Raw genomic sequence first — 114,092 nt, forward strand, 5'->3', positions numbered from 1 at the left:
CGGCGACCGCCGCCGTGGCGGCCGCGGTCGCCGAGTCCGGCGCGAAGATCGCCCACGAACTCGAGCAGGTGGTCGCCACCGCGGCCGCGCGCCGCGACGAACTGGTGCGCAGGCGCGGGGAGTGCGCCGCCGCGCTCGAACAGGTGAAGGAACGCGCGCGGGTGCTCACCACCCAGCTCGCCCAGCTCACCGACGCGGTGCACCGCGACGAGGTCGCCAAGGCCCAGGCCGCCCTGCGGATCGAACAGCTCGAGACCACCATCGCCGAACAGTTCGGCATCGCCCTGGCCGACCTGGTCGCCGAGTACGGCCCCGACGTTCCGCTGCCGCCTTCGGCGCTCGAGCTGCAGGAGTACGAGGACGCGAAGGAACGCGGCGAACAGGTCAGCGCACCGCAGCCGATGCCCTACGACCGGGCCACCCAGGAGCGCCGGGCCAAGCGCGCCGAGAAGGACCTCACCACCCTCGGCAAGGTGAACCCGCTGGCCCTCGAGGAGTTCGCTGCGCTCGAGGAGCGCTACAACTTCCTGGCCACCCAGCTCGAGGACGTCAAGAACGCGCGCAAGGACCTGCTCGACGTGGTCGCCGAGGTCGACGCGCGCATCCTGCAGGTGTTCACCGAGGCCTACGCCGATGTGGAACGCGAATTCGTCGGCGTCTTCGCCAAGCTGTTCCCCGGCGGCGAGGGCAGGCTGGTGCTGACGGACCCCTCCGACATGCTCACCACCGGCATCGAGGTCGAGGCGCGGCCGCCGGGCAAGAAGGTCAAGCGGCTCTCGCTGCTTTCCGGCGGGGAGAAATCGCTGACCGCGGTGGCGCTGCTGGTCGCGATCTTCCGGGCCCGTCCGTCCCCGTTCTATGTGATGGACGAGGTCGAGGCGGCCCTGGACGACACCAACCTGCGCCGCCTGATCGGCCTGTTCGAGCAGCTGCGCGAGAAGAGCCAGCTGATCGTGATCACCCACCAGAAGCCGACCATGGAGATCGCCGACGCGCTCTACGGCGTGAGCATGCGCGGCGACGGCATCACCCAGGTCATCTCGCAGCGGCTCAACCGGGTCGACACGGCCCCGGCGGCGCAGGCGGAATCGGTGGGGGCACCGGCGAGCTAGCCGGCGCCCCCGGGACCGCCGGGTCATCCGTCGGCCGAGTTGCCCGGTTCAGTGCACGGGCACGGCGTCGATCCGGTGCCGGATCGCCTCGGCGCCGCCGCGGGCCAGCCAGTCGGACAGGCTGGTCAGGCCCGGATACAGCGCGCGCACGGCGGGGATGTCGGCGTGCCAGCCGCCGGTCTGCCGGGCCAGCCGCCAGACATTGCCGAGCTGTGGGCCGATCGCGTCGGCCTCGGCCTCGGTGGCCTCCCGGTAGTGGACCGGACGGCCGGTGGCCGCGCCGATGAGGGCCGCCGCCGCCACCGGGGTGATCGCCTCACCCGCCAGGTCCAGCGCGCGGCCGTGCCAGCCGTCCGGGTCGGCGAAGGCCAGTGCGGCGAAGGCGGCGATGTCGTCGACGGCGATCATCTGGAGCGGGCGGTCGGCGGGGAACAGGTGGTAGTGCTCGCCGCCGGGCCGCACGCCGTCGACCGGGCTGCCCCGCAGCAGGTAGTTCTCCATGAAGCGGACCGGGCGCAGCAGGGTGTAGCGCAAGCCGGAGGCGGCGACCGCCTCTTCGATGCGGACCTTGCCCTGCATGCCCCACGCCGCCGGGTCGCCCGCCGAGGCGACGCCGGTGAACACGATCTGCCCGGCCCCGGCCGACACGGCGGCCTCGACGACGGCGATGCCGTGCCGGGCCTCGTCGGTGATGTCCCAGCCGTGCGCCGCGTAGGTCGCGACCGGGACCAGGAAGACGGCCCGGGTGCCGGTGACGGCCGCACGCAGGGCCGCGGCGTCCTCGAAGGTGCCGACGGCGAGGTCGGCCCCGGCGGCGGCCAGGGCACGCGCGGCGGCGGAGTCGCGGTCGCGGACCAGGGCGCGGACCGGGTGGCCGTCGGCGAGCAGCCTGCGCGCGGTCGCACCGCCTTGCTGCCCGGTCGCGCCGGTGACCAGGACGGGGAGTTCGGAGGTCATGTCGGAATGGTTCCGTTCGTCGTCGCTAGAATCGGGTCGGTTGACCCGTATTCCGGACGGTACGGGTGGCACTGCCCTCGCGACCAGGGCGATCGGGGAGAGGGCGTAACGAAATGACGGTCCAGGACACCGCCGGACCGGCGGGCCGGGCGGACGCGCGCCGCAATCGCGCGCTCGTGCTCGCGGCCGCCCAGCACGCGCTCGCGGAGCGGGGTACCGCGGTCTCGCTGGCCGAGGTGGCGCGGCGCGCGGGCGTCGGCGCGGGCACCGTGCACCGGCACTTCCCGACGAAGACCGACCTGCTGGAAGCGGTGATGCAGCAGCGGGTGGACCGCCTGGCCGCGCTCGCCGCCGCACAGCTGGCCGCACCCGATCCCGGGATCGCGTTCTTCACATTGTGCAGGCACGTCGTCCTCACGACACCGGCCAATCGCGACCTGTGCGATCTGGTGCAATCCGACGACGGCTGGCCGCGCGCGCTGCTGCGCGAGGCGGGCGAACGCTTCCATCGCGCGCTGGCCGCCCTGCTCGCCGCCGCCCAGCGCCACGGCGCGGTCCGCCTCGACGTGACGGTCACCGACGTGCTCGACCTGTTCACGGGATGTGTTGCGATCCAACGACATCGGGCCGGCAGCCCGACCCTCGCCCCGGCCGCCGCGCTCATCCTCGACGCTCTGCGCGCCACACCACCGGATGTCACGGAACCGGGACGAACCGCCCGTGACGAAACAGCGGTTCGTGATGAAACCGACGCTGTGCACTGCCCGGTCTGCGGCGCCACCGTCCACCGATCCGGTACCGGTCGCCCGGCCCGCTACTGTTCCCCGGCCTGCCGCCAGAAAGCCCACCGCCGCCGTCACCCCTGACGACCGGCCGGACCCGAAAGAGCTACAGCAGATCGCTCACATCGTCGGGGACATCGACCGCGTATTTGCGCAGGATGTCCACCGAGATCACTTCCAGCGCGTTCTCGTGGGTGGCGGCCAGCACGACGGGGGCGGCGACACCGTCCTCGTGGGCGTGCAGCCAGCGCACGGCAACCACACACCAGCGATCACCCGGCTGCAGCCCGGGGAAGTTGTTCTCCGGGCGCGGCGTGCTCAGATCGTTGCCGATCGACGCCTGATGCTCCAGGAATTCCGCCGTCACGACGGTGCACACGGTGTGGCTGCCGAGATCCTCCGGACCGGTGCTGCAGCACCCGTCGCGGTAGAAGCCCGTGAGAGGATCGGCGCCGCACTCTTCCAGCGGCCCCCCAAGCACGTTTCGATCGGTCACGCCGCCGATCCTATGGGGATTGCGCCAGAAGTTCCGCAGGACAACGAATCTGTAGTGTTTGCCCGGCGTGCCGACAGGCCGCGAAAGGCCGCGCCGACCTGCCCCGCCGACGCCGCCGACGTGCCACTACACGCTGCCCGAATAGACTCGGCCGGGTGAGTTCGCAAGCGTGGATCCTGATCGCCGCGATCGCCGCCGTGCTGTTGGTGGCGCTCGTCGCGGGTTTCGTCCTGTACAAGCGGCGCCAGATCTCCTTGGCCCCACCCGAGCCGGACAAGGAGCTGACCGACCGTTCCGGCGGCTATACCGCCGCGGGCGGCTTCAATTTCAGTCAGGGCGGGTCGGCCCCGACCCTGCCGCGCCCCGAACCGGCCGGTGGGCGCACCGACGACGAGGGCCAGCCGCACATCGGCGACGACGCGGCCGTCCCGCGTGACACCCCGCGCCGCGGCATCACCGATGTGCCGCTGCCCGAGACCGATGTGCGCGATGCCGAGACCGTGGTGGTCCCCGACGACCTGAGCAGCCTCGACACCACCCCCACCACCGAAGCCCCGCCGACCGCGCCGACCGACACCGCGCCGTCCGCGACCGACACCGCGCCCGCCGACACCACCCCCACCGACACCGCGCCGACCGACACGGCCCCCACCGGCACCGTCGCCCCGGCCGACACCGCTCCGGCGGAGATCGCCCCCACCGAGACCGCTCCGGCCCAGCCCGTCACCCCCGAACCTCCGGCCGAAACCGACGCCGTCGCCGCCGCGATCGAGGAGATCGACCCCACCTCCGGTCGCCTCGTCCGCCTGCGCGGGCGCCTGTCGCGCTCGCAGAACGCCGTCGGCAAGAGCCTGCTGGGCCTGCTCGGCGGCGGTGACCTCGACGAGGACTCCTGGGAGGAGATCGAGGACACCCTGGTGCTGGCCGATATCGGCACCGCCAGCACGGGCAAGATCGTCGCCCGCCTGCGCGAGGAGATGGCCGCGCGCAGCGTACGCACCCCCGAACAGGCCAGGACCGCCCTGCGTGACGTACTGATCGAGGCCCTGCGCCCGGACCTGGACCGCTCCATCCACGCCCTCCCGCACGCCGAACATCCGGCGATCCTGCTGGTGGTCGGTGTCAACGGCACCGGCAAGACCACCACCACCGGCAAGCTGGCCCGCGTGCTCGTCGCCGACGGCCGCCGGGTGCTGCTCGGCGCCGCCGACACCTTCCGCGCCGCCGCCGCCGACCAGCTGCAGACGTGGGGCGAACGCGTCGGCGCCGAGACCGTGCGCGGTAAAGAGGCCGCCGACCCGGCCGCCGTCGCCTTCGACGCGGTCACCGCGGGTATCGACCGTGGCGTCGACGCCGTCCTGATCGACACCGCGGGCCGCCTGCACACCAAGACCGGCCTGATGGACGAGCTGGGCAAGGTCAAGCGGGTGGTGGAGAAGAAGGCCGCCGTCGACGAGGTGCTGCTGGTCCTGGACTCCACCGTCGGCCAGAACGGGCTGATGCAGGCGCGGGTGTTCGCCGATGTCGTCGACATCACCGGCGTGGTGCTCACCAAGCTCGACGGCACCGCCAAGGGCGGCATCGTCTTCCAGGTCCAGCACGAGCTGGGCGTTCCGGTGAAACTGGTCGGTCTCGGCGAGGGCGCCGACGACCTGGCCCCGTTCGAGCCCGGCGCCTTCGTCGACGCGCTGCTCGGCGGCAATTCCTGACCGCACCGTCGCCACCCGCTGCCCGCCCGGTCCCCGCGACCCGGCGGGCAGCGGCGTGTCCAGGGCGAACAGCGCCGCCGCGGCCTGCTGCGAACACGTGGCGAACCGCACATCGGCGCCCTCCTCACCGTGAGGTGCCCAGGTGTGGCCAACCCCACGAAACCTGGAAGCAACACAACTCGGCTATCCGTTCACGCAGGTGAAACACCACAGCTCACCGGATGAAACACCGGATGAGGACCCTTCTTGGCAGGCCTTCGTCGTACTCGGCGGGGCTCGAGATGAGGAGGACAAAAGGTGGTGAATCCCGTACTCCTGGCGGGCGCCGAGATCGGTGCACCCGACACAGGTGACACGGCCTGGGTTCTGACCAGCGCGGCTCTCGTGCTGCTGATGACACCCGGACTGGCGTTCTTCTACGGCGGCATGGTCCGTAGCAAGAACGTCTTGAACATGATCATGATGAGCATCAGCGCCATGGGCGTGATCGGTGTGCTCTGGGCGCTGTACGGCTACTCGGTGGCCTTCGGCACCGACAAGGCCAGCCTGATCGGCGACCCGGTCGAGTTCTTCGGCCTGCGCACCCTGTTCACCGGCTTCGGCGAGGACTCCGCCGGCGTGCCGCTGACCGGCACGATCCCGGTGCTCGTCTTCGTCGCCTTCCAGGCGATGTTCGCGATCATCACCGTCGCCCTCATCTCGGGTGCGGTCGCCGACCGGATGAAGTTCAGCGCCTGGCTGGTCTTCTCCGCGGTCTGGGCCACGGTCGTCTACTTCCCCGTCGCGCACTGGGTCTGGGGTGGCGGCTGGATCATGGAGAAGGTCAAGGCGATCGACTTCGCCGGTGGCACCGCCGTCCACATCAATTCCGGTGCCGCCGCGCTGGCGCTGGCGCTGGTCCTGGGCAAGCGCAAGGGCTGGCCGAAGTCGCCGTTCCGTCCGCACAACCTCCCGTTCGTCATGCTGGGTGCCGGCCTGCTGTGGTTCGGGTGGTTCGGATTCAACGCCGGTTCGGCGCTGGGTGCCAACGGCACCGCCGCGGCCGCCTTCGTCACCACCCTCGTCGCCACCGCCGCGGCCATGCTCGCCTGGCTGCTGGTGGAGAAGTTCCGTGACGGTCACCCCACCTCGCTGGGCGCGGCCTCGGGCATCGTGGCCGGTCTGGTCGCCATCACCCCGGCCTGTGCCTCGGTCAACGTGCTCGGCGCCCTGGCCATCGGCGCGGTCGCCGGTGCGGCCTGTGCCCTGGCGGTCGGCCTGAAGTTCAAGTTCGGCTACGACGACTCGCTCGACGTGGTCGGTATCCACCTCGTCGGTGGTGTCATCGGTACCGTTCTCATCGGTCTGGTCGGTACCGCCGAGGCTCCGACCGGTGCCGACGGCCTGTTCTACGGCGGCGGCTTCGACGTGCTGTGGCGCCAGGCCGCGGGTGCCTTCGCGGTGCTGGCGTACTCGCTGGTCGTCGCGACGGTGATCGCCCTGGTCCTGAAGGCCACCATCGGCCTGCGTGCGAGCGCCGAGGAAGAATCTGCGGGAATGGACGAGTCCGAGCACGCGGAAACGGCCTACGATTTCGCTGCTGTGAGTGGCACGGCACGGACTGCCGTCAAGGAGGCATGACGTAATGAAACTCATTACCGCTATCGTCAAACCGTTCACCCTGGAGGACGTCAAGACCGGACTCGAGCAGGCGGGCGTGTTCGGCATGACCGTCAGCGAGGTCCAGGGTTACGGCAGGCAGAAGGGCCACACCGAGGTCTACCGCGGTGCGGAGTACTCGGTGGACTTCGTCCCCAAGGTCCGCGTCGAGATCGTCGTCGACGACGCCTCGGTGGAGAAGGTCGTCGAGGTGATCGTGGAGGCCTCGCGCACCGGCAAGATCGGTGACGGCAAGGTCTGGGTCACCCCGGTCGACACGATCATCCGGGTCCGTACCGGCGAACGCGGTACCGACGCGCTGTAATCCGGCGCCGGAGCGACCGGCGGCGCAACGATCGAGCGGCGGCCCCGCTCCCACCGGTACACCGGTCGGGGCGGGGCCGCCCGCATGAATGGCGGTGGGGCAGTGGCAGCACAGAACGGCGGTATTCAGCACAACGGCGCGGCCGACCTGGTCAAGGCCAGGGCTGCGCTGCTCGAGGGAGCGGGCACGCGCAATCCGCGCCTGGATCCGGAGGCGTTGCGGGCGGCGCTGGTCGACCTGTTCGAATTCTGGCTCACCAGCAAGGGCAGCGAGCTGGGCATCACCGCCGACAGCGGCCTGGCCGTGGTCGCGGTGGGCGGGCTGGGCAGGCGTGAGATGCTGCCCTACTCGGATCTGGATCTGGTGCTGCTGCACGACGACGTCGACCCGAAGGTGGTCGCCGAGGTCGCCGACCAGCTCTGGTACCCGCTCTGGGACGCCCACATCAAGCTCGACCACAGCGTGCGCACGGTCCCGCAGGCGCTGCGGGTGGCCGCCGACGACACCATCGCCGCGCTGGGCATGCTCGAGGCCCGTCACATCGTCGGCGACGAGGACCTGAGCAATCTGCTCATCGGCGGGGTGCGCCGGGAATGGCGCACCGGCATCCGCTCCCGCTTCGACGCGCTGATCGCCCAGACCACCGCCCGCTGGCAGCGCAGCGGCGAGATCGCCCACCGCGCCGAACCCGACCTGAAGAACGGCCGCGGCGGCCTGCGCGACATCCAGCTGCTCGACGCGCTGTCGATCGCCCAGCTCACCGACGCCATGCCGGGCCTGGGTCCGGAAGTGCCCGGCGGCGGCCTCGCACAGGCCCATCGCAGACTGCTCGACGTGCGGACCGAACTGCACCGCGTGGCGGGCCGGGCCCGCGACCAGTTGCGGGCCCAGGACGCCGACGAGATCGGGGCCGCGCTGCGCATCGGCGACCGCTTCGATCTGGCCAGGATGCTCAGCGACGCGGCCCGCACGGTGAGCTACTCGTCGGAGGTCGGGCTGCGCACCGCCGCCAACGCGCTGCCCCGCCGCGGCCTGGCCCGCCTGCGCCGCATGCCGGTGCGCCGACCACTCGATGAGGGGGTGGTCGAGCACGCCGGCGAGGTGGTGCTGGCCAGGGACGCGCGGCCCCAGCGCGATCCCGGCCTGATCCTGCGGGTGGCCGCGGCCTCGGCGCGCACCGGGCTGCCGATGTCGGCGACCACGCTCAACCGCCTGTCCGAGGACGCCCCCGAGCTGCGCGAACCGTGGCCCAAGGACGCGCTCAACGACCTGCTCGTGCTGCTGGGCGCCGGACGCGGCAGCATCGACGCGGTCGAGGCGCTGGACCGGACGGGCCTGTGGGGCAGGCTGTTCCCGGAATGGGGCGCGGTGCGCGATCTGCCCCCGCGCGACGCCCTGCACACCTGGACCGTCGACCGGCACCTGATGGAAACCGTCGCCTACGCCGGCGGATTCAGCACCCGGGTCGCCCGGCCCGACCTGCTCACCCTGGGCGCCCTGCTGCACGACATCGGCAAGGGCCGCACGGGCGACCACAGCGTCGTCGGCGCCGAACTGGCCACCCATATCGGGCGCAGGCTCGGCCTGTGGCCGTCCGACATCCGCACGCTCAGCGCGATCGTGCACTACCACCTGCTGCTGCCCGACACCGCCACCCGCCGCGATCTCGACGACCCGGCGACGGTGCGGCACGTGGCCGAGGCACTCGACGGCGACGTCGGCCTGCTGGAACTGCTGCACGCCCTCGCCGAAGCCGATTCCCTGGCCACCGGTCCCGGCGTGTGGGGCGACTGGAAGGCCTCGCTGATCGGCGAACTGGTCCGCCGCTGCAAGCTGGTGATGGCGGGCGAGCCACTGCCGCAACCGGAACCGATCGACCCGGACCTGCTCGAGCGGGCGCGCGGCGGGGGAGTGCACGTCACCCTCGTCCCCGGCGACGGCAAGCACACCCACGTCGTCACCGTGATCGCCCCCGACCGCGCCGGGCTGCTGTCCGACGCGGCGGGCGTGCTCGCCCTGCACTCGCTGCGGGTGCTCTCGGCCGCGCTGGGCTCGGCCGGGGACTCGGCGGTCAACACCTTCGTGGTGACCCCGAAATTCGGTGACCCACCCGACGCGGGCCTGCTGCGCCAGGAACTCATCAAGGCCACCAGCGGTGCGCTGAACCTGCCCGAGGTGCTGGCCAAACGCGAGGCCGAGGCCGAGGGCACCGGACCCGGCCGCTACGCGCTCGCCCAGCCGCGCGTGCTCTGGTCGGCGACCAGCACCCCGGGCCAGGTGATCCTGGAACTGCGTGCCGAGGACCGGATCGGCCTGCTCAGCAGACTCGCCGGTGCCTTCGCCGCGGCGGGCGCCGATGTGCGCTGGGCCAAGGCCGTGACGATGGGCTCGGCGGTGGTCGACGCGTTCTGCCTCGAACTCGGCGCCGCCGACACCCCACAGCTACGCGCCGGCATCGAAAAGGCTGTGCTGGAAGTGGTTCCGCACCCCGCGCCGCCCCCGCCCCCGGAAGCCACCGACGACGGCGCCTGACACTGTCAGGACACGGTTTACTCACCGATTGCTATCAGGTTGCCCGCAATCCCCGCGCGCTGCCCGATAAGTCGAGATATGACCTATAGCATTCCTCGGGTCTGGCTGTCACTCGTTCGAGGGGAGAGCAGATCCGTGGCTATCGAAGTCGTTTCCGCATCAATGATGACCAGCGACGCGACCGCGCACATCGCGCGCTGCGTCGGCGGTGACCTGTGGGTGGTTTCGTGGCTCCCGGGACGCACCCTCACCGGTGCCCAGGCGCTGGCCGCGATGACCATCGCCTCGACCACCGCGCACCACGTCGACAGTCCCGATTCCGAATGGAACCGGATCGAGTCGCTCTCGCGCGAACTCGGCCTCACCGGCCGCGAGGCGGTGTACCTGGTGAACATCGAGAATCACGAATTGCGCCGCACCGCGCCACCGCACGTGCGCCACCGGGAATAACACCCATTACCCTGGGAGGGCAATACACGTCCCTTTCAGATCAGGAGCGCGATCGGTGTTCGAATCCCTGTCCGACCGGCTTACCGGTGCACTGCAGGATCTGCGCGGTAAGGGGCGGCTGTCACCGGCCGACATCGACGCCACCGCGCGCGAGATCCGCCTCGCCCTGCTCGAGGCCGACGTGGCGCTGCCCGTGGTGCGCGGCTTCATCGCCAAGATCAAGGAGCGGGCCAAGGGCGCGGAGGTCTCCGCCGCGCTCAACCCGGCGCAGCAGGTCGTCAAGATCGTCAACGAGGAACTCGTCGGCATCCTCGGCGGCGAGACCCGCAGGCTCACGCTGGCCAAGAACCCGCCCACCGTGATCATGCTGGCCGGTCTGCAGGGTGCCGGTAAGACCACCCTCGCGGGCAAGCTCGCCAAATGGCTCAAGGGCCAGGGGCATCAGCCCATCCTGGTCGCCTGTGACCTCCAGCGCCCCGGTGCCGTCACCCAGCTGCAGGTCGTCGGTGAGCGCGCGGGCGTGCCCGTGTTCGCCCCGCACCCCGGCACCTCCGTCGGCGGTGGCGAGAACCCGCTCGGCATCTCCGCGGCCGACCCGGTCGAGGTGGCCCGCGCCGGTATCGCCGAGGCCAGGGCCAAGCAGTACGACGTGGTCATCGTCGACACCGCGGGCCGCCTCGGTATCGACGCCGAGCTGATGAGCCAGGCCGCGGGCATCCGCGACGCCGTGCAGCCCGACGAGACCCTGTTCGTCCTGGACGCGATGATCGGCCAGGACGCCGTCAGCACCGCCGAGGCGTTCCGCGACGGTGTCGGCTTCACCGGTGTCGTGCTCACCAAGCTCGACGGTGACGCCCGCGGTGGTGCCGCGCTGTCGGTGCGCAATGTCACCGGCTCGCCCATCATGTTCGCCTCCACCGGCGAGAAGCTCGAGGACTTCGACGTCTTCCATCCCGACCGGATGGCCTCGCGCATCCTCGGCATGGGCGACGTGCTCACCCTCATCGAGCAGGCCGAACAGGTCTACGACGCCCAGCAGGCCGAGGAGACCGCCCGCAAGATCGGCAGCGGCGAGCTCACCCTCGAGGACTTCCTCGACCAGATGCTGGCCATCCGCAAGATGGGCCCGATCGGCAACCTGCTCGGCATGCTGCCGGGTGCGGGTCAGATGAAGGACGCGCTGGCCGCCGTCGACGACAAGCAGCTCGACCGCGTGCAGGCCATCATCCGCGGCATGACCCCCGCCGAGCGCGACAACCCCAAGATCATCAACGCCTCCCGCCGCCTGCGCATCGCCAACGGCTCGGGCGTGCAGGTCTCCGAGGTCAACCAGCTCGTCGACCGCTTCTTCGAGGCCAAGAAGATGATGGCCATGATGGGCCGTCAGATGGGCCTGCCCGGCGCGCGCCGCGGCAACAACAAGAAGGGCAAGAAGGGCAAGAAGGGTGGCCGCGGCCCGACCCCGCCGAAGATGCGCGGCGGTTTCCCCGGCATGCCCGCCGGGATGCCCGGCCTGCCTCCGGGCATGGACCTGTCGCAGATGCCGCCCGGCCTCGACCAGCTCCCCCCGGGCCTGGAGGGCATCGACCTCTCCCAGCTCAAGTTCCCCAAGAATTAGTGCCCGCACCCGCGGCCGGTGATCCGACACGGATCACCGGCCGCGGTGTTCGGCTCAGATCACGCCGGGGATCAGTGCTTTGCGGTTCATCGGGTAGTCGGCGAACTTCTCCTTGTACCAGCGGTGGGTGGCGAAGGCGCGCGGCACCAGGTTGCCCGCCGTGATCAGCAGGATGACCACGCCCGCGAGCGACCAGGTGAGCAGGGCGAAACCGGTCCAGGCGATGAGTTCGCCCAGGTAGGCGGGGCTGCTGACGAACCGGAAGCCGCCGCCGTGCGGGATGCGGTATTCGGTGGCGCCGGGGTTGTCCTTGTCGCGCAGGTTGCGCACGATCGCCTCCGAGCGCACCAGCAGCGCGAAACCGCACAGGTACACGGCCAGGCCCACCAGGAAGCGCGGGTCGGTGAGCCACGCGGTGCTGTACTGGTCCAGGTAGTCGTGGCTGAACATCGCGCCGTTGAGATAGCCGTGCAGCGCGGTGACGAACACCCCGGCGGCCACGACACCGATATTGAAACTGCTGGTCTTGCCCGGTACCTGCCGGATCGAGAGCGGGAAGAACCAGCCCCGGTTGCCGTAGTGCACCAGCCAGATCGCGGCCAGCACCAGCGGCGTCGGCGAGAACGGGTCGGGACCGGTCAGGAAGAACACCGCGAACACCACGGTGGCCGGTAGTTCCATCAGCCACCAGCCCAGCTTCGGATTGAGATTGAAACCCACCTTGGTGGAGGTGAAGCGCCCGTAGGGGCTCTGCGCGAACAGCCCGCCGACCATCACGAAGGCCGCGAAGGCGAAGCCGATGGTGAGCACGGTGTCGTAGGTGGTGTTCCCGGTGTACCACTCCATCGAGATTCTCCGTTTGAACAGGGCGTCGTGGGAGTACACGATCGCCGACACAAAAACTAGAACACGTTCTATCATGGATCGCGCGAGGACACGACGAGGTGAGGACGACGAAACATGCCGCTGGACCGGATTTCCGAGAACCTGCTGGCGACGGTGCACGCCTCCCCGCGGGCCGTCGGAGCCCACGACAAGGCGGCCTGGGTGGCCCTGTTCGCCGAGGGCGCCGAGGTCAACGATCCGGTCGGCTCGCGCCCGCACATCGGGGCCGAGGCCATCTCGCGCTTCTACAACACGTTCATCGGGCCCAACGGGATCGTCTTCCGGGTCGACCGTGACCTGGTCGCGGGACATTCGGTGGTCCGTGACCTGCACATCGAGACCACCATGTCGACCGGCGCCACCGTCGTCGTGCCCATGCACCTGCGCTACGACCTGGTCGAGACACCCGACGGCTGGCGCATCGCCCGCCTCGCCGCGCACTGGGAACTGGCGCCGATGATCGCCCGCCTGCTCGGTACGGGAACCTCGGGCGTGCTCGCCGGGGCCAAGCTCGGGCCGCAACTCGTCGGTGAGCTGGGCCTGGGTGGCGCCGTCGGCATGATGCGTGCGCTGCGCGGTGTCGGCGGGCACGGCAAACGCCTGGTCCGCCGGTTGTTCACCGCCGTGGCCGCCGGGGACACCGCCCGGGTGCACACGCTGCTCGACGCGCGCACCGAGATCCGGTTCCCCGCGGGCATCCCGGTCACGGTGGCGGAATTCGCCGAGCGGGCGCGAGAGCTCCAGTGGTCCAAGATGATCGCCGCCGGGCGCACGGTCAGCGCGAGCGTGCGGGTCGGGGATGCGCACGGCGTGGCCTTCGTCGACTTCGCGCCGGGTTCCTCGCGCATCGCGGCGGTGACCGTCTTCCTCGACGGCTGATCCCGCGACGGGTCGTCGGGTTCCGGCTCTGGTGAGTGGGTGTGTCGGCGGTTCGCACGACAGCCCCGTTCGGTCCCGGCGTCGGCGGTTCGTGCGATATCCGGTCCCGGTACGTGGGTGCGTCGGAGGATCCGGGGCGGTAGTTTCGGTGTCGAGGCCGACCCCTGGAGGTTCGTGTGCATCTGCGTGGTGTGGTTCTGCCCGGTGACGAGCAGCGCGATCTCTGGGTCGTCGACGGAACCGTCACCTTCGAGCCGGTGCGCGGCGCCGAAACCCTGTGCGGCGCGGGCTGGATCGTGCCGGGCCTGGTCGACGCGCACTGCCACGTCGGCATCCGCTACGGCGGCGGCGACGAGACCCGCGAAGGCGCGATCGAGCAGGCCGAGACCGAACGCGACGCGGGCGCGCTGCTGCTGCGTGACGCGGGCTCACCCATCGACACCCGCTTCATCGACGAGCACGCCGAACTCCCGCGCATCATCCGCGCGGGCCGCCACATCGCCCGCCCCAAGCGCTACATCCGCGAACTGGGCATCGAACTCGACGACGAACGCGACCTGCCCGAGATCGTCGCCGAGCAGGCCCGCTTCGGCGACGGCTGGGTCAAGATCGTCGGCGACTGGATCGACCGCTCCGTCGGCGACCTGCGCCCGCTGTGGAGCGACGACATCCTGAAACAGGCCATCGACGCCGCCCACGCCAACGGCGCCCGCGTCACCGCCCACGTCTTCGGCGAGGACGCCCTGCCCGGCCTGATCGACGCCGGTATCGACTGCCTCGAACACGGCACCGGCCTCACCGACGACACCATCGCCGCCATGGTCGCCCACGGCACCGCCCTGGTCCCCACCCTCATCAATATCGACACCTTCCCCGGCATCGCCGACAGCGCCACCAAATTCCCCGTCTACGCCGCCCACATGCGCGACCTGCACCGCCGCGTCCGCGACACCGTCGGCCGAGCCCACGAGGCGGGCGTCCCCATCTACGCGGGCACCGACGCGGGCGGTTCCATCCGCCACGGCCGCATCGCCGACGAGATCACCGCCCTCACCGGCGCCGGCCTGTCCCCCCACGACGCCCTCGGCGCCGCCTCCTGGACCGCCCGCACCTGGCTCGGCCGCCCGAGCATCGAGGAAGGCGCCCCCGCCGACTTCGTCGTCTACACCGAAGACCCCCGCACCGATCCGCAGTCGCTGACCGACCCGCAATGGGTCGTCCTGCGCGGAATGGTCGTCAAAACCCCCAACCCTGTCACCGGCCACCGCTGAGCCCCGGTCGCTGCTCCGGTGAGCCGGTTGTGTCGCGGCGTTCTCCCAGGTCGCGGGAGCGCAAGTCTGTAGAGTGGTCCACACGCTGCAAACATGTGCAAACATGCGATCGAGGTTGAATCGGTAGTTTTGCGGCTGAGTATCAGTCCGGTCCGAGTTGTCCATATGTCGGTACGACCAGGGGAGATCGGCGGAGATGACGATGAGCGCCGAGGTTTCGATGATCCACCCGTTGGGCCCGAAGACTGTGGAAGACTGGCTCGCCGAAGAGCAGCCGGCTGATGGATCGCGACTCGAACTCATCTGGGGGTACCTGCACATGACGCCGCCGCCCGGTGGTTCGCATCAGTACGCGTCATTCGAATTGGCCGTGATGTTGCGAGACGCGCTGCGGGCCGCGGAACGGCGCGACCTCCACGTTCTTCCCGCCGTGGGAGTCCGTATCAGCACGCCGCTGCGCACCGGTGTGATTCCCGACATCTCCGTGGTGGCCGGGGCTATCAGCCATGTGAACTTCGCCGCCGAGGACGTTCTGCTCGCCGTCGAGGTCTGGTCGCCCGGTAACTCGAGTGAAGAGCGGGACACCAAGGTTGCGGCCTACGCTTCGGCGAGGATCCAGAATCTCTGGATCGTGGAGTTGCCGATGGGGAAACCGGCTCGATTCTGGGGTTACACGCTGGGAGAGACCGGCTACCGGCAAGAGGTCTTCGCCGACAGCGGGGAAACGGTGAAGGCGCCTGGTCCGGTGCCGGTGGTCGTCGATACTTCGCAGTTGCGCTGAACGAGCGCGGAGGCGATTTCGGGCGGGACGACCCGGTCTGGCACAATGGGCAACCGTCCTTCCTGGACAGTGTCAGCCCGTCTCCGGTCACGTACCGCGCGGCGGTCACGCACTTCATGCGCGAAACCGGACCCGCAGACCATGTGGGTCGCCGAATCGCGTGGTGACCAAACTACTGAAAGAGGCAGATCAGCATGGCTGTTCGCATCAAGCTCACCCGCCTGGGCAAGATCCGCAACCCGCAGTACCGCGTGGTTGTCGCTGACGCCCGCACCCGTCGTGACGGCCGGGCCATCGAGTCCATCGGCAAGTACCACCCGAAGGAAGAGCCTTCGCTGATCGAGATCGACGCCGATCGCGTGGCGTACTGGCTGTCCGTCGGCGCGCAGCCGACCGAGTCGGTGCAGCGTCTGCTGGAGATCACCGGCGACTGGCAGAAGTTCAAGGGCCTGCCGGGCACCGAGGGCACCCTCAAGGTGAAGGCCGCCAAGCCGTCCAAGCTGGACCTGTTCAACGCCGCGCTGGCCGCCGCCGACAACGAGCCCGTCGCCGAGGCCGTCACCCCGAAGAAGAAGGCCGCCAAGAAGGACGAGGAGGCCGCCGAGGCCCCCGCCGCCGAGGCTGCCGAGTAACTCGTGAGCGAGCGCAGCGAGCGAACCATGGGCACAGCGCCCTCGGCGGGCATGCCGGAGCCGAGCGCCAGCGAGGCGGAGGCATGACCGCCGTTGTTGCCGATGCCGTCGAACATCTGGTTCGCGGCATCGTCGCCAACCCGGATGACGTCCGCGTCGAGCTGATCACCGGCCGCCGCGGACGCACCGTCGAGGTGCACGTCCACCCCGAGGACCTGGGCAAGGTGATCGGGCGCGGTGGACGTACCGCGACCGCGCTGCGCACCCTCGTCGCCGGTATCGGCGGCCGGGGAATCCGGGTCGACGTGGTCGACACCGACGCCTAGATGGAACTCGTCGTAGGCCGGGTCGCCAAGTCGCACGGTGTGCGCGGCGAACTCGTCGTCGAGGTGCGCACCGATGAGCCGGAGCTCCGCTTCGCTCCCGGTGCCACCCTGCGCGGCCGGATGCCGAAATCCGCGGCGACCCGCGAATACACCGTGAAGTCGGCCCGAGAGCACTCGGGCCGGCTTCTGGTCTTCGTCGACGGCGTCGCCGATCGCACAGCCGCCGACGCTCTGCGCGGCCTGCTGTTCGTCGTCGACAGCGATTCGCTGCCCCCGTCCGAGGACGAGGACGCCTTCTACGACCACGAGCTCGAGGGCCTGCGCGTCGAGCTCGCCGACGGCACCGCCGTCGGCACGGTCACCGAGGTGCTGCACTCGGCCGCGGGCGAGCTGTTGTCGGTGCGCGCCGCCGACGACGGCCGCGAGATCCTCATTCCCTTCGTCACCGCCATCGTGCCGACCGTCTCGGTCGCCGACGGTCTGGTGGTGATCACCCCGCCCGAGGGCCTGCTCGATCCGGAGTAATTCGTGCAACTCGACGTCGTCACGATCTTCCCGGAGTATCTCGAGCCGCTGCGCACCGCGCTGCTCGGCAAGGCCGTCGACAAGGGCCTGCTCTCGGTGGGTGTGCACGATCTGCGCCGCTGGACCCACGACGTGCACAAGTCCGTCGACGATTCCCCCTACGGCGGCGGGCCGGGCATGGTCATGAAGCCCACCGTCTGGGGCGCCGCGCTCGACGAGGTGTGCCCCGACGACGCGCTGCTGGTCGTCCCCACCCCGGCGGGCAGGCCGTTCACCCAGGCCACCGCGCACCGCTGGTCCACCGAGAAACACCTCGTCTTCGCCTGCGGGCGCTACGAGGGGATCGACCAGCGCGTCTTCGACGACGCCGCCCGCCGCGTGCGCGTCGAGGAGGTGAGCATCGGCGACTATGTGCTCATCGGCGGCGAGGCCGCGGTCTTGGTGATGACCGAGGCGGTCGTGCGCCTGATCCCCGGCGTGCTCGGCAATCAGCAGTCGCACCAGGAGGATTCGTTCTCCGACGGCCTGCTGGAAGGCCCCAGCTACACCCGGCCGGTGTCCTGGCGTGGTCTGGACGTGCCGCCGATCCTGCTCTCCGGCGACCACGCGAAGGTGGCCGCCTGGCGCCACGAACAGTCACTGGAGCGGACCCGCGAACGCAGGCCCGATCTCCTGCCCGAGCAGTAGCCGCGACTCAGGTCGGTACGACCCTGGTCGTGATACAGAACGGGTGCCCGGCGGGGTCGAGTAGTACCCGCCATCGTGGATCGGGTTGCACCGGTGCGGGTTTCGCGCCGATGGCCAGCGCGTGCTGTTCGCACAGATCCAGATCGGCGTCGGCGGCGAGGTCCAGGTGCACGGCCGCGGTGCCCGGCCACACCGGCGGGACATAGTCTTCCACGCGTTGCGCGGCGATCGTCAGACCTGACGGGATCCGGATTCCGACGCTGTGCGCGTCGTTCCACAGGACCCGGCCACCGAGCAGCCCGAGGTAGAAGCGGGCGAGGGACTCCGGGTCGTCACAGTCCAGGGAAAGGCCGGCCAATTGAAAAGGCTCCGTCATCGGATCGACGCTACCGGGCCGGAACCGGTCCGAGATTGTTTTGCGCTAAAGACATTTGGGTATCCATCAGGGTCATTCGTTGTGTGATCGTCCAAGGTGGGGCATTCTGATTCCATTCGGAACGGGTCGGCGTGCGCTCGTGGCGGGCGCGTGGCTCGGTCCGATCGGCTTCGCCGGGCGACGCTCGGCCGAACTCTGCAGGACAGATGTTGTGCCGCTGCGGGATTCGACATTGCAAGCGACCGACCGGTCGGCACTCCGCATGACACTGGGGTCAACCCGCGTCACTCGATCCGTTGCCCGCCGAGCGGAATCAGAGGTTCCGTTCGTGGCGTGTCGAGTGACGCATTCCACACGTCAAGGGGACAGGCGATTCAGGGCAGCAGGCCGTGGCGCCGGGCCAGCGCGACCGCCTCGTGCCGGGTACCCGCGTCGAGCTTGGTCATCGCCTGCCGCAGGTAGCTCTTGACCGTCTCCGCGCCCAGCGACAACCGCAGTGCCACTTCCTGATTCGTGCAGCCGAGCGCGACCTGCGCGAGTACGTCCAGCTCCCGCCGCGACAGCCGCGGCGCCGCAGCACCGGGTTCGCCGGCCAGGACACCGGTCAGCCGGTCGCACACCCCGGACAGCCTGCCGCGCAGCGCGGCATCGCCGACGTCTGCCGCCAAAGCCCGCAGATCGGCGTGGATCTCGCGCAATTCCTCGGTGGCCGCCGCGCCGGTGGTGGGCGGGGGAGCGGCGAGCTCGAGCATCCGGACCCGGCGGTCGACCTCGTCGCGCACCGCGATCTCGCTCGCCAGCCGCCTGCCCGCCTGGACCAGTACGTCGGCGGTCCGGTCGCCCAGCGGGCCCACGCTGCGGGTGGCCGCGTAGAGCACCGCCCGCGTCCGGTCGGCCACCACGATCGGCACCGCCATCACCGACCGCAGCCCCTCGCCGACCACCGGACCGTCGTAGTGGTGGGTGATCGTGGACGCACCGCGATAGTCCGCGACCGCGGCGGGCCTGCGGTACTCCATCGCCTGGCCGCCGAGCCCGGAGGTCCGCAGCACCGACAGGCCGCGCATGCCGGTGGTCAGGGTGCCGACGAACTCGGTGAGCAGCAGGGTGTCGTCGTGTACCGGGCCGCCGAACACCACGGGGACATCGGCCCGGTGCGCCACCCAGCGGATCTCGGCGCGCAGAGCGTCGTCGTCGCGGGGGCGCAGCAGGGACGTGGCCTTCATCGGGTCACCCCTTTTCGGGGGTAGTGGGGTACGTGAGCTGTGCCACATTCTAGGGGAGACCCTGGCAGCAGGCCCAGGCGTTGGAGGAGAACTGCGATGAGTACCGACCTGGACGCGCGGGTGAGTGCCCTGCTCGACCACTACGACGGACCGGGGGCCTGCGCGGCCGAGCTGCTGTGCGACCGGCATCCGGCCGGGCAGGTTGCCGTCACGGTGGTCGAGTCCGATCTGAGCGCGCGCGAGCTCACCTACGGCGAGCTGCGCGAGGCCTCGCAGCGTTTCGCGGCCGCGCTGGCCGAGCTCGGGGTGGAGCCGGGGGACCGGGTGGCCACGTTGATGGCGAAGTCGGCCGAGCTGGTGGTGGCACTGCTGGGGATCTGGCGGCGCGGCGCGGTGCACGTGCCGCTGTTCACCGCCTTCGCCCCGCCCGCGGTCGAGTTCCGGCTCGACGCCGCCCGCGCGAAGGTCGTCGTCGCCGATGCCGATCAGGCCGCCAAGCTTGGCGACTCCGACCGGCACACGATCGTCGTGGGCGCCGGGGTTCCCGGCACCCTGGACTGGGGCACCCTGCTGGCCACGCACCGCGCCGATGATCCACGGGCGGAGGCGGCGGTGGTCGGCGGTGACGGTCTGCTGGTCCAGCTGTTCACCAGCGGCACCACCGGCACCCCGAAGGGCGTGCCGATCCCCGTCCGCGCGCTGGCCTCCTTCCACGCCTACCAGGAGTTCGCCCTGGACGTGCGCCCCGACGACGTCTACTGGAACGGCGCCGACCCGGGTTGGGCGTACGGCCTCTACTACGCGATCCTGGCGCCGCTGGCCTCGGGCGTGCGCACCCTGCTGCTGCACGCGGGCTTCTCCGCCCCGCTCACCCGGGCGGTGCTGCACCGCTTCGGCGTCACCAATTTCGCCGCCGCGCCCACGGTCTACCGGGCCCTGCGCGCCGACGACGAGCCCTTCGAGCCGGGTTTCGCGCTGCGGCGCGCGTCCTCGGCCGGGGAACCGCTCACCCCGGATGTCGTCACCTGGTCGCAGCGAGCCCTCGGCGTCGCCGTGCGCGACCACTACGGGCAGACCGAGCACGGGATGGTCATCTGCCACGCCTGGCATCCCGCACTCGATGTCCCGGCACCGCCCGGCTCGATGGGCAGGTCGCTGCCGGGCTGGTCGTGCGCGGTCCTGGCCGAGGACGCCGATCGGGAGGCCGCACCCGGCGAGATCGGCCGCGTCGCCATCGACACCGACCACAGCCCCCTCCTATGGTTTCTCGGCTACCTCGACGACCCCGAACGCACCGCGAGCCGCTTCACCGCCGACGGCCGCTGGTACCTCACCGGTGACGTGGGCGCCCGCGACACCGAGGGCTTCTTCCACTTCAGCTCCCGCGACGACGACGTGATCATCATGGCCGGCTACCGGATCGGCCCGTTCGAGATCGAGAGCGTGCTGGTCCTGCACGACGGGGTCGCCGAGGCCGCCGTGGTCGGCAGGCCGGACGAATTGCGCGGCGAGGTCGTCGAAGCGTTCGTGGTGCCGCGTCCCGGCGTCGCGGGTACTCCCGAACTGGCCGCCGAACTCCAGCAGCTGGTCAAGGACGAGTTCGCCGCCCACGCCTATCCGCGCCGGGTGCACTTCGTCGACAGCCTGCCCAAGACCCCCAGCGGCAAAGTGCAGCGATTCCTGCTGCGGAACGAGGAGATCCGGTGACCGACCTGTCCTACGCGTGCGGCGACGCCGACACGCCCCTGCTCGGCGACACCATCGGCGCGAACCTGGATCGCACCGTCGCCGCCCACCCCGGCAACGACGCGCTCGTCGACCGCCCGACCGGCCGCCGCTGGACCTACCGCGAACTCGGTGCCGCCGTCGACGCCGTCGCCACCGGCCTGGCCGCACTCGGCATCGCCCCCGGTGACCGGGTCGGCATCTGGGCGCCGAACTGCGCGGAGTGGTTCCTGGTCCAGTACGCGACCGCCAAGATCGGCGCGATCCTCGTCAACATCAATCCCGCCTATCGCACCAGCGAACTCGAGTACGTCCTCGGACAGGCCGGGGTGCGGCTGCTGATCGCGGCGCCGGAGTTCAAGACCTCCGACTACGTGTCGATGATCGTGCAGGTCCGGCCGAACTGCCCGGCCCTGGAACAGGTCCTGATCCTGGGCACACCGCAGTGGCAGGCGGTCGCCGCCACGGCCCCGGACCCCGCCCTGCTCGCCGAGATCGCGGCAGGACTCTCGGCCGACGACCCGATCAACATCCAATACACCTCGGGCACCACGGGATTCCCCAAGGGCGCGACCCTGAGTCACCACAACATCCTCAACAACGGCTACTTCGTCGGCGAACTGTGCGGCTACACCGCCGCCGACCGGGTGTGCGTGCCGGTGCCCTACTACCACTGCTTCGGCATGGTCATGGGCAATCTGGCGGCCACCTCGCACGGTGCGGCGGTGGTGATCCCGGCGCCGTCCTTCGATCCGGCCGCCACGCTGGACGCGGTCGCCGCCGAGCGGTGCACCTCGCTCTACGGCGTGCCGACCATGTTCATCGCCATGCTGGCCGAACTCGACTCCGGTGCCGCGCCGGATCTGTCGAGCCTGCGCACCGGGATCATGGCGGGCTCGCCGTGCCCGGTGGAGGTGATGAAGCGGGTCATCGACCGGATGGGCATGGCCGAGGTCGCCATCTGTTATGGCATGACCGAGACGTCCCCGGTGTCCACCCAGACCCGCCGCGACGACAGCATCGATCGCCGCACCGCCACCGTAGGCCGGGTCGGCCCGCACCTGGAGGTGAAGGTGGTCGACCCGGCCAGCGGCCGCACCCTGCGACGCGGTGAGCCGGGCGAGCTGTGCACGCGCGGCTATTCGGTGATGCTGGGTTACTGGGAGCAGCCCGACCAGACCGCCGAGGCGATCGACGCGGCCCGCTGGATGCACACCGGCGACATCGGCGTCATGGACGACGAGGGCTACCTCTCGGTCACCGGCCGGATCAAGGACATGGTGATCCGCGGCGGCGAGAACATCTATCCCCGCGAGATCGAGGAATTCCTCTACACCCACCCCGACATCCTCGACGCCCAGGTCATCGGGGTGCCCGACGCGAAGTACGGCGAGGAGCTCATGGTCTGGCTGCGGCTGCGCGAGGGCGCGGCCGTGCTCGACGCGGCGGCCCTGCGCGACTTCTGCGCGGGCAAGCTCGCGCACTACAAGATCCCGCGCTATGTGCACGTGGTCGAGGAGTTCCCGATGACGGTCACCGGCAAGATCCGCAAGGCCGAGATGCGGGAGCTGGCCAGGCAATTGCTCGGCTGAATCCGCTTCCCGGACAGCGCCGTCGGGCCCCGGCGCGGTCACCGGTTTGTTATGGTGACCGCGGCCGTGGGGGTGACGATCACCGCCGGGGAAGTAGATTCCGCTTGGGGGACAAGGTGATTCGTCGGACGATCGTGCTGGCGGCGGCAGTCGCCGCGCTGGTGACGAGCAGCGTCGGCGCGGGTACCGCCGGACCGGGCACGGTGACGGTGCTGCCGAGCCCCACCGGTGACCTGCCGGTGGGCACGACGACGCTGCACCTGGTCGACACCGCGCGCCCCGACCCGTTCGACCCCGGCAGCAGCGCCAGGGAACTGATGGTCTCGGTCTTCTACCCGGCGACCGGCGCCGACCGTTACCCGCGGGCGCACTACGCCTCGACCGAGCTGCTCCCCACGCTGGAACAGAAGCTGGGCGCCGAGCTGCCGGGCGTGCTGACCCACGCGCACCGTGACGCCCCCGCCCGGACCGGCAGCACCTATCCCGTCGTGCTGTACACCCCGGGCGCCGGTGTCTCCCGAATCCTCGGCACCGGCCTGGCCGAAGACCTCGCCTCGCGCGGCTACGTCGTGGTGACCGTGGACCACACCTACGAGGCCGGTCCGGCCGTCGAATTCCCCGGCGGCCGGATCGTGCGTCCCGCGGTGGCCCCCAACGGCTTCGACCCCGAGATCCGGCAGAAGTACATCGCGACCCGGTTGGCGGACTTCGCCTTCCTGCTCGACACCCTCGGCGGTCTCGCCACCGGAACCGATCCCGACGCCGAGCAGGACCCGTTGCCCGCCGGGCTAGGCGAGGTCCTCGACCTGGAGCGGGTGGGAACCGTCGGCCACTCCTCCGGCGGCTACACCGCGGTGGAGGCCATGCACGAGGACCGGCGCATCGACGCCGCGGTCGACCTGGACGGTCAGCTCGGGGTCGACGAGGACTTCGGGCGCGCGGTGACCGAGGGCATCGACCGGCCCACCCTGGTGCTGACCAGCGCGCAGATCGAGCAGGTCGGTGACGCCAACCCCTCCCTCGACGCGTTCTGGCAGCACGCCACCGGCTGGAAACGGCATCTGTCCGTTGCGGATTCGGCGCACTACGACTTCACCGACCTGCCCGCGCTGATCCCGTCCGCCGCCCGGCCGCTGGCCGCCAGCTATGTCGGCGCCATCGACCCCGACCGGATGGCCGCGCTGGTGCGCACCTATGTCGCGGCCATGTTCGACAAGTTCCTGCGCGGACGCGCCGACACCGTCCTGGATCGCCCGATCACCGATCCCGAGATCACGACGGTCCGCTGACCTGGGCATCCGCCGGGTGTCGGTCCGGAGCTGTAGTCTCTGCGGTCGTGACGACAGCGCCCGAGACTGAAAGCACGACCACCCTGGCCAGCGTGGGCAGGCGGATCGCGGACGAACTGGGGGTGCGCGAGACCCAGGTCCGCGCCGCCGTCGAACTGCTCGACGGCGGTTCGACGGTTCCGTTCATCGCGCGCTACCGCAAGGAGGTCACCGGCGGCCTCGACGACGCCCAGTTGCGTCAGCTCGACGAACGTCTCGGCTATCTGCGCGAACTCGACGAGCGCCGCGGCGCGATCATCGAATCCATCCGGGGCCAGGGCAAACTCGACCCGGCCCTGCACACCCAGATCATGCTCGCCGAGACCAAAGCCCGCCTCGAAGACATCTACCTGCCCTACAAGCCCAAGCGCCGCACCAAGGCCCAGATCGCCCGCGAGGCAGGCCACGAGCCCGTCGCCGACGCGCTGATCGGCGACCCCACCACCGACCCCGCCGGCTACACCGCCGAACAGCTCGAGGGCGCCCGCGCGATCCTGGTGGAGCGCTTCGCCGAAGACGCCGACCTCGTCGGTGAACTGCGCGAACTCATGTGGAACCGCGGTCAGGTCACCTCGACGGTGCGCGCGGGCAAGGAGGAGGCGGGCGCCAAGTTCGCCGACTACTTCGAGTTCAGCGAGCCCTTCCACAAGCTGCCCTCGCACCGCATCCTGGCGCTGCTGCGCGGTGAGAAGGAAGAGGTGCTCACCCTGCACCTCGAACCCGACACCGAGGAGCCCGCGCCCGGCGAACGCACGATCTACGAGGGCCGCATCGCGGTCGCCTTCGGCATCGCCGACCAGGGCCGCCCGGCCGATTCCTGGCTGCTCGATACGGTGCGCTGGGCCTGGCGTACGAAGCTGCAGGTCAGCCTGGGGATCGACACCAGGATGCGGCTGCGTCAGGCCGCGGAGAAGGACGCGGTCGACGTGTTCGCCGCCAACCTGCGCGACCTGCTGCTGGCCGCCCCCGCGGGCACCCGCACCACCATGGGCCTGGACCCCGGCTACCGCACCGGTGTGAAGGTCGCCGTCGTCGACGCCACCGGCAAGGCCGTCGCGACCGAGGTCATCTACCCGCACAAGCCGCAGGGGCAGACCGAGAAGTCCCTGGCCGTGCTGGCCGCCCTGGTGGCCCGCTTCGGCGTGGAGCTCATCGCCATCGGCAACGGCACCGCCTCGCGCGAGACCGACGCCCTGGCCACCGAACTCATCTCCCGCATCCCCGAGAACAAGCCCACCAAGATCGTGGTCTCGGAGGCGGGCGCGTCGGTGTACTCGGCCTCGGCCTACGCCTCGGCCGAACTGCCCGACATGGACGTCTCGCTGCGCGGCGCGGTCTCCATCGCCCGCCGTCTCCAGGACCCCCTCGCCGAGCTGGTCAAGATCGATCCCAAGTCGATCGGTGTCGGCCAGTACCAGCACGACGTGTCCGAGACGCTGCTGGCCCGCTCGCTGGGCGCGGTCGTCGAGGACGCGGTGAACGCGGTCGGTGTCGACGTGAACACCGCCTCGGTGCCGCTGCTCTCGCGGGTGTCGGGCGTGTCCGGGTCGGTCGCGGAGAGCATCGTCGCCCACCGCGACCAGAACGGTCCCTTCCGCAGCCGCACCGCGCTGCTCGAGGTACCCCGCCTCGGCCCCAAGGCCTTCGAACAGTGCGCGGGCTTCCTGCGCATCCGCGGCGGCGAAGACCCCCTCGACACCTCCGCCGTGCACCCCGAGGCCTACCCGGTGGTGCGCCGCATCCTCGAGACCACCGGCAGGCCGATCGCCGAGATCATCGGTAACACCGGCGCCCTGCGCGCGCTGAAACCGGCCGAGTTCACCGACGAGAAATTCGGTGTGCCCACCGTCAGCGACATCATCGCCGAACTGGAGAAGCCCGGCCGCGACCCGCGCCCGGAGTTCAAGACCGCCGAGTTCGCCGCGGGCATCGAGAAGGTGGCCGACCTGAAGCCGGGCATGGTGCTCGAGGGCGTGGTCACCAATGTGGCCGCCTTCGGCGCGTTCGTCGACGTGGGCGTGCACCAGGACGGGCTCGTGCACGTCTCGGCGCTGTCGCACTCCTTCGTCAAGGACCCGCGCGAGGTGGTCAAGTCCGGCGACGTGGTCAAGGTGAAGGTCCTCGAGGTCGACGTCGCCCGCCAGCGCATCGGTTTGACACTGCGCCTCGATGACGAGCCCGGCAAGCCCGCGCAGGGGGACAATCGGAATGGCGGCGCACCGCGCGGCCAGAACCGTGGCCAGGGCCGTCCTCAGGGCGCCGGTCGCGGCCAGGGCGGTGACCGCGGGCAGGCACAGGGCCGTGGCCAGAGTCAGGGTCGCGGCGGCAACCAGCGCAAGCCCGCGGCGGCGCCGAGCGGCTCGATGGCCGACGCCCTGCGGCGAGCGGGGTTCGGTCAGTAGCACGACGACAGGGCGGGCGGCATGCGACGGTGGCTCGAAGACGACGTGATCGCGCACGGCCGCCTGCCCCTGCTGTGCTTCCTGCTGGGTTTCATCCTCGGCTTCGTGGTCATCCGGATCAGCGTGCGGCTGATCCGGGCGCAGGTGCGCTGGTGGCCGGGCAATGTCAAAGCCGGTGACACCCACATCCACCACGTGGTGTTCGGCGTGATCACCGTGCTGCTGTCGGGTATCGGCCTGATCGCGACCGCCGAGGACTCCACCCAGGTCACCTCCAGCGTGCTCGCCGCCCTGTTCGGTATCGGCGCCGCGCTGGTCCTCGACGAGTTCGCGCTGATCTTCTACCTGCGCGACGTCTACTGGTCCGAACAGGGCCGTACCTCGGTCGACGCGGTCTTCGTCGCGGTCGCGGTGACCGGCCTGCTGCTGCTGGGCGTGCAGCCCGACACCTTCCTCGACTACGACGACTTCCGGCAGTCACGCGGCCTGTGGGTGCGCACCGGCCTGGCGATATCGCTGCTGTTCAATCTGCTCCTGGCCGCGGTGGTGATCGCCAAGGGCAAGATCTGGACCGGCCTGTTCGGCATGTTCTTCGCACCGCTGCTGCTGGTCGGCGCGATCCGGCTGAGCCGACCCGGCGCGCCGTGGGCCCGCTGGCGCTACGGCAACCGGCCCAAGACGATGAACCGGGCCGTCGCCAGGGAACGCCGCTACCGCCGCCCGGTCATCCGCGCGAAGATCTTCATCCAGGACCTCATCGCCGGTAAACCCGACATCGAGCACGCGCGCACCGCCGCCGAAGTCGAGCTGAGCCGCAAGGTGGTCCCGGCGCCGCCCGCACCGCCGCCACACCCGCATCTGCCGCGCCGCCGCGTCGACAAGCCCGGTGAGCACGCCGCGAGCGAGTGAGCCACGCCGCCCGATTTCGGCGGCGGCCGCCTGGTCTGGCACAATGAACCGGTTGCCTTGGGCGAGTCATGTCCGAGAGCACTCCTGTACTGAGCACGAACCGGTCGCGCACGTCAGTGCCGCCAGGTTCCTCTGTTCGCGCGAAGAATCCGAAAAGGTGGAAAATGAACACCCTTGATTTCGTCGACGAGAAGTCGCTGCGCAGCGATGTCCCCGACTTCCGTCCGGGCGACACCCTGAACGTGCACGTGAAGGTCATCGAAGGCTCGAAGGAGCGCATCCAGGTCTTCAAGGGCGTCGTGATCCGGCGTCAGGGCGGCGGCATCGGCGAGACCTTCACGGTCCGCAAGGTGTCCTTCGGTGTGGGTGTCGAGCGCACCTTCCCCGTGCACAGCCCCAACATCGACCACATCGATGTCGTGACCCGCGGTGACGTGCGTCGCGCCAAGCTGTACTACCTGCGCGATCTGCGCGGCAAGGCCGCCAAGATCAAGGAAAAGCGCTGATCTTGCGGTAGCTCTTGGGAGCCCGGAAATTTCGAGTAGCCCGGCGCTCCGACTTCGGTCGGGGCGCCGGGCTACTCTGTTCGGCGTGGCAGACGAAAGTGGGTCGGTGTCCGATTCGGGTGACGAAGGCGGACGGCGCAGGAGCAAACGCGGCGACAAGAAGCAACGCCCGTTCTGGCAGGAACTGCCGATACTGATCGTGATCGCGGCGGTGATCGCCGCGCTGATGGTCACCTTCGTCGGGCGGCCCTACGTGATCCCGTCGCAGTCGATGGAGAACACGCTGCTGATCGGCGACCGCATCTACGTGCAGAAGATCAGCTACTACGGCTCCGAGCCCGGACCCGGCGATGTCGTCGTGTTCGTCGGCCCGCCGTCGTGGAACGGGCACTACAAGTCCATCCGCTCCGACAATGCCGTGGTCCGCGGCGTGCAGAACTTCCTGTCCTACTTCGGGCTGGTCCCGCCCGACGAGAACGACCTGGTCAAGCGGGTCATCGCGGTCGGCGGGCAGACGGTGCAGTGTTGCGACCCGCAGGGCAGGGTGATGGTCGACGGCAAACCCCTCGACGAGCCCTACATCAAGAAGGACTATCCCTGGTACACCGACCGCCCCAACGCCGTCTACCCGGCGGGCCGGGTGTTCGGGCCGGTGAAGGTCCCCGAGGGGCACCTGTGGGTGATGGGCGACAACCGCAACGAATCGGCCGATTCGCGCGCCCATGTCAGCGACGACCTGCAGGGCACGGTGCCGGTGGACAATGTGCGCGGCAAGACCGTGTTCAAGATCTGGCCGCCGAGCCGGATCGGCCCGGTGCGCACGCAGAACGCGCAGGAAAACTGAGACGACGAGGACAATCGAACTGTGGGGCAGGATCGGACCGGCTGGCCGCCGCGGGTGGTGATGCGCCGCGCGGGCGGGCTGCGCACGCTGGAGGCGGCGCTCATCCGTAGCGGCCTCGGGCCGGTGGCCGGCGTCGACGAGGCGGGGCGCGGGCCGTGTGCGGGACCGCTGGTCATCGCCGCGTGCCTGCTGGCGCCCAAGGCCTACGACAAGCTGTCCGGGCTCGACGACTCCAAGAAACTCACCGAGGCGGCCCGTGAGGAGCTGTTTCCGGTGGTGCAGCGCCTGGCGCTGGCCTGGAGCGTGGTGGTGGTCCCGGCGTGGGAGATCGACTCGATCGGCATCCACGTCGCCAATATCGAGGGCATGCGCCGGGCCGTGGCCGGGCTCGGGCACACCCCGGGCTACATCCTCACCGACGGCTTCAAGGTCCCCGGCCTGCCCGCGCCGTCGCTGCCGGTCATCGGCGGCGACGGCACGGCGGCCTGTATCGCGGCGGCGAGCATCCTGGCCAAGGTCACCAGGGACCGGATGATGGTGGAGCTCGACGGGCAGCTGCCCGGCTACGGCTTCGCCGCCCACAAGGGCTACAACACGCCCGAACACACCGCCGCTCTGCGGCAGCTCGGACCGAGTACCGAACACCGCCGGTCCTGGCGCAATGTGCGCGAGCTCGACGTGCCGGGCGGTAGCCGAGTGGCTACCCGCGCGGCCCATGCGCGATGATGTGAGTCAATGTACGCGGCGCTGCTAGCAGGAGGACGTCCCACCCGATGAGTGCTGAGGATCTCGAGAAGTACGAAACCGAGATGGAGCTGTCGTTGTACCGCGAGTACAAGGACATCGTCGGCCAGTTCTCGTACGTGGTGGAGACCGAACGCCGCTTCTACCTGGCCAATTCCGTCGAGCTACGGCCGCAGAACGCCGACGGCGAGGTCTACTTCGAAGTGCGGATGAGCGATGCCTGGGTCTGGGACATGTACCGCCCCGCCCGCTTCGTCAAGCACGTCCGGGTGATCACGTTCAAGGATGTGAACATCGAGGAACTGGAGAAGCCCGACCTGCGCCTGCCGGAGTAGTCCACAGGCGAGAAGTTCTCCACAGGTTTTCTGTTTCCCCAGGTCGGCCCGGCGGTGCCGCCGCGGTGGCGCGGCATCGTCGGCGGGGTGGGAAGCAAACAGGCGCTCGGCGCATACGGGGAGAAGCTGGCGGCGCAGTATCTGCGTGAAGCCGGCATGGAGATCATCGCGCGCAACTGGCGGTGCCGGTACGGGGAACTGGACCTGATCGTCCAGGACCCGTCGGTGACCGCGTTCGTCGAGGTGAAGACACGGTCGGGGCTGGGGTTCGGCACCCCGGCCGAGTCGGTCACCTTCAGCAAACAGCAGCGGATCCGGCGGCTGGCCCTGCTGTGGCTGGCCGAGCAGGAAGGCCCGTGGCGGCGGATCCGGTTCGACGTGGTCTCGGTGCTGCTGCCGCGCGGCAGCACACCGGTCATCGACCATCTGACGGCGGCGTTCTGATGGCGCTCGGACGGGCGCTGTCGGTGGCGGTCACCGGGGTCGACGGGCAGATCGTGGAGATCGAGGCCGATATCGGCCAGGGGTTGCCGTCGGTGAATCTGGTCGGCCTGCCCGACACGGCATTGCAGGAGTCGCGCAACCGCGTGCGCTCGGCGGTCGCCAACACCGGTGAGAAATGGCCGGACGGGCGGGTCATCCTGGCGCTGTCCCCGGCGACGCTGCCGAAAGTGGGCAGCGTCTACGACCTCGCCCTCGCCGTCTCGGTGCTCGACGCGTCCGGGGCGGTGCCGGGGGAACGACTCGTCAAGACCGTCCTGCTCGGGGAACTGGCACTCGACGGCCGGGTGCGCCGGGTGCGCGGAGTGCTGCCCGCGGTGATCGCGGCCCGCAATGCGGGCGTGCCCACCGTGGTGGTGCCCGCGGAGGCGGTAGCCGAGGCCGGTCTGGTCGAAGGGATCGAGGTACTCGGCGCGCGGAGCCTGCGGACGGTGGTCGCCTGGCTGCGTGGCGAAGGGCAACTGCTGGAACCCGACGGCACGGTGCCCGGAGCGCAGGTGCCGTGCGGTGATCTCAGCGATGTGGTCGGTCAGGACGAAGCACGCTGGGCACTCGAGGTGGCCGCCGCGGGTGGACACCACCTGCTGCTCACCGGTCCGCCCGGCATCGGCAAAACCATGTTGGCGCAACGGCTCCCCAGCCTGCTGCCACCGCTGTCGGAGGCGGAGTCGCTCGAGGTCACCGCGATCCATTCGATGGCGGGCTCGCTCTCGGCCGAACAACCGCTGCTGACGCTGGCCCCGTTCGTCGCCCCGCACCACTCCACGTCGGTGACCGCCATGATCGGTGGTGGTTCCGGCATGGCCAGGCCGGGCGCGGTCAGCCGCGCACACCGTGGCGTGCTGTTCCTCGACGAATGCGCCGAAATCGGCACCAAGGTCCTCGAAGCCCTGCGCACCCCGCTCGAGGAAGGCGAGGTCCGCATCGCCCGCCGCGACGGCGTCGCCCGCTACCCGGCCCGCTTCCAGCTCGTCCTGGCCGCCAACCCGTGCCCCTGCGCCCCCGCCCGCGATGTCGACTGCATCTGCGCTCCGCTGGCACGCCGCCGCTACCTGGGCAAACTGTCGGGTCCACTGCTGGACCGCATCGATATCTGGGTCCAGATGCACGGTCAGGCCGGCGCGACCTTCGGCGACCAGAACAGCGAGACCAGCGCGACGGTCGCGGCCAGGGTCGCCGCGGCCCGAGCCCGCGCCCTGGACCGCTGGAGCGAGGACGGCTGGACCACCAATGCCGAAGTCCCCGGCCACATCCTGCGCCAGCGCTTCCGCCTACCCCGCGAATCCATCGCCCCGATCGAAACAGCCCTGCGCCTGGGCCGGATGTCGGCGCGCGGCGCCGACCGCGCCATCCGCGTGGCGTGGACGGTATGCGACTTGCGCGGGGGCGAGGTGCCGACGGTCCAGGACGTGTTGTCGTCGTTGAACTTCCGGCAGCGGGGTGCGCAGTGACGGTCGTCTGTGTGGGGACCGGGTGTCGAGAGCGGGGTGTGCGGTGACCGGGGTGGAGCGGAGTGCGGAGGACGTGGAGGAGGCCCGGCTCGCGTGGGTGTATCTGTCACGGGTGGTCCAGGGGCCGTGTGCGCCGCTGTCGGCACTGATCGGCTCGGTGGGGGTGCGGGAGGCGGCGCGCGCGGTGCGGGAGTACGAGCTGCCCGACGCGCTGCGGGGGCCGGTGGCCGCGCGGCGCGAGATCGACATGGCTACAGCGGATCTCGAGACCATGATGCGGCTCGGTGGCCGTGTCATCACTCCGGACGATCCCGAATGGCCCGGTTGGCGCATGCTCGGGCTGAACCAGCTCGATACCGAACGTGATCGCGACGGGGCAGTTCCGCTGGTGCTGTGGGCGAGAGGCCCGCTGTCGCTACAGGCGGCCTCCGAACGTGCTGTCGCCGTGGTCGGTTCGCGATGCAGCAGCGGGTACGGGGTACAGGTGGCCAACGAGATCTCGTCCGACCTGGCGTGCCGGGGCTGGACGATCGTGTCCGGCGCCGCCTTCGGGATCGACGCCGCCGCCCACCGCGCCGCCCTGGCGGTCGGTGGTGCGACCGTCGCGGTCCTCGCCTGCGGTGTCGACCGCCCGTATCCCGCCCAACACGACCGTCTGATCGCCGCCATCGCCGACACGGGCCTGGTCCTGAGCGAATACCCACCGGGGACCAGCGCCCAGAAACACCGCTTCCTGGCCCGCAACCGGCTCATCGCCACTCTGGGTGACGGCGTTCTGGTAGTCGAGGCAGGACTGCGCAGCGGGGCCCGCAACACCGTCAAGTGGGCCCGCCGCCTGGGCCGCCCCGCCATGGCCGTACCCGGCCCCGTCGGCTCGGCCGCGTCGGTGGGCTGCCACCGCATGATCCGGGAAGGAGAAGCCCTGCTGGTCACCCGGGCCGAGGACGTCATCGACGAAGCCGGCCCCCTGCGTCTGCCTGTCGGCGATCACGCCGTGGACCCCGCCGCTCACCTGCGCGGTGCCGAGGCCGAGGTCTACGCCGCCCTTCCCGCCGTCGGCTCCCGCCTTCCCCGCGACCTCGCCCTCCAATCCGGTCTGGACCTGGCCACCGTCCGTGCCGTCCTCGTCGGCCTCGAACTCGCCGACCTGGTCGGCTGCGACTCCGACGGCTGGTTCCGTACCGCCACCGAACGCAAGACATGAGATCAGTCCTGCCTGATTCGGTGACGTGTGGCAACGGATCGGGCGGATACCGTTGTGCACCATGGGTTCCGAACTCGTCGCAACCGCCGATGCAGTTCCTCGCAAGCGAGTCGGGTCCGGCGTATTGTTCGTCGATGGGCACGACCGAGTACTGCTGGTCGAGCCCACGTACAAGGACTACTGAGAGTTGCCGGGCGGGCTGGTCGAAGCGAATGAAGCTCCGCGCGCGGCGGCTGTTCGGGAGATCGAGGAGGAACTGGCCCTGCGTGTGCCGATCGGCCGACTGCTGGTGGTCGACTGGGTTCCGCCGGGGCTCGGTCCCGGGGACGGCGTGATGTTCGTCTACGACGGCGGGGTGCTCGATGCTGATCAGACGGCGGGTATCACCCTTCCCGAAGCGGAACTGCGGAGTTGGGCGTGGTGCGATGGGCGCGCGGTGGCGGAGCGACTGCCGGGGGTGCTCGCTCGCCGGGTGGACGCCGCTGTTCGAGCTCGGCGTGCTGGCGCGGCGGTCTATCTGGAGGACGGATTTCCCTCGGTGTGACCAGGAGTCGGCAGTCGGCGTGGTGGGTTGCGCAGGGGAGGGGGAAGGGTGACGGTGGGGGGATGGATGTGTTGCCGGAGGACCTGGACGCGTTGGTGACGGAGTTCGGGCGGCATCTGCGGTTGGGGCGGAATCGGTCGGCACACACGGTCCGGGCCTATGTCGGAGACGTGCGCTCACTGCTCGAGCACCTGTACGCGCGGTCGGTGGATTCGGCGGTGCGCGAGCTGGATCTGGCTTTGCTGCGGTCGTGGCTGGCCGAACTCGCCGCGGGCGGAGCGGCCCGGACGACACTGTCCCGGCGCGCCTCGGCGGCACGGACTTTCACGGCATGGCTGACCGAAACGGGTCGGCTGGACATCGACCCCGGGCTGCGGTTGCAAGCGCCGAAGGCAAATCGGGTGCTGCCCGCGGTGCTGGGGCGTGGACAGGCCGTGGAGGCGATGGAAGCGGCGGAATCCGGGGCAGCGCAACAGGATCCGATGGCATTGCGGGACCGGCTCATCGTGGAGTTGCTGTACGCCACCGGCATCCGGGTCAGCGAGCTGTGCGGACTGGACATCGAGGACATCGACCGTGAACGCCGACTCGTCCGGGTGCTCGGCAAAGGGAACAAGGAGCGATCGGTGCCCTTCGGTACCCCGGCGGACACCGCGCTGGACACCTGGCTGCGCGCCGGGCGCCCGTCGCTGGCCAACGACCGATCGGGACGCGCGCTACTGCTCGGCCAGCGCGGTCGCCGCCTCGACCAGCGCCAGGCCCGCACCGTCGTCCACGACGTCGTCGCGGCTATCCCCGGCGCCCCCGACCTGGGCCCCCACGGCCTCCGGCACACCGCCGCCACCCACCTGCTCGAGGGCGGCGCCGACCTCCGCGTCGTCCAGGAACTGCTCGGCCACGCCAGCATGGCCACCACCCAGCTCTACACCCACGTCTCCGTCGAACGCCTCAAACAAGTCCACGACCAGGCCCACCCCCGCGCCTGAACACCTCCGCTCCGATGCCTGCCACCCGGACCGGATCGAGGATCGGGGTGCCTCCGCGACCGGTGCAGGGAGAGCGCGTCGTGTGGTGGAGATCGGGCTCGGCTACGGCCTGGTTGACGGTGTGGGTTCGCGGGGCGCGGCAAGATGGGGATCGGAGGTGGTGGTGATGGCGTTGCCCGAGGTCGCGGGCGAATCCGATGACGGTGAGGACGACGTCGACTATCGGTTCACACTGGCGAACGAACGCACCTTTCTCGCCTGGGTGCGGACAGCGCTCGGGCTGCTCGCCGGTGGTGTCGCCGTACACACGCTCGTCCAGCCGTTGCGACTGGCGGGATTCGGTGGGGTGATTGCGGTGAGCTGCCTGGTCATGGCCTTCGCGGTGGCGCTCGGTGCCTACCGGCACTGGCAGCGGGTCACGGTCGCCATGCGTGCCGGTCGGCCCTTGCCGGGCACGATCCTGGTGCCGGTGCTGTCGGTCGGCGTCGCGCTGGTCGCGGCACTGGCCTGCCTGGCGGTGCTGCTGTCATGACGGCGCCGACCCTGGCCCAGGAGCGCACGGCCCTGGCCTGGCGGCGCACCGCGCTCGGGGCGGCCGGGTGCGCGCTGCTATTCGCCCACGAGGCGACCCGTGACGGCTGGCCGACAATTCTCCTCCCGCTGGTCGCCGCCGCCGCGGCCCTTCTCCTCAGCTGGCTCGGCTGGTTGCGCGGCCAAGCCCTGCACCACGGGCACACGGCCCGCGGCCACCGGCTCGTCGCCGTCACGGCTCTCACCGTCGCCACAGTCGCTCTCATCGGCATCCTCGGCGTAGTGATCACCGAACTCACCGACTGAACGACGGAAACCGACGCGGCTGCTCGTCCTGTGGCGCGATCTGCTCTCGCCGACCGGCGGCGGTGCGGTACGCCCACACCGCGTGGGAAACCCGGTCGACCACCTCGGCGGTGACAACTAGGCTCGGCGACCATGATGTCCGGATCGATCGATCAGCCCGCGGGTTCGCTGCGTGAGCGGCTCCGTGCGGGACTGAAACCCGCGATGAAGGCGCGTGATCGCGGTGCCGTCTCGGCGCTGCGATCGGTCCTGGCCGCGATCGACAATGCCGAGGCTGTCGATGCCGGTGCGGTGAAAGCCGGTGCGCTGGAGGACAGTGCGGTCGGGTTGGGCGCCGCCGAGGCTCCCCGCCGGGAACTCACCGACGACGACATCGAGCGGATCGTGCGCCGGGAGATCGGCGAAAGACGCGATACCGCCGTCGAATACGACCGCCTCGGTGCGGCGGACCGTCGTGACCAGCTCACCGCCGAAGCTGACACGCTCGCCGGATTCCTCTGAGCGCCTGCCTCATTCGCCGGTCGGCAGGGTGCGCAGGTACCGGCCGGCGAACCAGCGCTGGATCAGGCGGACGACCGGTCCGCCCAGGCGCACATACCAGGCACCCGGCCGCGAGAAGGCGGTGACCAGGCCGTAGACGGTGTCGTCGGTCGGGTCGTACTCGACGGCGAACAGTTCCTCGCCGATCTCGGGATGCCCGGGCAGCGTGCCGTAGGCGAATCCGCGACGGTCGGGCTCGTCGAGCACATAGACCACCCGACACGGCGCCACGATCCCGATCGGCCCGATCCCCAGGAAGACCGTCAGGTCGGTGCCCTGTTCGGCGGTGGACGTCTCGGCACCCCGGAAGATGCCGACACCCTTCTGCATTCCGAAGTCGAGGATGTGCGCGGCCGCCCGCTCGAACAAGGTACGGCCGTGACCGATCGGGCGGCGATGACGGAACCGGTGATAGCCCGCGGGAAGCGTGGTCCGGGTGGCGCCGACATCGGGGTAGGTGAGGGCTGCTTTCTCTGGCACACCCCGATTCTCGCCCGCCGCGGGGCGGCCGGGGCCGAGTCGATGGTCACATCACGGCTCGAGCGGCTTCAACCGGATCGGCACCTCGTGCAGCAGACCGAGCGGGTCGACGTACTCGCGCCGGTTGTGCTCCCCGGACTCCCGGCGCGCGCCCCAGTGCAGGCAGGCGGCGACCGGGCACCCGTCGTGCCCGGCCACCACGGTCCCGATCGGGGTGCCCCTGACCACCCGGTCACCTACCGCAACCCGCGCCTGGACGGGCTCGTAGGTGGTGCGAAGCCCACCCGGGTGATCGATCGACACGACGGGCTTGTCCGCCACCACACCGGCGAACACCACCACGCCGTCGCCGGCGGAGAAGACGAGTTGTCCTTCCGTCGCCCCCAGATCGACCCCGCGGTGCCCCGGCAGCCAGTTCCGCTCCGGTTTGTCGAAGCGCTTCTCGACGCTCGGCTTCGGCCGCAACGGCCATCCGAAATCCCCCGCCTCCGCCGCCCACCCCGGCCCGGCTTGCGCGACCAGCACGAGAACCAGGCAGACAGCGCTTGTGCCGACGCGCTGGATCAGTCGTCGAACCGGCTTGCGCAGCACTCCGGCCCGCGCGCGGCGACGACTCACCGATGCGGGCGCAACGGTTGCACCCGCTGCTGAGCCGCCCACGCCCGCAGGAGATCGCGCAGGACCACGGGCATCTCCTCGGCGGAACCGGTCGATGCGCCCGGCCGCACCACGATGTCGACCTGGACGGGCACCGTCGCGCGGTCCGCGGCCCCCTCGGCAGCACGTCCCGCCGGGTGTCGTCGCGACCCGGATACCGGCACCGACGGAGCGTCGGCCAGTTCCCGTTCCGATACCCGAACCGATACCCGAACCGGTACCGGAACGGGAGTGAGGAAGGGGCGCGGGAGCGCTGGAGCAGGCGTCGCGGGTGGAGCCGACCCCGGGTGCGACTGCCCCGAACCAGGGCACTGTGCCCGCCGGACCATCCGGGATCCCCCACGGCGGTCCGGGGGAGGGCCGGGCAACGGCCGCACGGTTCCGCCCCCGCACGACGGCAGCCGGGGTGACTGCGCCTTCGGCGGGACCACCCCGGGCTGCCCGGCAACCGGCGGCCTGACGACCGGAACCACCGGAGGCGGAACGATCGGCTCGACCGGCAATTCCGCGACCGGCGTGACGAGCGGCGGAGCGGAACGGCCCGCCGGAGCAGGTGCGGAGACAGGGTCGGCCTGCGGCACAGGGCCGGGGCGCCCGGCCGATGGCGGAGGAGCTGATGGCTCGTCCGCGGCCGGTTCGGTCGTCGGTGCACCGGACCGATCGACGGGATGGGCGGCAGCCGGTGCGCCGAGGACCCCCAGGGCGCAGAGCAGGGGCAATGCCGTGATGAGGATGCGTGTCAACGTGGTCATGCCCCCACTCTGGGCGCCGGGGGACCCGTTCGGAACAGGCCGCGAGAGAATGTGGACAACCTCGCCGGATGTGGATATCTCGCACTTCACCCAGGGGAATCGCAGGTCGCCGCGAGGGGGCGATTTCGGCCCTGACACAGCTCCGCGTAGACTGAACTCGCGGTTTGTGCTCGGCGGTCTCCATTGCGCCGAGGTGCGAACCGACTTCGCGCGCCACCCGTGCTCGTCCATCCGGTCGTCGCTCGTTCTGCGGACGTCCGAGAGGGCATGTCCGCGCGAGTTCTCCGAGCGGATGAACAGTGAAATCGTCGGCTGGTCCCGGTTGCTCATCGGGTCCGGCGGTTTCGGTGGCGCCAGGGCAGTCGATCGCCGATCGGCTGCGTCAACCGGCAACGAAAGAGAGATACGGGAGCTATGGCTGTCGTAACCATGAAGCAGCTGCTCGACAGCGGCGCGCACTTCGGGCACCAGACCCGGCGGTGGAACCCGAAGATGAAGCGGTTCATCTTCACCGACCGCAACGGCATCTACATCATCGACCTGCAGCAGACGCTGACCTACATCGACAAGGCCTACGAGTTCGTCAAGGAGACCGTCGCCCACGGTGGCACCGTTCTCTTCGTCGGCACCAAGAAGCAGGCCCAGGAGTCGATCGCGGCCGAGGCGACTCGCGTCGGGATGCCCTACGTCAACCAGCGCTGGCTGGGTGGCATGCTCACCAACTTCTCGACCGTCCACAAGCGCCTGCAGCGCCTGAAGGAGCTCGAGGCCATGGAGCAGACCGGTGGCTTCGAGGGTCGCACCAAGAAGGAAATCCTCATGCTCACGCGTGAGATGACCAAGCTGGACCGCACCCTCGGTGGTATCCGCGACATGGCCAAGGTGCCCTCGGCCATCTGGGTCGTCGACACCAACAAGGAGCACATCGCCGTCGGCGAGGCGCGCAAGCTGAACATCCCGGTCATCGCGATCCTGGACACCAACTGCGATCCCGACCTGGTCGACTACCCGATCCCGGGTAACGACGACGCGATCCGTTCCGCCGCTCTGCTCACCAAGGTCGTCGCCTCTGCGGTGGCCGAGGGCGTGCAGGCCCGCGCGGGCCAGGCTTCCGGCGACGCGAAGCCCGAGGCCGGCGCCGGCGAGCCGCTCGCCGAGTGGGAGCAGGAGCTGCTGGCTCAGGCGACCCCGGCCGCCGAGGCCCCTGCCGAGACGCCCGCCGAGGCCGCTGCCGAGGTCAAGGCCGACCCGGCGCAGCACACCCCGGCCGACTTCTGAGCTGATCGGTAGTTCTACGTTCACCTTGCCGGCCCTTCTGAATTCAGAAGCGGTCGGCAAGGTGGTGTAAACCCCCAGACACCCCACACACGAGGAGGCTCGCCCCCGATGGCGAACTACACCGCTGCTGATGTGAAGCGGCTCCGGGAGCTCACCGGCTCCGGCATGATGGACTGCAAGAACGCGCTGGCCGACTCCGACGGCGATTTCGACAAGGCCGTCGAGGTGCTGCGCATCAAGGGCGCCAAGGACGTCGGCAAGCGCGCCGAGCGCGCGACCGCCGAGGGCCTGGTCATCGCCAAGGACGGCGTCCTGGTCGAGATCAACTCCGAGACCGACTTCGTCGCCAAGAACGCCGAGTTCCAGGAGCTGGCCGAGGCCGTCGTCACCGCCGCCGCCGCGGGCAAGCCGGCCGACCTGGACGCCCTGAAGGCGCTGAAGCTGGACAACGGCACCGTCGACGAGGCCGTGCAGGCGCTGGCCGCCAAGATCGGCGAGAAGCTGGAACTGCGTCGCGTCGTGTCCTACGACGGCCAGGTCGCCACCTACCTGCACAAGCGTGCCTCGGACCTGCCGCCCGCCGTCGGCGTGCTGGTCGAGTACACCGGTGAGGGCGACGCCGCGGCCGAGGCCGCCCGCGCCGCCGCCATGCAGGTCGCCGCGCTCAAGGCCCGCTACGTGACCCGCGACGAGGTCCCGGCCGAGCTGGTCGAGAACGAGCGTCGGGTCGCCGAGGCCACCGCCCGCGAAGAGGGCAAGCCCGAGGCCGCGCTGCCGAAGATCACCGAAGGCCGCGTCAACGGCTTCTTCAAGGACGTCGTCCTGCTCGAGCAGGCCTCGGTCACCGACTCGAAGAAGACCGTCAAGGCCCTGCTGGACGAGGCCGGTGTCACCCTGACCCGCTTCGCCCGCTTCGAGGTCGGCCAGGCCTGATCGCCTGAACGAGAGCCCCTCGGGAGCAGCATTCGGCTGCTCCCGAGGGGCTCTTGCCGATTCCCGGCGGTAGCTGCCCCCGGTTTCGGGGGCTCCGCCTCGCGTGAGGGGGTCTTGTGCGCGGAGGGGAACCGGATAAGGCAGGATGGATGCCGCTTCGCCTTGCTGTGCGGCCGATTCGCGTGCCCGCAGTTCGACAGTTCTCGACCTCGCCGAAGGAGACGACCACCCATGACCGACCCGGGTAACGACCGCCCTGGATACCGCCGGGTGCTGCTCAAGCTGGGTGGGGAGATGTTCGGTGGCGGCGGGGTCGGCCTCGATCCCGATGTCGTGCAGACCGTGGCCGAGCAGATCGCCGAGATCGTGGAGACCGGCGTGCAGGTGGCCGTCGTCATCGGTGGCGGCAACTTCTTCCGCGGCGCCGAGCTCGAGGAGCGCGGGATGGAACGCGCCCGCTCGGACTACATGGGCATGCTCGGCACCGTGATGAACAGCCTTGCGCTGCAGGACTTCCTCCAGCAGCAGGGGGTGGACACACGCGTGCAGACCGCCATCACGATGGGCCAGGTCGCCGAGCCCTACCTCCCGCTGCGTGCCAAGCGGCACCTCGAGAAGGGCCGTGTGGTGATCTTCGGTGCCGGTATGGGCATGCCCTACTTCTCCACCGACACCACCGCCGCCCAGCGCGCCCTCGAGATCGGCGCCGAGGTGGTGCTGATGGCCAAGGCGGTCGACGGCGTGTTCGACGCCGACCCGCGGGTGGACGAGAACGCCAGCATGTTCACCGAGATCACGCACAAGGAAGTGATCGAGAAGGGGCTGAAGGTCGCCGATGCGACGGCGTTCAGCTTGTGCATGGACAACCAGATGCCGATGCTGGTGTTCAATTTGTTGATCAAGGGCAATATTGCCCGCGCGGTCGCCGGTGAGAACATCGGCACCTTGGTTCGGTCCTGATCCCGCAACCGCGGAAGATGACGATGACGCTGTGGAGGAACCGGTCGTGATTGATGAAGCGCTCTTCGACGCCGAGGAGAAGATGGAGAAGGCCGTCTCGGTGGCGAAGGACGACCTAGGCACCATCCGCACCGGCCGCGCCAACCCGGGCATGTTCGCCCGCGTCGTGGTCGACTACTACGGCTCGCCGACGCCGATCACCCAGATGTCGAGCATCACCGTGCCGGAACCGCGCATGGTGGTGATCAAGCCCTACGAGCAGAGCCAGCTCGGCCCGATCGAGAACGCCATCCGCAACTCCGATCTGGGCGTGAACCCCACCAACAACGGCGACATCCTGCGCATCACGGTGCCCCAGCTCACCGAGGAGCGCCGCCGCGAGATGGTCAAGATGGCCAAGGGCAAGGGCGAGGACGCCAAGGTCTCGATTCGCAACGTGCGCCGCAAGGCGATGGACGAACTGGGCCGGATCCAGAAGGATGGCGAAGCGGGTGAGGACGAGGTCGGGCGCGCCGAGAAGGAGCTCGACAAGACCACCGCCAAGTACGTGGGCCAGATCGATGAGCTGGTCAAGCACAAGGAAGCCGAACTGCTCGAGGTCTGAGCGCCAGATCTCGCCAGTCCCGCTCGTGCGGGGGATGAACGGAACGACGAGTTGAGCGACGGGACAATCGTGGCCGAAGACGCCGCCGCCACCGGAGCGGCACCGGAACCGATGCCGGACCAGATCGCCGCGGCACCGCCCGCGGACGCACCCGCGCCCAAGGCGGCGTCCACCTCGCGCGCGGGCCGCAACCTGCCCGCGGCGCTGGCGGTGGGCCTGGGCCTCGGCCTGTCGCTCATCGCGATCCTGCTGTTCGTCCCCAAGGTGTTCATCGGGGTCGTCGGGGTGGCGGTCGGTGTGGCCACCTGGGAGGTCGCCAAGCGGCTGCGTGAGGCCGACGTGCTGGTGCCGCGCATTCCGCTGCTGGTCGGCGGGCAGGCGGTGTTCTGGCTGGGCTGGCCGTGGGGGGCGCGCGGTGTGGTCGGCGCGTTCGCGGCGACGGCGCTGGTCTGCATGGTGTGGCGATTGTTCGACCACGGCCTGAGTCAGGCGCCGAAGAACTTCCTGCGCGACACCTCGATCACCATCTTCACGCTGTCCTGGATTCCGCTGCTGGCGTCGTTCTCGACGCTGCTGCTGCTCGAACCCGACGGCAACCTGCGGGTGCTGACCTTCATGATCCTGGTCGTGTGCTCCGATGTCGGCGGTTATGTCGCCGGTGTGCTGTTCGGGAGGCATCCGATGGTGCCCGCGATCAGCCCGAAGAAGTCCTGGGAGGGCTTCTTCGGTTCGCTGGTGTTCAGCGTCATCGGTGGTCTGCTGACCGTCACCCTGCTGCTCGACGCCAACTCGATGATCGGTGTGGTGCTCGGCGTGGGCCTGGTGCTCGTCGCGACCCTGGGCGATCTGATCGAATCGCAGATCAAGCGCGAGCTCGGCATCAAGGACATGGGCACGTTGCTGCCCGGGCACGGCGGCATCATGGATCGCCTCGACTCGATGCTGCCCTCGGCGTTCGTGTCCTGGCTGGTGCTCAGCGCCCTGCTCTGAGCCCGGTCAGGGCTTCTTGGCGGCGTGGCGCAGCTGCAGGATGCGCACACCGCCGACCAGGCCCATCACCAGCGCGCCGATGATCACCGAGAGCAGCACGGTGATGCCGAGCGGCAGCGAGAAGTCCCAGAAGAACAACTGGACCGGCGCCTGGTCGAGGTTCTGGATGATGAAGATCAGCAGCAGGATGCCGAGGATGGCCGCGGTCAGCAGCCCGATCCAGGTGTAGCCGGTGCGTGACTTGATCAGGGCGTCCGGGGTGGGCCGCCGGGTGGGCGCCTGATCGGCGGGTGCCGGCTTGTGGTGCTTGCCGTCGGCGGGCTCGGGGACCGGCTCCCGAGCGGCCGGGGTCGCGCCCGATTCTGCGTTCGTGGACATGCCTCGATCATCGCCGACTGCTATGGCCGGTGCACGCATCTTCTCGATAACGTCACCCGGCGTGGCGGGCCGCCGACCGGGGCCGCGGTCGCGTTTGGGACAATGGTGGCATTATGGCCACCTCCCTGCCCCTCGTCTTCGATGCCCCGCGTCGCGGTATGCCGCCGCGCCACCTCGCCGATCTCGACGCGGACGAGCGCAAGACCGCGGTGCAGGAACTGGGCCTGCCGAAATTCCGGGCCGACCAGCTCGCCCGCCAGTACTACGGCCGCCTGCAGGCCGACGCCGCCCAGATGACCGATCTGCCCGCCGACGTACGCGACAAGGTCGGTGAGACACTCTTCCCGCCGCTGCTGTCGGTGGTGCGGCACCTGGCCTGCGATTCCGGCGACACCCGCAAGACCCTGTGGCGTGCCCACGACGGCACCCTGCTGGAGAGCGTGCTCATGCGCTACCCCGACCGCAACACCCTGTGCATCTCCAGCCAGGCGGGCTGCGGCATGGCCTGCCCGTTCTGCGCGACCGGCCAGGCCGGCCTCAACCGCAACCTCTCGACCGCCGAGATCGTCGACCAGGTACGCGCCGCGGCCGCCGCACTGCGCGACGGTGAGGTCCACGGCGGCCCCGGCCGCCTGTCCAACATCGTGTTCATGGGCATGGGCGAGCCGCTGGCCAACTACAAGCGCGTGGTGAACGCGGTCCGCCGGATCACTTCGCCCGCGCCCGACGGTTTGGGTATCTCGCAGCGTTCGGTGACGGTGTCGACCGTGGGGCTGGCGCCCGCGATCCGCAAGTTGGCCGACGAGGACATGTCGGTGCGCCTTGCGGTGTCGCTGCACACCCCGGACGACGAATTGCGCGACACCCTGGTGCCGGTGAACAACCGCTGGTCCATCGCCGAAGTGCTCGATGCCGCACGGTATTACGCGGACAAGTCCGGTCGTCGCGTTTCGATCGAGTACGCGCTGATCCGGGATGTGAACGATCAGCCGTGGCGGGCGGACATGCTCGGCAAGAAGCTGCACAAGGCGTTGGGCCCGCTGGTGCATGTGAATCTGATTCCGCTCAATCCGACTCCGGGTAGCGAGTGGGACGCCAGCCCGAAGCCGGTCGAGAAGGAGTTCGTGCGTCGGGTGATCGCGCAGGGTGTGTCGTGCACGGTGCGTGACACGCGTGGGCAGGAGATCGCCGCGGCTTGCGGGCAACTCGCGGCCGAAGGCTAGTCGCGAGGCTCAGGCGGTCGCTGCCCGAGCGGTAGTGGGTGCGACCAGGCGGCGACGGCGGCTCGGCACCAGCATGGTCGGGTGGTTGACGCTCCAGGCGGTGGCCTTGCAGATCAGTTCCTTCCGGCGCATGGCCTTGCGGCCGACGTCGACCTTCGATGTCGGCTGGTCCTCGTCGGTCACGTTCTGCACGATGGCGTCGTGGCGGCCCAGGCTGATGCATTGGCTGTTGTAGCCGATCGGGGCGTGCGGAACTTCGCGGCCGGTCAGGCGGGCGGCGATGGTGTCGGCGGCGAGCCAGGCCATCGGGGTCGCGGTGGCGCAGCCCATGCGTAGCGTATTGCCGCCCACTCCGGCAGCATGGGCGGCGTCGCCGACCGCGTAGACGTCGGGGTGTGACACCGAGCGCAGGGTGGCGTCGACGACGATCCGGCCGGTGTCGGAGACGGTGAGTGTGCCGGCGGCCGCGATGGGGTGGACGGCGAATCCCGCTGTCCAGACGGTCATCCGGGCGGGGATGCGCGCACCGGACCGGATGGTCACGCCGTCCTCGGTCACTCGGGTGACCTCGGCATGCTCGTGCACGGTGATGCCGAAACGTTCGAAGGCGGCGTGCAGGTGCGTGCGGGCCTTCTCGTCCAGCCAGTCGCCCACACCGCCGCGCGCCGCGATGGCGACCTTCAGATCGGGTCGGGCCTCGGCGATTTCGGTGGCGGCCTCGATGCTGGTCAGGCCGCCACCCACGATCAGCACTGTGGCGCTCGCGGGCAGTTCGTTCAGGCGCGCTCGCGACCGCAGCGCCGCTTCCTTGTTTGCCACATGGTGGGCGTACTCGGCCACGCCGGGCACGCCGAAATCGGCGATAGTGCTGCCCAGGGCGTAGACCAGGGTGTCGTAGGCCAGGATCTCGGTGCCGTTCTCGCCGATCAGCTCGACGGCTCCGCGGTCCGCGTCGACTGCGCTCACGCGGGCGATTCGCACCCGAACGCCGGTTCCCGCGAAGATCTTTCGCAGCGGGCGTACCGGCAGGTCCTGTCCGGCGGCGAGCTGGTGCAGGCGGATCCGTTCGACGAAGTCGGGTTCGGCGTTCACCAGGGTGATCTCGACGTCGGCGCGGTGGAGGCGCTTGGCCAGGCGGCCCGCGGTGATGGCTCCGGCGTATCCGGCGCCGAGGACGACGATGCGGTGCTTCATGGTGGTGCTCCTGTCTCGGTGGTTCGATACCTGAACCGGACAGGCGCGGAAAGGCTGACAGTCATCTGCTGTGATGTGGGTCACCACATATCGGGGAGGGGGTTCCCGGGTGTTCGGGCGGCCCACTGGCGATCGGCGTACGCCAGCTTGGCGGGGTTGGCGTGGGCGTGCACAGCGGCGATTCCCTCGGCGGTGACATCGAGGATCACCATGGCGACGACCCGTTCCCCGGATACCAGGACCAGCGCCGGCATGCCGTTGGCGAGCGCCGCGTACATCGTGGGCTTGTCGCCGAACGCGGCCCAGGTGCTGTTCGAGGGTTTGATCGCGAGCCGGACGAAGCGCGCGATGCGCTCCGCGCCGAACAGCGGCCGGTTCAGGGTGGGGATGAAGCCGCCGCCGTCACCGATGATGGACGCGTCGTCGGTGAGGAGCGCGACCAGCGTCTCGGTCTGTCCGCTGGCGGCCGCGGCCAGGAATTCCGCCACGATGCGCCGTGCGGCGGCCTCGTCGACCTCGATCCTGGCCCGTTCTGTCGACAGGTGCTGTTTGGCGCGGCGGTAGACCTGCTGACAGTTGGCCTCGGTGATGTCGAGCAGATCGGCGACTTCGTGATGGGAGTAGCCGAACGCCTCGCGGAGCACGTACACCACGCGTTCCCGTGCGGTGAGCCGCTCCATCAGCGTGAGCATGGCGATCGACACCGAATCCCGCTGCTCGACGGTGTCGGCGGGGCCGAGCATCGAGCCCGCCAGCACCGGTTCCGGAAGCCATTGCCCCACGTAGGTTTCCCTGCGGGCGCGAGCCGAGGTGAGCTGGTTGAGGCAGAGATTGCTGAGCACCTTGGTCAGCCACGCCTCGGGTGTCTCGATGTACTCGCGATCAGCGGCCTGCCAGCGCAGATAGGTTTCCTGGACCGCGTCCTCGGCGTCACCGGCCGAGCCGAGCAGCCGGTAGGCGAGGGCCTCCAGGCGCGGCCGGGAGTTCTCGAACAGATCCACCTCACGCGTGAGCACCATTTCCTCATCGTCGGCCATCGGTCCGGCCGCGTCCACCTGCGGCGACGGGCGCGTATTCGGCGCTGAACATGTTGCGGCCCAGGCGTTATCGTCGTGGGACCGGATCGAGGTGTGGGTCCGAGATCGTTGACTATGGCGCGCGGAACAGCCTCTGTCACAGTCACTCTCGAACTCGAGGCGGGCAATGCCTCGCTGATGGTCCTCGGCAAGATGCTCGGGCCCACCGGGATTCCTCCGTTCGAGGTCAAACGTCGCTACGACGCGGCGACGGCGGATCGGCGCGGGGAGATCATTCCCGCCGTCATCACCGTCGATGCCCGGAAACGCTGGACCATGCGGCTCAAGACGCCGCCCACCGCGTCGCTGATCCGGGCGGCGCTGGGCCGGGTGGGGTCGCCGCAACCCGGGCACGCGCCGGTCGGGGCGCTCACCCGCGAGCAGCTGCGGCGGATCGCGCTGCGCAAGCTGCCCGATCTCAACACCACCGATATCGACGCGGCGATGCGGATAGTGGCGGGGACGGCCCGGTCGATGGGGGTGCGGGTCCAGGACTGATCGGCGCGGGTGACCGTGGAGCGTCTATTTTGGTAGCGGTCGTCGATGCGCCGGCCGCGACCGAACGGCCGGACACACGGGGGAACATTGCTTGCGACGGGGGACGTCTTCGCCGGGTACGCGATCGAGCGGCAGCTGGGCCGGGGTGGGATGGGGTCGGTGTATCTGGCGCGGCATCCGCGCCTGCCCCGCCAGACCGCGCTCAAGCTGCTGAACCCGGAGCTGTTCACCGACACCGAGATCCGGGCCAGGTTCGAGCGTGAAGCCGACCTCGCCGCGCAGCTCGAGCACCCGAACATCGTCACCGTCTACGACCGGGGCGTCGATGACGGGCAACTGTGGATCAGTATGCAGTTCGTCGACGGCGTGGACGCCGCGACGCTGCCGCACCCGATGGCCGCCCCGCTCGCGCTGCACATCGTCGAGGGCACCGCCGCCGCGCTCGACCACGCCCACCGCGCCGGCGTGCTGCACCGGGACGTGAAACCCGCCAATATCCTGCTGGCCGACGCCGACGGGCAACGGCGCGTGCTGCTCACCGACTTCGGCATCGCCCGCCTGCGCGACGACGCGCACCACCTCACCCAGACCGGTTCCTTCACCGCCACCCTGGCCTTCGCCGCGCCCGAGCAGCTCACCGGCGCCACGCTCGATCACCGCACCGACCAGTATTCGCTGGCCTGCACGCTGTATTCGCTGCTGGCCGGTGTCGCGCCGTTCGAGGCGGACAACCCCGCCCGCGTGATCCAGGGGCACCTCCAGTCGCCGCCACCGTCGCTGCACGCCCGGCGTGCCGACCTGCCCGTCGCGCTGGACGCGGTGCTGGCCCGCGCGCTGGCCAAACGCCCCGCCGACCGTTTCGACTCGTGCGCGGAGTTCGCGGCCGCCGCCCGGCGCGCGCTCAGCGGGACGGGCAGCCAACCGACGGTCCTTGGTGGCGCCCCCGCTCACCCCGGTGCCGGTCTGCCGAACACGGCAACGCCTGCGGGAGCCTCGGGGCAGGCTTTCCCGGTACCTGGTGGTAGGGTGTATCCGCATGTCCCGGCATCGAATTACGCCGGATACGCACCCGGTCCGTACCCCGGGATGCCCGGCGGGCCGGTCCGGCAGGCACCGCCGGACACCGGGTCACCGAGCCCCCGGCGCCGCGTCCGCAGGCTCATCGCCCTCGCCGTGGCGGCCGTCCTCTTCCTGCCGGTCGGGATCTGGGCCTGGCAGGACGAGAACACCGTGGTGGCCGAACTGCTCGGCCACACCCCCGGTCACCAGGACATGGACGCCCTGCACGACGCCTTCCCCCAGATGGTGCCGAGCGGCTACGACAGCGGCACGGGCTATGACGGCCGCCGCTGCGAAGGTCATCGGGAGACCGACCGCTACAGCGAATACTGGACCAAACGGTTCGATGGTTTCGCGGCAAAGTGGAGCTGCGAAGACAGGATCCACGACGGTGCCCGGTACGCCTTCTTCACCTATCCGACCGCCGAACTGGCCGACAGCGTGGTCTCCCGGTTCTTCGCCGAGACCACCGAGAACGGCATGTCGACCACCGGCACACGCACCGACTTCCTGCGTGGCCGCAAATCCGCGGAACTGGAGCTCTACGCGGGCTCGGCGGTGGTGTCCACCTTCGACGAGCCCGGCCGTGAGCGCTGGGTGCTGCTGTTCTACCTCGACTCCGACGGCCCGCGATATCCCCAGGCGGACCAGATCGAACCGGCGCTGCTCGCCGAGATCGCCGGCTTCCCACTGGGCTGAGGACCCCGGTCCGCCCTTGATAAGGTCCCGTCGGACAACGATATTCGGGGGCGGGATGATTTCGACGGGCACGGTGTTCGCCGGCTACACCATCGACCGGCAGCTGGGCCAGGGCGGCATGGGGTCGGTGTTCCTGGCGCGGCATCCGCGCCTGCCGCGGCAGATCGCGCTCAAGGTGCTCAACCCGGAGATGTTCGCCGACACCGAGATCCGGGCCCGCTTCGAACGGGAGGCCGACCTGGCCGCCCAGCTCGACCATCCCAATATCGTCACCGTGTACGACCGGGGCGTCGACGACGGACGCCTGTGGATCAGCATGCAGTTCGTCGACGGAGTGGACGCCGCCGCGCTCGCGCACCCGGTGCCCGCGGAGACGGCGCTGCACGTCATCGAGGGCACCGCCGCCGCGCTCGACCACGCCCACCGGTCCGGCGTCCTGCATCGCGACGTGAAACCGGCCAACATCCTGCTGGCGGGCACCGGTGGCAGCCGGCGCGTGCTGCTCGCCGATTTCGGCATCGCCCGTCCGCGCGAGGACGCCAACCACCTCACCCGCACCGGCACCTTCACCGCCACCCTGGACTTCGCCGCACCCGAACAGCTCACCGGCGCGGACCTGGACCACCGCACCGACCAGTATTCGCTGGCCTGCACGCTGTACGCGCTGCTCACCGGGCTCGCGCCGTACGAGGCCGACAACCCGGTGCTGGTCATCCAGGGACATCAGCGGTCCGCTCCGCCGTCGCTGCGTACCCATCGACCCGACCTGCCCGCCGCCCTGGACGCGGTACTGGCCAGGGCCCTGGCCAAACGGCCCGCCGAGCGGTTCGACTCGTGCGCCGAGTTCGCCGCCGCCGCCCGCCGGGCCGTGCGGGGCGCCACCGACGCGCGAGCGACGGTCGCCGCCCCACCCGCGCGGCACGCTCCGACGCCGTACCGCCCGGTGGGGCAGTCCGCGGCTCCGCATCGACCCCCGGGATTCGCGGCGGCGCGGCCGTATCCGATGCCGCCACAACCGCATTCCGCCCGGCCCGCGGCACCGCGCCGACGTGGCCGGGGGTGGCTGATCGCCCTGGGCCTGGTGCTTGCCGTCGTCGTCGGCGCCGGTGTGTGGGCCTGGCGCGACAACACCGGATTCCTCGCCCTGCAACTGGGCCGCTCACGCGGACACCAGGACCTGAACGCCATGGCCGCGGCGTTCCCCGGCATGCTCCCGGACTCCTTCGAAGACACCGACGGGCACTTCGGGACGACCTGCCGGGCCGCGCCGCGCTGGGAGGGCTTCTACGCCGCCGAGGGCGCGCTGTCGGCCTTCGACGGCTGGCAGGCCCGCTGGGAATTTCTCAGCCCCGACGACACCGGCTTCGCCTACCGCTTCTACAGCTACGGCACCGCGAGCGCGGCCGACGAGGCGGTCACCGATTTCGTCGACGCGGCCCAGGCCGGGCCGGCGACCCCCGCGGCCGGGCGCCTGGACCGGCAGGTGCTGTTCCGCTCCAGCCACGGCGTCGACACGTCCACGGTGGTCTCCCAGTTCACCGATCCCGCGCGCGAGCGCTTCGTGTTGTTCACGATTCCGCGGTTCACCGGCGACCGGACCGCCGAGCTCGCCACCCTGGTGGCCACGGCGCCACTGTGAGTGACCCGGACCCGGGGTGTACACCGTTTGATAGGGTCCAGCGCGTCGGACGACGAGCCAGATTCGGGGGTCAGCGTGGTTTCTGACGGAACGGTATTCGCCGGATACGCCATCGAACGGCAGCTCGGTCGCGGCGGGATGGGTTCGGTCTACCTGGCCCGGCACCCGCGCCTGCCCCGCTGGACGGCGCTGAAGCTGCTGAATCAGGAACTGTTCACCGACAAGGAGATCAGGGCCAGGTTCGAACGAGAAGCCGACCTGGTCGCCCAGCTCGACCACCCCAATATCGTGACCGTGTTCGACCGCGGCGTCGAGGACGACCAGCTGTGGATCAGCATGCAGTACATCGACGGGGTCGACGCCTCCACCCTCGATCCCACCACGCTGCCACCCGACCGTGCGTTGCAGATCATCGGCGAGACCGCCGCCGCCCTCGACTACGCCCATCGCGCCGGGGTCCTGCATCGCGACGTGAAACCGGCCAATATCCTGCTGGCCCGCTCCAACAGCCAAGAACGGGTGTATCTCACCGACTTCGGCATCGCCCGGCTGCGCGACGACTCCGGCCATCTCACCGAGACCGGTTCGTTCACCGCCACCCTGGCCTACGCGGCACCCGAGCAGCTCACCGGCGTCCCGCTGGACCACCGCGCCGACCAGTACTCGCTGGCCTGCACCTTGTTCACCCTGCTGACCGGCTCGGCGCCGTTCGAATCGGCCAGTCCGGCCGCGGTGATCACCGGTCACCTGCAGTCCCCGCCGCCGCCGGTGAGCCCGCGCCGGGCCGGGCTGCCGCCGGTGCTCGACGCGGTGATGGCCCGCGCGCTGGCCAAGCGCCCCGCCGACCGGTTCACCTCCTGCGAGGAGTTCGTCGACGCCGCCCAGCGCGCCCTGCGGACACCGACGACCGGTGCCCGCCCGATCGCGCGGCCGCCGTCGGGCGCGCACGCGCAGGCCACGCCGTTCGTCGGGATGCAGCCGATGCGCCCGGTCGACGCGAAGGGCACGCCAGCGGGTCCGTTCCCGGTCGCGGCGCCGATCCCGCCGCAGCAGATGCCGCGCCCGGTGGCGCCGCAGCCGTGGCAGCGACCCGCGATGCCGATGCCGCGACCCGTGCCGCCCGCGCGCAACAACTGGGGGTCGGTGCTCGGCGTCTACCTGCTGGTGCTCGGGGTGGTGGCGGCGATCATGGTGGTCGTCGCGGTACTGCTCAACCAGTGATCGGCGCGCCTGCCGGTTCGGCGGGTGCCATATTCTGGTCAGAATGAGCGACTTCGACGTCACCGCCGCCGACTCCATCGACCTCGCCCGGTTGCGTCGTTTCGTCGCCGTGGCCGAGGAGTTGCACTTCGCGCGCGCCGCCAAGGGGCTGCGGATCTCGCGGCAGGCGCTCAGCGCCACCGTCATCGAGCTGGAACAGGAACTCGGTACCCGGGTGTTCGTGCCGGGTGCCTCGCCCACCACGCTGTCCGAGGACGGCGCCGCCCTGCTCGTGCACGCGCGCGCCCTAATCGGTGCCGCCGAGCAGGCCGAACGCGAACAGAAGCCGGCCGCACCGGCGAGTCTGCGAGTGGGATTCGTCCCCGGGGTGACGGTGTCGAAGTGGGCGCGGATCTGGGGGGAGCGGCTGCCCGAGCATCCGCTCGAGGTGCTCGGCGTGCCGCAGCGCGAGCAGGAGGCCGCGCTGCGGGAGGGCCGCGTCGACCTGTGCTTCGTCCGGCTGCCGATCGAGCGCACCGAGATCAACGCGATCCCGCTGTGGCAGGAGACCCCGGTCGCGGTGGTGCAGAAGGACGACGAGCTCTCCCTGCTGGACACCGTCACCCCCGCCGACCTGGCGGCCGAACGTATCCAGGACGGCAGTGATCTGGACGAGGCGGCCGACACCCTGGCCCTGGTCGCCGCGGTCGGCGGGGCGACGATCGTGCCGCAATCCATCGCGCGCCTGCACCATCGGCGCGACCTGGTGTACCGCCCGATCAGCGACACCCCGTTCACCGAGATCGCGCTGGCCTGGCCCGCGGGCGCCGACGGTGAACTGGTCGAGGAGTTCGTCGGCATCGTGCGTGGGCGCTCGGCCAACAGCTCGCGCGGCGCGGCGCCGGAGCCGCAGCGCCGGGCCAAGGCGCCCGCCAAGGCCACGAAGAAGCCCGCCGCCAAGCAGAACTCGCGTCAGGGCGCCTCGCGCGGCGGCCGCAAACCGGGCGCCCGGCGCGGACGCTGACACGAAAACGCCTGCGGCCGCAACAACTGTTGCGGCCGCAGGCGGAATGTTTCGGTGCCGAAGGTTACTTCGGGATGCGCTGGGTCAGCGAGTCGACGACCAGGATGGCCGCGATCAGGCCCGCCAGGCCGATGAGGAAGATGTCCTCGACGTGGCCCTGGTGGTTGCCGATGGTCATGCCGAGCAGGGCGACCACGACGACCCAGGCCGCGATGCGCGCGGTCTTGCGCGACTCACCGCTCCAGCCCCAGGCGGCCGAGGGCACCTCGGCGGGGTCGACGGTGGTGGCGACAGGGCGCTCGGTGCTGACTTTTTCGAGGTCCGTGGCGGCCACGATCGCTCCTTAGGCTCGGGTAACGGTAAGGCGAGTGTGCTTATCGTGGCATACGACCGCATGTCGTAGCCAGCAGCCCTGCCACAATGGGCCCGTGTCCCACCCAGCAACGCGTGCCGCGCACGACGACACCAAGTCCGCCGACCGGGTGAAGGTGCTGCTCCTGGGCAGTACCGGTTCGATCGGGACGCAGGCACTGGACGTGATCGCCGCCAACCCGGACCGTTTCGAGGTCGTCGGGCTGGCCGCGCGCGGAGGCAATACGGCCCTGCTCGCCGCGCAGATGGCGGCCACCGGCACCCGCAATGCCGCCGTCGCCGAGCCGGGAGCCGCCGAGGAACTGGGGCTCGCGCTGGGCGGTCCGGGCGCGGTGACCGAACTGGTGCGCCGCACCGAGGCCGATGTCGTGCTCAACGCGCTGGTCGGTTCGCTCGGCCTCGAACCCACCCTGGCCACCCTGGAGTCGGGCACCCGGCTGGCGCTGGCCAACAAGGAATCCCTCGTCGCCGGTGGCTCCCTGGTGACCCGCGCGGCCGCCCCCGGCCAGATCGTGCCGGTCGACTCGGAGCATTCCGCGCTGGCCCAGTGCCTGCGCGGCGGCCGGGCCGAGGAGGTCGACCGGCTGGTGCTCACCGCCTCGGGCGGCCCGTTCCGCGGCTGGACCACCGAGATGCTGGAATCGGTGAACCCCGCCGAGGCCGCACACCATCCCACCTGGTCGATGGGACCGATGAACACGCTCAACTCCGCCTCGCTGGTGAACAAGGGCCTGGAACTGATCGAGACCCATCTGCTCTTCGGCGTCCCCTACGACCGCATCGACGTCACCGTGCACCCGCAGTCGATCGTGCACTCCATGGTCACCTTCACCGACGGTTCCACCCTCGCCCAGGCCAGCCCACCCGACATGCGCCTGCCCATCGCCCTGGCCCTCGGCTGGCCCGACCGCATCCCCGGCGCCGCCACACCCTGTGATTTCAGCACCGCGTCCACCTGGACCTTCGAACCGGTCGACGACACCGTCTTCCCGGCGGTCCGCCTGGCCCGGCGAGCCGGCGAGGCGGGCGGCAGCGTCACCGCCGTCTACAACGCCGCCAACGAGGTAGCCGTGCAGGCTTTCCTGGACGGCGCGATCACCTTCCCCCAGATCGTGGGCACCGTCACACGCGCCGTGGAGGCCGCCGACCGGTGGCACGCCGAACCCGATACCCTGGACGACGTCCTCGCGGCCGACCGCTGGGCACGGGAGTACGCCGCGAAAAGCATCGCGTCCTGACCGAACCCAGCCACCACGGTTTTCGGCCGCCCCGGATCCGAGGGGCGAGACGTCACGGCGAAGCCGGAGTATCGCCCCTCGGATTCGGGGTTACGAGGCCGAAAACCCGCGGCGCCAGCCGCCAAATGACACAGGAGCCAGATGCTATTCGCGCTGGGGTTCGCACTGTTCGCCCTCGGTATCACGATCTCGATCGCGCTGCACGAGTGTGGGCACATGTGGGCCGCGCAGGCCACCGGCATGAAGGTGCGCCGGTACTTCATCGGTTTCGGGCCGAAGGTGTTCTCCTTCCGTCGTGGCGAGACCGAGTACGGGCTCAAGGCCCTGCCGCTGGGCGGTTTCTGCGATATCGCGGGCATGACCGCCCTGGACGAGCTGGAGGCCGAAGAGGTCGAGCGGGCGATGTACCGCCAGTCCACCTGGAAGCGCCTGGTGGTGATGTTCGGCGGTATCGCGATGAACTTCCTGCTCGGATTCATCCTGCTGGTGGTGCTGGCCGTGGGCTGGGGGCTGCCGCAGCTCGAGCAGCCGCCCGCCACGTCGCTGGGCAGCATGAGCTGTGTCGCCCAGGAGACGCCCGAGAAGACCCTGGCCCCGTGCACCGGTGCCGGTCCGGCTCAGCGGGCGGGCCTGCAGCGTGGTGACGTGGTGAAGTCGGTCAACGGTGTCGAGGTCACCACGTGGGCGCAGTTCCAGGCCGAGACCCAGAAGCAGACCGGGCCGTTCACCTACACGATCGAGCGGGACGGGCAGACCCTCACCGTGCCGGTGACGCCGGAGCGGGTGCTGCGTTCGCCCAAGGAGGGCCCGGCGCGTGAGGTCGGCGCGGTCGGTGTCGGTCCCGATTACGCCGAGCCCCAGCAGTACGGCCTGCTCGCCGCGATCCCGGCGACGGTGTCGTTCACCGGTGACTTCTTCGTGGAGACGGTGAAGTCGCTGGCCAAGATGCCGCAGAAGGTGACGGCCCTGTGGGAGGCGGTCACCGGTGGCGAGCGCGATCCGGAGACCCCGGTCAGCGTGTACGGCGCCAGCCGTATCGGTGGCGAGACCGCCGAGCAGGGTCTCTGGGGAGTGTTCATCCTGGTGCTGGCGAGCTTGAACTTCTTCCTGGGCGCGTTCAACCTGCTGCCGCTGCTGCCGCTGGACGGCGGCCACATCGCGGTGGTGCTCTACGAGAAGCTCCGCGACACGGTGCGCGGCTGGCGCGGCAAGGCGCCGGCCGGTCCGGTCGACTACCTCAAGCTGCTCCCCGTGACGTATGTGGCGGTGGTGATCGGTGGTGCGTTCATGCTCCTGACCTTGGCCGCCGACATCGTCAATCCCATCCGCCTGCAGTAGTCGCGGCGAACCTCTGTCGTAGCCCTCACAGGGCACCGTCGGTTCCTGCGCGACTAAGCTCGGGGACAGACGAGCCGGGTCGACACCGCGAACACGCACGAAAGAAGGCAGCGACCGTGACCAGCACCATCGGATTGGGGATGCCCGCCGCTCCCACTGCTGTGCTCGCTCCCCGGCGCAAGACCCGCCAGCTGAAGGTGGGCTCGGTCGGCGTGGGCAGCGACTCGCCGATCTCGGTGCAGTCGATGACCACTACCAAGACCCACGACATCAACGCGACCCTGCAGCAGATCGCCGCGCTCACCGCGTCGGGCTGCGACATCGTGCGGGTGGCGTGTCCGCGCCAGGAGGACGCCGACGCGCTGGCGACCATCGCCAAGAAGTCGCAGATCCCGGTGATCGCCGACATCCACTTCCAGCCGCGCTACATCTTCGCCGCGATCGACGCGGGCTGCGCCGCGGTACGGGTGAACCCGGGCAACATCAAGGAGTTCGACGGCCGCGTCGGCGAGGTCGCCAAGGCCGCGGGCGCCGCGGGCATCCCGATTCGTATCGGTGTCAATGCCGGATCGCTGGACAAGCGGATGCTGGAGAAGTACGGCAAGGCCACCCCGGAGGCGCTGGTCGAGTCGGCGCTGTGGGAGGCGAGCCTGTTCGAGGAGCACGGCTTCGGTGACATCAAGATCTCGGTCAAGCACAACGACCCGGTGATCATGGTGGAGGCGTACCGGCAGCTGGCCGCGCAGAGCGACTACCCGCTGCACCTGGGCGTCACCGAGGCGGGCCCGGCCTTCCAGGGCACGATCAAGTCGGCGGTCGCCTTCGGCGCGCTGCTGGGGGAGGGCATCGGCGACACCATCCGGGTCTCGCTCTCGGCGCCGCCCGCCGAGGAGGTCAAGGTCGGCGGGCAGATCCTGCAGTCGCTGAACCTGCGCCCGCGCAAGCTCGAGATCGTGTCGTGCCCGTCGTGCGGTCGCGCGCAGGTCGACGTGTACACCCTGGCCGACGCCGTCTCCGCCGGACTGGACGGGCTGGAGGTGCCGCTGCGGGTGGCTGTGATGGGGTGCGTGGTGAACGGCCCCGGCGAGGCGCGCGAGGCGGATCTGGGTGTGGCCTCCGGCAACGGCAAGGGGCAGATCTTCGTCAAGGGCGAGGTCGTCAAGACCGTGCCCGAGGCGCAGATCGTGGAGACCCTGATCGAAGAGGCCATGCGGATCGCCGAGGAGATGGGCGAGCAGCCCGGCGGCGCGGCGGCCCCCGTGGTGACCGTCGGCTGATCCGCCACTCACGGTCGGGCCTCGGATTCCGCGGACCCGTACCACTGCGGCCGCTTTCGTGGCAGGCTGGTCCCGTGCGGAGTCTGCTGGAGCCGACGCGACGGTCCAAAACCGCCCCCGCGCGCCCGGTATCCGTCCGGGACCTGGGCGAAGTACTCCGTGTGCTCGATGCCGACCCGGTGGCCTCGTGCATGATCGCCGCCCGCGTGCAGGAGTTCGGTCTCGACGCGCGCTCCGGCTCCGGCGAACTGTGGAGCCGTGGTGGCCCCGCCGACTCGTTGTGCTTCTCCGGCGCGAACCTGGTTCCGCTGCGCGGTGACCAGCAGGCCATCCGCGCCTTCGCCGATCGGGCGGTGCGCTGGCCGCGCGTGTGCTCCTCGGTGGTCGGCAGGCAGGAACTGGCGCTGCCGCTGTGGGAGATGCTGCTGCCCGCCTGGGGTCCTGCCAGGGAACTGCGGGCCGAGCAGCCGCTGCTCGCGCTGGCCCAGCCCGCGGCGGCCAGGGCCGACGGACGGGTGCGCCGGGTGCGGCCCGACGAGATCGACCGCTATCTGGTCGCGGCCATCGCCATGTTCATCGAAGAGGTCGGTGTCGATCCCCGCGCCGGCGACGGCGGCCGGGGCTATCGCAGGCGGATCCAGAGCCTGATCGAATCGGGCCGGGCCTGGGCACGTTTCGAGGACGGCGTGGTGGTCTACAAGGCCGAGATCGGCTCGCTCTCGCGACGCACCGGCCAGATCCAGGGGGTCTGGGTGCATCCAGAGTTCCGCGGCGCCGGGGCGGGTACGGCCGGGACCGCGACGGTCGCCAATGCCGTTGTCGCGACCGGACGTACGGCGAGCCTGTACGTCAACGACTACAACGAGATCGCCCGACGTGCCTACAGCCGTGTGGGTTTCCGGCAGATCGCCACCTTCGCCACCGTGCTGGTCGACTGAACGGCCGTGTACCGCGGTGTCTTCCGGGGTTTGCGCGGTGTTCGCCGCTACCATCGGTGCCGATGAGGACACGGATGCTCACCATGTACGCGGTGGCCGCCCTCGCGGTGGCCGCGACCGCCTGTGTCTCGGGTCAGCAGGGTCCGGTGCCCGCCGCCGACGCCTTCGCCGACGCCTTCGCCGAGCACGATCTCGCCGCGGCCGCCGCGCTCACCACCGCCCCCGAGAAGGCCACGGCGGCACTGACTTCGGCGTGGGACGCGCTGCAGGCCGAGCAACTGCGGATCCGCACCGGCGACGCGCGCGTCAGCGGTGACACCGCCACCGTCGACTACACCTACGAGTGGACCCTGCCCAAGGGCAGGCAGTGGACCTACACCGGCGAACTGCAGATGGGTCGCAGCGGCGGCCGCTGGCTGGTGCGCTGGACCGCCACCGACATCCACCCCCGCCTGGGCGACACCCAGACCCTCGAGCTGCGGACCGCCCCCGCCCCCCGCGCCCGGGTCAACGAATCGGCGGGCAGTGACGTGCTGGTGCCCGGCAAGGTGTCGCGGGTGCGGTTCAGCGTCGCCGACGCCCCCGACCCGACGCAGGTGGCGGGGGCCCTGGCCGGCGCGCTGAGCCGCATCGATCCGGTCGCCTACACCCCGCAGAACATCCTGAGCTCCGCCCGCGCGGCCGAGGGTCCCTACACCGTCATCCTGCTCACCGAGTACGAGGCCGAGACGCTCGGCGGGCAGCTGATCGGGCTGCCCGGTGTGACGGTGACCCAGGAGTGGGACATGGTGCCCACCGACCGCAAGTTCGCGCCCGACCTGCTCACCCAGGTGCGCAAGACGGTGATCGCGGAGGTCGACGGCAAGGCGGGCTGGAGTGTGATCACCCGCAATGCCAACGGCGCCGACCTCGGTGTGCTGCACGAGGTCGCGGCTCAGCCCGCGCCCTCGTTCGCGCTCAGCGTCGACCGGTTCGTGCAGAACTCCGCCCAGCACGCCGTGGACCTGCGGACCGAGCAGACCATGATGGTGGTGCTGCGTCCGTCGACGGGCGCGATCCTCGCGGTCGCCCAGAACAAGGCCGCCGATCGCGACGGGCCGGTCGCCACCAGCGGGCAGTACCCGCCGGGCTCGATCTTCAAGACGGTGACCGCCTCGGCCGCCATGGCCAAGGGCATCGCCACCCCCGACACCGTGCTGCCGTGCCCGAGCACCACCATCATCGGCGAGCGCACCATCCCCAACTACAACCTGTTCACCGTCGGGGACGTGCCGATGGCCACCGCCTACGAACGCTCCTGCAACACCACCTTCGCCCGCCTGGCCAGCCGCCTGGACGGCGACGACCTCACCGAGGCGGCGGCACGGCTCGGCATCGGCCAGGACTACCGGGTGGAGGGTCTGCCGACCATGTCGGGCTCGGTCCCGCGCGCCGACGAGCTGGTGCAGCGCGCCGAGGACGGCATCGGCCAGGGCCGGGTCGTGGTGAGCCCGTTCGGGATGGCGGTGATGGCCGCGACGGTCGCCCACGGCTCGGCGCCGGTGCCCTATCTCATCGCGGGCAGGCCGACCGAGGTCACCGGCGAGCGGCCCGCCATCGCACCCGAGGTGGTGGAGGGGTTGCGCACGATGATGCGCAAGGTGGTCACCGGCGGCACCGCCGAACGGATCAGGGACCAGGGCGAGGTGTACGGCAAGACGGGGGAGGCCGAGGTCGAGGGCGGGTCGCACTCGTGGTTCGTCGGGTATCGCGGCGACATCGCCTTCGCGACACTGCTGGTCAAGGGCGGGAGCTCCGACAACGCGGTCGCGGTCACCCGCGACATGTTCGCCGCGCTGCCGCCGGGTTACTGACCCGGCAGCGCGACGGTGACGCCGTCGTCGGTCGCCAGCAGGCCCCGCACCACCGCGAGCGAAGTGCTCTCGTTGTGGGCTGTCGCCGCGTTGTGCAGCACCTGATACCCCGCGACCGGCTGGGGCGCGGCCTCGATGCCGGTGTTGTCGAGCAGGTCGATGGCAGCGGCGCCGCCGAGAATCATGCCTGCGGTGGTCAGAATCAGGGTGGAACGCCTCATGCTCGTCTCCCTCGTTCAGGGTTTCGACGGTGTTCTTGCGGGGGCAGCCATTCGAACCTAGAACGGGGACAACAGCGGCAACAGATGGCTTCGGTAAGCGACACACAATTGTTGCGTTATGTGCGGGCGTGTTCGAACGCAACCGGTACCGGACCGTGATGAAAAGATGAATTACCGGAATCTGGCGTATGAATCCGCAGTTCAGCGGGTATCCATCTGTTCAGACGCGTTGCAGAGTAGCGCTCAGATGATGCTGCAGGGATTCACCGACCGCGGCCATCCGCAGGGTGTAGTCGATGGTGTCACCGGTCACGTGGAAAGAACGGCCGAGCGCGGTCACCGATTTCGCCGATCCGCTCAACCCGATATTCGTCGAGTTCAATTCGAGGCGAATTCCGTCGACCGTTTCGGTGATCGTTCCCTCGCAGATCTCGGTGATTCCGGTCGGGTGGGCGAGGATCAGCTCGGCCCGGCCGGGCGCCGGGCAGCGCAGGTAGCCGGTCTCGGCGTGCAGCGGCCTTCCGTCGTCGGCGGCCCTGGTCCGCTGCCGGTAGGTGAGGAACGGTTTGCCGATGTGGCCGAAGGCCACTTCCTCCAGATAGTCGAACGACTCGATCGTCGGATACTCGCCGTGGCCGCGCCCGCGCCAGGTGCCCAGCAGTGGAGCCAGTGCGGTGACGGCGGGATGCGGGGCGACGGAAGCGGAGGGTTCGACCACGGCCGACAGCCTAGACCCGCACGCGCACAGACGGTCACGGCCACGCCGCGACGCCGGTCAGGCTAAGGTCAGCCACGCCTGAACGCCGTCCGGCGGAGGTCGAAAGGATAGAACGTGAACGGACATGTGAGGGGCGCCCGCGGGGTGCGGTCCGGACTGGTACGTGGTGCTGTGTTCGGTGCGGTGCTCCTGGTGGCGACGGCCTGTTCGAGCTCCGAGGCCACCACCGGCGAGGTGACCGCGCTCGAGGGCAACCGCTACGGCCAGACCAACCTGGCCGCCGACAAGGACTCCTATCACGCGCAGTTCACCATTCCCGAGATGGTCGACGCCTGGGGCCTGGCCAACCGGCCCAAGGGCGCGGGCGGGCACTTCTGGGTCGGTGCGGGCGGCAAGTCCTACCAGTTCCTCGGTGACGTGCACAGCTCCTCGGATCCCAAGCTGCAGAAGCTGAGCCAGGACCAGCTCACCTCGGTCGCCGTCCCCGGCGCCGACGCCGACACCACCGACAAGAGCGTCGGCAAGACCACCGGCGTGGTGTTCAACCCCGCGCCGATCACCTCGGATCTGTTCGTGGTGCGCGATCAGTGGGTCGACCTCGACGGCCTGCCGATCCCGTTGACCGGTTCGGCGCGATTCATCTTCGCCACCGACTCGGGCAAGATCTCGGCCTGGACCGAGCAGGCGCCCGACGGCGCGATCATCCGCCGCAACGGCGGCGCGAACCAGGTCTTCGACGGCTCGGCGCAGGGCATGGCCTTCTTCGGCCTGGCGCTCTCGCCCGCCGGAGACAAGCTGCTGGCCGCCGACTTCGGCGCGGAACCGCAGATCCGCACCTTCGACAAGTTCTGGCAGCCGGTCGCCACCACCGGATTCGCCAACCCCTTCGCCACCGGCGAGCTGATCGACGCCTCCACCCCGGAGAAGGGCAAGAAGGCCGTGCCCGGCGATCCGGCGCCGTTCAACGTCACCACCCTGGGCAGCCGGGTGTTCGTGTCCTACGCGGTGACCAAGCCCGACGCGAAGGACTCGACCGCCTTCGACAAGGGCGAAGAGGACGCGCTCGACGCCGCGGCCGACAAGGCCGCCGACGGCAGGCCGGACAAGGGCAAGGTCGCCGAGTTCGACGCCGCGGGCAAGCTGGTGCGCATCATCGACGACGGCGGCAGGCTCAATGCCCCCTGGGGTGTCGCGATCGCGCCGTCGAACTTCGGTGCGCTGTCGGGCAAGTTGCTGATCGGCAACTTCGGTGGTCTCGGCCGGGTGCTCGCCTACGACGACACCACCGGCACCTTCGTCGACTACCTGCGTGACGGCCAGGCGAAGCCGGTCGAGATCGCCGGGCTGTGGGCGCTGCTGTTCGGCAACGGGGAGAGCCTGGGCGACGCGAACGCCCTGTACTTCACCGCGGGTCCCGAGGACGAGAAGCAGGGCCTGTTCGGCAGTCTGCGCGTGCAGTAGCCCCGGTGCGCGCCCGGCGGCGGAGGCGGACAATCCGAATGTCCGGTATGCCAATTCTTCCGCCGGGCGCCGTCATCGGGGACAGTGGTGGCGGGATGATTGCCGGACGCGCGCGACCGCGTGCTGTCCGCCGCGTTCTGCCGCACGCGATGGCACCCTTACCCGGGGTGTCGTGCCCGAGCCGGAGGTAGGCCAGATGAAGGTTTCCCAGCCCGTGCGGCAGCGCACGGCAGGCCCGACGCTGTTGCCCTGTCGTTCGGCCTTGCTCGCGTCGTTGCGCGGGTTGCCCTACGACGACCATCCGGTCCTGGATGCGGCCGGTGAGCTGGCCGTGCTGCACCAGGTGCGCGAGCGGACCCCCGCCGCCGAGCTGGCCGCCATCGATCGCCGGCGTGCGCAGCTGATGCGCGCGATCGATCGTTGGGTGATCCTGGCCGCGCCGGTACCGCTGGCCACCGCCGACGAACACTGCGAGACCCTGGGCGGCCTGGTCGACCGGCTGGCCAGGGCGAGCAGCCTGGCCTTCGTCGAACTGGCCGGTGCCCCCGACTCGGTGTTCTACGACGAGTGGGTCCGGCTCGAGGACCTCGCCGACAGCTATCAGCGCCTGGTCGACGACCTCTGGGCCGGCGTGCGCAGCCTGCCCTACTGATCCCCGGATGCCCCTGGAAACGGCACCGCACGCGCCGATCCGGCGGCCGTGCGGAACCACCTGCTGAGTCCCGTGCGGCTCAGAGGTCGGGGACCGACTTCGCGAGATCGTCGCGCGCCCGCGCGATGAGCGCCGCCGAGTCCCTCGGGCTCAACGCCATGGCCCGCAGCTGATCGAAGATCACGCCGAAGCGGCGGATCTCGGAATGTCCCTCGACCAGGTCGTGCACCGACATGCTCTCCACGTACACCAGTTCGGGGTCGACCGGATTGCGGAAGTCGAGCAGCGTGAACGAACCGGCCATCCCGGGATGCGCGCCCGCGTCGAAGGGCAGTACCTGCAGGATCACGTTCTTGCGCTTGGTCTCGTCGAGCAGCCGGTCGAGCTGGCCGACCATCGTCGCGGGGCCGCCGACGACCCTGCGGATGGCCGCCTCGTCCATCACGACCCACAGCTCGAGCGGGTCCTCCTTCGTCAGGTTGACCGCGCGATCCATCCGCGCCTGCGCCCTGCTCTCCATCACCGCCGCGTCAAGGCGCGGCATGGAGGTGTCGATGACCGCCGCGGCGTAGTCGAAGGTCTGCAGCAGGCCGGGCACCGTCGATGTCTGGTACTGCCTGGCCGACAGCGCCTCCGCCTCGAAATTGATGTAAGTGGCATAGACATCGGACAGCGCGCCCTCGTAGGCGTGTGACATCCCCGGTTTGAGTGCGTCGGAGAGCAGATTCAGTGCCTCGTCGCGGATCTTGTCGGTGACCTGGTACAGGTCGAGCATGGCGCTGAGCGTGCGGCGCTGCGGCCTGGCCTGCGCCATTTCGATGCGGTACAGCGTGGTCACGTTGATGCCGGTGCGTGCGCTGACGTCTTCTTTGCTGAGGCCTGCGCTTTCGCGTAACTCGCGCAGCATGGCGGCGAGTCTGCGTAGCCTGACGGTCAGTGTCGTGCGCTTGCCTGCCATTGGTTCCCCTTCGCCGGTGGCGCGCTTGGTGAATCGCATTATTGCGCCGGGGCGCCCCGATGTCACGCGATCGGCGAAGACGGCGGGCATACCGGGATCGATGGTGGTCAGCGCGTCGCGCGACACGCCGGAACCCGCTGTGGCACTGCGGATGTGACCGCCGGTTCTGTCAGGGAGGCTTTACCGCAGGAGTGACAACGCAATCTTGCGTTTCCGCTTGTGAGCGAGCATGATCCAGTTAGCCTGGTTGCGAGCAATCCGAACAGAAGACCGGGATAACCGAATCGAGAGCCAATCATGTTGGTACACAAATCTTGGGTGTCGGGTGAATTCGGGGCGTTGCGATGAGCGCGCCGGTGATGGGGGTACTTCCGACCGCGCCGCAATTGTTGTGCGCATTCCAGGGTCGGCGTTTTCAGGATCGGGAATTGTTGCGTTCGGCGCACGCGCTGGCCGAACTGCACGAGCGGCGGGCACAGGTGCGTGACGCCGCGCTGATCGCGGAAATCGATTGCAGGCGAGGTGAACTCGTCGACGATATCAACGACTGGATCGTCTCGGAGATGCCGCTGCACCGCAACGGTGCCTCGCTGCACACCGAGAGCCTCGGTGCCGTCGTGGACCGGATGGCGCGCAGCTGGGTGGATGCCAACCAGGCCATCGACCTCGACGGGGCACGCAGCGACAGCACGCACAAGCACTGGTACCACCTGGCCGAACTCGTCGACGGGTACACCGACCTGGTCACCGATGTCACCGGCGGCAGGCGGCGCTTGCCCGAGCAGTGACGCAGGATCAGCCGGGCTCGGGCGTGAGCCGCGCTTCGAAGGCGACCCTGTCGCCGCGATAGAGCGAGCGCACTCGTTCGACGGGTGCGCCGTCGGCGTCGACACTGCGCCGGTGCAGCAGCAACATCGGCAGGGCTGTGGTGCAGTCGAGCAGCCCCGCCTCCCTGTGTGCGGCCAGGACGGTCTCGATGCGTTCGCGCGCACCGGCGAGTTCGATGCCGGTCGCGCGGATCGCTGCGTAGAGCGAGGTCGTCGGGTCGTAACTGTCCCGCAGTCCGGCGAAGCGGTGCAGTGGCAGGTAGGTGCTCTCCAGGCCGATGCGTTCGCCGTCGGCGAGCAGGACCCGTTCCAGGTGCATCACCTCGGTGCCGGGTGCCAGCTCGAGGTCGGCCGCGGTCGCCGCGTCGGCGGGGATGTTCTCCCACGCGACCAGGATGCGGCCGGGGGTGCGGCCGAGGCTGATCGCGCCCTCGGTGTAGGAGCGCAGCGACAGCGGCTGCGCGAGCTTGGGCCGCGACACCACGGTGCCCCGGCCCTGGCGCCGGATCCTGCCCTCCACCAGCAGTTCCCGCAGTGCCTGACGCACGGTTTCGCGCGCGACACCGAAGCGGGTGGCCAGCTCGCGTTCGGCGGGCACCGGGTCGCCCTCGGCGAGATCGGCCAGGATGGCGTCGATCTCGGTGCGGACCAGGAACACCTTGGGGACGCGCGTGGTGTGCGGGGCTGCCATGCCGCCAGCCTACCCGGATTGGTCTATACCAAAAGTTAACCCAGCGTTCCCGCGGCCCACACCTATCGGTCTAGACCATTTGCCACCATCGTCGGCATGCGATTGGTCATCATCGGTGGCGGGATTCTCGGCACCGCGCACGCCTGGGCGGCGATCACCCGCGGCCACACGGTCGTTCAGCTCGAACGCGAGCGGGAAGCGCGCGGGGCGACGGTCCGCAACTTCGGTCTGGTCTGGGTCTCCGGGCGTTCGGCGGACGAACTGGCGCTGACCTTGCGGTCGCGGGAAATGTGGGCCGAGATCGGTGGCCGCGTCGCCGGTGTCGGCTTCCGCCCCGCCGGCTCGATCACCCTCGTCCGGACGCAGGCCGAACTCGCGGTCGCCGAAGCCGCCGCCACGGGACCGACCGCGGCGGCGCGGGGTTTCACGCTGCTCGATCCCGCCCGGGTGCGCGCGCTCAATCCGGCTTTGCGCGGTGACTTCCTCGCCGGGCTGCACTGTTCGGCCGACGCCGTCGTCGAGTCGCGCCAGGCACTGCCCGCCCTGCGCGCCCACATGGCCGCGACCGGCCGCTACACCTTCCACGAGGGCACCGAGGCCCGCTCGGTACTCGACACCGCCTCCGGCGCAACGGTTCTCGACGATCACGGCCGCCGTCACGAGGGCGACCTGGTGGTGCACTGCCCCGGCGCCGCCCATTCCGGCCTCACCCGCGAACTCGCCGGTGAGCTCCCGGTGCGGCGCGTCCGCCTGCAGATGATGCAGACCGCTCCGCTCGGCGAACCCCTCACCACCGCGATCGCCGACGGCGACAGCTTCCGCTACTACCCGGGATTCGCCGGGCCGCAGGTGGATTCGCTGACCGCCGAGCAGTCGCAGACCGCCACCGCCGCCGAACACAAGATGCAGCTGCTGTGCGTGCAGCGCCTGCACGGCGGCCTGACCATCGGCGACACCCACGAATACACCGAGCCGTTCGCCTTCGACGTCGACGAGGCGCCCTACGAGCACCTCACCGAGGTCACCGAGGCGCTGCTGGGTCGTGCGCTGCCGCCGATCGTGCGGCGCTGGGCCGGTGTCTACAGCCAGAGCGTCGATCCCGGCGCCCTGGTCACCCGGGTGCGTGCCGGTGCCAACGTCTGGGTCGTCACCGGCCCGGGCGGCCGCGGCATGACCCTGGGCCCCGCCCTCGGCGAACAGACCGCCGAGAAGATCGGATTGTGAGGAACACCGTGCCGGACAACCGGATTCAGCTGGCCGTACTCGACATGGCGGGCACCACCGTCGCCGACGACGGACTCGTGCTGCGCGCCTTCGAACAGGCCGCGACCGCCGCCGGGATCGAGACCGAAGGGCCCCGCCGGGAGCAGGCCCGCCGCTATGTACTCGACACCATGGGCCAGTCCAAGATCGCGGTGTTCCGCGCGCTGCTCGGCGACGAGGACGCCGCCCTGGCCGCCGACCGCGCCTTCGAAACCGCCTACGACGCGCTGATCACCGACGCCGGCATCGCGCCGATCCCCGGTGCGGCCGAGGCGATCACGGCGCTGCGGGACGCGGGCGTGCGCGTCGCCCTGACCACCGGCTTCAGCCGCGGTACCCAGGACGCGCTGCTGTCCGCCCTCGGCTGGACCGGCCTCGCCGACCTCACCCTCGCGCCCTCGGACGCGGGCCGCGGCCGCCCCCACCCGGATCTGGTTCTCACCGCCGCGCTGCGCCTCGGCGTCGACGCGGTCGCGCGGATCGCCGTGCTGGGCGACACCACCAGCGATATCGCCACCGGTCTCGCCGCGGGCGCCGGGATCGTGGCGGGCACGCTGACCGGCGCGCACACCGAAGCGCAGCTGCGCGCGGCCGGTGCCACCCACGTCATCGGCTCCGTCGCCGAGTTCCCCGCGCTGATCTCCGCCTGAACTGTCCTCCTGCGATCTCCCCTCGAATCGAAAGTTGTCGTCATCGTGCGTACTTCCCTCACCGCGCGCCGCCGCGTCGCCCTGCTGCTGGCCGGGGTCACCGCGGTCGCGTTCACCGCGGCCTGCGGTGGCACCGGCACCGAATCCGCGGACGGCCGGACCGTCACCGTCTACTCCGCCGACGGCGTCGGCGGCTGGTACAAGAACCGCTTCGCCGAGTTCACCGCGCAGACCGGGATCGCGGTGAACCTGGTGGAGGCCGGGTCCGGCGAGGTGGTGAACCGGGTGGACAAGGAACAGTCCAATCCGCAGGCCGACGTGGTCGTCACCCTGCCGCCGTTCATCCAGAAGGCCGAGCAGGCGGGCCTGTTGCAGCCCAGCGGGATCGACACCGCCGCCGTGCCCGCCGCCGACAAGGACCCCGACGGGCACTACGTCACCCTCGCCAACAACTACCTGTGCTTCATCGCCAACCCCGCGGTCGATTCCCGCGCCCTCACCTGGGACGACCTGCTGAAGCCGGAATACAAGGGCAAGCTGCAGTACTCCACCCCCGGCCAGGCCGGTGACGGGACCGCGGTGCTGGTGTTGTTGCAGCAGTTGCGCGGCAAGCAGGGCGCGCTCGACTACCTGGCGGCCCTGCAGGCCAACAATGTCGGCCCGTCGTCCTCGACCGGCAAGTTGCAGGCCAAGGTCGACAAGGGTGAACTGCTGATCGCCAACGGTGACGTGCAGATGAACCTCACCAACGTGCAGGAGAAAGGCTCGAAGTTCGACGTGTTCTTCCCCGCCGCCGACGGCAAGCGCTCCACCGTGCCGGTGCCGTACGTGATGGGCCTGGCCAAGGGCGCCCCGCACCAGGCCGACGCCACCGAACTCATGCGCTTCCTGCTCGCCCCCGAGGCCCAGAGCAAGCTCGGTCCCGAGGCGTTCGCGGTGTCGCCGCGCACCGATGTGGCCGCGCCCGCCGAGGGCGGTCCGGCCGCCGCGCTGCGCGGGGTCGAGGTGGTCGCGGTCGACTGGGACAAGGTCCTCGCCGAGCTGGACGCCGATCTCGCGGCGTACCAGAAGGCGACCGGTAGCTGAATCCGGCTGTGCTGTCGAGGAGTTGACGATGTCCGACGGTGACCTCCGTACGAAGTCCACGACCGCTGCCGTGGCGGTGCCCGAACCGGCGATCGTGTTCGACCGGGTCGGTGTCCGCTACGGCCGGGGCCGCAAGGCCACGACCGCGCTGGCCGATTTCACCCTGCGCGTCGCCGTCGGCGAGACCGTCGCGCTGCTGGGCCCGAGTGGGTCGGGCAAGTCGACCGCGCTCAAGACGCTGGCCGGGTTCGTCCGGCCCACCTCGGGCGCGGTGCGGCTGGGTGGGCGTGATGTCACCGATCTCTCGCCCGCGCGGCGCGGGATCGGTGTGGTGGTCCAGTCCTACGCGCTGTTCCCGCATCTGAGCGTGCACGGCAATGTCGCCTTCGGGCTGAAATCGCACCGGGTGCCGCGCGCGGAGCTCGGCGCGCGGGTCACCGAGGCGCTGGAGATGGTCGGGATGGCGGGCTACGCGAAGCGGTTGCCGCGCGAGTTGTCCGGTGGTCAGCAGCAGCGGGTGGCCATCGCCCGCGCCCTGGCGATCCGGCCGCCGGTGCTGCTGCTGGACGAACCGCTGGCCGCGCTCGACGCGCAATTGCGGCACACCATGCTCGGTGAGCTCCAGCAGTTGCGCCGGGCCCTGCCCGACACGGCCATGCTGTATGTCACCCACGATCAGTCCGAGGCGCTGGCCCTGGCCGACCGGATCGCGGTGATGCGCGAGGCCCGCCTCGTCGACATCGACACCGCCGAGAGCCTCTGGCAGCGCCCACCCACCGATTTCACCGCCGGATTCCTGGGCGGCGCGAACCTGGTGTCGTGCACCGTCAACCATGTCTCCGGGACGGCGGCGCTGGTCAGCGCCGGCGGCAACACCCTGCGCGCGCAGGCCCCGGCGCCCGGGGTCGGCCGCGCCGCCTGGGCACCGGAGGACGAAGCGCTGCTGTGTATCCGGCCGCACACGGTCACCCTCGGCAAGCCCGGTGATCACGAGGCGGTGCGCGCCACCGTGCTGAACGCGGTCTGGCGCGGGGCCTCGACCCGGGTCGAACTGGCCGTCGACGGTCTGCCGGAGAACCTCGCCGCCGAGGTACCGGGACATTTCACCGGCGAGTCCGGCGCGATCGTCGGTGTGCGGCTACCGGACCCGGCCGGTGTGCTCATTCCGCGTCCGCTCGGCGACGCGAGTGGTGCGGCGGGGGCGGGGCGGTGAGCGCGCCCGTTCTCGATCGCTCCGTGCCCGCCGCGAAACCTCCTGTAGCGCCGCGCAAGTGGGTGCCCATCGCGTGGACGCTGCCACCGGTGCTCGTGGTGCTCGGCATCGCGGGCTATCCGATTCTGCGGGTGCTGACCGAATCGGTGGAGACACCGACCGGCCGAGGGACCGGAGTGTGGACCTCGGACCTGGGGTCCGCGGTGTTCCGGGAAGCGTTGTGGCGCACCGTCTCCATCGCCGTCTGCTCGACCCTGGGCTGCCTGGTGTTGGGCACCTTCCTCGCGGTGGTGCTGGCCTTCGTGCCGTTCCCCGGCTCCGGCGTGGTCGGGCGGCTGATCGACACCATCCTCACCTTGCCGTCGTTCCTGATCACCCTCGCCTTCACCTTCCTCTACGGCACGGCGGGTGCGGTGAACGCCCTGCTGGCCGAGCTGACCGGCGCGACGCAACCGGTCGTCGACTTCCTCACCACCCCGCTCGGGGTGATCCTGGCCGAGATCACCTACTTCACGCCCTTCGTGGTGCGGCCGCTGCTCGCCGCGTTCGCCCAGCTCCCGCGCGAACAACTCGACGTGGCCGCCAGCCTCGGCGCGTCACCGTGGCGGGTGCTGCGTCAGGTGGTGCTGCCGGAGGCGTGGCCCGCGCTGGCGGCGGGCGGCAGCCTGGTGCTGCTGCTGACGCTCAACGAGTTCGGCATCGTCCTGTTCACCGGCGCCAAGGGCGTGCTCACACTGCCCGCCCTCATCTACACCCGCGGCATCGTCACCTTCGACCTGCCCGGCGCCGCGGTATTGGCCTCGGTCCAGGTGCTGCTCTCGCTCGGCCTCTATCTCGCCTACCGGTTCGTCTTCGCCCGGTTCACCGCCCGCCCGAAGGGGGACTGATCGTGCTCGTCTGGACTCCGCGCGGAAAAGCGCTGGTACTCGGCGTGTTCGGGATGGTCGTCGCGGTGGTGTTCCTCGCCCCGATCGCCACCGTGGTGGCTGCCGCGCTGGCAGGCGGCTGGACCGGCCCGCTGCCGTCGGATCTCGGCGTCGCCCGCCTCGGTGCCGCGCTCAGCGGCGAGCAGGCCGCGAGTCTGTCGGTGAGCCTGCAGACCGCCCTGCTGGCCGGAGCGGTCTCGCTGGTCCTGGGCACCTGGGCCGCGCTGGCCTCCCGGGAAGCACCCCACTGGCTGCGCCGGCTCACCGACGCGGTCTTCCACCTGCCGGTGGCCGTGCCCTCGGTGGCGCTCGGACTCGGCGTCCTCATCGCCTTCAACGAGCGCCCGCTGCTGCTCGGTGGCACCAAATGGATCGTCATCCTGGCCCACAGCGTCCTGGTCCTGGCCTATGCCTTCAGCGCCGTTTCCGCCGCCCTCGATCGTCTCGACCCCGCCTACCGTCAAGCCGCCGAATCGCTCGGCGCGGGCCCGGTCCGGGTCCTGTTCCAGGTCACCCTGCCCCTGCTGCTGCCCGCCCTCGGCGCCGCCGCGGGACTCGCCGTCGCCCTGTCCATGGGCGAACTCGGCGCGACCATCATGGTCTACCCCGCGACCTGGAAGACCTTGCCGGTCGGCATCTTCGCCCAGACCGACCGCGGCGAGGTCTTCGACGCCGCCGCCGGAACGACAGTCCTGGTCGTGGTGACACTGATCGTCCTGGTGATCCTGGGGCGGATCCGCGGACGGGCGGCCCTGCGCTGAAGCGTTCCACCACTTCCCGGGGCATCGCCCGACTCGAGCTGGGTTGAGCCGCCTTCGCCACCACCGAAGGCCACATCGGCCACCTCCACCACACCATCGACGAAGACCCCACCCTCACCGAAGTCCTCGACCTCGAGCCCGGCCGACAAGCCACCCGCTCGGCCCCCGGCCTGCCCTGGCATCGGGAGAGCTCGACCTACTAGCCCTCGTCGCCACGAAAGGCCGACGGGCGGAATCCGGTTCGGTATCGCGTGGCCGACGGCAACGCCTAGCCTCACAGCGTGTGGCAATGGTGGAGAAGTCCGGGAGGCGCGAACCGGGCGCGCGAGACCGAATCCCGTGCCGTCGTGTCGGAGCCCCACACGGCGCTGGTGATCCATCCCTCGCTGCCGGAAGCGTTGAGCAGCAGCAACTCCGGCGCGCACCTGGTCCAGTGGCGATTGACGCCCGCACCGGAGCCGTTGCGGGTCATCGAGGTCGGGCGGAAGAACTGGGGACTGTGTGGGTCGACGAAGGGGACCCGGATCGCGGCGATCGCCGACGGAGCGGTCCTGCTGTGGGACTGGAACGACCTCGGCACCGTCGAGGAACTCCCCGCCGAGCTGCTTCCGGACCGGGTGCAGGGGCACGCGGCGTGGTCTCCCGACGGTCGGCTGCTGGCGCTTACCGGCAGTGAGCAGCTGGTGGTCGTCGATATCGAGCGCGGTGTGCGATATGACGATGACGAGATCATGGTCGGCGATTGGGATATCACGCCGCGGTTCTCGCCCGACGGTCGTTGTCTTGCCGTCGGCAACAGTATGCAGGGATCGACCTGGCTCAGCATGATCGACATCGCGGCGGACGGAGTCCGCACCGAGCGCTACGCGTGGAACCTGCCACCGACGGGGCTGAGTGATCTGGTCCCCTCGGTGGTGTTCGGTCCGGACGGAACTCGCGTCGCCGCGTGGACCCGTAAGGACGAAGGGCGCAGCGGGTCCAACGGCTATCGCGGTCTGCTCGTGGTCAGGGATGCGGCGACCGGCCACCCGGTGTGGGATCTGCGGGTCGACGACGAGGTGGTCGGTGTCCCCGGTGACAGCTGGTGGGCACCGTTGTGTTTCACGCCGTGCGGCGCCTGGATCGCGATCGGTCTCGAAACCGGCGTTCTCTGGGTGGATGCCGAGACGGGAACGCCCGCCGTCGGACTCACGCCGGTCGGTGCGGTGCACGCGCTGGCCGGTGCGGTCCACGTCGGTGTGGTGGCGGCGACCGATCGTGGTGTCCACCGGGTGTCGCCCCCGGCTCGATAGCGCCGGGGCGACACGGGGCGAGGGGCCGGTCGGTGTCGGTGGGTGGGCCTACGCTGGGCGGATGTCGGTGCTGCCTCTGATATTCACCGCGGGCTGGGCCAGCGGGATCAACGCGTACGCGGTGGTGTTTCTGCTCGGGGTGTTCGGGCGGATCGGGTGGGCGGGGGATGTGCCGCCGGGGTTGCAGCGCACCGATGTGCTGATCGCGGCGGGGGTGTTGTTCGTGATCGAGGCGGTGGCGGACAAGATCCCGTATCTGGATTCGTTCTGGGACGCGGTGCACACCGTGGTGCGGCCCGCGTCGGGGGCGGTGGTGGCGGCGCTCATCGCGGGGCAGGACGATTCGCTGCCGACTCTGTTCGCCGCGGCGGTGGGTGGGACGACGGCGCTGGCCAGTCATATCGTCAAGGCGGGGACGCGCATGGCGGTGAACACCTCGCCGGAGCCGGTCACCAATATCGCGTTGAGCACGGCCGAGGACCTCGGGGTGGGTGGGGTGCTCACGCTGGCGGTGTTCTTCCCGGTGCTCGCGGCGGTGATCGCTGCGGTGTCGCTGGCGATCGGATTGTGGGTGGTCTATCAGTGCGCCAGCCGGATCCGGCGGTATCTGCGCAGGCGGCGGGAACGCCGGGAGCGGCGGCCGGGCCCGGTCGACGCGCTCGAATAGGACCACCCCGGGCCTCACCCGGCAGGTGGATGCCCGGCGGGCGGCGCGGTGGTGTGCTCGGGGCATGTTCACCGATCGACCGACGCTGGCCCAGTTCCTGACCGCCGAGGGGCACCCGGCCACGAGTGATCTCCACGCGCTGATCAGCGATGTCGCCGGAGCCTGCCGTGACATCGCCCGCCGTGTCGCCGTCGCTCCGCTGACCGGCGTGCTCGGTGGCGCCGGGGCGGTCAATGTGCAGGGCGAGCAGCAACAGCAGCTCGATGTGGTCGCCAACGAGATCTTCCTGCGCGCCAACGAAGCGGGTGGACGGCTGGCGGGGATGGTGTCGGAAGAACTCGATGAACTGTTCCCGATCCCGCGCGGTGTGTTGCGTGGGCGCTATCTGCTGGCCTTCGACCCGCTCGACGGCTCGTCGAACATCGCGGTGAATGTCGGGGTGGGCAGCATCTTCTCGATCCTGCCCGCGCCCGTGGCGGGCGCGGCCGCCACCACCGCGGACTTCCTGCGGCCCGGCCTCGACCAGGTCGCCGCCGGCTACGCGCTCTACGGACCGTCGACGCAACTCGTACTCACCGTCGGTACCGGCGTACACGCCTTCACCCTGGACCCCGGCACCGGAGAATTCCGGTTGACCGCCCCCGCTCTGCGGTTGCCCGCGACGACCGCGGAGTACGCGATCAACGGGTCCAACCACCGCTTCTGGGAGCCGCCGGTGCGCCGCTACATCGAGGAATGTGTGGCGGGCGTGACCGGGCCGCGCGGACGGGATTTCAATACCCGCTGGGTCGCCTCGCTCGTGGTCGAAGCCCATCGGATTCTCACGCGCGGGGGCGTGTTCCTGTATCCCCGCGACAGCAAGGACCCGGCGAAGGCGGGCCGATTGCGGCTGCTCTACGAAGCCGCGCCGATCGCGCTGCTGATGGAGCAGGCCGGTGGTGCGGCGGTCACGGGCCGCGAACGCGTCCTCGAGGTCACGGCGGCGAGCCTGCATCAGCGGGTGCCGTTCGTGTTCGGCAGCCGCGAGGAGGTCGAGCGGATCGTGCGCTATCACGCCGAACACGACAGCGCCCGGACCTGCGCATAGCTGTCCGGGCGCTCCCGGGCCGGCCGATGACCGTGGCGTCGGCCCGTGTGCGGTGTCAGCTGCGGGGTACGGGCCGGGCCGTGCCGCGCAGGAGCCGATCGAACCAGGTGACGAGCTCGGGATCGTCGAGCCCGTCCGCCACCAGCTGCGCCGCCGACAGATCGTGGGTGCGGGTGTAACTGTTCTGCGCGGCGACGCAGCGCAGGCCCGCCGACACCGCCGCGCGGACGCCGTTCGCGGAATCCTCCACGGCCACCGCCTGTTCCGGCAGCAGTCCGGTTCGTTCCAGAACCTCCTGATAGACGGCGGGGTGTGGTTTCAGCTGGGGCACTTCGGTTCCGGTGACGATCGTGTCGAACACCGCGCCGAAGGTGTGCGCCAGCAGGGGCGCGACCCAGGCGCGGGTACCGGTGGTCGCCACGTGCAGCCGGATACCGCCGGTGCGCAACCGGTCGATCAGTTCGACGGCACCCGGCCTGGGCTGGATCTGCCCCACGGACACCATGTCCCGCATGATGGCGGTCTTGCGCCGGTGCAGGCGCTGGGCCAGGTCCCAGGACTCGGCGGGGGAGCGGCCGGTGTTCTCGAACCAGTGGGCGAGGCGGTGCGCGCCGCCGGTGATCGCCAGCAGACGCCCGTAGGTCTCGACATCCCAGTGGTCGGGGAGTCCGGCTTCGGTGAAGGCGGTGTTGAACGCGACCCGGTGCCCGTCGCGTTCGCTGTCGACCAGCGTGCCGTCGACATCGAAGACGACCGCCGTCAGCCGCGTCATCGCGCACCGTCCAGGTAGGCGCGTATGCGCGCGAGCACGGCCGTCGCGGTGAGCCCGTGCCGGGCCAGCACCTCGTGACCGGGTCCGCTGTGCCCGAACTCGTCGATGCCGATCGCCAGATCGACCAGCCCCGCCCACCCCGCGGTGCTGCCCGCCTCGACGCTGACACGCACCGCCGCCGGATCGGGGACGTAGCGGCTGCGGTCCGGTGCCGACACCGCCCGCGCCGGATACCCCTGGGCCCGCAGGCTTTCGGCGACCGCCGCCGCCAGGGCGACCTCCGACCCGGTCGCCACGATCTCGACCGCGCGGCGCGGGTTGCCCCGTGCCACCAGATGCGCACCGGCTGGTACCGGTCGGGGGAAGGCCGCAGCCGCGGACTCGGCGGGCGGCGGGTCCGGGGCGTCGGCGGGCACGCGCACGACCGCGGCCGGTTCCAGTTGCGGTAGCGACTGTCGCGACAGGATCAGCGCGGTCGGACCGTCGGTGCGGGCGAGCGCGAGTTCCCAGGCGAGCGCGGTCTCGGCGTCGTCGGCGGGGCGCAGCACCCGCAGCCCGGGGATCAGGCGGAGGGATTCGAGATGCTCGACGGGCTGGTGGGTCGGGCCGTCCTCGCCGACCGCGACCGAGTCGTGGGTGAGGACATAGATCACCGGCTGACCCATCAGCGCCGACAACCGCAGGGCGGGCCGCAGATAGTCGGCGAACACCAGGAAGGTCGAGCCGAACACCCGGAACCCGCCGTGCAGGCTGATCCCGTTGAGGACCGCCGCCATCGCGAACTCCCGGATACCGAAGGCGATCGCGCGGGCGGAGAAGTCGTCGCGGGTGAGCACCGGGCCGAAGGCGGTGCCGGTCGAGCCGGCGAGGTCGGCCGAACCGCCCACCAGCTCCGGGAGCACGGCCGACACGGCGGTCAGGCACGCCTGGGAGGACTGCCGGGTCGCCCGCGGGGAGGTTCCCACCACCGCGGCCAGCGCCTCGTGCACACCTGCGGGCAGGACCCCCGCCCTGGCTCGCGCGAACTCCGACGCCGAGTCGGGTGCGGTGGAACCGAACTCGGCGAAGCGGCGCGTCCAGTCGGCGTGGTCGTCGGCGCCGAGCGCGGCCAGGACGGCACAGGTGGCCGCCACGGGCTCGGGCACCGTGAACGGCGGATACTCCCATCCCGCAGCCGCTTTGGCGCGCGCCAGCTGATCGGCGCCGAGGGGAGATCCGTGCGCGGCCGCGGTGCCCGCCACCTCCGGTGCGCCGTGCCCGATCACCGTGCGCACGGCCAGAAAGCTCGGTCGCGCATCGGCTTTCGCCCGGCTCAGCGCCGCGTCGATCGCGCCGATATCGGTGCCGTCGGACACCACCTCGGTGTGCCAGCCGTAGGCGGCGAAGCGGGCGAGCTGGTCGTCGGCGCAGGCGCGGTCGACCGCGCCGTCGATGGTGATGGCGTTGTCGTCCCACAGCACGATCAACCGGCCCAGCCCGAGCTGCCCGGCCAGGGACGCGGCCTCGTGGCTGACGCCTTCCATCAGGCAGCCGTCCCCGACGATCGCGTAGGTGCGGTGCTCGGTGACGGCAGGGAAACGCGCGTGGGTCATCCGTTCCGCCACCGCCATGCCCACCGCCATCGCGAGCCCTTGCCCGAGCGGACCGGTGGTGCACTCGACACCCGGCGTCACCCCGAACTCCGGATGACCCGGCGTCCGCGAACCCAGCTGCCGGAACCGGCGCAGCTCGGCGGTGGGCAGGTCGTAGCCGAACACGTGCAGCAGCGCGTACAGCAGTGCCGAGCCGTGCCCGGCCGAGAGCACGAACCGGTCCCGGTCGGCCCAGTCCGGGTCGGCCGGATCGTGGCGCAGGTGCCTGCTCCACAGCGTCCACGCCATCGGCGCCGCCCCCATCGGCATGCCGGGATGACCGGAGCGGGCGGCCTCCACCATGTCGGCGGCGAGGAACCGCAGGGTGTCGACGGCGAGCTGATCGGTGTCGGGCTGCACCGCGGGCGGGTCGAGGGGTCGGGGGACGGAGAACGGCGACATGGGCGCTACCTTCCGGTCGGGTCCGTCCATCGGACCGCACGCGCGCTCCCGCGGGGTCCCCCCGCCGGGTGGCCGTGCGGGTGAGATGTGCGAAATGCCGGTGGCGGCACCGGTTTTCCGCCGTAGTCTGGGGTGATGCCGGAGGTGCCAGCGACCCCGTTGCGGCTTGTGCTCGTCGACGATCACGAGATGGTCCTGCACGGACTCGACGCGATGCTCGGCCACTTCCCCGACCGGGTGCGCATCGTCGGACAGGCCACCACCGAGACCGCCGCGCTGCGCACCGTCGCCGAACAGCGGCCCGACATCGTGCTCTGCGATGTCCGCCTGGGCAAAGCCAGCGGCCTGGATCTGTGCAAGCAGCTCACTACGCAGTATCCCGGCACCAAGGTCGTGCTGCTCACCGTCTACGACGACGAGCACTACCTCTACCAGGCCCTGCGGGTGGGCGCGGCGGGCTACATCCTCAAGCGGGTCGACGGCCGCGAACTCGTCGCCCAGCTGGTGCGCGTCAGTGAGGGGGAGACCGTCGTCGACGCCGCGCTGGCGGGGCGGGTGGCGCTGGCGGCGGCCCGGCTCGACGCGGGCCAGTTCTGGTCCGGCGCGCACCTCGGGCTGACCCAGCGCGAATCCGAGGTGCTCGGTCTGCTGGTGTCGGGGCATTCCAACCGGGCGGTGGCGGGCAAGCTCGTCGTCAGCGAGGACACGGTCAAGACCCACGTGCGCGGCCTGTATCGCAAACTGGGGGTCTCCGACCGCAGTGCGGCGATCGCGGTGGCCCTGCGGGAGGGGCTGTTCCGGTGACCGCGGACGCGGTGCCGACGGCGGCCGGACTCGCCGCCACCTTCGCCGCCGACGGCGTGCTGGTCTACGCCGTCGACGGCCAGGATCTCGCCGTCGTCGACCTCTGGCCGCCCCATCCCTCGGCGGGCACGCTGAGACTCCAGGTCGGCTTCGGGGTGACCGGCCTGGTCGCGCGCACCCGCGCACCGGTGCTGCTCGCCGCCGACTCGCCCCGGAACCTGTTGCACCGCAAGCTCCTCGGCCTGGAGCCGGAGCAGACGATCGCCCGCATGTGCCTGCCGCTGCCCGGCCTGGCCGACGAGGTGGTGGGAGTGCTTGCCCTGCACCGCGACCCGGCCGATCCGTTCGGTCCGGCCGATCTCGCCCGCGCCGAACCGTGCGCCGCGGTACTGGGTCTGTGGTTGCACGCGCAGCGGCTCTGGCGCACGGTCAACCGGCAGCGCGGCGAACGCGACCGGCTCGTCGAGCAGGCCGTCTCCGCGCAGGAGGCCGAGCGGCGCCGCATCGCCTTCGACCTGCACGACGGCGTCACCACCGCCCTGGCGTCGATGTCGTTCCATCTCTCCGCCGCCGACCTCACCGTCACCGAACTCGCCGCGCACCTGCCCGGCACCGCGGCCGACACCCTGCGCCGCGCCCGCGCGGAACTGGCGAGCGCCCGCGAACTGGCCGATGTCGCCTACCACCAGACGAGGGCCGCCATCTCGGGCCTGCACAGCCTGGTCCTCGACGATCTCGGCCTGGTCGCCGCCATCGAAACGCTGGTGCGCACCGCGAGCAAGGACACCGCCACCCCGCCGATCGAGTTCCTGGTCGACCCGGCCGCCGCCGTCGACGACCTCGCCGACCACGCGGCCGCCGCGCTCTACCGGATCGCGCAGGAAGCCCTGGCCAATGCCGTCGAACACGCACAGGCGCGACGGATCGTGCTGTCGCTGCGCCGCGTCGGCGATTCGGTGGTGTTCGGCTGCTCCGACGACGGCATCGGCTTCGACCCGGCCGCCCGCCGGGCCGCCAGGGCACACGGCGACCAGCACTTCGGGCTGAGTTCCATCGCCGAACGCTGCGCCATCATCGAGGCCTCGCTGCGGGTGGAATCGCTGGCGGGCCGGGGGACGACGGTGCTGGTGGAACTGCCGGTGGGCGGGTCAGCGGGTCGACTCGGCGGCGGTGCGGCAGTTGTCGAGCAGGACCAGCTGGGCCGCCCCGACCTCGGCCGGATCCCCCGCCCAGGTGCGCAGCGCGGCACTGACCAGGGCCCGGCCGAAGGAGAAGGTCACCGGCCAGCGCCGATCGGGGCGCGCGTCGAGGGCGGCGAGGTACTCGCAGACCCGGCCGGTCGGATGCCCGCCGGACAGGAACGCGATTCCGGGCACGGCCGCGGGGACGGTGTCGAGTAGCGCCGCGCAGGTGCGGGCGGCGACCTCGGCGGCGGGCGCGGGATCGGTGTCCAGGCCCGGGGTGACGAAGTTCGGCTTGAGCACCAGGCCGGCCGGATCGACCCCGGCCTCGGCGAGTTCGGCGAACAGCGCGCCCACCGCGAGCCTGGTCGCGCGCTCGGCGTTGGCGAGCTCGTGGTCACCGGTGCACAGCACCTCCGGCTCCACGATCGGCACGATCCCGTGCTGCTGACACAGCGCGGCGTAGCGGGCCAGCGCGTGGCCGTTGGCGCGCGCCGAGGCGGGGGTGACGGTGTCCACGTCGAAGACCGCGCGCCACTTGGCGAAGGCCGCGCCGCGCTCGGCGTAGGAGGCGAGGCGGGCGCCCAGGCCGTCGAGGCCCTCGGTGATCAGGGCACCGCCCTGGCCGGGCAGCGGGGTGGTTCCGGTGTCGACCTTGATGCCCGGCAGGATGCCGAGTTCGCGGGCGGCCACGGGGAATTCGCGCCCGTCGGCGAGCGTCTGACCGAAGGTCTCGTCGCACAGGATGATTCCGCTGATCCACCGCGTCAGCCCGTCGGCGGTGAGCAGCAGTTCGCGGTAGTTGCGCCGGGCCCGCTCGCTCGCGGGCACCCCGGCCTGTTCGAGCCGGGCGGACATGGTCCCGATCGACTCGTCGGCGGCGAGGATGCCGCGACCGGCGCCGGTCAGCTGGTGGGCGATCTCGGCGAGGGCCGTGGTGGCGGGGAGGGTCGTCATGCTTGTCAGGGTGGCGGGTCGGGCCGGGCGCCGTCCTCACCCGCGCGGGCGATCCCGGGTGTGAGATCCCGCGTTGACAGCGGTGACGATCGTCGACGAGCCTGGGGACAGGTGCCGACGAGAAGCGAGGCGGTCATGACCACGATCGAGGACCCGCAGGACGACCTGTCGGTCACCCCACCCAAGACCTGGGCGGCCGGGGTGCCGGGGGTCGTACACGCCCTGGACTACTCCTTCGCGCAGACCTCGCCCGCGCGCACCGCGCTGACGCTGCTCAACATCAACCAGACCGAGGGCTTCGACTGCCCCGGCTGTGCCTGGCCGGAACCGAGACACCGGCACAAGAACGAGTACTGCGAGAACGGCGCCAAACACATCGCCGACGAGGCCACCACCCGCCGCGTGACCCGCGAGTTCTTCGCCACCCACCCGGTCGCCGAACTCGACACCATGTCCGACTACTGGCTCAACCAGCAGGGCAGGCTCACCGAGCCGATGGTCAAACGCCCCGGCGCCACCCACTACGAACCCCTCGGCTGGGGCGAGGCCCTTGACCTGGTCGCCGCCGAGCTGCGCGGCCTCGACTCGCCCGACCAGGCGCTGTTCTACACCTCCGGCCGCGTCGGCAACGAGGCCGCGTTCCTGCTGCAGCTGTTCGCCCGCGCCTACGGCACCAACAACCTGCCCGACTGCTCGAACATGTGCCACGAGTCCAGCGGGTCGGCACTGACCGAGACCCTCGGTGTCGGCAAGGGCAGCGTCTCACTCGAAGACATCTATCAGGCCGACCTGATCTTCGTCGTCGGCCAGAACCCCGGCACCAACCATCCGCGCATGCTCACCGCCCTCGAACAGACCAAACGCAACGGCGGCACGATCGTCGCGGTCAACCCGCTGCCCGAGGCCGGGCTGCTGCGCTTCAAGAACCCGCAGGTGCCGCGCGGCGTGATCGGCCGCGGCACCGCCATCGCCGACCAGTTCCTGCAGATCCGCCCCGGCGGCGACCTCGCGCTGTTCCAGATGCTCAACCGGCTGCTGCTCGACGCCGAGGACGCGGCCCCTGGCACCGTGCTCGACCACGCCTTCATCGACGCGCACACCAGTGGTTTCGCCGACTTCGCCGCCCACGCCAGGACGATCGGCTGGGAAGAGACCCTGCGCGCGACCGGTCTGCGCCGCGAGGAGATCGAGGAAGTCCACCGGCGGGTGCTGGCCAGCGAGAAGGTCATCGTGTGCTGGGCGATGGGACTCACCCAGCACAAACACGGTGTGCCGACCATCCGCGAGATCGTCGACTTCCTGCTGCTGCGCGGCAATCTCGGCCGTCCCGGCGCGGGGGTCTGCCCGGTGCGTGGGCACAGCAATGTGCAGGGCGACCGCACCATGGGCATCTGGGAGCGGATGCCGCAGTGGTTTCTCGACGCGCTCGGCGCCGAGTTCGGGTTCACCCCGCCCTCGGCCCACGGCCTGGATTCGGTCGGTGCCATCCGCGCCATGCGCGACGGCGCCGCGAAGGTCTTCGTCGGCGTCGCGGGCAATTTCGCGCGCGCCACCCCCGACAGCGTGGTCACCGAGGCGGCCCTGCGGCAGTGCTCGCTCACCGTGCAGATCTCCACCAAGCTCAACCGCTCACACACCGTCTGCGGCGAGACCGCGCTGATCCTGCCCACCCTGGGCCGCAGCGATCGCGACATCCAGGCCACGGGGGAGCAGTTCGTCACCGTCGAGGACTCGATGAGTGAAGTGCACGCCTCCCGCGGCCGTCTCGACCCCGCCGCGCCGGGCCTGCTGAGCGAGGTCGCGATCATCGCCGGACTGGCCCGGCGCACCCTGGGCCCCGGCGGCACCATCCCGTGGGAGGACTTCGTCGCCGACTACGGCACCATCCGCGACCGCATCGCGCGCGTGGTGCCCGGCTTCGCCGACTTCAACGCCCGCGTCGCGCGACCGGGTGGGCTGCGGCTGATCAACCCGGTCAACGAGGGCGTCTACCGCACCGCCACCGGCAAGGCCCGCTTCACCTGCAACGACTTCACCGAACTGGCCGTGCCACCGGGCTACCTGCTGCTGCAGTCGCTGCGCTCGCACGACCAGTGGAACACCATCCCGTACGCGAACAACGACCGCTACCGGGGCATCCACCACGCCCGCCGGGTGGTCCTGGTCAACCCCGAGGACCTGGCCGAACGCGGCCTCGCCGACGGCGCCACGGTCGACATCGTGAGCGTCTGGCACGACGGCACCGAGCGACGCGCCGAAGGCTTCACCGCCGTCGGCTACCCGGCCAGCCGCGGTTCGGCCGCCGCCTACTACCCGGAGACCAACGTGCTGGTGCCCCTGGACAGCGTGGCCGACATCAGCAATACGCCCACCTCCAAGGGCATCGTCGTCCGATTGGAACCCGCCTAGCTAGACTCGGCTCATGTCCGTGCGCACCCGTCAGCCACTCGTTCCCGGCACCCAGTCGCCGATCCGGGACGTCCCGCGTTCCATCGAACGCCCCGAATACGTGTGGAAGAAGACCGCCAACGAGGGCAGCGAACCCTGGGTGCAGACCGCCGAGACCATCGAGAAGATGCGCATCGCGGGCAAGATCGCCGCCCAGGCGCTCGACGAGGCGGGCAAGGCGGTGGCGCCCGGCGTCACCACCGACGAACTGGACCGCATCGCGCACGAGTACATGTGCGACCACGGCGCCTACCCCTCCACCCTCGGCTACAAGGGCTTCCCCAAGTCCTGCTGCACCTCGCTCAACGAGGTCATCTGCCACGGCATCCCCGACTCGACGGTGATCCAGGACGGCGACATCGTCAATATCGACGTCACCGCCTACATCCACGGCGTGCACGGCGACACCAACCGCACCTTCCTGGCCGGCGACGTGGACGAGGAGGTGCGCCTGCTGGTCGAGCGCACCGAGGAGGCCACCAACCGGGCGATCAAGGCGGTCAAGCCGGGCCGGGCGCTCAATGTGATCGGCCGGGTCATCGAGGCCTACGCCAACCGCTTCGGCTACGGCGTGGTCCGCGACTTCACCGGCCACGGTGTCGGCCCCACCTTCCACAGCGGCCTGGTGATCCTGCACTACGACCAGCCCAACATCGAGTCGGTCATCGAACCGGGCATGACCTTCACCATCGAGCCGATGATCAATCTCGGCGGCATCGACTACGACATCTGGGACGACGGCTGGACCGTGGTCACCAAGGACCGCAAGTGGACGGCCCAGTTCGAACACACCCTGGTCGTCACCGAGACGGGCGCTGAGATCCTGACCCTGCCGTGACCGGGGCCGCGCTGCGCGGGGCGCTGCTGATCGCCGGGACGACCTCGGACGCGGGGAAAAGCGTTGTGGTGGCCGGGATCTGCCGGATGCTGGCGCGACGCGGGGTGCGGGTGGCGCCGTTCAAGGCGCAGAACATGTCCAACAACTCCGTCGTCACCCTCGACGGCGGGGAGATCGGGCGCGCGCAGGCTCTCCAGGCGCGAGCGTGTGGGCTCGAGCCGAGCGTGCGGTTCAACCCGGTGCTGCTCAAACCCGGCAGTGACCGTCGTTCACAGCTGGTGGTCCGGGGCAAGGCGGTCGGAACCGTCGGCGCGCGGGACTATTTCACCCGGCGGCAGCAGTTGCGCGAAGTGGTCGCGGACGAACTCGCCTCGCTGCGCGCCGAATTCGATGTGGTGATCTGTGAGGGTGCCGGGTCGCCCGCCGAGATCAACCTGCGGGCCACGGATCTGGCGAACATGGGTCTGGCGCGGGCGGCCGAGCTGCCCGTCCTCGTGGTCGGCGATATCGACCGTGGGGGCGTGCTGGCGCACCTGTTCGGCACGGTCGCGGTGCTGGAACCCGAAGACCAGCAACTCATCTCGGGATTCATCGTGAACAAGTTCCGCGGTGACGTCGCCCTGCTGCGACCCGGGCTCGACCAGCTCACCGCTCTCACCGGCCGCCCCACCCTCGGCGTCCTGCCCTTCGCCGAAGACCTCTGGCTCGACGCCGAGGACTCCCTCGGCACCGTCGCGGGCACCCCCGTCGGCCGCCCCGGCACGCCACACGGCAGCGAATGGCTCACCGTCGCCGCCGTCCGCCTGCCCCGCATCTCCAACTCCACCGACATCGAAGCCCTCGCCTGCGAACCCGGCGTCGCCGTCCGCTGGGCCGACGGCCCCGACCAGCTCGCCACCGCCGACCTGGTCGTCGTACCCGGCTCCAAGGCCACCGTCTCGGACCTGGAATGGTTGCGCGCCAAAGGCATCGACGCGGCCCTGCGCGCCCGCGCCGCCGCCGGACGACCGATCCTGGGCATCTGCGGCGGCTACCAGATGCTCGGCCGCCGCATCGTCGACGGCGTCGAGTACTCCGCCTCCGGCACCGGACAGCCGTGGATCGCGGACGGCCTCGGCCTGCTCGACCTGGACATCGAATTCGCCGACCCCAAGATCGCCCGCCAGGTCGCCGGGTACGCGGGCGAGCTCCCCGTCCACGGCTACGAGATCCATCACGGCCGCGTCCGGCGCACCGGCGACCCCGCCTGGCTCACCATCGACGGCGCCCCCGAAGGCAGTGCACGCGAGGCGATCTGGGGCACCCACGTGCACGGCCTGCTCGAATCCGACGAGTTCCGCCGCCACTGGCTCACCGAGGTCGCCGCCCGGGCCGGACGCACCGGCTTCACCGTGTCCCCGGCCACCTCCGTCGCCGACACCCGCACCGCCCAGCTCGACCTGCTCGCCGACCTCGTCGAACAACACCTCGACCGCACCGCCCTGGACCACCTGATCCGCCACGGCGCCCCCACGGGCCTACCTGTCATCCGCACCGAGCTGACCGGCATCAGCTGAGCGCCGCGGCCATACATCGCACGTCAGCGGGTGGTGTAACCGCCGTTTGCGAAGATCGTCTGCCCGGTGATCCAGCCGCCATCGGTGACCAGGAACTCCACCAGGGGCGCGATGTCCTCGATGCGGGTCAGGCGTCCACCGAGTGCCTGGGACTTGTGGAACTCCACCCGCTCCGGGGTCTCCTGCGGATAGAAGAACGGGGTGTCCATCGGGCCCGGCGCCACATTGTTGACGGTGATGCCGCGCTCGGCGAACTCCTTGGCCGCGGCCCGGGTGAAGTGTTCGACGGGACTCTTGGCGCCGGCGTAGGTGGAGTAGCCGTCGGTGAACGCCGCCAGCAGCGAGGTGACGATCGTGACGACGCGGCCACCGTCGTTCAAGCGCCTGCCCGCCTCCTGGAGGAAGAAGTAGGCGGCCTTGGCGTTGATGTCGAACATCGCGTCGTATTCGGCCTCGGTGGTGTCGAGAATGGGCTTGCGCAGCACCTTGCCGACGGTGTTCACGGCGATGTCGACGCCGCCGAACTCCGCGACCGCGGTGTCGAACATCCGCACCACCTCGGCGGGCACGGTCAGATCGGCCTGGAACTTCACCGCCCGCGCTCCGGCGGCCTGCGCCGCGGCCACCGTCTTGTCGGCATCGGCCTCGCTGGCATCGCTGTTGTAGTGGACGAGTACATCGGCGCCGTCCTCGGCGAGGGTGGTGCTGATCAGCCCACCCAGGTTCTTCGCCCCCGCGGCCACCACGGCGGAACTACCGGTCAAAACCCCTGCCATCGCTGTCTCCTCACGTCGATGTCGCTTGCTGATGTCCTCAACGCTAGGCAGGTCTAGAACAAAGGGGAAACAGTACTTTCTGACCGATCCACAAATTCTGTTTGTGACAGCGGTAGGCTCCAGGCATGGACGACGATCGAGCGCCGCGCCCGGACCGGCCGCTGGACCTGCATCGACTCCAGCAGTTCCTCGCCGTCGCCGACACCGCCGGATTCACCAGTGCCGCAGCGCGATTGCACCTGACCCAGCAGGCGCTGAGCACCGCGATCCGGCAGTTGGAACGGCAACTGGGCGTGCCGCTGTTCGACCGCTCCGGGCGTCGTCTGCGCCTCACCGCGGCGGGGGAGGTGTTACGCGACGGAGCCCGCGCCCTGCTCGCGGCCGCGGCGAGCCTGGCCGAGCAGACCCATCAGGCGGGCGTCGAGGCGCCGCGCCCGTTCGTCATCGGTCACACCCCGGCCATCACCTCCGAGGAGGTGTACCTGCTGTTGGCGCCGGTGCGGGCGCGACTGCCCACCGTCTCGGTCACCGCTCGGCAGATGTTCCCCGACGCTCTCGTCGGGGCGCTCTACGACGGGGAGATCGACCTCGCGCTGCGGCGCGGCGTGGCGATGCCCGCCGACCTGGCCGCGGCGATCATCGCCTACCACCCGGTCCGCGTCGCGGTGGCGAACACGCACCGGCTGGCCGAGCGCGAACGGGTGCGCATCGACGATCTGCGCGCGGAATCGGTGATCGTCTGGGCGCCGCCGGGGCACTCGTTCTACACCGACTTCCTGCTCAGCACCTGCCGCCGTGCCGGGTTCGAGCCGCGCTTCGTGGTCAACCGCGTCCAGGGGACGGCGCCGGTCACCGCCGTCGCCGACAACGACTGCGTCGCGTTCGTGACCGCACCTGTCGGGCCGGCCCTCGGCGGCCTGGTGCGCGTGCTCGAGCTGGCCGACCCACCCCTGGCTCCCACCCAGGCGCTGTGGCTGCCGCACACGGTCTCGCCGGTGCGCGATCTGATCACCGTGCGACAGTCCGCCGGCGAAGGGTGATCGAGACATCGGCAGCGGACCCGCTGTGCCGGCGATCGCCTCGCGGACGGGGACGGCGCGGCTGTGACAGGTCTGTCAATTCGGGCCTCCCGGATTGGGAAACCGCAGGACACGGGCAGAAACAGACCGGCCGGGCGGAGCGGAACGAGCTGCCGTGTTCAGCCCGGCCGTGTACCGTACACCGGCATGAAATCTCGGCAGATCACGGTCGGTGACCAGGCCTGGACAGTGCGGGTCGACGGCCCGTCCTCGCGGCACAACGTGCTGCTGCTCCCCGACGCGGACGACCCTGCCGACGTGTTCGACCAGGTGTGCGCCCGGCTGCACGAATCCGACCTGCAGACCGTCGTCGTGGAGTCGGTCGCCGGGCTCGACCCGGCCGGGGTGCACGCGATCCTCGACGCGCTCGAACTGCCGTATGTCAACGTGGCGGGCCGGGGCGCCGGTGCCGCGCTGGCGTGGAAGGTGTGCGCGGGCCGGTTCGGGCGGTTCATGAGCCTGGTCGTCGCCGACCACGGGCACCCCGCGGTGCCCGCCGCCGACGGCGCCGTGCCCGACCCCGCCTGTCCGCCGCTGGAGCTCCCGGTCACCATGCTGGTGACCAAGAGCCTGCCCCGCGCCACCGCCGACGCCTCGGGCCGCTACGTCTACGGCGAGTTCCGGGTGGTCCCGCTCGAGGTCGACAATGTCGCCACCGACGGCGCCCACGAGCTGGCCACCGAGATCGTGCTGCGCACCAGCCTCTGGTAGCGGGCTAGGACTTGCGGTAGGCGGCCAGCCAGTCGAGCCAGCTGTCGGTCTCCTGGAAGGCGTTGGCGCGCACCGCTTCCGAGGACAGGAACACGTCGTGGCGCGCGCCGTCGATCGGCACGATCGTGGTGCGCTCGCCCAGGCAGCCCGCCCAGCGCTGGATCTGCTTGACGTCGAGCACCGCGTCGGCCACGTCGACCGCCGGGCTGTGCGCGCGGGCGAACTTGCTGATCCGTGAGCGCAGGATCAGCGCGGGCACGCCGATCGCCAGCCCCTGGTGCAGGCGGGCCTGGCCGCGCCGGATGGCCCGCAGCCAGCCCAGCCGCACCGGCTCGCCCGCCAGCGGCTTCCAGTCCAGGTCGTAGCTCCACTCACCGGCGCGGGTGTGGTGCAGGCTCTCGCCGTAGGCGGTGCTCACGCCCATGCCGGGCAGGGCGGCGAAGCCACGCACCTTGCCGACGGCGTTGATGATCGGGGTGCCGACGGTGCGGTAGTAGGCCGGGCCCTGCAGGTCGAACCACGGGCTGTTGAGCACCACCCCGACCACGCCCGCCGCCGCGGAACCACCCGCGGCCTCGAGCCGGTCCAGCCATAGCGGCGCGACCAGCCCACCGGTCGAATGCGCGACGATCAGCACGTCACGGCCGGTCTCGGCGCGAGCGATCCGCAGCGCCTCGTTCAGTTCGGCGTCGTAGAGCGCCAGGTCGCTGACGAAGTGCGCGCTCTGCCCGGCCCGCCGGGAGCGCCCGCACTTGCGCAGGTCGAGGGCGTAGAAGCGGTGGCCGCGGGCCGCGAAGTGCTCGGCCACGTGCTCCTGGAAGAAATAGTCGGTGAAGCCGTGCAGGTAGAGCACCGTCGGCTCGGACGCGGGGGCGGCGTTCGCGGGCAGATAGCGCACCAGGGTGGCCACCACCTCGCCCTCACCGTCGGGATCGGGTCCCAGGGGCAGCGTCCGCTGCTGGTAGTCGGTGCCGAGCACGTCGGATTGCCACTGCTCGTCGGTGCGATCGGCGGTGCCGAGAGTTTCGTTCGTCACACCGCTCAATCTATCGCGCGGTCATCGCGACGTGCAGCGTTGGTTTACGTCACATTCCGGAGGTCGGTTGCAGAACTCCGGACAGCTGAGGTGCACAATTGGCCTTAGGTGAACGACGGGTAACCTACCTCCCGGCGATTCACCGCGAGTCGCATGACCACCCGAAGCGCCCGCGCCCAAGCCGACTCACCCGCCGGTGGGTAGCTGAGAAGGACAAGGAAGTCGAAGTACCCGTGTCGAACGCTGCGAAGACTGAAAAGACCGATGTAGTACTCATCGGCGCAGGCATCATGAGTGCCACGCTGGGCGCGCTGCTGCGGCAGCTGCAGCCCGAGTGGTCGATCTCGGTGTTCGAGCGGCTCGACGCCGCCGCCGCGGAGAGCAGCGATCCGTGGAACAACGCGGGCACCGGTCACTCGGCGCTGTGCGAGCTCAACTACAGCCCACAGAACGCCGACGGCTCGGTCGACATCGGCAAGGCCGTCGACATCAACGAGCGCTTCCAGGTCTCGCGCCAGTTCTGGGCCTCCGGTGTCGACGCCGGTTTCCTCGGTGACCCGGCCGGCTTCATCAACCCCATCCCGCACGTCAGCTTCGTGCACGGCGCCGCCAACGTCGACTACCTGCGCAAGCGCTACGAGGCGCTGGCCCCGCACCCGCTGTTCCGCGGCATGGAGTACATCGACACCCCCGACGAGTTCGCCGCGCGCCTGCCGCTGATGGCCAAGGGCCGTGACTTCACCGACCCGATCGCGCTGAACTGGACCGACGGCGGCACCGACATCGACTTCGGCGCGCTCACCAAGCAGCTGCTCGCCTACATCGGCTACTCCGGTGGCGAGATCGCCTTCGGCACCGAGGTCCGCGACCTCGACAAGCAGTCCGACGGCTCCTGGAACGTCACCGTGCGCAACCTGCGCACCTACAAGTCGCGCACGATCAACGCGAAGTTCGTCTTCGTCGGCGCCGGTGGTGGCGCGCTGCCGCTGCTGCAGAAGGCAGGCATCAAGGAGGCCAAGGGCTTCGGCGGCTTCCCGATCAGCGGCCAGTTCCTGCGCTCGACCAACCCCGAGCTGATCGCCGCGCACGAGGCCAAGGTCTACGGCAAGGCCGCCGTCGGCGCGCCGCCCATGTCGGTGCCGCACCTGGACACCCGCGTGATCAACGGCCAGAAGGGCCTGCTGTTCGGCCCCTACGCCGGCTGGACCCCCAAGTTCCTCAAGGACGGCTCCAACGCCGACCTGTTCAAGTCGATCAAGCCGAACAACATCGGTTCGCTCGTCGGCGTCGGTCTCACCGAGATGGGCCTGACCAAGTACCTGATCACCGAGCTGCTCAAGTCGCAGAACGGCAAGGTCGGCGTGCTCGAGGAGTTCCTGCCGCGCGCCGAGGGCCGCGACTGGGAGCTGATCACCGCCGGTCAGCGCGTGCAGGTCATCCGTAAGAAGGGCGCGGGCGGCGTGCTCGAGTTCGGCACCGCGGTCATCTCGGCGCAGGACGGCACCATCGCCGGTCTGCTCGGTGCCTCGCCGGGCGCGTCGACCTGTGTCACCGCCATGCTCGACGTGATGCAGCGCTGCTTCCCGAAGGAATACGCGAACTGGACCCCGCAGCTCACGCAGCTGATCCCCTCGCTGGGCCAGAAGCTCTCCGAGAACCAGGCCCTGTTCCAGGAAGTCTGGGACTGGACCAGCAAGTCGCTGAAGCTGGACGGCGATGTCGCGACCGCCCAGCCGGAGGCCGCCCGCTACGCCCAGGTGTGACCCGTGGCGTCGACGGTCGAGCTGCGCGCCTGCCGGGCAGCCGACCTCGACGCCACCACCCTGTACGCACTGCTGCGCCTGCGGGTCGACGTGTTCGTCGTCGAACAGGGCTGCGCGTATCCCGAGCTGGACGGGCGTGATCTGCTGCCGTCGACCCGGCATCTCTGGCTGGCGGACGACGAGGCGATCGTCGGCACCCTGCGCCTGCTCGAGGAGCACGACGGTTATCGCATCGGCCGGGTCTGCCTGGCCCCGGCCGCGCGCGGGCTCGGCCACACCACCCGGCTGATGCGTGCCGCGCTCGCCGAAACCGGCACGGCGACAGTGCGGTTGGCTGCCCAATCGCACCTGGTCGGCATGTACGCCCGCTACGGCTTCACCGTCGACGGCCCGGAATTCCTCGACGACGGCATCCCGCACACCCCGATGCGCCGAGGCTGACACACCGCCGCCGCCGTGAGGCCGGGGAGCGGGCCGATGCCCGGAGGCGAGGCATGGTGGGGGCGGGCCTAGAGTTGAGGGGTGCCTGGTTTCGCTGATGTCGCCGCTGGTCCGCACGCCGCCGCTCGATCGGTGGGTGAGGCGGGCTTCCCCTTCTCCGCGGTCGTCGGGCAGGAGAAGCTGCAACTGGCGTTGATCTTGTCGGCGGTGCACCCCGGGATCGGCGGCGTGCTGGTGCGCGGCGAGAAGGGCACCGCCAAGTCGACGGTGGTGCGCGCGCTGGCGCAGTTGCTGCCGCCGGTGGTCGACGAGACCGGCGCCCGGCCCGCGCGGCTGGTGGAACTGCCGGTCGGCGCCACCGAGGACCGGGTCGTCGGCTCACTGGACCTCGAGCGGGTGCTGCGCGACGGCGAACAGGCCTTCCGGCCCGGCCTGCTGGCCGCGGCCCACCACGGCGTGCTCTACGTCGACGAGGTGAACCTGCTGCACGACCACCTGGTCGACGTGCTGCTCGACGCGGCCGCCATGGGCCGGGTGCACGTGGAGCGCGACGGCGTCTCGCATTCGCATCCCGCGCGGTTCGTCCTGGTCGGCACCATGAATCCCGAAGAGGGCGAGCTGCGGCCGCAGCTGCTGGACCGCTTCGGCCTCACCGTCGACGTGGCCGCCTCCCGCGAGGTCGACACCCGCATGGCCGTGGTGCGCAGGCGCCTGGACTACGAGGCCGACCCGGCCGGATTCGCCGCCCGCTACCTCGACGCCGATCGGGCTGTCGCCGAACGCATTCTGACCGCGCGTGACCACCTGCCCCAGGTCGGCCTGGACAACACCGAACTGCGCCGGATCGCGGCGCTGTGCGCGACCTTCGACGTGGACGGCATGCGCGCCGACCTCGTGGTCGCCCGCACGGCCACCGCGCACGCCGCCTGGCAGGGCCGCGACCGCGTCACCGAGGACGATGTGCGCGTCGCCGCCGAACTGGCCCTGCCGCACCGGCGCAGGCGCGACCCGTTCGACGAGCCGGGGATCAGCGAGGAACAGCTCGACGAGGCCATGCGGGCGGCGGCCGACGAGGTCGAACACGCCGCCACCGCGGAGGGATTCGACGAGGACTCGCTCGACGACGCCCCGCGGGACCCGAACGGCGAGCAGACCCCTGACGGCGGCGCCGAGAGTCGCACCGGAGACGGGTCCCGCCCCGACGGCCAGTCCGGCAGCACGCCCGACGCGGATCAGCGGCCCGAGGAAGCGAACCCGGGCAGCGACGGCCGCGCCGACGACCCCGACGATCGCGGCCCCGAGTCCGGTCCGGACGGTCCCGACGACCGGGGTCCCGAGGGTGGCCCGGACGGCCCCGATGACGGCCCGCGCGGCGGCGGTCCCGGCGGCGGCTCCCGCCCCGGCGCCGAAGGAGTCTCGGGCACACCGGGTTCCGTGTCCAAGCCCGCCCCACGCTGGGAGGTTCCCGGCATCGGCGAAGGCGCCCCCGGCCGCCGCTCCCGCGCCCAGACCAGGACCGGCCGCATGGTGCGCCCCAGCACCGACACCTCGACCGGCCTGCACCTGCTCGGCACCGTCTTCGCCGCCGCCCCACGGCAATTCGAGCGCGGCCGGTTCAGCGGTCCGCTCGCGCTCGCCGCCGAGGACCTGCGCGGCGCGTATCGCGAAGGGCGCGAAGGGAACCTGGTCGTGTTCGTGGTCGACGCGTCCGGGTCGATGGCCGCGCGCGACCGGCTCACCGCCGTCACCGGCGCCATCGTCACCCTGCTGCGCGACGCCTACCAGCGTCGCGACAAGGTGGCCGTGATCAGCGTGCGCGGCAGCGAGGCCGAACTCGTGCTGCCGCCCACCTCGTCGGTCGACATCGCCGTGCGGCGCCTGGCCGGTCTGCGCACCGGTGGCAAGACGCCCCTGGCCGCCGGGCTGTTGAAGGCCCGCGAGGTGATCGCCCGCGAACACGTCCGCGACCCGCGCCGCCGCCCGATGCTGGTGCTGCTCACCGACGGCCGCGCTACCGGCGGCGTCGACCCGCTGCCCCGTGCCCGCGCCGCCGCCCGCCTGCTGGCCGGTGAGGGCCACACCGCCATGGTCATCGACTGCGAACGCGGCATGATCCGGCTCGGCCTCGCCGCCGAACTGTCGCGCGACCTGCGCGCCCGCTACCTGCGGCTGGACGAGCTCACCGGCGAGACCGTCGCCGAGGTGGTGCGCGGCACCACCGCCCGCGCGGCCTGAGCGGGTCCCCGACCCGGGGCGGGCGCGACAGCGGGAATGCCGGTCGCGCCCTGATAGAAAGAGTGGCGGACCGGCCCGGCCGGACGGCCCGCAGCAGTGTGCCGAGAAGAGGAGTTCCCTGTGCCCAAAGGTGTTCCGGAGGTCGTCCCCGAGGACGGGCTGACCACCCGGCAGCGACGCAATCAGCCGGTGCTCGCGGTGCACACGGGCCCCGGCAAGGGCAAGTCCACCGCCGCGTTCGGGATGGCGTTGCGGGCCTGGAACCAGGGCTTCGACGTCGCGGTCTTCCAGTTCGTCAAGAGCGCCAAGTGGAAGGTCGGCGAGGAGGCCGCCTTCCGCACCCTCGGCACGCTGCACGAGCAGACCGGTGCGGGCGGCGCGGTCGAATGGCACAAGATGGGTGAGGGCTGGTCCTGGACCCGCAAGCAGGGCAGCGAGGAGGACCACGCCGCCGCCGCGCTGGCGGGCTGGCAGGAGATCTCCCGCCGGATCGCCGCCGAACAGCACCGCTTCTACGTGCTCGACGAATTCACCTACCCGCTCAAGTGGGGCTGGGTCGATGTCGACGAGGTCGTCGAGACCCTCACGCACCGCCCCGGCAACCAGCACGTGGTGATCACCGGACGCGACGCGCCGCAGGCGCTCATCGAGGCCGCCGACCTGGTCACCGAGATGACCAAGGTCAAGCACCCCATGGACGCGGGCCGCAAGGGCCAGCGCGGCATCGAATGGTGACTGCCGGGCCGGGCGTGCCCGCGGTGGTGATCGCCGCCCCGGCCTCCGGCAGCGGCAAGACGACGCTGGCCACCGGTCTGATCGGTGCGCTGCGGCGGGCGGGTCATCGGGTGGCGCCGTTCAAGGTCGGGCCCGACTACATCGACCCCGGCTATCACGGGCTGGCCGCGGGCCGTCCCGGCCGCAATCTCGACCCGGTGCTGGTGGGGGAGGACCGTGTGGTCCCGCTGTACCGGCACGGCACTCAGGGCTGCGACATCGCAGTCGTCGAGGGCGTGATGGGCCTGTTCGACGGCCGCATCGACGAGCAGCGCGTCGAGCCCGTGGCGGAGGGGTCGACCGCCCAGGTGGCCGGGCTGCTCGGCGCGCCCGTCGTGCTCGTGGTCGACGCGCGGGGGCATTCCCAGAGCCTGGCCGCGCTGCTGCACGGCTTCGCGACCTTCGACGCCTCGGTGCGGCTGGGTGGGGTGATCCTCAACCGGGTCGGCAGCGAACGTCACGAACAGGTTCTGCGCGCCGCCTGCGACCGGGTCGGTCTCCCGGTCCTCGGCGCCCTGCCCCGCATGGCCGAACTCGAGGTGCCTTCCCGTCATCTCGGCCTCATCCCCGCCGTCGAACACGGCAGGGCCGCCGTCGACGCGGTCGACGCCATGACCGAACTCGTGGCCGCCCACGTCGATCTGCCCGCCGTCGTCGCGCTCGCCGGCGGCTCGGTCCACGGCCCCGCCTGGGACCCGGCGACAGAGCTGGCCGCCCTGGCCGATGCCGCGCACCCGCCCGCCGCACCGCCACCCGTCGCGGAAGGGCCCGCGAGCGCCGACCCCGCGAAGCCGCTGGCCGTCGTGGCGGGCGCCCCGGCGATCGACGAATTCCTGTCGTCGACCTCGACTTTGGAGGCACCGGTCTTCCACGAGCCACCCAAGCCCCTGGTCGTCGTCCCCGGCCACCCCGCCGACGATGCCGCCGGGAAGCCGGTGATCGCCATGGCCGGTGGTCCCGCGTTCACCTTCGGCTACGCCGAGCACCGCGAACTCCTGCTGGCCGCGGGCGCCGAGGTGGCCGTCTTCGATCCCCTGCACGACGAACTCCCCTCGGGCACCGCGGGATTGGTCCTGCCCGGCGGTTTCCCCGAGGAACACGCGGGTGCCCTCTCGGCCAACGAGCGGCTGCGCACCCAGATCGCCGACGCCGCCGCCCGCGACCTGCCCATCCACGCCGAATGCGCGGGCCTGCTCTACCTGACCACCTCCCTCGACGGCCACCCCATGGCCGGAGTCCTCGACGCCACCGCCGAATTCGGCCCCCGTCTCACCCTCGGCTACCGCGACGCCGTCGCCCTGCACGACTCGGCCCTGTGGCGGGCGGGCACCCGCGTCCGCGGCCACGAATTCCACCGCACCCGCCTGGTCCGCACCGGCCCCGAACCCGCCGCCTGGGGCTGGCGCGCCCCCGACTCGATGTCCGAAGGCGCCGTGACACGCCAGGTCCACGCCTCCTACCTGCACACCCACCCCGCCGGAAACCCCGACGCCGTCACCCGATTCGTCGACGCCGCGCGGCGCTTCGGTCGGCAGTGACCGGCCCGCCGCCCAGCGAACGGACCCGCGGGCCGAGCGATTCGACCGCCCCGGTGGTGGCGGTCGGCATCGGACTCCGGCCCGGCACCGGCGCGGCGCACATCCTCCGCGCGATCCACTCGGTGATCACCGACGCCCGGATCGTCGTCGTGGCGACACTCGACCGGCGTGCGGAGGACGCCGGTCTCCGCGCCGTCGCCGAAACCCTGGCAGTGCCGCTGGTGACCTTCACCCCGGCGCAGCTGGCCGAGGTCGAGGTGCGGCACCGGTCGGACAGGACCGCGCGGGCGATCGGAGCCGCGAGCGTGGCCGAAGCGGCCGCCCTGCTCGCCGGTGGTGGTGAACTCGTCTGCGCGAGAACGGTTGTCGACGGAATCGTCGTCGCCGCGGCGACCGCGCGCGAGGGCCGGAATTAATTCGGTCGGCAGGATCGGCGCCGCACAGTACCGTTCTGTTCAGCAGTCGCACGGCGGACCGGAATTCGATCGGTTACCGATTCAGACGGGGATGCCGCGGGTTCGAATCCCGCCCGCCATCGCGAGGTGGCGGTAGCTCAGTCCGGTAGAGCACCTTTCCGGTCGGAACACACACGTCCGCCGTGCCACTGCTGCCCGGTCGCTGAGCAGGACGGACCGGACTCGGTCGGTTATCGGTAAAGACCTTCGGGTCGAGCGGGTTCAACTCTCGCGGCGGAAAGCGATTTCCGTTGTCCGGCCGAACATACACATGTCCGTCCGCTCGGCCACCACATCCATGCCTCGGGCCCCGGGGCCGACACCACGATGCCGGTCGACGTATCGGAGGAACCATGAACATTCTGTCGCGCATCTCTCTTCGCGGCGCACCGCAGACCTCCCGCGCCGATACTCGGCAGGTACTCGGCGACGCGGGCGGTTTCGTCTTCGAGATCACCCCTCGGGCACGGGTGCGCCGGTTCCTCACCCTCGGCACGGAATCCGGAACGTACTACGTCTCCGCCGCCGCGCTCACCGCGGACAATGCCGAATTCGTCCTGGAATACGCGCGTGAGCACACCGCCGAGCTGGTGCGCGAGATCGTCGAGATCTCGACCTCCGGCCGGGCGCCGCGGGCCAACCCGGCGCTGTTCGCGCTGGCCGCCGCGGCCTCGGTCGGCGACCTCGCGGGCCGCCGTGCCGCCCTGGCCGCGCTGCCACTGGTCGCACGCACCGGCACCCACCTGTTCCTGTTCGCCGGCTACGCCGAGCAGTTCCGCGGCTGGGGTCGTGGGTTGCGGCGCGCGGTCGCCGACTGGTATCTCGACAAGCCGGTCGACGCCCTGGCCTTCCAGGTGGTCAAGTACCGGCAGCGGGAGGGCTGGTCGCACCGCGACCTGCTGCGGCTCGCGCACCCGGCGACCACCGAGGACGAGCGCCGCCGCCTGTTCGACTGGATCTGCGGCCGCACCCCGGCGCTGGACGGGCTCGCGCTCGTCGAGGGTTTCCACCGCGCCCGGAACGCGCCGGTCGAGCAGGTGCCCGAACTGGTTCGCGCCTACCGGCTGAGCTGGGAGATGCTGCCGGACGCCGCGCTGAACTCGGCCGAGGTGTGGGAAGCGTTGCTGGACAACGGTCTTGCGCAGACGGCGCTGCTGCGTCAGCTGCCGCGCCTGACCCGGTTGGGTCTGCTCGACCCGCTCGCGCCGCGCACGGCCGCGATCTGCGCGCAACTGACCGACCCGGATCGGCTGCGCGCGGCCCGTGTGCACCCGGTCGCGGTGCTGATCGCCCAGCGCACCTACGCGAGCGGGCGTTCGGCCAGGGGCGCGGGCACCTGGACGCCCTCGGCCCCGGTCGTGGACGCCCTCGACGCCGCGTTCTACGCCGCCTTCGGCACGGTGGAACCGACCGGCCTGCGGCACCTCCTGGCGCTCGACGTCTCCGGCTCGATGGGCGTGCGGATCTCGGGCCTGCCGCTCAGCGCGCGGGAGGCCTCGTCCGCGCTCGCGCTGGTCACCGCCCGCACCGAGTCGCGACACCAGATCGTCGGGTTCACCTCGGCGGGTAAGGGCTGGCGGGGCGCCGAGGGGCTGACCCAGCTGGCGATCTCGCCGCGGCAGCGGCTCGACGACGCGGTGCGCACCGTCTCGGGCCTGCCGTTCGGGGGCACCGACTGCTCGCTGCCCATCCTGCACGCGCTGGACAAGGGCATCGAGGTGGATGTGTTCTCGATCTACACCGACAGCGAGACCTGGGCGGGCACGGTGCACCCGCACCAGGCGCTGGCCCGGTATCGCCGCGAGGTGAACCCGCGGGCCAAGCTGGTGGTTGTCGGGATGACGGCGACGAAGTTCAGCATCGCCGACCCGGACGACGCGGGCATGCTCGACGTCGCCGGATTCGATGCCGCCGTGCCGTCGCTGCTGGCGGACTTCGCCACGGCCGCCTAGGGAAACCCGCGACGGAAATCGGTGCCGCCGCGACCTCGTTGTCGCGGCGGCGCCTTTCCTCTCACACGAGAAGTACCCGGTCGTCAGGGGGCGACCGAGGTCCAATCGGCGAAACCGGTGGGGTCGTGGCGGCCCATCGAGGCGTGCTCGAACAGGCCCCAGCCTTCGGCGTCACCGCAGCGGGCGTAGCCGATGTGGTCGATCACGCCGTAGGGGGTGCGGCCGATGATCGCGGGGTCGGTGAGGTCGTAGGAGCTCGACAGCGACCAGTTCTCGCCCATCCAGCGACCGTGGGTCCAGTCCGGGTCGGCGCCGTAGCCGCAGCCGACGTGCAGGGCGATGCCCGGGCGCGATTCGATCTCCACCTCGAGCGGCTTGCCGTCGGCGGTGGTGAGATCCAGGCGCACCGACCTGGGGTGGCGGGTGCCGGATTCGTAGGTCCAGTGCATGCGCGGCCAGCCGAGCTGTTCCTTGCGGCCGTCGTTCCAGATCCGCACGGCGTTGTTGAGCGTGCGGGTGCCGTCGGGCTCCTCCTGCACGATCACCACGATGGAGAACTCGGCGAAGCGCAGCGGCGCGTACAGCCACCAGAACCCGCCCATGCCGTCGGCGGGCCGCCCCGCCGGTTCGGGTTCACCCGAGGGGCGGATGCCCCAGGAACGGTCCCGGCTGCCGGTCCAGACCGCCGGGTCCACGGTGTAGTCGCGCCCGTCGACGGCGAGAGTGCCCTCCCAGGAACCCAGCTGGGCGAAGCGGGAAGCCTCGATGATCGGCCGCGTGCCGGACAGGATCAGATGCGGCTGCTCCTGCACCGCGGGCTGCGCGCCGGTCCAGGTGAGGTCGAAGCCGAGATCCTCGTGCTCGCAGACCACCCGCAGCTTCCGCAGCGGCTCGATCACCTCGATCCGGTAGCCGCCGACCGCGGTGGTCAGATCGCGCGAGGTGAGCGCGTCGGAGAAACGCACCGCGCGCTGGGTGTAGCCCTGGCGGGCGGTGGCGAAGGCGTCGACCACGCCCAGGTTCGGGTACACGCCGAACCCGGTGATGAGCATGGTGTCACCGGCCGGGTCGAAGGCGTTGAAGTAGTAGCGGTCGTAGAAGTTGCGGTCGCTGGTGGCCACCCGCGCCAGCGACAGCGGCGTCTGATGGACCGGGTACTCGTCCAGCGGGACGGGCATGATCGCGCTCATGAGGTGCTCCTTCAGTCCCACTCGTAGGTGCCGTCGAGCAGCGCCTCGAGGCTGAGCCGGTGCATGACGTAGTCGTCGAGCTCGGCGGGCACGGTGTCCTCACCGAAGTGGATCATGCGGCGCTTGATCCGCGCCATCACGATGGCGTGGCGCAGCGCGGCGTAGACGATGTAGAAGTCCAGGTCGGTGACCGTATGCCCGGTCAGCTCTTCGTATTTCGCGACGACCGCGTCCTTGCGCAGGAAGTCGGGCAGGCCCGGCTGGTCGAAGCGGGTGGCGATGTCCTGGAAGAAGCGGTGGATGAAGATCACCCAGCCCAGATCCAGTTCGCGCGGGCCCAGGGTGGCCATCTCCCAGTCCAGCACGGCGGCCGGGGTGAAGCCGTCGAACAGGATGTTGCCGGGGCGCGCGTCGCCCCAGTTCAGCACCTCGGGGCCGGTCTCGGCGGGCCAGTGCGCCTCGAGCCAGTCGAAGGCGCGCTCGATCAGCGGGATGCGCACGCCGTCGTCGGTCAGTGCCCAGGCGTACCAGGCGCGCTGGGCCTCGAAGTGCCTGCGCAGCGCCGAGCCCTCGCCGTCGAGCAGCGGAAAGCGCTCGGCGGCCTCCTCGATGGCGTGTACCCGGGCGATGGTCTCGACGGTGGCGTCGGCGATCAGCGCGCGCTCGGCGACCGTGGCGTCGAAGACCCAGCCGAAGAACACGTAGGGGGGATTGTCGGCGGGCACGCGGCCCTCGACCTTCTCCATCACGAAGAACGGGGTGCCGAACACCGACTCGTCGAGTTCGAGCCAGCGCAGCGGCGGCACCGCGACGTCGGCGGCCTCGGCCACACCCGACATCACCTGGTACTGCAACGGCAGGTCATAGGACTGGAACACGGGGAACGAACCGTCCTCGGGCGCCATCCGCGCCACGAAGGACCCGCCGTCGGCCTCGCCGCCGACCGTCCACGCGGCGTCGAAGAGGATGGTGGTACTCGACATCCCGCCGGTCGACGGCTTGCTCAGATTGCTGACCACCGGCGGCGCGTCCGCACCGACCCTGCCGGACAGCCACTGCGACAACTGCTCGGCGAGCTGGTCGAGATCGCGCTCGGTGACCGTGAGCGATTGCTGCGCGGTGAGGTCCGGATCGTCGGACATATGTGAGATACCCCTGTCGGCGAGATGAAACGCGTTGCGATATCGGACTACCGCAAGACCGGCCGGAATGTAAGCCGGGCGTCGGTGAGTGGGATTCAGGGTTGACAGGGGGAAGATGGGGGATTCCCCTGAGGCGCCCCGCGACGCCACCGATTAGCTTGGGTAACAATCGATCTCGACGGGGAGGTTCCGGTTGACCACGGCGACCGCGCAGCACACGCACGACGACCTGACGGACCCGCCGTCACCGGCGCCCACCTGGCATCCGGTCACGCTGGTCGCGTTCCGTTTCACTGTGGCCTATCTGGGCCTGTTCTGTCTGTGGATGGCGCAGATCACCTTCGTCTTCGCCGGCTGGGCGGCCACCCTGCTGCCCGAGGAAGCCGTGGTGTGGCAGATCCGCGCGCTGGACCCGGTGAGCCGCTGGCTCGGCGAGCACGTCTTCGGGGTGGACGCCGAAGTGATGCTGACCGGCAGCGGTGACATGGCCGCGATCTGGATCCAGCTGGGCCTGGTCCTGATCGCCGCGCTGGTGATCACGCTGGTGTGGTCGGTCCTGGACCGGCGCAGGCGCGCCTATCCGCGCCTGGCGAGCTGGGCGCTGACCGGGCTGCGGCTCGCGGTCGGCGGGCAGATGCTGTTCTACGGCTTCGCCAAACTGATCCCGACCCAGATGCCCGAACCCGGCCTGCTCGCGCTGGTCTCCCGCGTCGGTGACCTGAGCCCGATGGCGATGCTGTGGACGCAGGTCGGCTCGTCGCCCGCCTACGAGATCGCGCTCGGCGCCGCCGAGGTGCTCGCCGGGGTGCTGCTGTTCTGGTCGCGCACCGCGACGGCCGGTGCCATGCTCGCGGTGATCAGCATGGCCCAGGTGTTCCTGCTGAACATGACCTTCGACGTGCCGGTGAAGATGCTGTCGGGGCATCTGCTGCTGATGGGCCTGGTGCTGCTCGCCCCGCAGGCGCGCAGGCTGGCGAATGTGCTGGTGCTGGAACGTGCTTCGGAGCCGATGACCCAGCCTCCGCTGTTCGCCTCGCCGCGGGCGAACCGCTGGGCCACGGTGGCACAGCTCGCGATGTGTCTGTGGATCGTCGCCGGTCTGGTGCACATCGGTGTGCAGAGCTGGAACGAATACGGTGGTGGCGCACCGAAACCCGAGCTGTACGGCATCTGGGAGGTCACCGAGTTCACCGCCGACGGCCGGACCCTGCCGCCACTGACCACCGACCCGGTGCGCTGGCAGCGCCTCATCGTGGACACCGCGGGCTCGGCCGTGCAGCACATGGACGGCGGAATCGTGCCGGTGCTCACCGTCGTCGACCCGGCGGCGCACACCCTCACGGTGACACTGCCCACCGGGCAGCCGTACGCGGTGTACACCTGGGACCGCCCGGCCGCCGATCGACTGCTGTTGCGCGGCGAACTCGACGGCGCTCCCGGCACGGCGGCGCTGACCCGCTTCGACCACGAGAGCATGCCCCTGCGTGCCACCGGATTCCGCTGGGTGCAGAACGCGCCCTACGTCGGCGGCTGAGGCCAGGCCGCGGTGCCCGGCCGCTTCGTCACCGGCGATGCGGCGGGTGCGTTCGGTGCCGTGCGCGCCAGGCTCTAGGCTCGGACACTGTGCCGAACACGTCTGACACCGCAGCGACCCAGCCCGCCGGGGACCCGAACTACCTGGTGGGGCTCGATCTGCGCGGGCGCAGAGTGGTCGTGGTCGGCGGCGGGACCGTCGCCCAGCGCAGGCTCGGCCTGCTGGTCGCCTCCGGCGCCGACGTCCACGTGATCAGCCGCGCGGTCACCCCGGCGGTCGAGGGGATGGCCACGGCGGGCCAGCTCACGGTGGAACTGCGCGCGTACGCCGACGGCGATCTGGACGGCGCCTGGTACGCGATGGCGTGCACCGACGAGCCCGAGACCAATGCCGCGGTCGTCGCCGAGGCCACCGCCAAGCGGGTGTTCTGCGTGCGCGCCGACATCGCGCGCGACGGTACCGCCGTCACCCCGGCCACTGCCCGCTACGACGGACTGACCCTCGGCGTGCTCGCCGGTGGTGCGCACCGGCGCTCGGCCGCGGTGCGCAACGGCCTGCTCGAGGCGCTGCAATCGGGTGTGGTGACCGACGATTCGGAGCCGGTGATCCCGGGTGTCGCCCTGGTCGGCGGCGGACCCGGTGATCCCGACCTGATCACCGTGCGCGGCCGCAGGCTGCTGGCCCGCGCCGACCTGGTGATCGCCGACCGGCTGGCACCGCCGGAACTGCTGGCCGAACTCGGCCCGCACGTCGAGGTCATCGACGCCGCCAAGATCCCCTACGGCCGGTCCATGGCCCAGGAGGCGATCAACCAGGCGCTGATCGACGGCGCGAAGGCGGGCAAGTTCGTGGTCCGGCTCAAGGGCGGTGACCCGTATGTCTTCGGGCGCGGCTACGAGGAACTGGAAGCCTGCGCCGAGGCCGGTATCCCGGTGACGGTCGTCCCCGGCATCACCAGCCCGATCTCGGTGCCCGGCGCGGCGGGCATCCCGGTGACCCATCGCGGGGTCACCCACGAGTTCGTCGTCGTCAGCGGGCACGTCGCCCCCGACCACCCGGACTCGCTGGTGGACTGGCCCGCGCTGGCCAAGCTGCGCGGCACCCTGGTGCTGATGATGGCGGTCGAGCGGATCGACAAGTTCGCCGCCGCCCTGCTCGACGGCGGCCGCCCGGCCGAGACCCCCGCCGCGATCATCCAGGAGGGCACGCTGCGCACCCAGCGCGTGGTGCGCGCGGACCTGGGCACGGTGGCCGCGGCGGTCAAGACCGAGGAGATCCGGCCGCCCGCGATCATCGTCATCGGCCCGACGGCGGGCTTCGGCCTCGACTAGCTTCGCGGGCCGCGCACCCTCGCGTTGCCGCGGCGCCAACTACACTGCCTCGCTGTGCTCGATAAACCCGCTGCGACGATGCAGTATCCGGTGACGAAGCGGGCCTTCGGCCTCGCCATCCTCGTACTGAGCGGCCTGCAGCTCATGGTCGTGCTCGACGGCACCGTCGTGATCTTCGCGCTGCCGCGGCTGCAGGAGGAGATGGGGCTGTCCAGTTCGGGCAGCGCGTGGACGGTGACCTCCTACGGCCTGACCTTCGCGGGCCTGATGCTGCTCGGCGGCCGCCTCGGTGACGCGTTCGGCCGCAAACGCATGCTGATCTACGGCGTCGGGCTGTTCACCGCCGCCTCCCTGGCGTGTGGCCTGGCCACCGGCGAGGCCATGCTGCTGGTCGCGCGCGCCGTGCAGGGCGCCGGGGCCGCCGTCGCGGCACCGACCGCGTTCGCCCTCGTCGCGACCACCTTCGCGCCCGGGCCCGCGCGCAACCAGGCCATCGCGATCGTCGGCTCGATGGTGGGTATCGGCTCGGTCGGCGGCCTGGTCGTCGGCGGCGCGCTCACCGAGTTCTCCTGGCGCTGGATCTTCCTGATCAATGTGCCGATCGGCGCGCTCATCGTGCTCGGCGCGGTCTACAAGCTCTCCGACACCGCCCACCACCGCACGCCCCTGGACATCAAGGGCGCCGTGCTGGGCACACTGGCCTGCGCCACCATCGTCTTCGGCGCGACCGAGGGCCCGGCCATGGGCTGGGACAGCCCGGTGATCCTCGGCTCGCTGATCGGCGGATTCGCGCTGCTGATCGTCTTCGTGCTGGTCGAGCGCCGCCAGTCCGATCCGCTGCTGCCGTGGTCGCTGTTCGACACCCGCGACCGGGTCGCCACCTTCGTGCTGATCTTCCTGGCCGGCGCGGTGCTGGGCGCGATGACGTTCTTCGTCGCCCAGCTGCTGCAGAACGTGCTCGGCTACAGCCCGCTGCAGGCCGGTGTCGCCTCGATCCCGTTCACCATCGGCATCGGCGCCGGTGGCGCGGTGGCGTCCAAGGCGGCGCTGCTGATCGCGCCGCGCTGGCTGCTGGCCGGTGCGGCCACGGTGCTCGCGGCGGGCCTGCTGTTCGGGTCGACCCTCGACCGCGAGGTGCAGTACCTGACCACGCTGCTGCCGCTGCTGCTGGTGATCGGTTTCGGCGTGGGCGTGGCCATGGTGCTCGCGCCGCTGTGCGTGCTGGTGGGGGTGCCGCCCGCGAACATCGGCCCGCTCTCCGCGGTCGGCCAGATGTTCATGAACCTGGCGACCCCCATCGCGATCGGTCTGCTCAGCCCGATCGCGGCCTCGCGCACCCTGTCGCTGGGCGGCACCGACGGCAAGGCCGCCGACATGACCCCGGCCCAGATCGAAGCCCTCAACAGCGGCTACACGCTGGTGCTGCTGGTCTGCTCCGGGCTGGCGGTGCTGGCCGCGCTCGTCGCGCTGACCCTGCGCTTCACCCCGCAGCAGCTGGTGCAGGCCCAGCACGCCCAGGACGAGGCGCAGCGGGCCTGACCCCGGCTCAGAGCCGTCCGGCGACCTTGCGCGGGCTGATCCGCACGATGACCCGCTCGGCGTCGTGCTCGGCGGCCGGATTGAATTCGCGATAGGGCTTGCCGGTGTACTTCAGCGACATCTCGTCCGGCAGCGCCCGCTCCGGGTCGGGCGTGGTGGTCGCGGTGCCGCGGATCTCGGCGTAGAGGAACGGGCGGTCCGGCGGGTTCACCATCACGGTGACGCGGGGGTCGCGCGCCAGGTTCTTGGCCTGCTGGCGGGCGACGGTGGTCGAGAACAGCAGGTCCTCGCCGTCGCGTTTGATCCAGACCACGGTGAGGTGCGGATGCCCGTTGGCGCCCACGGTCGCGACGGTGGCGTACACGCGTTCGTCGTCGAGGTAGGCCTTCAGTTCGTCGGAGAGCACTGCGGTATCGGTCACGTCTGTGGAGAACACATGACGAACCCGGCGCATTCCGCCCGGTGTCCGCCGGTCCGGCAACCTGCGGGTCCGGCTCCGCGGCAACGGGTTTCGCGCGGGCCCGTAGCCGCGGTGGCGGGGATACACCGGGAAAAGGGGGTTGCCGCCACCGGGATCGGCCCCGACACTGGAGCCTATGTCGTTGCCGTCGCTGGATCTGCTGGACCGCTGGACCTCGCTGGCCGGCCCCGACGCCGCGGCTGTCGGGGCCGGGATCATCGCCCGCTACGCCGAGCCGCACCGGCGATATCACACCCGCGCGCACCTGAGCGCCGTGCTCACCGCCGTCGACGAGCTGGCCGCTGCCGCAAGCGATCCCGACGCCGTGCGGTACGCGGCGTTCTTCCACGACGCGATCTACGCCGTCGACCGGGCCGACAACGAGGAACGCAGCGCCGATCTGGGCCGTGATGTCCTCGAATCGCTCGGCGCGGCACCGGAACTGGTGGACGAGGTGGTGCGGCTGGTCGTGCTCACCCGCGGTCACGATCCCGAGGCGGGCGACACCAACGGCGCCGTGCTCTGCGACGCCGACCTGTCCGTGCTCGGCGGTACCCGTGAGGACTACACCGCCTACGCCGTCGCGGTGCGTGCCGAATACGCCCACGTCCCCGACGACCTGTTCCGGGCGGGCCGGGCCGCGGTGCTGCGCAATCTGATCCGCCAGCCCCGCCTGTTCCGTACCGACCTGGCTTTCGACCGTTACGAAGAGCAGGCGCGCGCGAACCTCTCGGCCGAGCTCACCGATCTCACCGCCGTCACCGGCTGAGACGCCCGGCTCAATCCGTGCGTCCGGTCAGGGCCAGCGAGGCACCCAGGCCGATCATGACCAGCCCGCCCGACCCACCGACCGCGGCGAGCCTGCGCGGCGACCGCGCGAACCACGTCCGCGCCGATCCGGCCGCCAGCGCCCACAGCGTGTCGAGGATCAGGCCGAAGGCGGGGATGCACAGCCCGAGGACGAGCATCTGCTGCGGCACGCCCCCGCGCGCCGGGTCGACGAACTGGGGCAGCAGCGCCGCCAGGAACACGATGGTCTTCGGATTGGCGAACCCGACGACGAACCCGTCGCGCAGCACCCCCACGGTCCCCCGGGTAGTCGGCGGAGTCCCGGCCTGGAACGACTCCCACAGGCTGCCGCGATGCCGGATCGCCTGGACGCCGAGATAGACCAGATAGCCCGCGCCGACGAGCTTGATCACGGTGAAGGCCGTCGCGGAGGCCACCACCAGCGCACCCAAGCCGAAGGCCACGGCGACGACCTGCGCGTACACCCCGCCCGAGTTGGCGACCACGGTCAGCAGTGCCGAACGGCGCCCGGTGGTGAGCGCCCGGCTGATGGTGAACAAGACACTGGGCCCCGGCGCGAGGACGATCAGGAACGCCAGACCCGCGAACGACATCAGCTGACCCCAGGACACCATGTCACCCGACATTATCGGGCTGCCCCCGTGCTGCCAAGGGAATACCTGGGGGAACCCGGGGCCGTAGCCAGACCCCGGGTCCCTGGTTGCCATCCGATGCGCACACCGCGCGTGCGGGAGCGGATCAGTCTGTCACGACGCGTCGTTCCATTGGACCACCTCGCACTGGCTGCAAGGGCCGGAGTCGAACCGGCAGTTCGTCGTCGGGCGTCCTCTCCTCGCCGGGCGGTGATGGATGGCGGATACTCGTACTGGAGCGAGAGTCTGAGATTCGGCACGGCTGCCTCTGCCATTTGGGCTACCCCGGCCTGTGCCGGGGGCGGGACTCGAACCCGCACTGTCACCGTGTGATTCAGGCTGAACTTCAGTCTGAGCGTGTTGCGCTCGCGCGCATTCCCCTGTGCTCAGCAGGGGAGTCTGTGGGGTCAGCCGAACAGGTAGTCGAAGACGACCTCGCCGACCCGGCGGTCGGCGATCTCGGCGCCGTTGGCCTCCTCGCGGGCGAACTGCACCGCGCGCCGCAACTTGTCGATGCGGGCGGACAGCTCGTTGACGCGGCGGGCGGGCAGCGCGCCGGAGAACTTGACCGTGGTCCAGTAGCCGACCGCGATGTCCTCGTAGTACACCTCGACCTGCGCGGGGTGCTTGTCGGTGGCCTCGGCCTTGACGTGGTTGCGCGGCACCTTCCTGGTCCGGATGGTGCGCACGGCGTCGGTGCGCCAGGTGTCGGAGGAGTCGTCGAACGACCAGCTCTCCGCGGCGTCGAGCACCGGCAGGCGGGCGACGAAGGCGAGCAGGTCGGTGAGCTGCTTGTCCAGGAACAGCAGATACGACACCGGCACCGCGGACAGCAGGGTGGTGCCGTCGACGGTCACGTCCGCCTTGGCCTCGCAGTTGGCCCAGTCCTTGGTGGCGGTCACGTCGAACAGGCGGGTGAGGGTGGCCGCGGTGTCGCGCAGCACCTGCTCGGACTTCACCTGCACGCGGGTGGACTCCGGCGGCAGCTGCTCGCCCTCCTCGTCCTTGGGCTGATACGTCCGCGCCAGCCCGGCCAGCAGCGTGGGCTTGCCCAGCAGCGACTGCTTGTCCGCGAGCTCGCGGGCCGCGCCGGTCTTGACGCCCTTCTCGACCGCGATGATCTGGTTCAACTTCGTCATGTCACACCTCCCCGGTGCAGCGCACGGCCCGACGCCGTTGTGCACGAATGGTTCCCGAGCGGCTCGTGATCTGTTCCCCCTCGGCCGCGTCGGCAACTCTAGCCGATGCGCGGACGGGTCCGCATCCCGATATCCGCGGGCCGCCGGGCCGACACGCGGGGCGTCACCCGGCGATCTCCGCGCGTAGGCGGGCAGATTCTGTTGCGGCAATCTGCTGCAGCTGGTCTCGCCGGTGCGCGCGGGCGCCTAACGGGCCGGGGTCATGGCGATGTTCCAGAACTCCGCGTAGCGCCCGCCCCGGGCCAGCAATTCCTCGTGGCCGCCCTGTTCGGCGATGCGGCCGCCGTCGAGGAACACGACGTGGTCGGCCCGCTGCGCGGTGCGCAGCCGATGCGCCACCGCCACGACCGTGCGGCCCGCGGCGAGTTGCTCGATGCCGTGCTGGACGGCGGCCTCGTTGACCGGGTCCAGCGCCGAGGTCACCTCGTCGAGCAGCACGATGGGCGCGTTCTTCAGCAGGGCACGGGCGATCGAGACGCGCTGGCGCTCACCGCCGGACAGCAGCGCGCCGCCCTCGCCGACCTGCGCCGACCAGCCACCGGGCAGCCGCTCGATCACCTCGTCCAGACGCGCGGCGCTCGCCGCGGCCCGCACCTCGGTCTCGCTCGCGTCGGGACGGCCGAGGCGCACGTTGTCCTCGATGGTGCCGTCGAACAGGTAGACATCCTGGAAGACCAGTGCGATGCGGGCCATCAGGTCCTCGGTGCCGATCGAGCGCACGTCCACCCCGCCCACGCGGACCGCACCCGCGTCCACGTCGTGGAAGCGCGCGAGCAGTTGCAGCAGGGTGCTCTTGCCCGCGCCGGAGGGCCCGACGACGGCGACGCGCTGCCCGGCGGGTATCGACAGCGACAGCTCGTCGACGACGGTGCGGTCGCCGTGCCGGAAGGTGACGTCCTCGAAGCGCAGATCGTGGCAGGTCGGCCGGATCGGTGTGGCGGGTTCGGGGAGCGGTTCGGTGCGCAGCACCGCGTCCAGCCGGGTCAGCTCACCGCGCGCGGCCCGCAACTTGCCGCCCATGTCCGCCAGCGCGAGCAGCGGGTCGGCACAGCGGGCCGCCAGCACGAGCACGGCCAGCACCTCCGCCGGGGAGATCGCACCGCCGAGCGCGAGATAGGTGCCCAGCGCCAGCAGCACGGTGAAGGCCGCCTGCACGGCCAGCGCCAGACCCACCACGCCCGGCAGCGCCGCCACGGTGGAGCGCCGGGCCGCGCGGCCGATGTCACGCAGGGCGTCGTCGAGGACATCGAAGCGCTCGCCGGTGCGCCCGGCCGCCCGCAGGACCGGCTGGGCCCGCAGGTATTCGATGATGCGCGCGGTGGCCTCGTGATCGCGTTCGGCCCGTTCGCGATCGGTGGCCGCGGTCGCCGCGCCCGCCCGCACGAAGATCAGCGCCACCAGTGGCGCGGCGAGCAGCGCGGCCAGGCCCAGACGCCAGTCGTAGGCCAGCAGCACCAGCACGATCGTGGCCGGGGTGACTGCGGCGCCGATGAACGGGGCGAGCAGATGCGCGAGCACACCCATCGCGTCCAGCACGCCGCGGCTGGCCGACACCGAGACCTCGCCGATCCGGCTGGTGCTGTACCAGCCCAGCGGCAGCCGGCCCAGGTGCTCGCCCAGCCGGTGATACATCCCGGTCAGCAGCGTGGTGCCGACCCGGAATCCGGCGCGGTCGCTGAGGTAGCGCAGCACCGCGTAGACCGCGACCGCGGCGCCGAAGGCGATCAGCCAGGGCCGGACCTCGGCGGGCGTGGGGCCGAACAGGGCCGCGAGGATCGGCACCAGCAGGGCGTAGGACAGGCCCTCCACAACGGCGGTGATCGTCATCAGGGCCACCGTGCGGCGTACGGGTGGGGCGTACTCGGGACCGAGCACGCGCAACAGCATCCGGATCATCGGAGATCGACTCCTCGCGGGTCGTCGGCGGAACCGTCGGCGATCGCCGCGCGGTGGGCTTGCCAGACGGCGGCGAACCGGCCGCCGGCCGTCAGCAGGTCGGCGGGCCGGCCGCGCTCGACGATCACGCCGTCGTCGAGGACGGCCACGGTGTCGGCGTCGGCGATGGTCTCGAGGCGATGCGCGATGACCAGCACGGTCCGCCCGGTCAGCGCGGCCAGCGTCCGGCGCACACCGAGTTCGGTCTGCGGGTCGGCGAAGGAGGTGGCCTCGTCCAGGACCAGCACCGGCCGGTCGGCGAGCAGGGCCCGCGCCAGCGAGACACGTTGCGCCTCACCGCCGGACAGCTCGGTGCCCGCGCCGAGCACCGTCTCGTAGCCCTGGGGCAGTTCCAGGATCCGGTCGTGGATGTTGGCCAGCCGGGCCGCGCGGACCACCTCGTCCCGGCCCGCCCGGGGCGCGGCCAGCGCGATGTTGTCCGCGATCGAGGCGCGCAGCAGCGTGGTGTCCTGGAAGACGAACGAGACCCGCTCGTAGAGGGCCGCGCTGCCCAGCTCCCGCAGATCGACCCCGCCGAGCAGCACGCTGCCGTGCGAGGGGTCGAAGAATCTCGGCAACAGTTGTACGAGAGTGGATTTCCCGCTGCCGGAGGGGCCGACGAGCGCGGTCACCGTGCCGGGTTCGAGGACCAGATCGACCCCGCGCAGCACCTCGTGCTCCGCGTCGTAACCGAAGCGGACATCGCGCAGTTCCACCCGGTGACCGTCCGGGGTGACCGGGTGCGCGGGTTCGGGCAGCGGTGCCACGGCGAGCACCTCCTGGATTCGCGCGACCGCGCGGCGCGCGGCCTGGAGATCGTCGAAGCCGTGGCCCAGCGCCGCCACCGGGGCGGTCAGGCCGAGTCCGAGCAGCAGGAACGGCAGCAGATCCGCCGGGGCCAGCGAGCCGCCGGTGATCAGGACGGCACCGCCCACCAGGACCACCAGCAGCACGAACGGCGGCGACAACGCCACCTGCATGGCAGCCGCGGGTCCGGCCAGGCCGCGCACCATGCGCGCGAAGCTCAGCACGAAGCGGTCCACCGAGGTGCGGAACCGGTGATGGGCGCGCCCGGTGCCGCCGAAGGCCTTGACCACCGCGATGCCCTCGACGAACTCCACCACCGCGTCGGCGATCCGGCCCATCGAGGTGTCGAATTCGGCCTGTTCGCGCAGCCGCGCGGGGGTCATCATGAGCGGGACGAAGGCGATGGCCAGCGCCACCGGGATCAGGGTGATCAGCGTGAGCCGCCAGTCGATACCGAGCAGGTAGATCAGCGAGACCAGCGGCACCACGAACGCCGCGACCAGCTCGCCGGGGGCGTGGGCGATGAACGGGTGCACCGCGGCGACGTCGTCGCCGACGACCTTCGCCAGCTCGCCGGTGCGCCGCCGGGCGAACCAGCCGATCGGCACCGTGCCCAGCCGCTGCGCCAGGCGCCGCCGGAAGGTCAGCTGCACGCGGGTGTCGAGCAGGTGCCCGATCCCCGAGGACGCCGCGGTGGCCAGCAACCGGACCAGCAGCCCGGCCGCGCCCACCGCGACGACCAGCCAGAGGTGTCCGTGGTCGATCGGGCCGGGCGACAACAGGACCCGGCCCAGTTCCACCACCGCGAGCAGCGGGGCCAGCCCGGCGACCGCGCCGAGGACCTGCAACAGCACCACTGCCGTGAACCCGGCCAGGTGTGGTCGCAGCAGCCCGGCCGGTGCGGCTGCCGAGATCGGTGTGTCGAGGGTTTCCATCGCTCTCCCTGCGTCGAACGCGACCGTTTTCGTACGCGTACGATAACCATAGCTCGAGTTCTCCGGATCGGAAAGGGAAGGATGACCGGATGCCCGCACAGCAACCCCGCGCGAAAGGCGGCAGGCCGCCGCGCCTGACGGTGGCGGCGATCATCGCCGCGGCCGACCGCATCCTGGCGGCCGAAGGTCCGGAGAAGTTGTCCATGCGCAGGCTCGCGAGCGAGCTCGACAGCGCGCCGATGGCGCTGTATCACCATGTGCGCGACAAGGATCAGCTACTGCTGCTCGTCCTGGAGAAACACGCCGAGCAGATCTCCCGGCCGGAACTGCCCGCCGACCCGCGCGAGCGCCTCACCGCGGTCGCGCTGCTGCTCTACGAGCTGCTCGCCGAGCGGGCCTGGATCGTCGAGGTGCTCACCACCGGCGACCTGTTCGCCCCGGCCGCACTGTGGTTCGTCGACGAGATGATCGGCGCCGCCGTCGACGCAGGCTGCACGCCGGAGCAGGGCGTGGCCGTCTACCGGGCCATCTGGAGCTACATCGTCGGCAGCCTGATCATCCAGGTGAACAGCGCCCGGCGTCGCGAACGCGCCGCCCCGGTCTACGACGACGCGGCCGTCGCCGAACTGGCGACGGGCAGGTATCCGCACATCGCGGCCGTCGCCGATCGCTGGACCGAACTGGGCATCCGCGACACCCACCGCGCCGGGCTGCCCGCCATCGTCGCCGGGCTGCTGGCCGGCTACGCGTCTAGGTGAGGATGAGAAGTTCGGTGGGCGAGGCGATCTCGGTGCGCAACCCGGCCTTGTCCGCCACCCGCGCCACCCCGCGGACATCGGTGGGCTCGGCCCGGGTCAGTACCAGGGCGCGGGCCAGCAGTCCCTTGTGATGCTTGTTGAAGTGGCTCACCACGGTGCGTGAGCCGTCGGGGTGTTCGGTGAGCACATTGGCGGTGACGGCGCCGGGCACCCGGCCGAGCTGCTGATAGGTGCCCGAGCGCAGATCGACGACGAGCTCGCCCGCGGCCTCGGCGTAGAGCGCGTCGGGCAGGACCTCACGCCACACCGCCGACAGCGTCGGCAGGCCGGGCAGTTTGGACCCGCCGGAGAGCCGATAGGCCGGGATCGGATCGCTCGCGCGCACCGCGCCGAACAGTGCCGAGCCGATACCGAGCCGCGCGTACGCCTTGGCTCGCTGCGCCTTGGTGAACGACCGTGCGTCCAGCGCGTCGTAGAGCACGCCGGTGTAGCGCTCGAGCGCGGGCCGGGTGGGGGAGACGCGCAGGGCGGCATTGCGTGCGATCTCCGCGTCGGCGCCCTTGCCCAGACCGAGCACCTTCGCGGCCGCGGCCGGGTCGGCGGCGAGCTGGACGACCTCGGTGATCAGCTTGTCGCGGACCGCGCCGAGCTGCGGCATCGCCAGATCGTCCAGGTCCAGCGGCGCGCCCGATCCGCCGTCGGATTTGGTTTCGGAGGGAGGCAGCAGCACCAGCACGAGGGACAACGGTAATGCGCGGCCGCGCGCCGCCGGGGCGCGGGTCAGCGCACCGCGTCGAGGAACTTGCGGGTGCGCTCGTTGGTGGGGGAGCCGAAGATCTGCTCGGGCGGGCCCTGCTCGACGATGCGCCCGCCGTCGAACATCAGCACCCGGTCGGAGACCTCCCGGGCGAAGCGCATCTCGTGGGTGACGATGAGCATGGTGATGTCGGTGGTCTCGGCGATGGTGCGCAGCACGTCGAGCACATCGCCGACCAGTTCCGGGTCCAGCGCCGAGGTCACCTCGTCGAGCAGCATGACCTTCGGGTCCATCGCACAGCAGCGCGCGATGGCCACCCGCTGCTGCTGCCCGCCCGAGAGCCGGGTGGGATGCTCGTGCGCCTTGTCGGCCAGGCCGACCACCTCGAGCAGGTGCTCGGCCCGTGCGCGGGCCTCGGCCTTCGGCGTGCCCAGCACGTGGATCGGCGCCTCGGTGATGTTCTCGAGCACCGTCATGTTCGGGAACAGGTTGAACTGCTGGAACACCATGCCGATCTTGGTGCGCGCGGCGCGCAGTTGTTTCTCGGTGGCGGGCACCAGCTTTCCGCGCCGCTCGGTGTGGGTGAGTGGGGCGCCGTCGACCCAGATCACGCCGTCGGTGATCTTCTCCAGTGTCATGAGCAGACGCAGGATGGTGGTCTTGCCCGAGCCCGAGGGCCCGATCAGCGTCACCTTCTCGCCGCGCCGGACGCTGAAATCGAGGTGGTCGAGCACCGTGAGGCCGCCGAAGCGTTTGACCACCTGATCGAATCGGATCATCTCGTCAGTAGTAGGCAAGTCGCTTCTCCAGTCTTCTGATCAGCACGGAGGTCGGGTAGCTGGCGACCAGGAAGAACACGCCGGCCAGCGTGATCGCCTCCAGGTAGGCGAAGTTGCGGGCACCGAATTGCTGTGCGGCGGTGACCAGTTCGACCACCGAGATGGCGAACAGGAACGGCGTGTCCTTGAACATCGAGACCGCGTTGGTGCCCAGCGCGGGCAGGCTCGCCCGGATCGCCTGCGGCAGCACCACCGCGCGCCAGGTGCGCAGCGGCGGCAGCGACAGCGCCCTGGCCGCCTCCCACTGCCCCGGCGGCACCGCCTCGATCCCGGCCCGGTACACCTCGGCCAGATAACTCGAATAGTGGATGCCCAGCACCACCACCCCGATCTGCAACGCCGAGAACTGCGTGAACAGCGTGTAGGCGAACAGCAGTTGCACCACCAGCGGTGTGAGCCGGACGAACTCGCTCACCGCGTGCACCGGTGCCGCGATCGCGCGCGGCAGCGACCGGCGGATCATCGCGATCACCAGACCCAGCACCGCGGCCAGCGCGAAACCGAGCACGGTGGCCAGCAGGGTGATCCGGAATCCGTCCCACAGCACGGGCAGCGCCTCGCGGGCCCGCTCCCAGCTCCATTGCGCGGTCACGGCGCCGCCTTCGTCTCGTCGGGTGCCAGTCGCAGCACTTCTTTGATCGAGGTCCCGCGGCCGAGCTTGGTCTTGGCCCTGGTCTCGAGCAGATTCATGCCCAGGGTGAGCGCGTAGGCGAGCACGAAATAGATCACCAGCCCGACACCGAAGGAGAACAGTGTCTCGCCGGTGGTCCGGCGCAACTGGCCGATCTCGTAGGTGAGGTCGTGCAGGGTGATGTAGGAGGCCAGCGCGGTGGCCTTGAGCAGGTGCACCAGCAGATTGGTCAGCGAGGGCAGCATCAACGCCCACGCCTGCGGGAACAGCACCCGCCGCATCCGCTGCCACGGACCGAAATTCAGCGCGACCGCCGCCTCGAACTGGGCGCGCGGCACCGCGTTCAGCGCCCCGCGCACCACCTCGGCGCCATAGGCGCCGTAGTTCAGGCCCAGGGCCAGGATGCCGCAGAACACCGGGTCCAGCTTGAAGCCCAGCAGCGGCAGCACATAGAAC

110 protein-coding genes and 1 pseudogene (1 of these 111 running past the window's edge) are annotated in these 114,092 nt (G+C 70.6%); 79 read left to right on the top strand and 32 right to left on the bottom strand.

From position 1 onward, the window contains the following. Positions 1–1,112 (top strand): AAA family ATPase (locus tag ACWEMY_RS08210; protein ID WP_452389415.1); only part of this gene is annotated, 1,112 nt, incomplete at its 5' end. A gap of 48 nt (positions 1,113–1,160) precedes the next feature. Here the strand turns inward: ACWEMY_RS08210 and ACWEMY_RS08215 are convergent. Continuing rightward, positions 1,161–2,069, bottom strand: coding sequence for an NmrA family NAD(P)-binding protein (locus ACWEMY_RS08215; protein ID WP_452389416.1), 909 nt, complete (start codon positions 2,067–2,069; stop codon positions 1,161–1,163). A gap of 113 nt (positions 2,070–2,182) precedes the next feature. On the opposite strand from ACWEMY_RS08215, the gene ACWEMY_RS08220 reads away from it, so the two are divergent. Then, positions 2,183–2,935, top strand: coding sequence for an SbtR family transcriptional regulator (locus tag ACWEMY_RS08220; protein ID WP_452389417.1), 753 nt, complete (start codon positions 2,183–2,185; stop codon positions 2,933–2,935). 22 nt (positions 2,936–2,957) lie between these two features. On the opposite strand, the gene ACWEMY_RS08225 is transcribed toward ACWEMY_RS08220, so the two are convergent. Next, positions 2,958–3,347: a DUF2237 family protein gene (locus ACWEMY_RS08225; RefSeq protein ID WP_067448994.1), complete on the bottom strand. Its 390-nt coding sequence runs from the start codon at positions 3,345–3,347 to the stop codon at positions 2,958–2,960. A 155-nt stretch (positions 3,348–3,502) separates the two neighbouring features. On the opposite strand from ACWEMY_RS08225, the gene ftsY reads away from it, so the two are divergent. The 6 genes from ftsY (at position 3,503) to ffh (ending at position 11,619) form a co-directional block, all read left to right on the top strand. Then, positions 3,503–5,056 carry a signal recognition particle-docking protein FtsY gene (gene ftsY / locus ACWEMY_RS08230; RefSeq protein ID WP_375929265.1) on the top strand — a complete coding sequence of 518 codons (1,554 nt, stop codon included), beginning with the start codon at positions 3,503–3,505 and terminating at the stop codon, positions 5,054–5,056. A 315-nt stretch (positions 5,057–5,371) separates the two neighbouring features. After that, positions 5,372–6,676: an ammonium transporter gene (locus ACWEMY_RS08235; RefSeq protein WP_375935342.1), complete on the top strand. Its 1,305-nt coding sequence runs from the start codon at positions 5,372–5,374 to the stop codon at positions 6,674–6,676. A gap of 4 nt (positions 6,677–6,680) precedes the next feature. Beyond that, positions 6,681–7,019 carry a P-II family nitrogen regulator gene (locus ACWEMY_RS08240; RefSeq protein WP_336081457.1) on the top strand — a complete coding sequence of 113 codons (339 nt, stop codon included), beginning with the start codon at positions 6,681–6,683 and terminating at the stop codon, positions 7,017–7,019. An 84-nt stretch (positions 7,020–7,103) separates the two neighbouring features. Then, a complete protein-coding gene (locus tag ACWEMY_RS08245) occupies positions 7,104–9,551 on the top strand; it encodes a [protein-PII] uridylyltransferase (RefSeq protein ID WP_452389418.1) in 2,448 nt (815 codons plus the stop codon). 165 nt (positions 9,552–9,716) lie between these two features. Further along, the gene (locus ACWEMY_RS08250) at positions 9,717–10,001 is read left to right on the top strand and encodes a hypothetical protein (protein WP_375929263.1); all 285 of its coding nucleotides are present in this window, start codon (positions 9,717–9,719) and stop codon (positions 9,999–10,001) included. Positions 10,002–10,056: 55 nt separating this feature from the next. Next, complete coding sequence (gene ffh, locus ACWEMY_RS08255; protein WP_452389419.1) at positions 10,057–11,619, top strand: signal recognition particle protein; 1,563 nt, start codon at positions 10,057–10,059, stop codon at positions 11,617–11,619. 54 nt (positions 11,620–11,673) lie between these two features. Here ffh and ACWEMY_RS08260 read toward each other — a convergent pair whose 3' ends face one another. Next, positions 11,674–12,465: a 3-oxo-5-alpha-steroid 4-dehydrogenase gene (locus ACWEMY_RS08260; RefSeq protein ID WP_452389420.1), complete on the bottom strand. Its 792-nt coding sequence runs from the start codon at positions 12,463–12,465 to the stop codon at positions 11,674–11,676. Positions 12,466–12,579: 114 nt separating this feature from the next. Here ACWEMY_RS08260 and ACWEMY_RS08265 point away from each other — a divergent pair, with 114 nt between their 5' ends. The 7 genes from ACWEMY_RS08265 (at position 12,580) to trmD (ending at position 17,605) form a co-directional block, all read left to right on the top strand. Next, positions 12,580–13,383, top strand: coding sequence for a nuclear transport factor 2 family protein (locus ACWEMY_RS08265; protein ID WP_452389421.1), 804 nt, complete (start codon positions 12,580–12,582; stop codon positions 13,381–13,383). A 176-nt stretch (positions 13,384–13,559) separates the two neighbouring features. Next, entirely contained in the window at positions 13,560–14,654 is a 1,095-nt protein-coding gene (locus ACWEMY_RS08270) for an amidohydrolase family protein (protein WP_452389422.1), read from the top strand. A gap of 202 nt (positions 14,655–14,856) precedes the next feature. Then, entirely contained in the window at positions 14,857–15,435 is a 579-nt protein-coding gene (locus ACWEMY_RS08275; RefSeq protein WP_452389423.1) for a Uma2 family endonuclease, read from the top strand. A gap of 194 nt (positions 15,436–15,629) precedes the next feature. After that, complete coding sequence (gene rpsP / locus ACWEMY_RS08280; RefSeq protein ID WP_110035883.1) at positions 15,630–16,067, top strand: 30S ribosomal protein S16; 438 nt, start codon at positions 15,630–15,632, stop codon at positions 16,065–16,067. Between the two features lie 83 nt (positions 16,068–16,150). Next, a complete protein-coding gene (locus ACWEMY_RS08285) occupies positions 16,151–16,393 on the top strand; it encodes an RNA-binding protein (RefSeq protein ID WP_019048210.1) in 243 nt (80 codons plus the stop codon). Beyond that, on the top strand, positions 16,394–16,918 hold the full coding sequence (rimM, locus tag ACWEMY_RS08290) for a ribosome maturation factor RimM (RefSeq protein ID WP_452389424.1): 525 nt from the start codon (positions 16,394–16,396) through the stop codon (positions 16,916–16,918). 3 nt (positions 16,919–16,921) lie between these two features. Further along, complete coding sequence (trmD, locus tag ACWEMY_RS08295) at positions 16,922–17,605, top strand: tRNA (guanosine(37)-N1)-methyltransferase TrmD (protein ID WP_375929256.1); 684 nt, start codon at positions 16,922–16,924, stop codon at positions 17,603–17,605. 7 nt (positions 17,606–17,612) lie between these two features. Here trmD and ACWEMY_RS08300 read toward each other — a convergent pair whose 3' ends face one another. Together ACWEMY_RS08300 and ACWEMY_RS08305 are read right to left on the bottom strand one after the other, a co-directional pair. Next, entirely contained in the window at positions 17,613–17,981 is a 369-nt protein-coding gene (locus ACWEMY_RS08300; protein ID WP_375929255.1) for a VOC family protein, read from the bottom strand. Positions 17,982–18,355: 374 nt separating this feature from the next. Next, entirely contained in the window at positions 18,356–19,207 is an 852-nt protein-coding gene (locus tag ACWEMY_RS08305; RefSeq protein WP_452389425.1) for a LuxR C-terminal-related transcriptional regulator, read from the bottom strand. Positions 19,208–19,303: 96 nt separating this feature from the next. Here ACWEMY_RS08305 and ACWEMY_RS08310 point away from each other — a divergent pair, with 96 nt between their 5' ends. The 17 genes from ACWEMY_RS08310 (at position 19,304) to ACWEMY_RS08390 (ending at position 35,616) form a co-directional block, all read left to right on the top strand. After that, the gene (locus ACWEMY_RS08310; RefSeq protein WP_452389426.1) at positions 19,304–20,914 is read left to right on the top strand and encodes an AMP-binding protein; all 1,611 of its coding nucleotides are present in this window, start codon (positions 19,304–19,306) and stop codon (positions 20,912–20,914) included. After that, a complete protein-coding gene (locus ACWEMY_RS08315; protein WP_452389427.1) occupies positions 20,911–22,524 on the top strand; it encodes an AMP-binding protein in 1,614 nt (537 codons plus the stop codon). The genes ACWEMY_RS08310 and ACWEMY_RS08315 overlap by 4 nt, the downstream gene beginning before the upstream one ends. Positions 22,525–22,640: 116 nt before the next feature. Further along, on the top strand, positions 22,641–23,813 hold the full coding sequence (locus ACWEMY_RS08320; RefSeq protein ID WP_452389428.1) for an alpha/beta hydrolase family protein: 1,173 nt from the start codon (positions 22,641–22,643) through the stop codon (positions 23,811–23,813). Positions 23,814–23,860: 47 nt separating this feature from the next. After that, complete coding sequence (locus ACWEMY_RS08325; RefSeq protein ID WP_452389429.1) at positions 23,861–26,254, top strand: Tex family protein; 2,394 nt, start codon at positions 23,861–23,863, stop codon at positions 26,252–26,254. 21 nt (positions 26,255–26,275) lie between these two features. Further along, on the top strand, positions 26,276–27,163 hold the full coding sequence (locus tag ACWEMY_RS08330; protein ID WP_452389430.1) for a hypothetical protein: 888 nt from the start codon (positions 26,276–26,278) through the stop codon (positions 27,161–27,163). A 164-nt stretch (positions 27,164–27,327) separates the two neighbouring features. Beyond that, positions 27,328–27,669, top strand: coding sequence for a 50S ribosomal protein L19 (gene rplS, locus ACWEMY_RS08335; RefSeq protein ID WP_019048201.1), 342 nt, complete (start codon positions 27,328–27,330; stop codon positions 27,667–27,669). Positions 27,670–27,754: 85 nt separating this feature from the next. Continuing rightward, positions 27,755–28,513: a signal peptidase I gene (gene lepB, locus ACWEMY_RS08340; protein WP_452389431.1), complete on the top strand. Its 759-nt coding sequence runs from the start codon at positions 27,755–27,757 to the stop codon at positions 28,511–28,513. Between the two features lie 21 nt (positions 28,514–28,534). Then, positions 28,535–29,239: a ribonuclease HII gene (locus ACWEMY_RS08345; RefSeq protein ID WP_375929248.1), complete on the top strand. Its 705-nt coding sequence runs from the start codon at positions 28,535–28,537 to the stop codon at positions 29,237–29,239. A gap of 47 nt (positions 29,240–29,286) precedes the next feature. Continuing rightward, positions 29,287–29,592 (top strand): DUF2469 domain-containing protein, encoded by a 306-nt coding sequence (locus ACWEMY_RS08350; protein WP_011210678.1) that lies wholly within the window; start codon positions 29,287–29,289, stop codon positions 29,590–29,592. An 87-nt stretch (positions 29,593–29,679) separates the two neighbouring features. Continuing rightward, positions 29,680–30,036, top strand: a complete 357-nt coding sequence (locus ACWEMY_RS08355) for a YraN family protein (RefSeq protein WP_375929247.1) — start codon at positions 29,680–29,682, stop codon at positions 30,034–30,036. Beyond that, positions 30,036–31,544: a YifB family Mg chelatase-like AAA ATPase gene (locus ACWEMY_RS08360; protein WP_452389432.1), complete on the top strand. Its 1,509-nt coding sequence runs from the start codon at positions 30,036–30,038 to the stop codon at positions 31,542–31,544. The genes ACWEMY_RS08355 and ACWEMY_RS08360 overlap by 1 nt, the downstream gene beginning before the upstream one ends. 52 nt (positions 31,545–31,596) lie before the next feature. Then, the gene (gene dprA, locus ACWEMY_RS08365; RefSeq protein ID WP_452389433.1) at positions 31,597–32,748 is read left to right on the top strand and encodes a DNA-processing protein DprA; all 1,152 of its coding nucleotides are present in this window, start codon (positions 31,597–31,599) and stop codon (positions 32,746–32,748) included. Positions 32,749–32,935: 187 nt separating this feature from the next. Then, entirely contained in the window at positions 32,936–33,292 is a 357-nt protein-coding gene (locus tag ACWEMY_RS08370) for an NUDIX domain-containing protein (RefSeq protein WP_452389434.1), read from the top strand. A 62-nt stretch (positions 33,293–33,354) separates the two neighbouring features. After that, entirely contained in the window at positions 33,355–34,278 is a 924-nt protein-coding gene (locus tag ACWEMY_RS08375; protein ID WP_452389435.1) for a tyrosine recombinase XerC, read from the top strand. Positions 34,279–34,444: 166 nt separating this feature from the next. Further along, positions 34,445–34,810 (top strand): YidH family protein, encoded by a 366-nt coding sequence (locus tag ACWEMY_RS08380; protein WP_452389436.1) that lies wholly within the window; start codon positions 34,445–34,447, stop codon positions 34,808–34,810. Next, a complete protein-coding gene (locus tag ACWEMY_RS08385) occupies positions 34,807–35,115 on the top strand; it encodes a DUF202 domain-containing protein (RefSeq protein ID WP_452389437.1) in 309 nt (102 codons plus the stop codon). The genes ACWEMY_RS08380 and ACWEMY_RS08385 overlap by 4 nt, the downstream gene beginning before the upstream one ends. Before the next feature lie 132 nt (positions 35,116–35,247). Further along, a complete protein-coding gene (locus ACWEMY_RS08390) occupies positions 35,248–35,616 on the top strand; it encodes a GatB/YqeY domain-containing protein (RefSeq protein WP_452389438.1) in 369 nt (122 codons plus the stop codon). 9 nt (positions 35,617–35,625) lie between these two features. Here the strand turns inward: ACWEMY_RS08390 and ACWEMY_RS08395 are convergent, their stop codons facing one another. From ACWEMY_RS08395 to ACWEMY_RS08405, 3 genes are read right to left on the bottom strand one after another with little or no spacing between them, the layout of a single operon-like run. After that, entirely contained in the window at positions 35,626–36,135 is a 510-nt protein-coding gene (locus ACWEMY_RS08395) for a DUF1990 family protein (protein WP_452389439.1), read from the bottom strand. Positions 36,136–36,186: 51 nt separating this feature from the next. Next, positions 36,187–36,726, bottom strand: coding sequence for a M23 family metallopeptidase (locus ACWEMY_RS08400; protein WP_452389440.1), 540 nt, complete (start codon positions 36,724–36,726; stop codon positions 36,187–36,189). Positions 36,727–36,749: 23 nt separating this feature from the next. Further along, positions 36,750–36,887, bottom strand: coding sequence for a hypothetical protein (locus tag ACWEMY_RS08405; RefSeq protein WP_452389441.1), 138 nt, complete (start codon positions 36,885–36,887; stop codon positions 36,750–36,752). A gap of 1,071 nt (positions 36,888–37,958) precedes the next feature. Between ACWEMY_RS08405 and rpsB the strand changes: the two genes are divergently transcribed. The 5 genes from rpsB to ACWEMY_RS08430 all read left to right on the top strand — a co-directional run bounded on the left by rpsB (position 37,959) and on the right by ACWEMY_RS08430 (position 42,309). After that, positions 37,959–38,822: a 30S ribosomal protein S2 gene (gene rpsB, locus ACWEMY_RS08410; RefSeq protein ID WP_375929236.1), complete on the top strand. Its 864-nt coding sequence runs from the start codon at positions 37,959–37,961 to the stop codon at positions 38,820–38,822. A gap of 108 nt (positions 38,823–38,930) precedes the next feature. Then, a complete protein-coding gene (gene tsf, locus ACWEMY_RS08415) occupies positions 38,931–39,755 on the top strand; it encodes a translation elongation factor Ts (protein WP_375929235.1) in 825 nt (274 codons plus the stop codon). A 231-nt stretch (positions 39,756–39,986) separates the two neighbouring features. Next, positions 39,987–40,715, top strand: a complete 729-nt coding sequence (gene pyrH / locus ACWEMY_RS08420) for a UMP kinase (RefSeq protein WP_375929234.1) — start codon at positions 39,987–39,989, stop codon at positions 40,713–40,715. Between the two features lie 46 nt (positions 40,716–40,761). Then, positions 40,762–41,319, top strand: coding sequence for a ribosome recycling factor (gene frr / locus ACWEMY_RS08425; protein WP_375929233.1), 558 nt, complete (start codon positions 40,762–40,764; stop codon positions 41,317–41,319). Between the two features lie 111 nt (positions 41,320–41,430). Continuing rightward, complete coding sequence (locus ACWEMY_RS08430) at positions 41,431–42,309, top strand: phosphatidate cytidylyltransferase (RefSeq protein ID WP_452389492.1); 879 nt, start codon at positions 41,431–41,433, stop codon at positions 42,307–42,309. A gap of 6 nt (positions 42,310–42,315) precedes the next feature. On the opposite strand, the gene ACWEMY_RS08435 is transcribed toward ACWEMY_RS08430, so the two are convergent. Further along, the gene (locus tag ACWEMY_RS08435; protein WP_452389442.1) at positions 42,316–42,687 is read right to left on the bottom strand and encodes a LapA family protein; all 372 of its coding nucleotides are present in this window, start codon (positions 42,685–42,687) and stop codon (positions 42,316–42,318) included. 113 nt (positions 42,688–42,800) lie between these two features. Between ACWEMY_RS08435 and rlmN the strand changes: the two genes are divergently transcribed. Further along, positions 42,801–43,910, top strand: a complete 1,110-nt coding sequence (rlmN, locus tag ACWEMY_RS08440) for a 23S rRNA (adenine(2503)-C(2))-methyltransferase RlmN (RefSeq protein ID WP_375929231.1) — start codon at positions 42,801–42,803, stop codon at positions 43,908–43,910. Positions 43,911–43,919: 9 nt separating this feature from the next. Here rlmN and ACWEMY_RS08445 read toward each other — a convergent pair whose 3' ends face one another. Together ACWEMY_RS08445 and sigJ are read right to left on the bottom strand one after the other, a co-directional pair. After that, positions 43,920–45,104, bottom strand: coding sequence for an NAD(P)/FAD-dependent oxidoreductase (locus ACWEMY_RS08445; RefSeq protein WP_452389443.1), 1,185 nt, complete (start codon positions 45,102–45,104; stop codon positions 43,920–43,922). An 80-nt stretch (positions 45,105–45,184) separates the two neighbouring features. Further along, positions 45,185–46,123: an RNA polymerase sigma factor SigJ gene (gene sigJ, locus ACWEMY_RS08450; protein ID WP_452389444.1), complete on the bottom strand. Its 939-nt coding sequence runs from the start codon at positions 46,121–46,123 to the stop codon at positions 45,185–45,187. Between the two features lie 132 nt (positions 46,124–46,255). Between sigJ and ACWEMY_RS08455 the strand changes: the two genes are divergently transcribed. The 5 genes from ACWEMY_RS08455 (at position 46,256) to ACWEMY_RS08475 (ending at position 52,299) form a co-directional block, all read left to right on the top strand. Continuing rightward, positions 46,256–46,678: an uL11 family ribosomal protein gene (locus ACWEMY_RS08455; RefSeq protein WP_452389445.1), complete on the top strand. Its 423-nt coding sequence runs from the start codon at positions 46,256–46,258 to the stop codon at positions 46,676–46,678. An 87-nt stretch (positions 46,679–46,765) separates the two neighbouring features. Continuing rightward, a complete protein-coding gene (locus ACWEMY_RS08460; protein ID WP_452389446.1) occupies positions 46,766–48,436 on the top strand; it encodes a protein kinase domain-containing protein in 1,671 nt (556 codons plus the stop codon). A gap of 55 nt (positions 48,437–48,491) precedes the next feature. Beyond that, the gene (locus tag ACWEMY_RS08465; protein WP_452389447.1) at positions 48,492–50,075 is read left to right on the top strand and encodes a protein kinase domain-containing protein; all 1,584 of its coding nucleotides are present in this window, start codon (positions 48,492–48,494) and stop codon (positions 50,073–50,075) included. Positions 50,076–50,150: 75 nt separating this feature from the next. Continuing rightward, the gene (locus ACWEMY_RS08470; protein WP_452389448.1) at positions 50,151–51,296 is read left to right on the top strand and encodes a protein kinase domain-containing protein; all 1,146 of its coding nucleotides are present in this window, start codon (positions 50,151–50,153) and stop codon (positions 51,294–51,296) included. Positions 51,297–51,339: 43 nt separating this feature from the next. Next, positions 51,340–52,299, top strand: a complete 960-nt coding sequence (locus tag ACWEMY_RS08475) for a LysR family transcriptional regulator (RefSeq protein ID WP_452389449.1) — start codon at positions 51,340–51,342, stop codon at positions 52,297–52,299. A 64-nt stretch (positions 52,300–52,363) separates the two neighbouring features. Here ACWEMY_RS08475 and ACWEMY_RS08480 read toward each other — a convergent pair whose 3' ends face one another. After that, entirely contained in the window at positions 52,364–52,633 is a 270-nt protein-coding gene (locus ACWEMY_RS08480; protein ID WP_375929225.1) for a DUF2631 domain-containing protein, read from the bottom strand. Positions 52,634–52,727: 94 nt separating this feature from the next. Here ACWEMY_RS08480 and dxr point away from each other — a divergent pair, with 94 nt between their 5' ends. The 5 genes from dxr to ACWEMY_RS08505 all read left to right on the top strand — a co-directional run bounded on the left by dxr (position 52,728) and on the right by ACWEMY_RS08505 (position 59,315). Continuing rightward, a complete protein-coding gene (gene dxr / locus ACWEMY_RS08485) occupies positions 52,728–53,909 on the top strand; it encodes a 1-deoxy-D-xylulose-5-phosphate reductoisomerase (RefSeq protein WP_452389450.1) in 1,182 nt (393 codons plus the stop codon). Between the two features lie 141 nt (positions 53,910–54,050). Continuing rightward, positions 54,051–55,247: a M50 family metallopeptidase gene (locus ACWEMY_RS08490; RefSeq protein WP_452389451.1), complete on the top strand. Its 1,197-nt coding sequence runs from the start codon at positions 54,051–54,053 to the stop codon at positions 55,245–55,247. Between the two features lie 116 nt (positions 55,248–55,363). Further along, positions 55,364–56,524 carry a flavodoxin-dependent (E)-4-hydroxy-3-methylbut-2-enyl-diphosphate synthase gene (gene ispG, locus ACWEMY_RS08495; protein WP_452389452.1) on the top strand — a complete coding sequence of 387 codons (1,161 nt, stop codon included), beginning with the start codon at positions 55,364–55,366 and terminating at the stop codon, positions 56,522–56,524. A gap of 74 nt (positions 56,525–56,598) precedes the next feature. Next, positions 56,599–57,462 carry a GNAT family N-acetyltransferase gene (locus ACWEMY_RS08500; protein WP_375929221.1) on the top strand — a complete coding sequence of 288 codons (864 nt, stop codon included), beginning with the start codon at positions 56,599–56,601 and terminating at the stop codon, positions 57,460–57,462. 62 nt (positions 57,463–57,524) lie between these two features. Beyond that, positions 57,525–59,315 (top strand): penicillin-binding transpeptidase domain-containing protein, encoded by a 1,791-nt coding sequence (locus ACWEMY_RS08505; RefSeq protein ID WP_375929220.1) that lies wholly within the window; start codon positions 57,525–57,527, stop codon positions 59,313–59,315. Here ACWEMY_RS08505 and ACWEMY_RS08510 read toward each other — a convergent pair. Together ACWEMY_RS08510 and ACWEMY_RS08515 are read right to left on the bottom strand one after the other, a co-directional pair. After that, the gene (locus tag ACWEMY_RS08510) at positions 59,309–59,536 is read right to left on the bottom strand and encodes a hypothetical protein (protein ID WP_375929219.1); all 228 of its coding nucleotides are present in this window, start codon (positions 59,534–59,536) and stop codon (positions 59,309–59,311) included. The two genes, ACWEMY_RS08505 and ACWEMY_RS08510, sit on opposite strands and share 7 nt — an antisense overlap. Positions 59,537–59,756: 220 nt before the next feature. Then, positions 59,757–60,254, bottom strand: a complete 498-nt coding sequence (locus tag ACWEMY_RS08515; protein ID WP_375929218.1) for a peroxynitrite isomerase — start codon at positions 60,252–60,254, stop codon at positions 59,757–59,759. A gap of 156 nt (positions 60,255–60,410) precedes the next feature. Here ACWEMY_RS08515 and ACWEMY_RS08520 point away from each other — a divergent pair, with 156 nt between their 5' ends. Together ACWEMY_RS08520 and ACWEMY_RS08525 are read left to right on the top strand one after the other, a co-directional pair. After that, a complete protein-coding gene (locus ACWEMY_RS08520) occupies positions 60,411–61,715 on the top strand; it encodes a TIGR03118 family protein (protein WP_452389493.1) in 1,305 nt (434 codons plus the stop codon). A 196-nt stretch (positions 61,716–61,911) separates the two neighbouring features. Next, positions 61,912–62,367, top strand: coding sequence for a hypothetical protein (locus ACWEMY_RS08525; RefSeq protein ID WP_452389453.1), 456 nt, complete (start codon positions 61,912–61,914; stop codon positions 62,365–62,367). A gap of 79 nt (positions 62,368–62,446) precedes the next feature. Here ACWEMY_RS08525 and ACWEMY_RS08530 read toward each other — a convergent pair whose 3' ends face one another. Next, complete coding sequence (locus tag ACWEMY_RS08530) at positions 62,447–63,451, bottom strand: helix-turn-helix domain-containing protein (protein WP_452389454.1); 1,005 nt, start codon at positions 63,449–63,451, stop codon at positions 62,447–62,449. 302 nt (positions 63,452–63,753) lie between these two features. Here ACWEMY_RS08530 and ACWEMY_RS08535 point away from each other — a divergent pair, with 302 nt between their 5' ends. Continuing rightward, the gene (locus ACWEMY_RS08535; RefSeq protein WP_375929215.1) at positions 63,754–64,113 is read left to right on the top strand and encodes a DUF4254 domain-containing protein; all 360 of its coding nucleotides are present in this window, start codon (positions 63,754–63,756) and stop codon (positions 64,111–64,113) included. Positions 64,114–64,120: 7 nt separating this feature from the next. Here the strand turns inward: ACWEMY_RS08535 and ACWEMY_RS08540 are convergent, their stop codons facing one another. Further along, positions 64,121–64,843, bottom strand: coding sequence for a GntR family transcriptional regulator (locus tag ACWEMY_RS08540; protein WP_452389455.1), 723 nt, complete (start codon positions 64,841–64,843; stop codon positions 64,121–64,123). Positions 64,844–64,939: 96 nt separating this feature from the next. Between ACWEMY_RS08540 and ACWEMY_RS08545 the strand changes: the two genes are divergently transcribed. From ACWEMY_RS08545 to ACWEMY_RS08585, 9 genes are all read left to right on the top strand, one after another. Beyond that, positions 64,940–66,067 (top strand): TIGR03364 family FAD-dependent oxidoreductase, encoded by a 1,128-nt coding sequence (locus tag ACWEMY_RS08545; RefSeq protein ID WP_452389456.1) that lies wholly within the window; start codon positions 64,940–64,942, stop codon positions 66,065–66,067. Beyond that, the gene (locus tag ACWEMY_RS08550; protein ID WP_452389457.1) at positions 66,064–66,756 is read left to right on the top strand and encodes a phosphonatase-like hydrolase; all 693 of its coding nucleotides are present in this window, start codon (positions 66,064–66,066) and stop codon (positions 66,754–66,756) included. The genes ACWEMY_RS08545 and ACWEMY_RS08550 overlap by 4 nt, the downstream gene beginning before the upstream one ends. Before the next feature lie 45 nt (positions 66,757–66,801). Further along, a complete protein-coding gene (locus ACWEMY_RS08555) occupies positions 66,802–67,842 on the top strand; it encodes a 2-aminoethylphosphonate ABC transporter substrate-binding protein (RefSeq protein ID WP_452389458.1) in 1,041 nt (346 codons plus the stop codon). A 28-nt stretch (positions 67,843–67,870) separates the two neighbouring features. Then, a complete protein-coding gene (locus tag ACWEMY_RS08560; protein WP_452389459.1) occupies positions 67,871–69,055 on the top strand; it encodes an ABC transporter ATP-binding protein in 1,185 nt (394 codons plus the stop codon). Beyond that, positions 69,052–69,942, top strand: coding sequence for a 2-aminoethylphosphonate ABC transporter permease subunit (locus ACWEMY_RS08565; protein ID WP_452389460.1), 891 nt, complete (start codon positions 69,052–69,054; stop codon positions 69,940–69,942). Before ACWEMY_RS08560 ends, ACWEMY_RS08565 begins: the two co-directional genes overlap by 4 nt. A 2-nt stretch (positions 69,943–69,944) precedes the next feature. Next, complete coding sequence (locus ACWEMY_RS08570; protein WP_452389461.1) at positions 69,945–70,742, top strand: ABC transporter permease; 798 nt, start codon at positions 69,945–69,947, stop codon at positions 70,740–70,742. A gap of 347 nt (positions 70,743–71,089) precedes the next feature. Continuing rightward, positions 71,090–72,034: a TolB family protein gene (locus tag ACWEMY_RS08575; protein WP_452389462.1), complete on the top strand. Its 945-nt coding sequence runs from the start codon at positions 71,090–71,092 to the stop codon at positions 72,032–72,034. A gap of 61 nt (positions 72,035–72,095) precedes the next feature. Next, a complete protein-coding gene (locus ACWEMY_RS08580) occupies positions 72,096–72,701 on the top strand; it encodes a DUF4126 domain-containing protein (RefSeq protein ID WP_452389463.1) in 606 nt (201 codons plus the stop codon). A gap of 64 nt (positions 72,702–72,765) precedes the next feature. Then, positions 72,766–73,788 carry a class 1 fructose-bisphosphatase gene (locus ACWEMY_RS08585; RefSeq protein WP_452389464.1) on the top strand — a complete coding sequence of 341 codons (1,023 nt, stop codon included), beginning with the start codon at positions 72,766–72,768 and terminating at the stop codon, positions 73,786–73,788. Positions 73,789–73,843: 55 nt separating this feature from the next. On the opposite strand, the gene ACWEMY_RS08590 is transcribed toward ACWEMY_RS08585, so the two are convergent. Beyond that, a complete protein-coding gene (locus tag ACWEMY_RS08590; RefSeq protein WP_452389465.1) occupies positions 73,844–74,560 on the bottom strand; it encodes an HAD-IA family hydrolase in 717 nt (238 codons plus the stop codon). After that, complete coding sequence (gene tkt / locus ACWEMY_RS08595) at positions 74,557–76,593, bottom strand: transketolase (RefSeq protein ID WP_452389466.1); 2,037 nt, start codon at positions 76,591–76,593, stop codon at positions 74,557–74,559. Before tkt ends, ACWEMY_RS08590 begins: the two co-directional genes overlap by 4 nt. A 135-nt stretch (positions 76,594–76,728) precedes the next feature. Between tkt and ACWEMY_RS08600 the strand changes: the two genes are divergently transcribed. After that, positions 76,729–77,397, top strand: coding sequence for a response regulator (locus tag ACWEMY_RS08600; RefSeq protein ID WP_452389467.1), 669 nt, complete (start codon positions 76,729–76,731; stop codon positions 77,395–77,397). A 269-nt stretch (positions 77,398–77,666) separates the two neighbouring features. Further along, positions 77,667–78,527: pseudogene (locus ACWEMY_RS08605) on the top strand (sensor histidine kinase); the annotation flags it as partial. Positions 78,528–78,545: 18 nt separating this feature from the next. On the opposite strand, the gene ACWEMY_RS08610 reads toward ACWEMY_RS08605, so the two are convergent. Continuing rightward, positions 78,546–79,535, bottom strand: a complete 990-nt coding sequence (locus ACWEMY_RS08610) for a class I fructose-bisphosphate aldolase (RefSeq protein ID WP_452389468.1) — start codon at positions 79,533–79,535, stop codon at positions 78,546–78,548. Positions 79,536–79,670: 135 nt separating this feature from the next. Between ACWEMY_RS08610 and ACWEMY_RS08615 the strand changes: the two genes are divergently transcribed. Genes ACWEMY_RS08615 through ACWEMY_RS08625 form a run of 3 tightly spaced genes read left to right on the top strand, consistent with a single transcriptional unit; the run spans position 79,671 to position 84,377 of the window. Then, positions 79,671–81,944: an FdhF/YdeP family oxidoreductase gene (locus ACWEMY_RS08615; protein WP_452389469.1), complete on the top strand. Its 2,274-nt coding sequence runs from the start codon at positions 79,671–79,673 to the stop codon at positions 81,942–81,944. Between the two features lie 13 nt (positions 81,945–81,957). Further along, on the top strand, positions 81,958–82,821 hold the full coding sequence (map, locus tag ACWEMY_RS08620; RefSeq protein ID WP_375929199.1) for a type I methionyl aminopeptidase: 864 nt from the start codon (positions 81,958–81,960) through the stop codon (positions 82,819–82,821). 11 nt (positions 82,822–82,832) lie between these two features. Beyond that, positions 82,833–84,377 (top strand): cobyric acid synthase, encoded by a 1,545-nt coding sequence (locus ACWEMY_RS08625; RefSeq protein ID WP_452389494.1) that lies wholly within the window; start codon positions 82,833–82,835, stop codon positions 84,375–84,377. A 23-nt stretch (positions 84,378–84,400) separates the two neighbouring features. On the opposite strand, the gene ACWEMY_RS08630 is transcribed toward ACWEMY_RS08625, so the two are convergent. Continuing rightward, a complete protein-coding gene (locus ACWEMY_RS08630; RefSeq protein WP_452389470.1) occupies positions 84,401–85,153 on the bottom strand; it encodes an SDR family oxidoreductase in 753 nt (250 codons plus the stop codon). 125 nt (positions 85,154–85,278) lie between these two features. On the opposite strand from ACWEMY_RS08630, the gene ACWEMY_RS08635 reads away from it, so the two are divergent. Both ACWEMY_RS08635 and ACWEMY_RS08640 read left to right on the top strand, forming a co-directional pair. Further along, on the top strand, positions 85,279–86,193 hold the full coding sequence (locus tag ACWEMY_RS08635) for a LysR substrate-binding domain-containing protein (RefSeq protein WP_452389471.1): 915 nt from the start codon (positions 85,279–85,281) through the stop codon (positions 86,191–86,193). A gap of 186 nt (positions 86,194–86,379) precedes the next feature. Further along, complete coding sequence (locus ACWEMY_RS08640) at positions 86,380–86,943, top strand: alpha/beta hydrolase (protein WP_375929195.1); 564 nt, start codon at positions 86,380–86,382, stop codon at positions 86,941–86,943. 4 nt (positions 86,944–86,947) lie between these two features. On the opposite strand, the gene ACWEMY_RS08645 is transcribed toward ACWEMY_RS08640, so the two are convergent. Beyond that, positions 86,948–87,979 carry an alpha/beta hydrolase gene (locus ACWEMY_RS08645; protein ID WP_452389472.1) on the bottom strand — a complete coding sequence of 344 codons (1,032 nt, stop codon included), beginning with the start codon at positions 87,977–87,979 and terminating at the stop codon, positions 86,948–86,950. A gap of 233 nt (positions 87,980–88,212) precedes the next feature. Here ACWEMY_RS08645 and mqo point away from each other — a divergent pair, with 233 nt between their 5' ends. From mqo to ACWEMY_RS08680, 7 genes are all read left to right on the top strand, one after another. Further along, positions 88,213–89,742: a malate dehydrogenase (quinone) gene (gene mqo, locus ACWEMY_RS08650; RefSeq protein WP_452389473.1), complete on the top strand. Its 1,530-nt coding sequence runs from the start codon at positions 88,213–88,215 to the stop codon at positions 89,740–89,742. A gap of 3 nt (positions 89,743–89,745) precedes the next feature. After that, the gene (locus ACWEMY_RS08655; RefSeq protein WP_452389474.1) at positions 89,746–90,183 is read left to right on the top strand and encodes a GNAT family N-acetyltransferase; all 438 of its coding nucleotides are present in this window, start codon (positions 89,746–89,748) and stop codon (positions 90,181–90,183) included. Positions 90,184–90,315: 132 nt separating this feature from the next. Then, a complete protein-coding gene (locus tag ACWEMY_RS08660; protein ID WP_452389495.1) occupies positions 90,316–92,418 on the top strand; it encodes a magnesium chelatase subunit D family protein in 2,103 nt (700 codons plus the stop codon). Between the two features lie 120 nt (positions 92,419–92,538). Beyond that, the gene (gene cobO / locus ACWEMY_RS08665) at positions 92,539–93,153 is read left to right on the top strand and encodes a cob(I)yrinic acid a,c-diamide adenosyltransferase (RefSeq protein WP_452389475.1); all 615 of its coding nucleotides are present in this window, start codon (positions 92,539–92,541) and stop codon (positions 93,151–93,153) included. After that, on the top strand, positions 93,147–94,730 hold the full coding sequence (locus ACWEMY_RS08670) for a cobyrinate a,c-diamide synthase (RefSeq protein ID WP_452389476.1): 1,584 nt from the start codon (positions 93,147–93,149) through the stop codon (positions 94,728–94,730). The genes cobO and ACWEMY_RS08670 overlap by 7 nt, the downstream gene beginning before the upstream one ends. Beyond that, on the top strand, positions 94,727–95,146 hold the full coding sequence (locus ACWEMY_RS08675) for a cobalamin biosynthesis protein (RefSeq protein ID WP_452389477.1): 420 nt from the start codon (positions 94,727–94,729) through the stop codon (positions 95,144–95,146). Before ACWEMY_RS08670 ends, ACWEMY_RS08675 begins: the two co-directional genes overlap by 4 nt. 392 nt (positions 95,147–95,538) lie before the next feature. Beyond that, positions 95,539–97,137 carry a TROVE domain-containing protein gene (locus tag ACWEMY_RS08680; RefSeq protein ID WP_452389478.1) on the top strand — a complete coding sequence of 533 codons (1,599 nt, stop codon included), beginning with the start codon at positions 95,539–95,541 and terminating at the stop codon, positions 97,135–97,137. Positions 97,138–97,220: 83 nt separating this feature from the next. Here ACWEMY_RS08680 and ACWEMY_RS08685 read toward each other — a convergent pair whose 3' ends face one another. Both ACWEMY_RS08685 and ACWEMY_RS08690 read right to left on the bottom strand, forming a co-directional pair. Continuing rightward, the gene (locus ACWEMY_RS08685) at positions 97,221–98,327 is read right to left on the bottom strand and encodes a hypothetical protein (RefSeq protein ID WP_452389479.1); all 1,107 of its coding nucleotides are present in this window, start codon (positions 98,325–98,327) and stop codon (positions 97,221–97,223) included. A gap of 11 nt (positions 98,328–98,338) precedes the next feature. Beyond that, positions 98,339–99,469 (bottom strand): phosphotransferase family protein, encoded by a 1,131-nt coding sequence (locus tag ACWEMY_RS08690; protein WP_452389480.1) that lies wholly within the window; start codon positions 99,467–99,469, stop codon positions 98,339–98,341. 193 nt (positions 99,470–99,662) lie between these two features. On the opposite strand from ACWEMY_RS08690, the gene ACWEMY_RS08695 reads away from it, so the two are divergent. The 3 genes from ACWEMY_RS08695 (at position 99,663) to ACWEMY_RS08705 (ending at position 103,873) form a co-directional block, all read left to right on the top strand. Next, positions 99,663–101,003: a DoxX family protein gene (locus tag ACWEMY_RS08695; RefSeq protein WP_452389481.1), complete on the top strand. Its 1,341-nt coding sequence runs from the start codon at positions 99,663–99,665 to the stop codon at positions 101,001–101,003. An 89-nt stretch (positions 101,004–101,092) separates the two neighbouring features. After that, on the top strand, positions 101,093–102,334 hold the full coding sequence (gene cobA, locus ACWEMY_RS08700; protein WP_452389482.1) for a uroporphyrinogen-III C-methyltransferase: 1,242 nt from the start codon (positions 101,093–101,095) through the stop codon (positions 102,332–102,334). 78 nt (positions 102,335–102,412) lie between these two features. After that, a complete protein-coding gene (locus ACWEMY_RS08705) occupies positions 102,413–103,873 on the top strand; it encodes an MFS transporter (protein ID WP_452389496.1) in 1,461 nt (486 codons plus the stop codon). A gap of 7 nt (positions 103,874–103,880) precedes the next feature. On the opposite strand, the gene ACWEMY_RS08710 is transcribed toward ACWEMY_RS08705, so the two are convergent. Then, a complete protein-coding gene (locus ACWEMY_RS08710; RefSeq protein WP_452389483.1) occupies positions 103,881–104,294 on the bottom strand; it encodes a PPOX class F420-dependent oxidoreductase in 414 nt (137 codons plus the stop codon). A 175-nt stretch (positions 104,295–104,469) separates the two neighbouring features. Here ACWEMY_RS08710 and ACWEMY_RS08715 point away from each other — a divergent pair, with 175 nt between their 5' ends. Continuing rightward, the gene (locus ACWEMY_RS08715) at positions 104,470–105,102 is read left to right on the top strand and encodes an HD domain-containing protein (RefSeq protein ID WP_452389484.1); all 633 of its coding nucleotides are present in this window, start codon (positions 104,470–104,472) and stop codon (positions 105,100–105,102) included. Positions 105,103–105,112: 10 nt separating this feature from the next. On the opposite strand, the gene ACWEMY_RS08720 is transcribed toward ACWEMY_RS08715, so the two are convergent. From ACWEMY_RS08720 to ACWEMY_RS08735, 4 genes are all read right to left on the bottom strand, one after another. Then, positions 105,113–105,757, bottom strand: coding sequence for a LysE family translocator (locus ACWEMY_RS08720; RefSeq protein ID WP_452389485.1), 645 nt, complete (start codon positions 105,755–105,757; stop codon positions 105,113–105,115). 425 nt (positions 105,758–106,182) lie between these two features. Then, positions 106,183–106,914, bottom strand: a complete 732-nt coding sequence (locus ACWEMY_RS08725; protein ID WP_375929180.1) for a DUF7873 family protein — start codon at positions 106,912–106,914, stop codon at positions 106,183–106,185. A 246-nt stretch (positions 106,915–107,160) separates the two neighbouring features. Continuing rightward, on the bottom strand, positions 107,161–108,870 hold the full coding sequence (locus ACWEMY_RS08730; RefSeq protein ID WP_452389486.1) for an ABC transporter ATP-binding protein: 1,710 nt from the start codon (positions 108,868–108,870) through the stop codon (positions 107,161–107,163). Beyond that, positions 108,867–110,651, bottom strand: a complete 1,785-nt coding sequence (locus tag ACWEMY_RS08735; protein ID WP_452389487.1) for an ABC transporter ATP-binding protein — start codon at positions 110,649–110,651, stop codon at positions 108,867–108,869. The genes ACWEMY_RS08730 and ACWEMY_RS08735 overlap by 4 nt, the downstream gene beginning before the upstream one ends. An 89-nt stretch (positions 110,652–110,740) precedes the next feature. Here ACWEMY_RS08735 and ACWEMY_RS08740 point away from each other — a divergent pair, with 89 nt between their 5' ends. Continuing rightward, positions 110,741–111,409 carry a TetR/AcrR family transcriptional regulator gene (locus ACWEMY_RS08740; protein ID WP_452389488.1) on the top strand — a complete coding sequence of 223 codons (669 nt, stop codon included), beginning with the start codon at positions 110,741–110,743 and terminating at the stop codon, positions 111,407–111,409. Here ACWEMY_RS08740 and yaaA read toward each other — a convergent pair. The 4 genes in view from yaaA to ehuC are tightly spaced (at most 44 nt apart) and all read right to left on the bottom strand, a layout consistent with a single transcriptional unit that may run on beyond the window. Continuing rightward, positions 111,402–112,145 (bottom strand): peroxide stress protein YaaA, encoded by a 744-nt coding sequence (gene yaaA / locus ACWEMY_RS08745; RefSeq protein ID WP_375929176.1) that lies wholly within the window; start codon positions 112,143–112,145, stop codon positions 111,402–111,404. The genes ACWEMY_RS08740 and yaaA overlap by 8 nt on opposite strands. 44 nt (positions 112,146–112,189) lie before the next feature. Then, positions 112,190–112,945 carry an ectoine/hydroxyectoine ABC transporter ATP-binding protein EhuA gene (gene ehuA / locus ACWEMY_RS08750; protein ID WP_452389489.1) on the bottom strand — a complete coding sequence of 252 codons (756 nt, stop codon included), beginning with the start codon at positions 112,943–112,945 and terminating at the stop codon, positions 112,190–112,192. A gap of 4 nt (positions 112,946–112,949) precedes the next feature. Then, positions 112,950–113,597, bottom strand: coding sequence for an ectoine/hydroxyectoine ABC transporter permease subunit EhuD (gene ehuD / locus ACWEMY_RS08755; RefSeq protein ID WP_375929174.1), 648 nt, complete (start codon positions 113,595–113,597; stop codon positions 112,950–112,952). After that, positions 113,594–114,092, bottom strand: the 3' portion of a protein-coding gene (ehuC, locus tag ACWEMY_RS08760; RefSeq protein ID WP_452389497.1) for an ectoine/hydroxyectoine ABC transporter permease subunit EhuC. 221 nt of this gene lie beyond the right edge of the window; only the last 499 of its 720 coding nucleotides appear in the window; the start codon falls outside the window, past its right edge; its stop codon occupies positions 113,594–113,596. The genes ehuD and ehuC overlap by 4 nt, the downstream gene beginning before the upstream one ends.

It is taken from the genome of Nocardia sp. NPDC004415 (assembly GCF_053602435.1).

Bases quoted from the DNA above. Each gene is read 5' to 3' on its own strand.
- ACWEMY_RS08215 (WP_452389416.1), bottom strand. From the start codon at position 2,069: ATGACCTCCGAACTCCCCGTCCTGGTCACCGGCGCGACCGGGCAGCAA.
- ACWEMY_RS08220 (WP_452389417.1), top strand. From the start codon at position 2,183: ATGACGGTCCAGGACACCGCCGGACCGGCGGGCCGGGCGGACGCGCGC.
- ACWEMY_RS08240 (WP_336081457.1), top strand. From the start codon at position 6,681: ATGAAACTCATTACCGCTATCGTCAAACCGTTCACCCTGGAGGACGTC.
- ACWEMY_RS08245 (WP_452389418.1), top strand. From the start codon at position 7,104: ATGAATGGCGGTGGGGCAGTGGCAGCACAGAACGGCGGTATTCAGCAC.
- ACWEMY_RS08250 (WP_375929263.1), top strand. From the start codon at position 9,717: ATGACCAGCGACGCGACCGCGCACATCGCGCGCTGCGTCGGCGGTGAC.
- ACWEMY_RS08260 (WP_452389420.1), bottom strand. From the start codon at position 12,465: ATGGAGTGGTACACCGGGAACACCACCTACGACACCGTGCTCACCATC.
- ACWEMY_RS08265 (WP_452389421.1), top strand. From the start codon at position 12,580: ATGCCGCTGGACCGGATTTCCGAGAACCTGCTGGCGACGGTGCACGCC.
- ACWEMY_RS08275 (WP_452389423.1), top strand. From the start codon at position 14,857: ATGAGCGCCGAGGTTTCGATGATCCACCCGTTGGGCCCGAAGACTGTG.
- rpsP (WP_110035883.1), top strand. From the start codon at position 15,630: ATGGCTGTTCGCATCAAGCTCACCCGCCTGGGCAAGATCCGCAACCCG.
- ACWEMY_RS08285 (WP_019048210.1), top strand. From the start codon at position 16,151: ATGACCGCCGTTGTTGCCGATGCCGTCGAACATCTGGTTCGCGGCATC.
- rimM (WP_452389424.1), top strand. From the start codon at position 16,394: ATGGAACTCGTCGTAGGCCGGGTCGCCAAGTCGCACGGTGTGCGCGGC.
- ACWEMY_RS08300 (WP_375929255.1), bottom strand. From the start codon at position 17,981: ATGACGGAGCCTTTTCAATTGGCCGGCCTTTCCCTGGACTGTGACGAC.
- ACWEMY_RS08305 (WP_452389425.1), bottom strand. From the start codon at position 19,207: ATGAAGGCCACGTCCCTGCTGCGCCCCCGCGACGACGACGCTCTGCGC.
- ACWEMY_RS08310 (WP_452389426.1), top strand. From the start codon at position 19,304: ATGAGTACCGACCTGGACGCGCGGGTGAGTGCCCTGCTCGACCACTAC.
- ACWEMY_RS08330 (WP_452389430.1), top strand. From the start codon at position 26,276: ATGCGACGGTGGCTCGAAGACGACGTGATCGCGCACGGCCGCCTGCCC.
- rplS (WP_019048201.1), top strand. From the start codon at position 27,328: ATGAACACCCTTGATTTCGTCGACGAGAAGTCGCTGCGCAGCGATGTC.
- ACWEMY_RS08350 (WP_011210678.1), top strand. From the start codon at position 29,287: ATGAGTGCTGAGGATCTCGAGAAGTACGAAACCGAGATGGAGCTGTCG.
- ACWEMY_RS08360 (WP_452389432.1), top strand. From the start codon at position 30,036: ATGGCGCTCGGACGGGCGCTGTCGGTGGCGGTCACCGGGGTCGACGGG.
- ACWEMY_RS08375 (WP_452389435.1), top strand. From the start codon at position 33,355: ATGGATGTGTTGCCGGAGGACCTGGACGCGTTGGTGACGGAGTTCGGG.
- ACWEMY_RS08380 (WP_452389436.1), top strand. From the start codon at position 34,445: ATGGCGTTGCCCGAGGTCGCGGGCGAATCCGATGACGGTGAGGACGAC.
- ACWEMY_RS08385 (WP_452389437.1), top strand. From the start codon at position 34,807: ATGACGGCGCCGACCCTGGCCCAGGAGCGCACGGCCCTGGCCTGGCGG.
- ACWEMY_RS08390 (WP_452389438.1), top strand. From the start codon at position 35,248: ATGATGTCCGGATCGATCGATCAGCCCGCGGGTTCGCTGCGTGAGCGG.
- rpsB (WP_375929236.1), top strand. From the start codon at position 37,959: ATGGCTGTCGTAACCATGAAGCAGCTGCTCGACAGCGGCGCGCACTTC.
- tsf (WP_375929235.1), top strand. From the start codon at position 38,931: ATGGCGAACTACACCGCTGCTGATGTGAAGCGGCTCCGGGAGCTCACC.
- pyrH (WP_375929234.1), top strand. From the start codon at position 39,987: ATGACCGACCCGGGTAACGACCGCCCTGGATACCGCCGGGTGCTGCTC.
- ACWEMY_RS08430 (WP_452389492.1), top strand. From the start codon at position 41,431: ATGCCGGACCAGATCGCCGCGGCACCGCCCGCGGACGCACCCGCGCCC.
- ACWEMY_RS08435 (WP_452389442.1), bottom strand. From the start codon at position 42,687: ATGTCCACGAACGCAGAATCGGGCGCGACCCCGGCCGCTCGGGAGCCG.
- rlmN (WP_375929231.1), top strand. From the start codon at position 42,801: ATGGCCACCTCCCTGCCCCTCGTCTTCGATGCCCCGCGTCGCGGTATG.
- ACWEMY_RS08445 (WP_452389443.1), bottom strand. From the start codon at position 45,104: ATGAAGCACCGCATCGTCGTCCTCGGCGCCGGATACGCCGGAGCCATC.
- sigJ (WP_452389444.1), bottom strand. From the start codon at position 46,123: ATGGTGCTCACGCGTGAGGTGGATCTGTTCGAGAACTCCCGGCCGCGC.
- ACWEMY_RS08455 (WP_452389445.1), top strand. From the start codon at position 46,256: ATGGCGCGCGGAACAGCCTCTGTCACAGTCACTCTCGAACTCGAGGCG.
- ACWEMY_RS08465 (WP_452389447.1), top strand. From the start codon at position 48,492: ATGATTTCGACGGGCACGGTGTTCGCCGGCTACACCATCGACCGGCAG.
- ACWEMY_RS08475 (WP_452389449.1), top strand. From the start codon at position 51,340: ATGAGCGACTTCGACGTCACCGCCGCCGACTCCATCGACCTCGCCCGG.
- ACWEMY_RS08490 (WP_452389451.1), top strand. From the start codon at position 54,051: ATGCTATTCGCGCTGGGGTTCGCACTGTTCGCCCTCGGTATCACGATC.
- ACWEMY_RS08505 (WP_375929220.1), top strand. From the start codon at position 57,525: ATGAGGACACGGATGCTCACCATGTACGCGGTGGCCGCCCTCGCGGTG.
- ACWEMY_RS08510 (WP_375929219.1), bottom strand. From the start codon at position 59,536: ATGAGGCGTTCCACCCTGATTCTGACCACCGCAGGCATGATTCTCGGC.
- ACWEMY_RS08525 (WP_452389453.1), top strand. From the start codon at position 61,912: ATGAAGGTTTCCCAGCCCGTGCGGCAGCGCACGGCAGGCCCGACGCTG.
- ACWEMY_RS08540 (WP_452389455.1), bottom strand. From the start codon at position 64,843: ATGGCAGCCCCGCACACCACGCGCGTCCCCAAGGTGTTCCTGGTCCGC.
- ACWEMY_RS08545 (WP_452389456.1), top strand. From the start codon at position 64,940: ATGCGATTGGTCATCATCGGTGGCGGGATTCTCGGCACCGCGCACGCC.
- ACWEMY_RS08560 (WP_452389459.1), top strand. From the start codon at position 67,871: ATGTCCGACGGTGACCTCCGTACGAAGTCCACGACCGCTGCCGTGGCG.
- ACWEMY_RS08580 (WP_452389463.1), top strand. From the start codon at position 72,096: ATGTCGGTGCTGCCTCTGATATTCACCGCGGGCTGGGCCAGCGGGATC.
- ACWEMY_RS08585 (WP_452389464.1), top strand. From the start codon at position 72,766: ATGTTCACCGATCGACCGACGCTGGCCCAGTTCCTGACCGCCGAGGGG.
- ACWEMY_RS08590 (WP_452389465.1), bottom strand. From the start codon at position 74,560: ATGACGCGGCTGACGGCGGTCGTCTTCGATGTCGACGGCACGCTGGTC.
- tkt (WP_452389466.1), bottom strand. From the start codon at position 76,593: ATGTCGCCGTTCTCCGTCCCCCGACCCCTCGACCCGCCCGCGGTGCAG.
- ACWEMY_RS08600 (WP_452389467.1), top strand. From the start codon at position 76,729: ATGCCGGAGGTGCCAGCGACCCCGTTGCGGCTTGTGCTCGTCGACGAT.
- ACWEMY_RS08610 (WP_452389468.1), bottom strand. From the start codon at position 79,535: ATGACGACCCTCCCCGCCACCACGGCCCTCGCCGAGATCGCCCACCAG.
- ACWEMY_RS08615 (WP_452389469.1), top strand. From the start codon at position 79,671: ATGACCACGATCGAGGACCCGCAGGACGACCTGTCGGTCACCCCACCC.
- map (WP_375929199.1), top strand. From the start codon at position 81,958: ATGTCCGTGCGCACCCGTCAGCCACTCGTTCCCGGCACCCAGTCGCCG.
- ACWEMY_RS08630 (WP_452389470.1), bottom strand. From the start codon at position 85,153: ATGGCAGGGGTTTTGACCGGTAGTTCCGCCGTGGTGGCCGCGGGGGCG.
- ACWEMY_RS08635 (WP_452389471.1), top strand. From the start codon at position 85,279: ATGGACGACGATCGAGCGCCGCGCCCGGACCGGCCGCTGGACCTGCAT.
- ACWEMY_RS08640 (WP_375929195.1), top strand. From the start codon at position 86,380: ATGAAATCTCGGCAGATCACGGTCGGTGACCAGGCCTGGACAGTGCGG.
- ACWEMY_RS08670 (WP_452389476.1), top strand. From the start codon at position 93,147: ATGGTGACTGCCGGGCCGGGCGTGCCCGCGGTGGTGATCGCCGCCCCG.
- ACWEMY_RS08680 (WP_452389478.1), top strand. From the start codon at position 95,539: ATGAACATTCTGTCGCGCATCTCTCTTCGCGGCGCACCGCAGACCTCC.
- ACWEMY_RS08685 (WP_452389479.1), bottom strand. From the start codon at position 98,327: ATGAGCGCGATCATGCCCGTCCCGCTGGACGAGTACCCGGTCCATCAG.
- ACWEMY_RS08690 (WP_452389480.1), bottom strand. From the start codon at position 99,469: ATGTCCGACGATCCGGACCTCACCGCGCAGCAATCGCTCACGGTCACC.
- ACWEMY_RS08705 (WP_452389496.1), top strand. From the start codon at position 102,413: ATGCAGTATCCGGTGACGAAGCGGGCCTTCGGCCTCGCCATCCTCGTA.
- ACWEMY_RS08715 (WP_452389484.1), top strand. From the start codon at position 104,470: ATGTCGTTGCCGTCGCTGGATCTGCTGGACCGCTGGACCTCGCTGGCC.
- ACWEMY_RS08720 (WP_452389485.1), bottom strand. From the start codon at position 105,757: ATGGTGTCCTGGGGTCAGCTGATGTCGTTCGCGGGTCTGGCGTTCCTG.
- ACWEMY_RS08725 (WP_375929180.1), bottom strand. From the start codon at position 106,914: ATGACGAAGTTGAACCAGATCATCGCGGTCGAGAAGGGCGTCAAGACC.
- ACWEMY_RS08730 (WP_452389486.1), bottom strand. From the start codon at position 108,870: ATGATCCGGATGCTGTTGCGCGTGCTCGGTCCCGAGTACGCCCCACCC.
- ACWEMY_RS08735 (WP_452389487.1), bottom strand. From the start codon at position 110,651: ATGGAAACCCTCGACACACCGATCTCGGCAGCCGCACCGGCCGGGCTG.
- ACWEMY_RS08740 (WP_452389488.1), top strand. From the start codon at position 110,741: ATGCCCGCACAGCAACCCCGCGCGAAAGGCGGCAGGCCGCCGCGCCTG.
- ehuA (WP_452389489.1), bottom strand. From the start codon at position 112,945: ATGATCCGATTCGATCAGGTGGTCAAACGCTTCGGCGGCCTCACGGTG.